Raw genomic sequence first — 115,343 nt, 5'->3', positions numbered from 1 at the left:
TTGTCGATATGGGCCAGTTCCAGCGGCAGCGCCAGCAGCTGGTGGCCGAACTGCTGGTTCAGCACCTGGCCGTAGCGCTCGGGCATGGTCAGCAGCAAATCGGTCTGGCTCACCACCGTGCAGGCGGTGTAGTAGTGCTGGCAGCGCATGCGGATGCGGCGCTGCAGGCCGCGCCGGCTCAGCTCCACGTCCTCCAGACTAGGCCCGCTGCGGCGCGAGCTGACCTGGATATGCTCCTGCCGCAGATACATCTCCAGGTCCAGCGCGCCCTGTACTTGCGGATGCCCTGCGCGCACCAGCACCACCGTCTGGTCGGACGGCAGCCGCATCTGGCGGATGTCCTTGGACAGCGGCAGCAGCAGGTCGATCGCGGCGTCGATGCTGCCCGCCGCCAGTTCGCCTTCCAGCTCGCCGCGCGCCACCCGCAGCGCATTTACCCCGACCGACGGCGCTGCCGAGGCGATGCGCGCCATCAACGGCGGCAGGATGGTGGGCTCCACCACGTCGCGCATGGCAAGGGTGAAGGTGCGCTCGCTGGTGGCCGGGTCGAAGCGCTCGGCGCCGCTCAGGGTCACCTCGAATCCGCGCAGCGCCTGCCGCACCGGTTCGATGATGCTGCGCGCCAGCGGCGTGGGCACCATCACGTGGCCCTGGCGCTCGAACAGCGCGTCGTTCAGCAGTTGCCGCAGGCGCGCCAGCGCGTGGCTGACGGCCGGCTGCGTGAGGTTCATCTTCAGGCTGGCGCGCGTCAGGCTGCCTTCTGTGTAGATGGCGTCGAACACGACGAACAGATTCAGGTCGACCTTGGATATATGCATGATGTTTATTGGGATGCATTAAAACTATTCATTTGATGAATTCTACATCGGGCGCTAAGCTCTGTTTATTCTTTTGTTACACGGAGTACGCGCGATGGGACAAATTTACCTGGTCCGCCACGGCCAAGCCTCGTTCGGGTCCGCCAACTATGACCAGCTTTCCCCGCTGGGGTTCGAACAGGCGCGCCTGCTGGGTCAATGGTTTGCCAACAGCCGCCAGATTTTCCAGCGCGTGGTGTGCGGCGGCATGGTGCGCCACCGGCAGACGGCGGACAGCTGCCTGTCCGAGCTGGCCCGCACGCTGCTGGCCGAGACGGAATGGATCACCGATCCGGGATTTGCGGAATTTAACCACGTCGAGGTGCTGGTGAAGCACTGCCCGGAGTTTGCGTCGCCGGAGGAATTCAAGGCCTACGCCGCGCGCCAGCCGGACCCGAAGCACGCCTTCGAGCATATCTTCGTGGCGGCCATGCAGCGCTGGATGGGCGGCGCGCACGATGGCGACTACAGCGAGACGTGGAAGGCCTTCCAGGCGCGCTGCGTGGGCGCCCTGCAGCGCTTGACGGAGCAGGGCGCGGAATCGGAAACCGCGGTGGTGTTCACCTCCGGCGGCACCATCTCGGCGATCTGCCAGCACCTGCTGGACCTGCCCGACCATAAGACGCTGGAGCTGAACTGGTCCATCGCCAACTGCTCGCTGACCAAGCTGCAGCACCGTCCGGGCAAGACCAGTGTGAACTACCTGAACAACTACGCCCACTTGGAGTGGTTGGGCGAGGCGAATAGCGTGACCTATCGCTAGTTTGAGCGAGCCTTCGGCTCAAAGCGGCGCAGGAAGTCCAGCAGGGCCTGGGCGGCGATTTCGGCGTCGTCGGCCGTCATGGTTTCCAGCGGGTTGTGGCTGATGCCGCCGTTGCCGCAGCGCGTGAACAGCATGGCCACGTCGGTGATGGCGGCCATGGCCATGGCGTCGTGGCCGGCGCCGGACAGCAGGTCGAAACGCTGCAGGCCGGTGCGCTCGACCGCCGCGCCCAGCTGGTCCATCAGCCATGGCGCGCACGGCGCGGCGGATGCTTCCACCACTTTCTCCAGCTTGAATTCGATGTGGCGCCGCTCGCAGATGGCGGCGATGCCATCGAGGACGTCCTGCACGGCCGCCTGGCGCACCGCATCGTCCGCCGCGCGGATGTCGAGCGACAGCTTGCACGCGCCCGGGATCACGTTCACCGAACCGTTCGGCACCTGCAGTTGCCCCACGGTGCCCACCAGCGCTTCCGCCGTGCCGCAGCGCTGTTCCACCAGCAGCACGATTTCGGCCGCCGCGGCGGCGGCGTCCTTGCGCATGGTCATCGGCGTGGTGCCGGCGTGGCTGGCCAGGCCGCGCAGCTCGACCAGGTAGCGCGAGCTGCCCGCGATCGCGGTGACCACGCCCAGCGGCAGGCCGCGCTGCAGCAGCACCGGCCCTTGCTCGATATGCACTTCCACGAACGCCAGCAGTTGCGCCGGATCGCGCGCAATGGCCGGAATGGCGGACACGTCGTGGCCGGCGCCGGCCAGCGCGCTGCGCATGCTCACGCCGTCCGCGTCCAGCTGCTCCAGCAGGTTCATGTCGAAGCGGCCGGTGATGGCGTTACTGCCCAGGAAGGTGGAGCGGAAGCGCACGCCTTCTTCTTCCGCAAAGCCGACGATCTCGACATCGAACGGCAGCTTCTCGCCGGTGGCGTGCAGGTGCTTGACGATGGCGATCGGCAGCAGGATGCCGAGGCGGCCGTCGTACTTGCCGCCGTTGCGCACGGTGTCGTAGTGCGAGCCGGTCATCAGCGTTTTCGCGCTGGCGGCGCCGGACAGGTAGCGCCCCACCACGTTGCCCACTTCGTCGATGTGCACTTCCATGCCGGCCGCGCGCATCCAGTCCGCCAGCTGCGCGGCGGACTTGCGGTGCGCCTCGGTCATGTAGGCGCAGGTCAGGCCGTCGGCGTCGTCGCTCCATTGCGCCAGCTCTTCCGACCATTGCATGATGGCCGGGCCGAAGTCCATCTTCACGCCCAGCAGGTCGTTGATGCGCATTTCGGCGATGCGGTGGATCTGGCGCAGGCATTCCTGCTGCTCGTCGCCCACCTGGTTGCGGAGGCGGCGCGTGAAGGTGGCGATGATCTGCTGGCGCGTCAGGCCGTTGCCGGTCGGGCCCTTCACTGCCAGGATGAAGGGGAAGCCGAACTTGGTGTTGTAGTCGGCGTTCAGCTTGTGCAGCGTGGCGAATTCCTCCGCGCTGCACAGGTTCAGGCCGGACTTGGCCTGCTCGCTGGTCGATTCGGCCGTCAGCTCGCCGGCGATGGCGGCCTTGCCCGCCAGTTCCGGGTGGGCGCGGATCAGGCCCAGTTGTTCTTCATTGGTGGCGCGGGTGACTTCCGCCTGCAAGGCCTGCTTCAGCGCCGTCACGCTGGCGAAAGGGCGCAGCGCCGCGGCGCGCTGCGGGATCCATGGCGAGTGCTCGTAGATGCCGTGCAGGCGCTCGGCGAAAGTGGGGACGTCGCAGCTATTCAGTTCGGAGAGTGTAGTCATCGTTATATCCATCCTTGGAACGTCGATGATATATCTGCCGGTATAGGCGGGCTATATGCCGCCGCCTATGACCCTTATCATTTCAGCAGACCTTTCGCGGCCTCGCTGACCTGGTCGCGCAGCCATTTGTGTTCCGGCGCGGCGTGCACGCGCTCGTGCCACAGCTGGTAGAAGCGCATCGGCGGGAACTTGATCGGCACCGTGTAGGTTTTCAGCGGCAGCGTTTTCTCGTGGAAGCGGATGAACTGGCGGCCGGTGGTCAGCACCAGGTCGGTCTGCGTCAGCATGTAGGGGATCAGGCCGAAGTAGGCCGATTCCACCACCACGTTGCGGCGCATGTTCTGGCGCTCAAGGAATGAATCGATCACGCCGTGGTAGCCGGGCAGCAGCTGCGACGGCGCCACGTGCGGCAGCGACAGGTAGTCCTCGGCCGTCATGGCGTCGCTGGCGGTGCGCTTGGCGTAGGGCGCGCCGGCATGCATGGCGCAGATGATGGGGTCCTCGAACAGCTTGGACATGTGCAGGTGCTCGGGCGGCTCGTCCCAGTTGGCGATCACCAGGTCCAGGTCGCCGTCCGACAGCAGGCGCACGTAATCCACCCCCGGCCCCAGGCCGTGGATCACGATGCGGCTGAGCGGCGAGCCGCGCCGCAGCAGCGACACCACGTTGGGCAGGAACTGCGTGTCCAGGTAGTCCGGCGCGGCGATGTGGAAGGTGCGCGCCTCCTCCTGCGGCACGAAGGGCGCCTTCTTGATGAACAGGTTTTCCGTCTCGTCGAGGATGCGCTTGGCCGGCTTGAGCAGGCTTTCGCCGTGCTGGGTCGGCACCATGCCGCGCGCGCCGCGCACCAGCAGCGGGTCGCCGGTCAGTTCGCGCAGCTTGCGCAGGGAGGCGGAGATCGATGGCTGCGGCTGATTCAACTTGAGCGCAACGCGCGACACATTCTTTTCCACCAGCAGCAGGTAGAGGATGCGGATCAGGTGCAGATCGAGATTTTTGGGCAGGCTGGACATAGGCTGGCTTTATATCAGATCGAATATGTTGAATATACGATATATTTCATGGCGCTGGGCCGAAAACCGTTTATCTTCTGTAAATTGCCGCTACTTCATTCTTGAGGAATCCATGGAAGTTTTCGCCTATCTGATCCCGTATGGCCTTGAATGGCTGAACCTGATCGTGCGCTGGCTGCACATCATCACCGGCATCGCCTGGATAGGCGCCTCGTTCTATTTCGTCTGGCTGGACAACTCCATCCGTCCGCCCGCGCCGGGTTCCGAGCTGGCGCGCAAGGGCGTCTCGGGCGAACTGTGGGCGGTGCACGGCGGCGGCTTCTACAACCCGCAGAAGTACCTGGTGGCGCCGGCCGAACTGCCCAGGGAGCTGCACTGGTTCAAGTGGGAAGCTTACACCACTTGGCTGTCCGGCTTCGCGCTGCTGACCATCGCCTACTATTTCAATGCGCAGGCCATGATGATCGATAAGTCCGTGGCGGACCTGAGCAGCCTGCAAGCCATCGGCGTCGGCATCGGTTCGCTGGTGGTCGGCTGGACCGTGTACGACCTGCTGTGCCGCTCCCCGCTGGGCAAGCATGACTTCTGGTTCGGCGTGGTGGTGTTCGCGCTGCTGGTGGCGGCGTCCTGGGTGCTGACGCACTTCCTCAGCGGCCGCGCGGCCTACATCCATGTCGGCGCCATGATAGGCACCATCATGGTGGCCAATGTGCTGATGCTGATCATCCCCGGCCAGCGCAAGATGGTGGCGGCCATGGCGGCCGGCGGCCTGCCGGACCCGGTGCACGGCCAGCGCGCCAAGCAGCGCAGCGTGCATAACAACTACTTCACCTTGCCGGTGCTGTTCATCATGATCAGCAACCACTACGCGATGACCTACCGCCACGAGCACGCGTGGCTGGTGCTGGCCGTGATCATGGCGGCGGGCGTGTTCATCCGCCACTTCTTCAACCTGCGCCACAAGGGCCGCACCGAATGGCGCTATCCGGCCATCGGCGTGGCGCTGCTGCTCGCGGTGGCGGTGGCCATCGCGCCCAAGCCTCCTGCGGCCCGCCCGGCCGCCGCAGCAGCAGCGGCACCGGCAGCGCCGGTATCGCAATTCGCCAAGGTGCAGGCCATCATGGCGCAGCGCTGCGTGTCCTGCCACGCGGCGGCGCCCACGCAGCCCGGCTTCGCCGCCGCGCCGGCCGGCGTCATGCTGGAGAACGAGGCGGAAGTCCGCCAGAATGCGGAGAAGATCTACAAACAAACGGTGCAGCTGAAAGCCATGCCGCTTGCGAACCTGACCAATATGACCGACGACGAGCGCGCCCAGGTGGCCGCCTGGTTTGAATCCGGCGCAAAATAAAGGAACAACATGAGCAAGCAAGAACAACTGATCCAGTGGATCGACGCCCACTTCGACGAACAGGTGGCCTTCCTGCAGCAGGTGCTGCGCGTGCCGACCGACACCCCGCCCGGCAACAACGCGCCGCACGCGGACATGATCGCCGACGCGGTGAAGGCCTACGGCTGGGAAGCCGAGAAGCACGCCGTGCCCGAGCAGGTGGTGCGCGACTACGGCATGGAAACCATCACCAACCTGATCGTGCGCCGACCCTACGCGGACGGCGGCCCCACCGTGGCGCTGAACGCGCACGGCGACGTGGTGCCGCCGGGCGAAGGCTGGACCTATCCACCCTACGGCGGCGTGGTGGACAACGGCTATATCTACGGCCGCGCCGCCGCCGTGTCCAAGTGCGACTTCGCCACCTACATCTTCGCCGCGCGCGCGCTGGAAGCGCTGGGCGTGCCGCTCAAGGGCAAGCTGGAACTGCACTTCACCTACGACGAGGAATTCGGCGGCCTGCTGGGTCCCGGCTGGCTGCTGGAGCAAAAGCTCACCAGGCCGGACTTCGTCATCGCGGCCGGCTTCAGCTACAACATCGTCACCGCGCACAACGCCTGCCTGCAGTTCGAGATCACCGTGCACGGCAAGTCCGGCCACGGCGCCATGCCGGAAACCGGCCACGACGCGCTGCAGGCAGCGACGAAAATCCTGAACGCGCTGTACAGCCAGGTCGCGGAGCTGAAGAAGGTCAAGTCCAAGGTGCCCGGCATCGACAGCCCCACCATGCTGGTGGGCCGCATCGACGGCGGCACCAACACCAACGTAGTGCCCGGCAAGGTAGTGATGAAGATGGACCGCCGCATGATCCCGGAAGAGGACCCGGTGGCGGTGGAAGCGCAGGTGCGCGCGCTGATCGAGGACGCGGTGCGCGGCGAACCCGGCATCCGCATCGAGATCAAGCGCCTGCTGCTGTCGCACGCGCTGCGCCCGCAGCCGGGTTCCGAGCAGCTGGTGGCCAGTATCCAGAAGAACGCCAAGGCCATCCTGGGCGAGGACATTCCCGCCGTCGGCACCCCGCTGTACGCCGACGCGCGCCTGTACGGCGAGCAGGGCATCCCGGCGGTGCTGTACGGCGCCGGCCCGCGCACCGTGCCCGAATCGAACGCCAAGAAGGCCGACGAGCGGCTGGCATTGGACGATTTGCGCAAAGCGACTAAAATCGTCGCACTAACGCTGGCCGACTTCCTGGCCTGAACAAGGAGCTGCGATGTTTGAAAAGAAGATGATGGCGGGCTGGGGCGACATGGACTTCAACAGCCATATGCGCAACACGGCCTTCCTGGACAAGGCGGGCGACGTGCGCATGCTGTTCCTGTCGGAGCACGGCTTCAGCATGAGCGAGTTCAAGCGCCAGAACATCGGCCCGGTGGTGATGAAGGACGATATCGCCTACTTCAAGGAAGTGATGCTGCTGGAGCCGATCACGGTGACGCTGGGCCTGGCCGGCATGTCGGAAGACGGCAGCCGCTGGCTGCTGCGCAGCGACGTCTATCGCGGCGACGGCAAGCTGGCCGCGCGCATCACCAGCGCAGGCGGCTGGCTGGACCTGGTGGCGCGCAAACTGATCGTGCCGCCGCCGCCCTTGCTGGCCACCTGGCAGCTCCTGCAGAAGACCGAGGACTTCGCGGCGCTGCCCAGCAGCGTGGCGCGCTGAGTTGCGCTGGAGTCGGGTTGGATACTAGCGGAACACCGGGCGGAAAAACGAACGCTCGTAGCTGATGAAGCATTTGGTCTGCTTGTAGTAGTTCACCGCCGCGATGCATTCTTCATCGCTGGCGGCGGCGATGCGGTACTGCTCGTAGGCGGCCAGCGATTCGAACGAGAACGAGGCCAGCGCCACGTCGCTGGCGCCTTCGCTCGGCATCAGGTAGCCGTGGTGGGTGCCGCCCAGCTTTTCGACCAGCGGTATCCACAAGCGGGCGTAGTGTTCGAATTCCGGGAGCTTGTCTGCATCGATGATGTAGCGCAGGTGGCAGGTGATCATTGAGTCTTCCTGAAGGTTGGTGAAACAGCAATGTATATCAATTCAGCGCGGCGCGCACCGCAGCGCCTCGCGCTTTGGGCCATCCGCGTCTATCAGCGCCATCTCTCTCCCCGCAAGGGCTTTGTCTGCGCGTTCCGCGTCCATACGGGGCGCGACGGCTGCTCGGCCTACGGCTTGCGCGTAATCGGCCGCTACGGCCTGCGGCGCGGGCTGGCGCTGCTGGACCGCCGCCTGAGCGATTGCGGCCACCAGCACCGCCTGCACGCGCCGCCGTGCCCCGCCAGGCATGCGGCCCTGCGGCACCAGGCCGGCTTCTGCGATCTGCCGTCCTGCGACGTCCCTTCCGGTGGCGGTGCGGCTTGCCGGGCGCTCGGTCCGGTTCTGGAGACGCTGGAAGCGGCATGCACCTGCGCCGATGTCTGCAGCGCTTGCGACTGGCGGCGCGATTCCTACCGGGTGAGTAAATCGGTGAAGGATAAATACAAGCGCAATCGGGTGGTTCCGCCTGCCGGTTAGGCGCAATCAGCAGGCCGCTTGCATTTCGTCAATGCAGCCCGGCACGGCATGACCGTAGACTGGGCGGATGCCGAACTCCGCTCAGCCCGCACGCTACGATTTGCCCTGGAAACTTGCACTGACACACGCCTTCCGGGCCTTCATGGCCTTCTTTTTTGCGGATCTCTGCGCCCAGATCGACTGGTCCAAGCGGCCGCGCTTCCGCGACAAGGAACTGGCCGGGATCGGCTTCGGCGATGCGCCGGACTGCATGGTGGCCGACAAATTGGTCGAGGTGTGCCTGTACGATGGCAGTGTGCAATGGGTGCTGGTCCACATTGAAGTGCAGGCGCAACGCGATGCCTCGCTGGCACGGCGCGTACTCGACTACAACTACCGCATTTTCAAGGAGTACGCGCGCCCCGTGGCCAGCTTGGTGCTGCTGGCCGATGAGGATCCCGGCTGGCAACCGCACGCATTCCATAACCAAATACTGGGCACGGTGATGGGCATCTCTTTCGCCACCGCCAAACTGCTGGACTATGCGGCCCAAACCGACGCATTGCTGGCCTCGCACAACCCCTTCGCCTGGGTCACGCTGGCGCACTTGCGCACGCAGCAGAGCCGCCACGATCCGGACGAACTCTATGCGGCCAAGTGGCAGTTGACAAAGCTGCTGTACCAGCATGGCTGGCGCAAACAGCGCATAATTGTGTTGTTTAGAGTGATCAACTGGATGATGGCTTTGCCTGCATCGCACCAGGACCGTTACTGGCAGGCTGTCCTGCAGCTGGAAAAGGAGCGAAAAATGGAATGGATCACGCCATTGGAACAGTCATTCATGGACAAGGGATGGAAAAAGGGACTGGAGCAAGGCTTGGAAGACGGCCTTCAGCAAGGCCGTAAGGAAGGTGCGGCCGCGCTGCTGGAACGTCAGCTTGCTCGGCGGTTCGGGCCGCTGCCGCAAACTGTCCGGACCAGGCTGGCCGAGGCCAGCGCAGAGCAGGTGGCAGCCTGGAGCGATGCGCTGCAGGAGTCGCAATCGCTGAAGCAAGTGTTCGGATAAAAGAAAAGGCCGGGAACTTGTCCCGGCCTGGTTGCTTATTTCTTCAGCGTGCGTTCAAACAGCTGGTAGATGCGGCGGTACTGGTCGTACCAGCTTTCCGGCTGCAGGTAGGCGTGGCGTTCCAGCGGGTAGCTGGCCAGTTCCCAGTTGTCCTTTTTCAGCTCGATGAAGCGCTGCGCCATGCGCACCGAGTCCTGGTAGAACACGTTGTCGTCCACCATGCCGTGCGCGATCAGCAGGTTGCCCTGCAGCTTGTCGGCGTATTCGATCGGCGAGGACACCTTGTACGCTTCCGGGTCCAGCTCCGGCGTGTTGAGGATGTTGGCGGTGTACTCGTGGTTGTAGGTGGTCCAGTCGGTGACGGGACGCAGCGCCGCGCCGGACTTGAACTTGCCAGGCTCGCGCAGCAGCGCCATGAAGGTCATGAAGCCGCCATAGCTGCCGCCATAGATGCCCACGTTGGCCGCGTCGCCCTGGTGGTTGGCCACCATCCAGTTCAGGCCGTCCACGTAGTCGTCCAGCTCCGGGTGGCCCATCTGGCGGTAGATGGCGGTGCGCCAGTCGCGGCCATAGCCCTTGGAGGCGCGGTAGTCCATGTCCAGCACGATATAGCCTTTTTCCACCAGCAGGTTGTGGAACATCTGCTCGCGGAAGTAGACCGGGAAGCGCCTGGTGGTGTTTTGCAGGTAGCCGGCGCCGTGCACGAACAGCACCACCGGATATTTCTTGCCCGCTTCCAGCTTGGCCGGGCGGTACAGCTTGGACCAGATCGGGCCGGCGCCGTGCGTGGACGGCACCGCCACCAGTTCCGGCTGCACCCAGCTGCGCGCCTTGTAGTCCGCGGTGCGGGTGTCGGTCAGTTTGGCGGTGGCGCCGATGCCGCTGCTGCCGCCGGCCACGGCCACGGTGGCGATCTGCGCCGGCACGTAAGCCGACGAGTAGTGCACCAGCAGCTTGCGCTGGTCCGGCGACACGGCGTACTGCTCCACGCCGCCTTCCAGCGCGGTCACTTCGCGCACCGAGGCGTCTTTCGCGTTGACGGCGCACACTTCATACGCGCCCGGCGTGGCGCGGTTGCACAGCACGAAGGCGGTGCCGCCGTCGGCCGACCAGGTCACGCGCGTGGCTTCCCACTTGCCCTGCGTGAGCGCGCGCTGCTTGCCGTCCGCGCCCAGCGTGTACAGGTGCGAGTAGCCGCTTTCCTCGGACAGGAACCACAGCGTGGCGTTGTCCGGCAGCCAGCCGAATTCGTTGTAGCTGCCGTTCACCCAGGCCGTGTCGCTGATGCGGTGCAACGGCCTGAGGGCGGCGCCGGGCAGGTCGATGGCGGCGATCCAGCGGTCCTTGTTGTCCACCGCGCGCAGCATTACGGCCACCTTGGCGCCGTTGTCGGTCCAGGAAATGCCGCTGTCGGTCTCATCGTCCAGGCGTACCGCGCGGTTGCCTTTTTGCGCCGGCAGCTTCTGCGCCTCGCGCATGGCGGCCAGCGGGTCAGTGGCGATGCCGGGCAGGGCGTCCAGCTTGATGTCCTGCACTTCGCGGGTTTTCAGGTCCACCAGTTTCAAGGACTGCGCCTTGGGCATGTCGCGGCCGACGCGGGTGCGCTGGTCGTCCGCTTCCTCGTAGCCGGACTCGGTCACGTAGCGCGGCATCTTGCCGATGCGGCCCTTGTCGCCCTTGGGCGAGGTGGCGATCACCAGGTAGCGGCCGTCCGGCGACAGCGAGGTGGCGTCGATCACCACCTTGTCGCCCAGGTAGATCTGCTGAGGGCCGCGCGTGGCGTCGGCGGCGCGTTCGGCGTCGCCGCGTTCGCGCAGCGCGTCCTTGTCGTCCTTCTGGCGCTTCAGCGTGGCGATCAGGCGCAGCTGCATGTCGCGCAGCGAGTCCGCGTCCGGCGCGGCGGCCGGGTCCTTGGCGGTGCGCGGCAGCGCCACCGGGGACACCAGGCGCTCGGCGCGGTTCCAGCTGTACCAGTCGTGGCCCACGCGGTACTGCACGCTGCGGCCGTCGGCCGAGTACTGCGCGGCCACCGGCGCCGGCGTGACGCCCTTGCTGATCTGGGTCAGCGCGCCGGATTTCAGGTCGCGCTCGAACAGGTCGCCGTTGCGCAGCATCAGCGCGCGGGTGCGTTCGCGGTTGTACTGCACGCTGGCGCTGTCCAGGTTGGCCAGTTCGCTGTCGGCCACCTTGCGCGGCGGCAGGTCGGCGCGGAAGGTGGCCTGGGAGCCGGCCTGGAAGGTGTCGCGCAGCGGCGAGGCGGTGCGCTTCTGTTTATAGTAAACCTGCTTGCCGTCCCAGCTCCACCAGGCGGTTTCCACCGGGGTGCCCAGCCAGTCCGGGTGGGACATGGCCTGGTCCAGCGTGATCGGGGTAGGGGGCTGGTTTTGGGCCGCGGCCGGGATCGCCAGCGCGGCGCACAGTGCCGCGGCTAGCGCGGAAGGGGCAAAAAATCGCATCGTTTCTTGTGGGAATGGGCAAAGTTGAGCGGGCATTCTAGCGCATGTGGCAGGCGTCTTATGTATAAGCATGTATCAGCATGCAAGCCGGGCGAGGCCTTATCTAAAGGCTAATGAGGAAATTGTTACATCGCCGCAGCAATTGTGTAAGCTGGTCCGGTCAGCTTCGTTTCCACGGAGATACACGATGACTAAGCAAACGGTGCAGCGCGTAGCGGCAGGCTTGGTGTTGCTCGCCGGCCTGGGCGCGGCCGCCTGGTGGTGGCTCAGCCAAGGCGGAGCCTTTGGCAAGGCTGCGCCGCTGGAGCCGCTGATCCTGGCCACCAACACCAGTTATGTCGCCATGTGCCCCATCCTGGCCGCGCAGCAGCAGGGCTATTTCACGCGCCACGGCATCGCCGCCCAGATCCAGCCCCATACCAGTGGCAAGGCGTCGCTGCAGGCGGCCTTGGACGGCAAGGCCCATCTCGGCACGGTGGCCGACATTCCCATCATGTTCGCCGTCATGGAGCAGGTGCCGGTGGCCGTGGTGGCGACCTATTTCCGCGCCGAGCGCGATCACGGCATTGTCGGCCGCAAGGACCTCGGCGTGACCGCGCCGCCCAGCCTGAAAGGCAAGCGGGTCGGCGTCACGCTGGGCACCTCCAACCACTTCGTGCTGAACGCCTTCCTCAACCGCCAGCACCTGGCGGCCAGCGAGGTCACCATGGTGAACATGAAGCCGGAGGACTTCGGCGCGGCCCTGCTGCGCGGCGAGGTCGACGCGGTGTCGGGCTGGGAGCCTTACCTGGACACGGTGCTCAAGCAGCTCGGCCCGAACGGCGTGATGTTCGACGCCGAGGACCTGTACGAGATCCCCTACAACATCGCCGGCACGCGCGACTACGTGCGCAGCCACCCGGAGACCATCAAGAAGCTGCTGCGCGCGCTGATCGACGGCAACCGCTATTGCGCCGAGCAGCCGGAGGCGGCGCAGGCCATGACGGGGGCGCTGCTCAAGAGCGACAGCGACAAGTGGCGCGAACTGTGGCCGACCTACCACTTCGCCGTCGGCCTGGACCAGGCGCTGCTGGTGGCGCTGGAGGACCAGACCCGCTGGGCCATGGCGAACCGCCTGGCCAGCCAGGGCGCCGTGCCCAACTTCCTCTCCGCCCTCGACTACCAGCCGCTGAAGACGGTGGCGCCGGCGGCCGTGACGGTCATACATTAAGGGGACGACGTGAAACTGGCGACGCGCTTTCAGCTGATGGGGTGGTTCTCGGCGGCCATCGTGGCCACCATCGTGGTGGTGCTGCTGGCCACCGCGCAGCGCGTGCAGCAGGAGCTGGACAAGAATGAAGCGGCCGGCGAAATGCTGCACGCGGTGACGGCGCTGCGCTACCTGACGCTGGAATTCGTGCTGCGCCACGAGCAGCGCGCGGAGGCGCAGTGGCAGCTGCGCAGCGATTCGCTGGCCAAGCTGATGGCGCAGGCCAAGGAATTCGACAACCGCGAGGAGGCCGCGCTGCTGGCCGGGCTGCAGCGCACCCACGCCAGCCTGGAGCGCCTGTTCGGCACCCTGTCCACGCAGCCGGGCAAGCCGCCGCTGGGCACGCCGGCGCGCGCCGTGGCCGACGAATTCGAGTCGCGCCTGGCGGGCCAGATCGGCAACAAGATGCAGACCATGATCGCTGACGTGCTGCGCCTGTCGGCGCTGAGCCGGCAGGCGCTGCTGGACGCGCAGCACCGCGCCAACCTGGCGGTGGGCGTGTTCGGCGGGCTGGCGCTGCTGGCGGTGGCCGGCACCACGTTCGTCGGCTACCGCAGCGTGGCGCGGCCGCTGGCGCGGCTGCGCGAGGGCACCGCGCTGGTGGGCGCGGGCGACCTGAACTTCAAGCTGAACGTGGCCACCCGCGACGAGATCGGCGACCTGGCGCGCGCCTTCGACGGCATGACGGACCGGCTGCAGCAAACCACGGTGTCGCGCGACGCGCTGGCGGGCCTGAACGGCGCGCTGCAGGCCGAGATCGGCGTGCGCCAGCAGGCCGAGGCGCGCACCACCGCGCAGCTTCAGCGCCTCAACCTGCTGCACCAGATCACGCGCTCGATCGGCGAGCGGCAGGATTTGCGCAGCATCTTCCAGGTGGTGGTGCGTTCGCTGGAAGACCAGCTGCCGATCGACTTCGGCTGCATCTGCCTGGTGGACCACGCCAGCGGGCGGCTGCTGGTGAGCTGCGTCGGCCTGCAGGGCGCGGCGCTGGCCATGGCCATGCCGGTCATGGAGCGCGGCCACATCGACATCGACGAGAACGGCCTGTCGCGCTGCGTGCGCGGCGCGCTGGTGTACGAGGCCGACATCGCCGAGGTGGACTTCCCCTTCCCGCAGCGCCTGGCCGGCGGCGGCCTGCGCGCGCTGGTGCTGGCGCCGCTGCTGGTGGAGAGCCATGTGTTCGGCGTGCTGGTGGCGGCGCGCCGCGCGCCGCACAGCTTCTCCAGCGGCGAATGCGAATTCCTGCGCCAGCTCAGCGAGCACGTGGCGCTGGCGTCCAAGCAGAGCGAGTTGTACGCGGCGCTGCAGGCGGCCTACGACGAGATGCGCCTGACGCAGCAGGCCTCGCTGCAGCAGGAGCGCCTGCGCGCGCTGGGCCAGATGGCCAGCGGCATCGCGCACGACATCAACAACGCCATCTCGCCCGTGGTGCTGTACACCGAGTCGCTGCTGGAAACCGAGGCGGGCCTGAGCGCGCACGCGCGCTCCTGCCTGGAAGTGATCAAGCGCGCCATCGACGACGTGGCGGCCACGGTGGCGCGCATGCGCGAGTTCTACCGCCTGCGCGAGCCGCAGGCCAGCCTGGCGCCGCTGGATCCGAACGTGCTGCTCAAGCAGGTGGCCGACCTGACGCGCGCGCGCTGGAACGACATGCCGCAGCAGCGCGGCATCACGATCAGGCTGGCGCTGGAAGCGGCGCCGGGGCTGCCGTCCATCATGGGCGTGGAAGGCGAGATCCGCGAAGCGCTGACCAACCTGGTGTTCAACGCGGTGGACGCGATGCCCGAAGGCGGGCAGCTGACCCTGCGCACGCGGCTGGACGAGGACGGCCCGGAGCAGCGCGTCTGCATCGAGGTGGGCGACAGCGGCGTGGGCATGGACGAGGACACGCGGCGGCGCTGCCTGGAGCCCTTCTTCACCACCAAGGGCGAGCGCGGCACGGGCCTCGGGCTGGCCATGGTGTACGGCATGGTGGAGCGCCACGGCGCGCATATCGACATTCTCACCGCGCCCGGCCAGGGCAGCGTCATGCGCCTGAGCTTCCCGCTGCCGGAGACGTCCTCCAAGGCAGCGGCGCCGCAGCCGGCCGCGCCGCTGCGGCACAGCGTGCGCATCCTGGCGGTGGACGACGATCCGCTGGTGCTCAAGTCGATGCGCGACATCCTCGCGCGCGACGGCCACGTGGTGACGGCGGCCGACGGCGGCCAGGCCGGCATCGATTCCTTCCGCGCGGCGCAGGCGCGCGGCGAGCCCTACGCGCTGGTGGTGACGGACCTGGGCATGCCGTATGTGGACGGGCGCAAGGTGGCGCAGGCGATCAAGGAAATGTCGCCATCGACGCCGGTGATCCTGCTGACCGGCTGGGGCCAGCGCATCGTGGCCGAGGGCGACTTGCCGGTGCACGTGGACCGCGTGCTGGGCAAGCCGCCCAAGCTGAGCGAGCTGCGCGAGGCGCTGGTGGCTTGCTGCGGCGCGGAGGTCTGAGATGACGGCCGGCATGGTGCGCATCCTGGTGGTGGACGACGAGCTGGCGCAGATGCGCGCGCTGTGCGATACGCTGGGCCAGCGCGGCTACCAGACCGTGGGCTGCGGCTCGGGCGAGGAGGCGCTGCGGCTGATGCAGGCGGCCGAACTGGAGGCGGCCGAGGCGGCCAGGGCGGCCCAGGCCAGGCCCGCCGGCGGGGACGATAAGGACGATAAGGACGATGATGAGGACGACGACGGCGCGCGCTTCCAGGTGCTGCTGTCGGACCTGATGATGCCGGGCCTGGACGGCATCGGGCTGGTGCAGGCGGCACGCGCCATCGACCCCGACCTGGCCTGCATCATCATGACCGGCGAGGGCAGCATTGGCTCGGCGGTGCAAGCCATGCAGGTGGGCGCGCTGGACTACATCCTCAAGCCCTTCCGCGTCTCGGCCGTGCTGCCGGTCATTGCGCGCGCGCTGGAAACGCGCAAGCTGCGCATCATGAACGCCATCCTGGAGCGGCGCCTGCGCGAGCACGCGGTGCAGCTGGTGCGCATCAACGAGGAGCTGCAGGTGGCGCGCCTGCAGGCCGACCGCGCCAACCAGGCCAAATCGGCCTTCCTGTCCAATATGAGCCACGAGCTGCGCACGCCGCTCAACGCCATCCTGGGCTTCTCGCAAATCCTCGCGTCCGACCACCTGCCCTCGTCGGCGGCGCAGAAGAAGCAGTTTGCCGGCAACATCCTGCAGGCATCGCGCCATCTGCTGCGGCTGATCAACGACATCCTCGACCTGGCCAAGGTGGAATCGGGCGCGCTGACGCTGGAGTCCGAGCCGGTGGCGCTGTCGCAGGTGCTGCAGGAGTGCCGCACGCTGGTCGACCCGCTGGCGCGCCTGCGCGGCGTGGAATTGCGGCTGACGGTGGCGGACAACGCCAGCGTCACGGCCGACCGCGTGCGCCTCAAGCAGGTGCTGATCAACCTGCTCTCCAACGCCATCAAGTACAACCGCGACCACGGCACCGTCAGCGTGCACTGCGCCGAGGTGGGCCAGGAAAGGCTGCGCGTGTCGGTGCAGGACACCGGGGCCGGGCTGAACGAGGCGCAGCTGGCGGCCATGTTCCAGCCCTTCAACCGCCTGGGGCAAGAGGGCGGCACGCAGGAAGGCACCGGCCTGGGGCTGGTGATGACGCGCCACCTGGTCGAGAAGATGGGCGGCGAACTGGGCGTGGTGAGCACGCCCGGCATGGGCAGCACCTTCTGGGTGGCGCTGCCCGGCTGCCTGGTCTAGGAGCCTAAGCCTTCAGCCACAGCGCGATTTCCTTGTTGCGGCGGTTGATCAGGCCCGGCACCACGCGGTTGTTGTCGCGGTTCCAGCGCGCCAGTTCGGACGGCACCTGGTCCAGCAGGCCGGCGTTCAGGCGCTTGAGCAGCGTGCTGCGGAGGAAGGCGTCGTTGCCGACGTTGAAGGCGAACGACACCAGCGCGTCGAACTGGTTCTGCGTCAGCGGCACCGTCACCGCGCCGTTGACGCAGCGCTGCACCGGTTCCAGGTCCTGCTCCAGCAGCGCCTCGCAGTCGTCGGGGCTCATGCCGTCCTGGTAGTCGAGCGGCCGGCCGCGCAGCCACAGCTTGCCGGAACTGCGTTCCGACGGCGTGAGCAGATGGCCGATGCCGATGGTGGGCGCGCCGCCCGAATCGAGATACACATGGGGTACCACGCCTTCCCATTCCCTGAACAGGGCCTTGCCTTGGTCTCCGATTTGCATGATGGCCTCCTTTGTTTCTTGGACAAGGAATAGCCGGGTTAGTTCAATAGCATCGCTGCGCGCTGGGCTGGGTTTATATACAGTATAATTCCGGCATCGCATTCAGATAACGCACCGTGGCTCCGACTTCCCAGCAAGGCTTCATCCTGACCCGCCATTGGCGCGACACCCGCGACGGCACCGAGATCGAATTCTGGCTGGCGACGGACGACGGGCCGCGCAAAGTGCGGCTGGACGCGCAAACCTCGGTCGCCTTTGCCGAGGCGGGCCAGCATTCGGCCATCGAGGCGCAGCTGGCGCTGGGCGGCGGCCCGCAGCAGCGCACCGACGTGCGCGAACTGCCGCTCAAGACCTTTGGCGGGCAGCCGGTGGTGGGCGTCTACGCCAGCCACTACAAGCAGCTCGCCGCGCTGGAGCGCACGCTGCGCGAGCGCGGCATCAGGCTGTACGAAGCCGACATCCGCCCGCCCGAGCGCTACCTGATGGAGCGCTTCATCACCGCCACGGTGCAGATCGAAGGCGGCGAGCAGCACGGCCACACCATCACCGGCTGCAAGCTCAAGCCCGCGCCGGACTACCGGCCCACGCTGAAGGTGGTGTCGCTCGACATCGAGACCAGCGCCTACGAAGACCTGTATTCGATCGCCCTGGAAGGTTGCGGCCAGCGCCAGGTCTACATGCTGGGCGCGGCGCCGGAACCGGATGATGGGAATGCGCCGGCGCTGGACTTCGCCCTCGAATACTGCGCCACGCCGCGCCAGCTGATCGAAAAGCTGAACGCCTGGTTCAAGCAGCACGATCCCGACGCCATCATCGGCTGGAGCGTGGTGCAGTACGACCTGCGCGTGCTGCAGAAGAACGCCGACAAGCACAAGGTGCCGCTGCTGCTGGGCCGCGAGGGCAAGCAGATCGACTGGCGCAAGCACCAGGCCAAGCAGGAATACATGTTCGCCTCGCTGGCCGGGCGCATCGCGCTGGACGGCATCGAAGCGCTGCGCGCGGCCTCGTGGACCTTCCCGTCCTTCAGCCTGGAGAACGTGGCGCAAACCATGCTGGGCGAGGGCAAGGACATCGGCGACGCCTACGACAAGATGGCCGAGATCGAGCGCCGCTTCCGCGAGGACAAGCCGGCGCTGGCGCTGTACAACCTGAAGGACTGCGAGCTGGTGACGCGCATCTTCGACAAGGCGCGGCTGCTGGCCTTCCTGCTGGAGCGCGCGCACGTGACCGGCCTGCAGGCCGACCACTTCGGCGGCTCCATCGCCGCCTTCAGCCACCACTACCTGCCGCGCATGCACCGCGAAGGCTATGTCGCGCCCAGCGTGGGCGACATCGAAGTGGGACCGTCGCCGGGCGGCTTCGTGATGGACTCCAAGCCCGGCCTGTACGACTCGGTGGTGGTGCTCGACTACAAGAGCCTGTACCCGTCCATCATCCGCACCTTCCTGGTGGACCCGGTGGGCCTGATCGAAGGCGCGGCGGCGGACGCGCAGCAGGGCGTCCCCGGCTTTCGCGGCGCCGTCTTTTCGCGCCAGCGGCACTGCCTGCCGGCCATCGTCAACACCTTGTCGGCCGGGCGCGACGAAGCCAAGCGGCAGAAGAACGAGCCCTTGTCGCAGGCGCTCAAGCTGCTGATGAATTCCTTCTGCGGCGTGCTCGGTTCGCCCGACTGCCGCTTCTTCAATCCCAAGCTGGTGTCCTCGGTCACGCTGCGCGGGCACGAGATGATGAAGCTCACCCGCGAGCTGGTGGAGCAGGCCGGCTACGACGTGATCTACGGCGACACCGATTCCATCTTCATCTGGCTCAAGAAGGAATACGCGGACGCCGAAGCGATCGCCATCGGCCAGGGGCTGGTGGACAGCATCAACGCGTGGTGGAAGGAAAAGCTGAAGCGCGAGCTGGGGCTGGACAGCCAGCTCGAGATCGAGTTCGACACGCACTACCGCAAGTTCTTCATGCCCACCATACGCGGCACCGAGATGGGCAGCAAGAAGCGCTACGCGGGCCTGAGCGCGAACGGCAAGGGCGAAGAGGAGGTGATCTACCGCGGCCTGGAAGTGGCGCGCAGCGACTGGACCCCGCTGGCGCACGAATTCCAGAAGGGCCTGTTCAACCGCATCTTCCGCAACCAGCCCTACCAGGACTACGTGCGCGAGTACGCGCGCAAGACCGTGTCGGGCGAGTTCGACGAACTGCTGGTGTACCGCAAGCGGCTGCGGCACCGGCTGGACGAATACCAGGTGAACGTGCCGCCGCAGGTGCGCGCGGCGCGCCTGGCGGACGACTACAACAAGTCCCTGCAACGGCCGCTGCGCTACCAGAACGGCGGCTGGATCAGCTACCTGATGACCACCAGCGGCGCCGAGCCGCTGGAAGTGGTCAAGTCCCCCATCGATTACGAGCACTACCTGAGCAAGCAGCTGCAGCCCATCGCCGACGCTATACTGGCGCCCATGAACGACAGCTTCACGGGCTTGACCACATCGCAGGGCAATCTGTTCTAAGGAGCTTTATGATCACGCTTTACCATTGCATGAGCGCGCGTTCCTTCCGTCCCCTGTGGATGCTGGAGGAACTGGGGCTGCCGTATGAGCTGAAGATGCTGCCGTTTCCGCCGCGCGTGTTTGACAAGGGCTACCTGGACATCAATCCTCTCGGCACCGTGCCGGCGCTGTTCGACGGCGCCGTGCGCATGACCGAGTCGGCCGCCATCTGCCAGTACCTGGCCACGCGGCCGGGCGCGGCGGGAATGGATGGGCCGCTGGACGTGGCGCCGGACGGCGCGGGCTACGCCGCCTATCTGAACTACCTGCACTTCGGCGAGGCCACGCTGACCTTCCCGCAAACGCTGCTGCTGCGCTACGCGCATTTCGAGGCGCCCGAGCGGCGCAGCCCGCAGGTGGTGGAGGACTACACCAAGTGGTTCCTGGCCCGCTTGCGCACGCTGGAGCCGGTGCTGGAGCAGCAGGACCACCTGGCGGCGCAGCGCTTCACGGCGGCAGACGTGTCGGTGGGCTATGCCTTGCTGCTGGCGCAGCACCTCGGCCTGGCGCCGCGCTTCACGCCCGCCGTGCAGGCCTACTGGCAGCGCCTGCAGGCGCGGGACGGCTTCCGGCGCGCCATGGCGGCGCAGGACAGGGCGGCGCTGGCGCAAGGCGTGTCGCCGGTGGCCGCGCCGGATATGCGGATGTGAGCCGCGCCCCGACGGCTTGATGAGGTAAGGATTTCCTTATGCAAGGTTCGGGATGTGCCGATGCCTGGAAATTTTCTATCGTGCTAACGTCCATCTTGTGACGATGACGAAAAATTTCTTCAAATAGGTTGTGGCATGAACAAGGATCTCGACCATATGCCGGCGCAAGCGTGCGCCGCCTTCCAGACAGTATCCTGGCCCTGAACGCGGCGCTGGTGGAGCAGGCCGCGGCCGCTTCCCAGTCGCTGCAGGACAGGGCCGCCGGCCTGTCGCAGGCGATGAGCGTGTTTACCGTCGGCGCACGGTCGATGCCGCAGCCGTAAGCCGGCGTGGCGCTCTGTTGTAGCAATGGAACAGCGGATTGATCCGGTGCTGTTGTCTGGTAGCATGATAGCTACTCTGCATAGGATTTCTCTGGAAAGCTGTTCCCTCTCATGATTCGAATTCTGATCGCCGATGACCATGCCATCGTGCGCGGCGGCCTGTTGCAGTTGTTCGGCCTGGCCGGCGACGTGACGGTGGTGGCCCAGGCCACCAATGGCGGCCAGGTGATGGAGGGCCTGCGCGCCACGCCGTGCGACCTGGTGCTGCTCGACCTGTCCATGCCGGGCGCCAGCGGCGTCGAGCTGATCGCCCGCATCCGTGCCCACGCCCCGGCGCTGCCCATCCTGGTGCTGAGCATGCACAACGAGGCGCTGGTGGTGCGGCGCGCGCTCAAGGCCGGCGCCAATGGCTACATGAGCAAGGACGGCGATCCCGAGACCCTGCTGCTGGCGGTGCGCAAGGTGGCCGCCGGCGGCCGCTACCTCGATCCCGGCCTGGCCGAACAGCTGGTGTTCGACAGCGACGCCGGACGGCGCGAGCACCTCCACGAGCAATTGTCGAACCGCGAACTGAGCATCTTCCGGCTGTTCGTCTGCGGCAAGACCGTGAACCAGATCGCCGACGAACTGGCGATCAGCAACAAGACCGTCAGCACCCACAAGGCGCGGCTGATGCAGAAGATGGGCTTCCAGAGCAATGCCGACCTGCTGCGCTATGGCATCGACCATGGGCTGGGCACGGAACTGTAGGGATTTCCCTAGCGCCGTGGCGGGGCAGCCCTACACGCCTATCAAGAATGCCTGATAGAAAGCGCCGGGCCGCCACGGCATACTGTTCGCCACGGGCGGAAATCCGCCCGGGCTTGCCAGCTGGAGTAAATCATGACCATGTCGCCCGACCTGCGCGGCCGCACCATCTTGATCGTCGACGACACCCCCGCCAACCTGGCGGTGGCGGTGGCGATGCTGGAGCAGAAAGGCCTGCGCCTGGCCGTGGCGCACAGCGGCGACGAAGCGCTGCAGCGGGTGGCTTTCGCGCCGCCCGACCTGATCCTGCTGGACGTGATGCTGCCCGGCATAGACGGCGTCGAAGTATGCCGGCGCCTAAAGGCCGGCCCGGCGCCGGCCGCCGCCGTGCCGGTGATCTTCATGACCGCGCTCAGCGGCACGGCCGACAAGGTGGCCGGCTTCCGCGCCGGCGCGGTCGATTATGTGACCAAGCCGCTGCAGGCCGAGGAAGTGCTGGCGCGCGTGACCACCCATTTGCGGCTGGCCGCGATGCAGTCCCGGCTGGCCAGCCAGAATGCGCAGCTGCTGGCCGAGAACCGCGAGCGCCGCGAGGCCGAGCGCGTGCTGCAGCAATACCGCGACTCGCTCGAGCAGCAGGTGGCGGCGCGCACGGCCGAGCTGCGCGAACTGGGCGCGCACCGGGAAAGCGTGCGCGAGGACGAACGCAAGCATATCGCCCGCGAGCTGCACGACGAGCTGGGACAGGCGCTGACCGCCTTGCGCATGCAGGCCGCGCTGCTGCGGGTGCGCTTCGGCGCCGACGTGCCGGGCTTGAACGAGCAGGTGCGCGAGATGACGGAGCTGGTCGACCGCACCATCGGCGTGGTGCGCAGCGTCGCCACCACGCTGCGGCCCACCGTGCTGGACCTGGGCATCGGCCCGGCGCTGGAATGGCTTGTGGACGAATTCCGCAGGCACAGCGGCATCGAGTGCCGGCTGACGCTGGCGCTGGAGGAAGGCGAGGGCGGGCAACTGAACGAACAGCAGGCCATCGCCGTGTTCCGCATCGTGCAGGAATCGCTGACCAATATCGCGCGCCATGCCGGTGCCGGCGCCACCGCCGTCACGCTGCGCTGCGCCGCGCGCGCATGCGAATTGCAGGTGGACGACGACGGCTGCGGCTTCGACCCGGCGCTGGCGCCGCCGCATTCCTTCGGCCTGCTCGGCTTGCGCGAACGGGTGCTGAGCCTGGGGGGCCAGGTCACCGTGGGCAGCCGGCCGGGCGGCGGCACCCGCATTGCCGCAGTGCTGCCGCTGGTGCAGGCATGAGCGCCGGCCGCCGGCTGGCCGCCGCGTTGGCACGTACGGCGTTCATCCTGGCCGCGCTGCTGTGCGGCGCGGCGGCGGCGCAGCAGGGGCCCTGGCCGCAGTTGGCGCAGCCCCAGTTCCAGACCCTGGGCGCGCAGCGCGGCCTGGCCAATCCCATCGTCACCAGCGTTGGCCAGGACAAGGACGGCTTCCTGTGGGTGGGCACCCAGGGCGGCCTGTCGCGCTGGGACGGCTACCGCTTCCGCAACTACCTGTTCTCCCCCAGCGACCCCCGTTCGCTGCCCGACAACTACGTGGTCACCCTCCACACGGACCTGCGCGGCCGCCTGTGGGCGGGCCTGGCGAGTGGCGGACTTGCCCGCTACGAGCCGGAGTTCGACGGCTTTGTCTCCTACAACCGGAAAAACACCGGACTGGCCAGCGACGGCGTGCTGGCGATCGCGGGCGACCTCGCCGGCGGCCTGTGGATAGGCACGGACACCGGCCTGGACCACCTGGTCGGCGTGAGCGGCCCGGCGCGCGCCAGCGTCACCCATTTCCGCCATGACGGCCGCGACCCCGCCAGCTTGCCGGCCGATATCGTCAAGGCCCTGCACCACGACGCGCAGGGCAGGCTGTGGGTCGGCACGCCGAACGGCCTGGCGCGGCGCGACCCGGGCGGGCGCGGCTTCGTCAAGGTCCCGCTGCCGGCGCGCGGCACCGATGCGCCCGGCGTGGAGACGCTGTTCATGGACAGCGCCGGCCAGCTGTGGATAGGCACCGCCGGCTCCGGCGTATTCGTGCTCGATCCCGCCACCGGCAGGGCCGGCTACTACGACGCCAGCGCCGCCGCCGCCGAACTGATGCGGCGGGAAAATGTCAGCGGCATCGCCGAGCCGGTGCGCGGCGAAATCTGGATCAGCTCCTACGGCGGCGGCGTCGCCGTGGTCAACCGGGCCGAAGGCCGGCTGCGTCAATTCAGCTACGACGCGGCGGCGGTGTGCGGCTTGCCCAGCGGCATAGTGCAATCGATGTTCGCCGACCGTGCCGGCACCTTGTGGCTGGCCACCTCCGGCGGCCTGGGCCAGCATCTGCCGGCGCAGGCGGCCGCCTCGCTGGGCTTGCGGCGCGGCGGCCAGCCCGGCCTGTCCGACGGCGACGCCATGACGCTGGCCGAGACTTCCGGCCGCCAGCTGTGGGTCGGCTTTGCGCGCCGCGGCGCCGATGTGATCGACGCGGCGCGGACGGCGGTGGCGCCTTGGCGCCCGGCCGGCGCGCAGGCCGGCGGGCTGCAGCGCAGCAACGTCAACGCCATGCTGGCCGACCATGCGGGCATGGTCTGGCTGGCCACGCCGACCGGCCTGTACCGCTCGGACCAGCGCGGCAAGAGCGCGCAGCCGGTGGCCGCGCCCTGGCTGGATCACCGCTGGTATGTGCGCGCGCTGGCCAGGACCGGCGACATGCTGTGGATCGCCACGTCGACCAGCGGGCTGTACCAGGCGCGCATCGACGCCCGCGCCGGGCTGGAAAAAATCCGCCGGGTGGAAGGGTTGACCGGCCAGGACGTCACGGCGCTGCGGGCCGGACCGCCCGGCACGCTGTGGGTGGGCACCACCAGCGGCTTGAACCGGCTGGACATCGCCAGTGGCGCCGTGGTCGAGCGCATCGCCGGCGATCACAGCGATCCGGCATCGCTGGCCAGCGCCTACGTCACCGCCCTGCACATCGACAGGCGCGGCCGGCTGTGGGTCGGCAACGACGGCGGCATCGACGTGATGGAAAGCGGGCGCCGCTTCCGCCGCCTCGGCATCGCGCAGGGCATGCCCAACACCGCCGTCAGCACCTTGCTCGAGGATGGCCAGGGCCGGGTGTGGAGCAGCACCGACGACGGCATTGCCGTCATCGATCCGGACACCTTCGCCATCGCCGCGCTGGGGCGGGCCGAGGGTGCGCTGTACTCGCCCTACTGGGTGGGCGCCGGCGTTGCCGGCGCCGGCGGCGAACTGGTGTTCGGCGGCACCGGCGGCATCACCATCGTGCGGCCGGAACGCTATGCGCCATGGCGCCTGCAGCCGCCGGTGGCGGTGACGGCCGTGCGGCTGGGCGGCAAGCCGGTGGCGCCGGGCCGCCACGGCGGCGCCGCGCCCGCGCCGCTGGTGGTGCAGCCGGAGGCCAACAGCTTCGCGGTGGAGTTCTCCGCGCTCGACTTCAGCGCGCCGGACCTGAACCGCTACGCCTACCGCCTGGACGGCTACGACAGCGACTGGACCAGCGCCGACGCCGGGCACCGGGTGGCGTCCTACACCAATCTGCCGCCCGGCCAGTACCGCCTGCTGGTGCGGGGCAGCAACCGGCTGGGCGAGTGGAGCGGGCACACCCTGCAACTGCCGGTGCAGGTGCTGCCGTGGTGGTACCAGACCTGGTGGTTCCGCGCCCTGGCGGTGCTGCTGGCGGCGGCCCTGCTGTACGGCGCGTACCGGCTGCGCACCTGGCAACTGGCGGCGCAGCGCAGCGCGCTGGAGCGCGAGGTGGCGGCGCGCACGGCCGAAGTATTGCAGCAGAAGGCGCTGGCCGAGCAGCAGCACCGCGAGGCCAGCGAGCGCAATGCGGAGTTGGCGACGGTGAACGCGGTGGCGCAGATCCTGGCTGGCAAGCTGGATCTCGACAATCTGATCGCCCAGGCCGGCGAGCAGGTGCGCCGCCTGTTCCAGGCCGACATCACCTATATCGCCTTGCTGGACACGGCCAGCGGCATGCTGCAGTTCCCCTACGCGGCGGGCGATGGCTCCGACGAGGGCTTGAGCAGCCGGGTCATCGCCAGCGGATTGGGCGAGTTGTCGGCGCAAGGGGCGCGCTCCTGCCTGTGCGTGCCCATCATCGCCAACGGCGTGGCGCGCGGCGCGCTGTCGGTGCAGCGCGTGGGCGGCGAAGGCGGCTACAAGGCCAGCGACCAGAGCGTGCTGGAAACCATCGCCGCCCACATCGGCGCGGCGCTGCACAACGCGCTGCTGTTCCAGCAGGCCGAGTCGGCGCGCGCCAGGGCGGAGGAGGCCACGCAGGCCAAGTCGATGTTCCTGGCCAATATGAGCCACGAGATCCGCACCCCGATGAATGCGGTGATCGGCCTGTCCTACCTGGCGCTGAACACCGACTCGCCGCTGCGGCAGCGCGACTACATGCAGAAGATACACCAGGCCGGCAATTCGCTGCTGGGCATCATCAGCGGCATCCTGGATTTCTCCAAGATCGAGGCCGGCAAGCTCGATATCGAGCTTGCCGACTTTAGCCTGGACGATCTGCTAGCCCACGTGGCGACCGTGAGCGGCGGCGGTGTCGCCGGCAAGGGCCTGGAAGTCCGTTTCGAGGTGCCGCCCGGGGTGCCGCGCGGCCTGCGCGGCGACGCGCTGCGCCTGGGGCAGATCCTGATCAACCTGCTCAACAACGCGCTCAAGTTCACCGAGCGCGGCGAAGTCGCGCTGGCGGTGCGCGAGCTGGAGCGGCAGGCCGGGCGGGTGCGGCTGGAGTTCAGCGTGCGCGACACCGGCATCGGCATGTCGCCGGAACAGATGGGCAGGCTGTTCCAGGCTTTCACCCAGGCCGATGGATCGTCCACCCGCAAGTTCGGCGGCACCGGGCTGGGGCTGAGCATCTGCAAGAGCCTGACCGACTTGATGGGCGGAACGATACGCGCAGAAAGCCGGGAGGGCGTGGGCAGCCGCTTCATCGTCGATCTGTGGCTGGAGTGCGCGCGCGACAGCGTGGCGGCGTGCGGCGAGGCCGTGCCGGCCCGCTCCGGCGCGCCGCAGTTCGGCGGCGCGCGCATCCTGCTGGTGGAAGACAATCCGATCAACCAGGAGATCGCCGTGGGCCTGCTGCAGGCGTGCGGCATCCGGGTGGACATCGCCGCCAACGGCCGCGAGGCCATCGAGCGGCTGTACGCGCAGCAGGCGGATGACTATCAGCTGGTCTTCATGGACCTGCACATGCCGGAACTGGACGGCCATGCCGCCACCGTGCGCCTGCGGCGGGACGCGCGCTTCGCCGCGCTGCCCATCGTGGCCATGACCGCCAACGCCTTGCCGGAAGAGCGGCAGCGCTGCCAGGAAGAGGGCTTTGACGGCCACCTGAGCAAACCCGTGATACCAGCCGACCTGCACCGCGTGCTGCAGCAGCATCTCGCCGCCGGCACGCAGGCCGGACCGCGCGCTGCCGGCGCGGCGTTGCCCGATGCGTTGCCCGGTGCCGTGCCGGGGCTGGATCTGGCGCATGCGCGTCAGGTCGTCGGCGGCAACGAGGCGCTGCTGCTCAAGGTGCTGCACATGTTCCGCCGCGACGAGGGCGACTGCGCCGCCAGGATACGCGCGGCGCTTGCGCGGCGGGACTATGCCACCGCGCAGCGGCACGCGCATACGCTGCGCGGTCTGGCGGAAGGCATAGGCGCGCCGCAGGTGGCGCAGCTGGCCGGCCAACTGGAACGCGCGGCGCGGCTGCCGCCGGCGCAGGAAACGCAAGCCGCCGCGCAGCCGGCGTTGGACGCGCGCGATGCATTGGATGCGCTGGACGGCGAGCTGGCGGCCCTGTGCGCCAGCCTGGACCTGTGCTTGCCGGCCGAGCCCGTTGCTGCCGGCGGCCTTGCGCGCGCGCCCGCCGCCTGGCTGGACGATCTGCGGCGGCTGGCCGGGCTGATGCGCGCCAGCGACAGCGAAGCGCTCCCCGCGTTCGCCGCCTGCGCGCAGGAATTCATGGCCACCTTCGGCGCCTGGGACGGCGAAGCGATCCAGCGCAGCCTGGACAAGCTCGACTACGACGGCGCCTACGCCGCCCTGCTCTGGGTGCTGCACCGTCACGAACTGGCGCTGTAGCAGGCGCCGCAGTGGCCATGGCCGTCGGCGTCAGGATTTCCCTATGCCAGACTAGGGCATTTCTGATTTACATTTATATACACAACAATTAACATTCGGAAACTCCTAAGCGTCACAAAGCAGGTCACCGTTTCAAGCCCATTTATGAAGACTCAGAATTTGCAGCAAGCGTCGGCTGAAGCGAGGGAAGACAAGCAGGAGCAGCCGGAGCAACCGGAGCAACCTGCGCAGCTGGAGCAGCTGGTGGCTCAGCGCACCGCCGAACTGCTGGACGCCAACCAGCGCCTGCGCAATCAAATCGCCATCTACCAGAACGGCCAGGCGCAGCTGCGCGCGGCGGCGCTCCAGGAAGCGCATGGCTTGCTGAACCGGCGCGAGCATGTGTTCCGCACGCTGGTGGAAAACTCGCCCGACACCATTGCCCGCTACGACAGCGCGTGCCGCCGGGTGTACGCCAATCCGCGCCTGGCGGCTGCGCTGGGCGGCGATATGGCGCGCGTGCTCGGCAGCACGCCGGAGGAACTGCCGGGCGGCGCCTCGGCGCGGGAATACACGGAGATGCTGCGCCAGGTGCTGGCGTGCGGCCAGGAGCGCAACTTCGAGCTGCGCTGGCGCAGCGGCGACGCCGAGCTGTGCTCGCAAGTGCGCGTGACGCCGGAGTTCGACAGCGCCGGCGCGGTGTCGCATGTGCTGGCGGTCGGGCGCGACATCACCGAGATCGACCAATACCGCAGGAAGGTGCGCCAGCAGGCCCAGTTCGACAGCCTGACCGGCCTGCCGAACCGCCTGCAGCTGGCCGAGTGCATCGCCCGCGCCATCGCCAGCGCCGGCGGCGATGGGCGCCAGTTCGGCCTGATGTTCCTCGACCTTGACCGCTTCAAGGATGTCAACGACACGCTGGGCCACAGCGTGGGCGACCTGCTGCTGTGCGAGGCGGCGGCCCGCATGTCGGCCTGCGTGTGGGCGCGCGACACGGTGGCGCGCCTGGGCGGCGACGAGTTCGCGATCCTGCTGCCCGAGCTGCGCGAACGCGGCGACCTGGGCCTCATCGCCGCCAGGATCCTGGCGCAATTGGCCGAGCCGTTCGTGATCGGCGGCCGCGAGCTGTTCGTCACCGGCAGCATCGGCATCGCGGTGTACCCGGACGACAGCGCCGAGATCGACGCGCTGTACCAGTACGCCGATTCGGCCATGTACCACGCCAAGAAGATGGGCCGCAACAACTACCAGCACTACAACGGCGAGCTGTCCAGGCGCTCGCTGGAGCGGATGGAGATCGAGTCGGCGCTGCGCGTGGCGGGCCGGCGCGGCGAGCTGGCGCTGTACTACCAGCCGCAGATCGATCTGCGCAGCGGCCGCGTGACCGGCGCCGAGGCCCTGCTGCGCTGGAACCGGCCCGGGCACGGCATGGTGGCGCCGGACCGCTTCATTCCGGTGGCCGAGGAATCCGACCTGATGGTAAGCATCGGCGAATGGGCGCTGCGCAGCGCATGCACGGCCGCCGCGGCCTGGAACCGCGGCCGCGCCACGGCGGTCAAGCTGGCCGTCAACCTGTCCGCGCGCCAGTTCCTGCGCAACGACCTGGTGGGCAGCGTGCGCGCCATCCTGGCCGAAACCGGCTGCCGGACCGAGTGGCTGGAACTGGAGATCACCGAGAGCCTGCTGCTGGAAGACAGCGTGGAGGTGATCACCATGCTGGACGCGCTGCACGCGATGGGCTTGTCGATTTCGCTCGACGACTTCGGCACCGGCTACTCGGCGCTGAGCTATCTGAACCGCTTCCCGGTCCGCCAGATCAAGCTGGACCGTTCCTTCGTCAGCGGCATTCCAGAACAGCGCAGCAAATGCGAACTGGTGAAAGCCATGCTGTCGATCGCCGTTGCGCTGGGCCTGGAATCGGTGGCCGAAGGCGTGGAGACGGCGGCGCAGGCCGAATACCTGCTGGCGCACGGCTGCCGGCTGGCGCAGGGCTATTGGTTCGGCAAGCCCATGCCGCTGGGCGAGTTCGTCGCCGTGCTGGCGGCCGGGGGGGCGTGATGCCGGCCGTGTTGCGGCGTCGCTGCTCCTCGACGATGGCCACGCCCGCGGCTCCAGCCTGAGCGTGTCGCCCTGGCGCGTCGGGGTCCGGGCCGGGGCCAGCAGCGATATGCCGTCCTTCCTCGTGTAGGTGATCTCGGCTGGGCTGGCGGAGTAGTTCAGGTAGTAGCGCCTGCCCCGGCCACGTCCAGCGCGGCGGCGGCCGCGAAATGGGTCGACCTGGTAGCCGATCACGGCCGGGTGGTCCTTCACGTGCGCCTGCGTCTTGCGGATGGCGCGACCGGTGGGCGTGCTGACCAGGAGGATTAAGCCAATAGCGTTTTTCAAAAAAATGATATCGATAATGGTATGGCGCCCGAGGCAGTGACTATCGAACCGCCAGCATGTTCCGTTTAGTGTTGGTGCGCCAGCGCACCTCGGTGTTGCGCCGGGATGCAGTACTATGGATCCTTTCCGAGAGTACTAAGTCGAGGCCTGCCATGAATCCAGAATACGACCGTCGCGAGCAATCCCCGGGCACTTCCGACACAGCCGGATGGCATTCGCTGGAATACGTAGTGCGGCAGGCGCTGGAGGTGCAGCGCGACGTCGGCACGCCGGCGGCTGAAGAGTTTCTGAAGCGGATCGGCATCAACCAGGGCGTCATCAGCCGCGTGCTCGGCCCCGAGGGCAAGGTGCGCGCGTCCGACCAGCTGGGCCTGGCGCCCACGCTGGACGTGGCCGATCTGCCGGTAGCCAAGCCGCGTTCCTATTTCCGCCGCAGCCTGACCTGATCTTGCCTGTGGCCGGCGCCGGCGCTCATGGCGCGACGGCGCAGGAGCGGTCGCGCTTCCCGTCTTCCGCACCCGCCGGGAAGTGCCGGACCAGCCCGTGCCGGTCAAGAAAGGCGCTGCTGGCCAGCAGCGTGCGCGGCGCCGCCCCCAGCGGATGCGACACCTGCCCGGCTCGGCCGCCTTCCAGCGCTTGCGGACACAGCAACCGCACGGCGCCGGCCGGGCGGCCAGCGCCGATGGCGTTCACGGTGCGCACCGCGCCTTAGTCGCGCAGCGCGGCGGCCAGGGCCGCGACGCGGGCGCTGTCGGCCTTCAGGGCTTGCGCCAGCGCCTTGCCGTAGCCGGCGTCGGCCTTGTGGAAGTAGGACAGCATGGTGTACCTCACCTTGTCGTCGGTCACCTGGCCCAGGTCGCCGGCCAGGTTGCCCACCAGGTTGGCCTGCTGCTGCTTGCTCAGCGCGCGGTAAAACTCGCCGGCCTGCGCGAAGTTGCGGGTGCGGGCGATGCCTTGCTGCTGGGTGGAGCCGGACAGCGGCAGCTGGCTGTACTTGTGGCCGGCGTTGTCGGCCACCGGCGCCTGGTTGCTGGGCTGGTAGTTCACGCCGCCCTGGCGCGCGCCGGGGTTCTGGGCGCCGTCCTGGTTGTAGTTGACCGGCGCCGCGCGCGGCCGGTTGACCGGCAATTGCAGGCCGTTGGCGCCGATGCGGTGCAATTGGGTGTCGGCGTAGGAGAACAGGCGCCCCTGCAGCAGGCGGTCTTCCGACGGTTCGATGCCCGGCACCAGGTTGGACGGCGCCAGCGCCGACTGCTCGGTTTCAAGGAACACATTGTCCGGATTGCGGTTCAGCGTCATGGTGCCGACCCTGGTTTCCGGTACGCCGTTCCACACCTTGGTCGGGTCCAGCGGGTCGTAGTCCAGCGTGGCCAGCTGCGCCGGCGCCATCACCTGCACGTACAAATCCCATTTCGGGAAGTTGCCCTTGCCGATGGCCTCGACCAGGTCGCGCGTCATGTGGTTGAAGTCCTTGCCCTGCACGGCTTCGGCCTCCTTCGCGCTCAGGTTGCGCTCGCCCTGCAGGCTTTTCCAGTGGAACTTCACGTAGTTGACCTGGCCGGCGGCGTTGACGAATTTATAGGCGTGCACGCTGTTGCCGTCCATTTCGCGGTAGCTGGCCGGGGTGCCGAAATCGGAGTACACGCGGGTCAGCATGTGGGTGCCTTCGGGCTGGTTCGAGAAGAAGTCGAACACGCGTTTCGGGTCCTGGATATTGCTGTCGGGCGCAGGCTTGAAGGCGTGCACCATGTCCGGGAACTTCATCGCGTCGCGGATGAAGAACACCGGCAGGTTGTTGCCCACCAGGTCCCAGTTGCCTTCGCGGGTGTAGAACTTGGTGCCGAAGCCGCGCGGGTCGCGCAGGGTTTCCGGCGAGTGGTTGCCGTGCACCACGCTGGAAAAGCGCACGAACACCGGGGTTGCCTCGCCCGGCGTGAAGACGGCGGCGCGCGTCAGCGCGGAGATGTCCTTGCTGGCGACGAACACGCCGTGCGCGCCGGTGCCGCGCGCGTGCACCACGCGTTCCGGCACGCGCTCGCGGTCGAAACGCTGCAGTTTCTGGATCAGGTGGATGTCCTGCAGCAGCACCGGGCCGTTCGGGCCGGCGGTTTGCGAATTCTGGTTGTCGCCCACCGGCGCGCCGTTGTCACGGGTGAGGTCGGTGGTGGCCTGGCTGCTGGCGGCGGCCACGCCCAGGAAAATGAGCAGGGCTGCCGCGGGTCGGGTAAGGCGTGTCATGTTGGGTCTCCTTGGTTGTGCTGACAGGAGCCCAATGTACCGTCCGGCCGGTAATAGTTAAATTTAATTATTTCTATTAAATCGATAGATAGTTCTAATTTAACATCGATCCCATGGGCGGAAACGGCGGTGCCGCGGCCAGGCGCCGCCGCCATTGGTGCACCGGCGCTCCACGGCGTTGCGCGCTGAAAATTAATCGGCGGTTTAATTGCGGTGTGCGCTGCGGCTTTCATAATGGTATTAATTGTCCACTGTGGATAAACAAACACAATGTAATATGATTATTAAAAATATTGACATTGAAAGAGAAATAGGAAATAGTAGCGTCTCTTGGCAAAGTTAATGAAACGCCAATCTGGTGAAGCTAGTAATAGTGTAGTCGGATAAACGCTTTCTTACTGCCAGGGAAAAACCGTGCTGGGACTTCGTTCGAATATGTATTTTCGAGGGGCTTCCTATTGCGGTAATAGTTCGGCCATTAAACGACGCGTTGAATGGCCGTTTTTTGATTGCTGTATTGTTAAACTATGGAGCATAAGATGACTCGTATCCTCAATCTGCAACGTCTGGCGCTGGACCATGGCAACTCCGTATTCGGTAGCAGCACCGGCAGCTCGTCCAGCCATTGCTGCAACGGTTCCGCTCTGGAATAAACGTCCGTTGTAGTACTGGGGGCAATGGTGCTAGCCCATTGCTCTTCATAAAAATGCATAAGCTTCATATTTTATTTTCCCGCTTTAATAGTCACCGATAATCACGTTACAAATTAATAGTCAATTATTCGAAGGGGAGCGGCACATGCAGCGTCAGACCAGATCATTCAGGGAAGCCCGCCATATCGACAAGGTATTCTTCCTGGGTGCTGACGAGCGATTTTATGAGCCGAATTACCCGCATTACCGGCCCTCGGATGAGCTGATCTCCCTGGTCAAGCCGATGCTGGAAGCACGGTCGTGGGGAACGCTGCGGGCCGATGTCTGGACCCACGTCCTGCCGCCTGCCGGCGACGCGGCGGGCAAGCTGCCGACGCAGGGCTGGAAGATCCATGTTTCCGCCGCCGAAGCCAATTGCCGCGATATCCTGGTGAAAGTCGCCGCCCTCGCTTTGGAGCACAACATCCAGTTCAAGTTTGCCAACGACGCCAACACGCTCAAGCTGATGACGTCGAAACGCTGGACCCGCGGCGGGTCCGGCAAGTTCATTACCCTGTATCCGCCCACGGATGAAAAATTCCACGCATTCATCGAGAGCGCCTACGCGATCCTGAAGGACGATGCCGGCTCCTACATCCTGTCCGACCGCCGCTACAAGGATTGCCGCTGCCTCTACTACCGCTACGGCGGCTTCATCGCCGTCAACCGGCTGGGCTACATGGGCCAGAAGCAGCAGGTGCTGACCTCGCCCGGCGGCGAGGAAGTGGTCGACCGCAGAAATCCCTATTTCGAGACGCCGCCGTGGGTAACGGACCCGTTTCCCCCTGATGAGGCCGACCAGGGTGAAATGACCCTCAACGAGGGGCGCCTGGTGGTCAAGAGCGCGCTCGGGTTTTCCAATACCGGCGGCGTCTATCTCGCGACCGACACCGTGACCGGCAAGGACGTGGTCGTCAAGGAAGCCCGGCCCTACGTGGAACTGGGCGCGGACGGCAAGGACGCCACTACGCGCCTGGCCCAGGAAGCGAAGATACTGCGCATCCTCAGCGGCCTGAATATCGCGCCCGAGGTGTACACCTCGTTCTGGGACTGGGAGAATTTCTACCTGGTCGAGGAGCACCTGGACGCGATCGACATGCGCGAAGTGATGGTGCTGCACACGCCCCTGCTGCGCGTCAATCCGAGCCGGGCCGACAGCGAAGCGTTCTACCAGACTTACAAGCGCATGTTCACCAGCGTGCTGACGGCGATCGACCAGATCCACGCGAAGGGCGTGGTGATAGGCGACCTGTCGCCGATGAACATCCTGGTCGAAAAGTCCACCATGACGGTCCGCATCATCGACCTCGAAGGCGCCTTCCAGCCTGCGCTGGGGGATGCGCAGGACATCTACACGCCGGGCTTCCGCGCCGAGGTCAAGGGTCGCAAGAAGGCCAGCAATCTGCAGGACGACATCTACGCGATCGGCGCCATCATGTTGTACAGCATGTTCCCGATTGCCGCCATGGCGTTTATCCGCGCCGATCTGTTTGCCAAGGTGCTGCCGGTACTGGTGGCCGACATGGGATGGTCGAACACGCCGGTGCAGCATGTCATCCAGCAGCTCACCAGCAACGCCATTGGTTGCAGTGAAGCCGTGGCGCTGCTGGATGGCCCGGCCGCCATCGAAGCGCCGCTGGCCGGTCCGTCTGCGTTCGCGCCGACGCCGCAGGACGCCTGCGCCGGGCTGGCGCGCTTCATCACCGACAACTACCGCCTGGGCGAGCTGCATGCGCTGTTCCCGATCGATCCGTTCGGCGGCCACTCCAATCCGGCCGGCTTCGGCTTCGGTTCGTCCGGCATCGTCCACTCGTTGCGGAAGTGCGGCTTCGACCTGCCGCCGCCGGCGCTGGAGCGCTACCACAGGGAGATAGCGGCCCTGAAGCCGGCCGACTTGGCGCCCGGTTTCCTGGTCGGCGCGGCAGGCATGGCCTGGGCGTTGCTGGAGTCCGGCGACCTGGAGTCGGGACGGCGCTTCATGGACTACGCCAACGGCAGCCCGCTGGCGCGCGCCCACCATTCGCTGTACTACGGCATGGCCGGCATCGGCATGGCGAACCTGGCCGCCTACCGCGCGCTCGGCGAGCCGCGCTACCTGGACGCGGCCGCCACGCTGGCCGAGGCGCTGGCCGCCACGGCGCTGCCGAGCGAACGGGGCCTGCACTGGCAGGACGAGGAGGGCATCCGGATCGGCTACGGCTACGGCCAGAGCGGCGTCGCGCTGTTCTTCCTGCGCCTGTCGCAGGTGCTCAAGGCGCCGAAGTGGCGCGAGCTGGGCATGCAGGCGCTGGAGTACGACCTGTCGTTCGGCCACGAAATCGAACCCGGCGTCGTCACCTTCGGCTGCTCCCCCGAGGAAACGCATACCTACGAACCCTACATCGAGCAGGGCAGCGCCGGCATTGCCAAGGTCGCCATTCGCTACGGGCTGTGGGGCCGGCTGGACGGCCTGCTGGCCGACACGCACCGCAAGTATTCCGGCTATCCAGGCCTGGTCTACGGCGTGACCGGCTTCGTCGACGTGCTGATCGACGCCCACCTGTATTCGCAGGACGGGAAGTACCTGGAGATGGCGCAACGGCCGCTGCAGGGGATCATGGACCTGTATCTGTTCAAAAGCGGCGCCGGCTATGCGGCGCCGGGGGAGAACCTGTTCCGCATCTCCTGCGATTACGCCACCGGCACCGCCGGCATCATGCGCACGCTGCACCGGCTGGCCACCTTGCAGCCGGACGAATTCTGCCTGGACGCGCTCGACGGGATCGGCGGGCTGCGGGCCGGGTCGGCGGGCTGAACCCCATGCAGTTGAAAGAAGTCCATTCCGCCCCCTCGTCGCTGCAGTGCTTCCTGCTGCTGCTGGGCGAGTACCGGGCCAGGTACCTGGCGGTGATGCTGTGCGCCGCCGCGGTGGCGGGCACCGAGGCGCTGCTGCATCCCTTGCTGATGAAGGCCATCTTCGACGCGGTGTCGCTGCGCCAGGATTTCGGGCATTTCGTCTACCTGGCGCTCGGCTACCTGACGCTGGGCCTGTCGCTTAACATGCTGAACTACCTGGTGTCGCTGTGGCAGCTCAGGCTGGACAACAAGATTGTCGCGCAAGCCAGCGGCAACATGCTGCGCGCCTATTTCGCCAAAAACTACCGCGACGTGCTGCGCGAAGGCAGCGGCTATTATGTGGCGCGCATCCGTTCCGACGTGAAGGACGGCCTGGTGCCGATGCTGAGCCTGGTGCGCAAGATGGCGGTCAGCATCGTCACCTTCGCCATGCTGGTCTCGGTGCTGATTTTCATCTCCTGGCAGGCCTTCCTGATCCTGTCGGTCATCATTCCGGTCGCGACGGTGGTGAGCATTCTGGTGAGCAAGAAGATCCGCGGCCTGACCATCATCGAGCGGGACAAGGAGGCGGCGCTGGTGGACGTCCTCACCAGGTCGGTGAGCGCCTTCAAGATGGTGCGCAGCTTCATGATGGGGCCCAAGACGCTGGGCACCTTCTCCAGCAGCATGGACTACGTGCTCGACTCCGGATACCGGAAATTCCGCGTGATCCGCCTGCTGCAAGGGGCCAGCGACCTGACCATGGTGATCTCCGACGCCTGCTCCATTTTCGTGGGCGCCTGGCTGGTGTTTCGCAACCAGATGACGCTGGGCTCCTTCATCGCCTTCATGAATGCCTTCTGGCGCTCGGCCACCACGCTGATCGAGATCTTCCGCCAATGGGCCGAGCTGCACAGCCACAGCGCCACCATCAACCGCCTGGTGGGCTTCATGCAGGAACGGCCCGCCGACCCCTATCACCGGACCGGCAATGCGGTGGCCGCGACTGCCATCGCGTACGGCTATGCCGCCGATCCGGTGCTGTCGGCTTTCTCCATGCGCGTGGCGCCGGGGCAGCGCGCCCTCATCGTCGGCCCGAACGGCTCCGGCAAAACCACGCTGGCCAACATCCTGGCCGGCTACCTGGCGCCGTCCGAAGGCCAGCTGGAATTGCCCGCCCGGATCAGCGCGGTGACCTTGCCGGTGCAGTTCCCGCCGGTCAAGGCGGGCGAGCTGCCGGCCAGCCGCGAGCTGCTGGGCGCATTCGGCATTGACGACCCCGCGATCCTGGATGCCTGTCCCGACCAGCTGTCGGCCGGGCAGCAGCAGAAGCTGTCGCTGGCGCTGGCGCTGTCCTATGACGCGGACCTGTACGTGCTGGACGAACCGTTGGCCAACCTGGACGTGCCCAGCCGCGCGGTGGCGATGCGGGAAATCGAGCGGCGCACGCGCGGCCGGATGCTGGTGATGATCATGCATGGCGCGGAGGAATACGCGTCCATGTTCGACCAGGTCCACATACTTGGCGGCGCGGCTGCCTGCAAAGCGGAGCGGGTGGCGGTCAACCATTGAATGCGCGGCCGGCCGCGCGCTTAACCAGTCGTTATGAGGTGTGCCAGAAATATGCTGAGTTATTATCTGAAGGTAGCGTTGCACAACACGAGGCGCAACAAGGTGCTGACCGCGCTGATGGTACTGGCCATCGCCGTCGGCATCGGCGCCAGCATGACCACGCTGACGGTGATGCACCTGCTGTCCGGCGACCCTTTGCCGGGGCGCAGCCAGCACATCTATTATCCGCAGATCGACGTCAATCCCGGTTCGAAGGGGCGCGAGCCGCTCGACGTGCTGGACTACCGCACGGCGATGGACCTGTGGAGCGCACGGCAGGCCGGGCAACTGGCGGACCGGCAGACCCTGGTGGCCGGCAGCCTGGTCAAGCTGCGCGCACCGGACACGGCCTTGCCGCCGCTGATGCTGCCGATGGCTTCCGTCACCGCCGACTTCTTCCCGCTGTTCGACGTGCCGCTGCGGTACGGGCAAGGCTGGAGCCGCGCCGACGACGCGGCGCGCGCGCGCGTGGTGGTGATTTCGTCCGGCCTGAACGACAAGCTGTTCGGCGGCAAGGACAGCGTCGGCCGCACCCTGCGCGTGGGCAATACGGACGCGCGCATCGTCGGCGTGCTGGCGCCGTGGCGGCCATCCCCGCTGTTCTACAAGGTGCGCGGCGGCCGCTTCGCCAACGGCGACACCGCCAGCTTCTACGGCCAGCCCGACGACGTGTTCCTGCCGTTCTCCACCAGCCTGGACGCCAATGCCGGCAACTTCCAGGCGTTCACCTGCTGGGGTACGCCGGACCAGCCCGGCCAGCTGCAGAATGCGCCGTGCGTGTGGGTGGCGTTGTGGGTGCGGCTGGACAGCGCCGCCAAGGTGGCGGCTTACGGCCAGTTCCTGCGCAACTACGCCGCGCAGCAGCAGAGCCAGGGCCGCATCAAGCACGCCGACAACACCCGGCTGCGCCCACTCATGCAGTGGCTGGATTTCAACCGCGTGGTGCCGAGCGACGTGAAATTGCAAGCCGTGCTGGCCTTCGCATTCCTGGCCATCTGCCTGGCCAACGTGGTGAGCCTGCTGCTGGCCAAGTTCCTGCGGCACGGCGCGGAAACCGGGCTGCGCCGGGCGCTGGGCGCCACGCGCGGCGCGGTGTTCGCGCAGTGCATGGCCGAGTCGGCGCTGATCGGCGTGCTGGGCGGAGCCGGCGGGCTGGCGCTGACCCTGTTCGGCCTGTACTTGGTGCGGCGCCAGCCGGTACCGTACGTGGATGTGGCCTACCTGGACGTGCCGATGTTCCTGCTGACGTTTGCGCTGTCGCTGGCGGTCAGCCTGCTGGCGGGCACGCTGCCGGCCCTGCGCGCTTCCGTGATCCAGCCCGCAGCGCAGTTGAAACAGTTATAGAGGACGCCATGCAGACCCGTTATATCCTTTCCGCGCTGCGCAAGCACCGCCTGGCCACTTTCCTGATCGCCCTGCAGATTGCGCTGGCCTGCGCGGTGCTGTGCAACGCCTGCTTCCTCGTCGTGCAGCGCTTCCAGGCGATGCAGATGGACAGCGGGGTGGACGAGGCCGCGCTGGGCACGCTGCGCCTGTCCGGTTTCGAGCCGCAGCAGGCCGGCGACCTCAACGCCCGCGTGCTGAACGCGCTGCGCGGCGTGGCCGGCGTGCAGGCCGTCAGCGTGGTGAACATGGTGCCGTTCGGCGCGTCCGGCGTGCGCGCCGGCGTCATGCTGGACCAGGAGCAGAAGCGCTTCGGCGGCGTGATCGATTTCTACGTCGGCGACGCCGGCGCCATCGGCGCGTTCGGCTTGCGCCTGGTGGCGGGGCGGGCGCCGTCGGCGGACGAGTACACCCCGGTCACCCAGCTGGTGCCGGCCGCGCCGCCCGTGCTGGTCACGCGCAAGCTGGCGGCGCACCTGTGGCCGGGCCAGAATCCGCTCGGACAGCAGTTCTGGACGCTGGACACCAGCTTCCGGGTGATCGGCGTGCTCGACCATCTGTCCGTGACCGCGCCCGGCGGCGGCGAAAGCGAAGACCCGGACTGGGCCGTCTTCGTGCCGGCGGCGGCGGGGCCGCAGCATGCCGGCACCTACCTGCTGCGCGGCAGCCCGGCCGACATGGCGCGCATCATGGACGGCGCCCGCAAGGCGGTGCTGCGGGCCGCGCCCGATGCCGTGCTGGACGCGGAGCAGAGCCGCAGCCTGGCCGAGCTGCGCAGCAGCTACTTCCAGGGCTCGCTGGTCATGGCGGTATTGCTGATGGGCGTCATCGTTGCGCTGCTGGGCACGACGGCGCTGGGCATCGTCGGCCTGGCCAGTTTCTGGGTCACGCAGCGGCGCAAGCAGATCGGCATCCGGCGTGCGCTGGGCGCGACCCGGGGCGACATCCTGCGCTACTTCCAGATCGAGAATTTCCTGATCGTGTCGCTGGGCATCCTGTTCGGCATGCTGCTGGCCTACGGCCTGAACGTCGGACTGATGCGGTTCTACGAGCTGCCGCCGCTGCCGCTGTGGTACATGCCGGCCGGGGCCGCCATGCTGTGGGTGCTGGGCCAGGTGGCCGTGCTGGCGCCCGCGCTGCGCGCAGCGGACGTCCCGCCGATGTTGGCGATCAAGGCGGTGTGAGCATGATTCCCGAAATTTCCGTGCAGGATACCGCGCTGCCGCCGCCCCGCCCACGCAAACCGCTGTGGCTGGCGGCGGGCGTGGCCGCCGCCGCGCTGCTGGCCTGGGCCGGCTGGCACGCCAGCGACGGGCTGGCCGGCGGCGCCAGCTACAGCCGCGAGCGCCTCACCTTCGCCACCGTGGCGCTGGGCGAGCTGACGCGCGACGTGGCCGCCGAGGGCCGCGTGGTGGCCGCCTCTGCGCCCACCTTGTACGCCGGCTCCGGCGGCACCGTGGCGTTCGCCGTGCAGCCGGGCAGCGCCGTCAAGGCCGGCCAGGTGCTGGCCCATATCAACAGCCCGGAGCTGCTGGCCGGGCTGGCGCAGGCGCGCAGCGCGGCCGACGCGCTCAAGAGCGATTGGCTGCGCGCCGAGGCCGACGCGCGCCAGGCCCGCGCCGCCGCCGAGGCCGCGGTGCAGACCGCCGCGCTGGCGCTGCGCTCGGCCGAGACCGACCTGCTGCGCCAGGGCCGCGCCTTCGAGGCTGGCGCGGCGGCCGGCATGGCGGTCGACCAGGCACGCGACGCGGTGGCCCGCGCGCGCATCGCGCATGAGCAGGCCAGGCAGGCGCTGACGCTGAAGGACGACGCGCTGCGCTTCGAACTGGCCGCGCGGCGCCAGGCCCACGAGCGCGCCGTGCTGCAGGTGGGCGATCTGCAGCGCCAGGAAGCCGAGCTGGAGGTGCGCGCGCCGGTCGACGGGCAGGTGGGGCAGATCTTCGTGGCCGACCGTTCCACCGTGGCCAAGGACGCCAAGCTGCTGGCCGTCATCGACCTGACCCAGCTGGAAGTGCAGGTGCAGGTGGCCGAAAGCCAGGCGCGCGAGCTGGCGCCCGGCATGCCCGGCGAAATCGGCGGCAACGGGCGGCAGTGGCGCGGCCGCATCAGCAGCGTCTCGCCCGAGGTGGTCAACGGCGAGGTGGCGGCCCGGCTGCGCTTTGACGGCGCACAGCCGGACGCGTTGCGCCAGAACCAGCGCCTGTCGGTGCGGGTGCTGCTCGAACACCGCGAGCGGGTGCTGCGCGTGGCGCGCGGCGCGTTCGTGGAGGAAGGCGGCGGGCGCTGGGCCTATGTGGCCAGCGGCCAGAGCGCGGTCCGGCGCCCGATCCGGCTGGGCGCGCAAAGTCTCACGCAAGTGGAGGTGCTGGACGGGCTCAAGGCGGGCGACGAGATCGTCATCGCCGGCAGCGACGTGTTCAAAAGCGCCGATCGTGTTCAATTAATCCAGTAAGGAACTGCCATGCTTCAGATGCACCACATTGCCAAGGTCTACCGCACCGAAACGGTGGAGACGGCCGCGCTGCGCGACTTCAACTTCGGCGTCGCCAAGGGCGAGTTCGTCGCCGTCACGGGGCCGTCGGGCGCCGGCAAGAGCACCTTCCTGAGCATCGCCGGCCTGGTGGAAGCGGCCAGCAGCGGCCGCTATGTGCTGGACGGCACGGACGTGAGCCAGATGAGCGACCGCCAGCGCAGCCGGCTGCGCAACCAGAAGATCGGCTTCATCTTCCAGGCCTTCAACCTGATCCCCGACCTGAACGTCATCGACAACATCGAAGTGCCGCTGGGCTACCGGGGCTTCAAGGCCGCCGAGCGGCGCGCGCTGGCCCAGGCCGCGCTGGCCCGGGTCGGGCTGTCGGCGCGCGCCAGGCACTACCCGGGCCAGCTCTCGGGCGGCCAGCAGCAGCGCGTCGCGATTGCCCGGGCGCTGGCAGGCGAACCGCCGCTGCTGCTGGCCGACGAACCGACCGGCAACCTCGACAGCCAGATGGCGCGCAGCGTGATGGACCTGCTGGAACAGCTGCATGCGGGCGGCGCCACCATCGTCATGGTTACGCACGACATGCAACTGGCCGAACGCGCGCAGCGCATCGTGCGCGTGATGGACGGGCAAGTGACCGACGTGCAGCGCGAGATTCCCGTGGTGGGCAGCCTGCGCGAATGCACGGCGTAATGCGCTGGGCCCGGCGCGGCCGCTGTGCCGCGTTGCAGGCCGGTCTGCTGGCCGGCCTGCTGGCCGTGTGCGCGCCGGCGGCGGCCCAGGACAGCGACGACCTGCTGTCGCTGTACGTCCAGGCCCGCGCCGGCAACCCCGCGCTGCAGCGGGCCGCCGCGCAGGCCGGCGCGGCCGGCGCCGGCGCCGACAGCGCGCGCGCCGCGCTGCTGCCGCAATGGACCCTGAGCGCCACGCCGCAGCGCGCATCCGGGGCCACCACCCGCACCGCCACCAGCCAGATCACCCAGCCGCTGCTCAACCTCGCCGCGCTCGCCAGCTGGCAGGCCGCGCGCGCCGGCGCCACGGCGCAGGAGGCCAGCCTTCGCGCCGCCGAGCAGGTACTGCTGGCCGAGGTGGCCGTGCGCTATTTCGGGCTGCTCACCGCGGAACACCAGCTCGCCACCTATGCCGCCAACGAAGCAGCGTTTGCCGAGCTGGTGCGGCAAAGCGAGGTGCGCGTGGCCGAGCGCCTGTCGGCGCCGGTGGACGTGGACCAGGCGCGCGCCTTTTTCGGCATTGCCCAGGGCGTCACGCAGCAAGCCAGGGAAGCCGTGGCCGACGCGCGCCAGGCGGTGCAGCAGCTCACCGGCCAGCCGCCGCTGCCGCTGCGGCCCCTGCAGCAAGGCTTGCGCCCCGCCGCGCCGCAGCCGGCCAGCCCGGCCGCCTGGGTGGCCGAGGCGCTGGCCGGCCACCCGCTGCTGCGCGCCGGCAGCGCAGCCGTGGCCGCCGCGCAAGAGCGCATCAACGCGGCCCGCGCCGCGCATCTGCCCACCCTGGGGCTGGCCCTCACCACCGAGCGCGCACCGCTGGGCGGCTTGCCCGCCAGTCCGCAGAGCACCAACACCACCGTGGGCCTGCAGCTGACCGTGCCCTTGTTCGCGGGCGGCGGCACCTTGGCGCAGCAAAAGCAGGCCATCTACAACCGCGACGCCGAGGCCGCGCAGCTGGAAGCGACGCGCCGCGAGCTGGTGCGCAACGTGGAGGCGCAGTGGCAGGCCGCGCAGGGCAGCGTGATCCAGATCGCCACCGCCGAAGCCGCCGCGCTGGCAGCCGAGCGGGCGCTGGCCGCCACCCGCGCCGGCCAGCAGCACGGCACGCGCACCCTGACCGATGTGCTGAACGCCATCCAGACCCAGGGCCAGGCGCAGCTGCAGCTGATCCAGGCGCGCCACCGCCACGTGGTGGCGCTGCTGCTGCTCAAGCAGGCGGCGGGGCGCTTGAGCGTGGACGACCTTGCCAGCGCCAATGCGCTGCTGGAGCCCGTGCGCTAGACATCATGTATTGATCTGCCGGTATCCCAGCCCCGCTCCTATTTCCGCCGTGGGCTGATCTGAACTACAATCGGCGTGATGGTCAGCTTAGACCCAGTCCACCTGCCACGAGTTCCGATTGATCGAGCAAGCCGCAGCAAGAAAATCCAGAAAAGCGCCGACAGCCGACGCATTGCTTGACGCCGCCTGCCGTATTGTTCTCAGCGAGGGTCTCGCCGGCCTGACGCTACGCCCGCTGGCTGACATGCTGGGTGTGTCGGTGACCGTGCTCACCACGCATTACGGCGCGCGCGCGGACATCATCGCCGCCATCTGCGGCGCCGCCTGCGCGCAGGACGCGCTGCTGCTGCAGCGCTGGCGCACCACGCTGGCAGCCTTGCGCAGCCTGCCGCCGGCCATGGCCGCCGGCCTGGCGGAAGCCATCCTGGAAGAGCAGGCCACGCAGCAGCGCGCGGTCTCGATGCTGCACCTGGAACTGCTGCACGCCTGCACCTGGGACGAATCCCTGCAGCCCGCGTTCGCCGCGTGGCGCGCGCAGCAGCGCGCCTTCTGGGACGAGTTTGCGCACCGGGCAGGGCTGGCGCCGGCCTTGGCGGCGTGCGGATGGTGGCATGGCTACGTCACCGCCGAACTGGCCTACAGCGTGGTGCTGAACGCGCTCTCGCCTTACCGCATGCTGCGCCGCCTGTGCCTGCAGCGCCTGTTCGACGGCGGCGTTGCGTCCGTCCCGGATGCGGCGGACGGCGCCCTGTTCGGCGTGCTGCTCGACCAGCTCCAGCCCACTGCCACTGCGGACGGCCTCGCGGCCAAGCCGGGTGCGGGCCGCGCCCCCGCATGGTCGGCGCTGGCCGCGCGCGCGTGCGGCATGCGGCTGGCGGCGCAAGGCGTGAGCGGCCTGACGCATCGCGCCATCGCGGCCGAGATCGGCGTGCCGCACACCACGCTGAGCTACCGTTTTCCCACCCAGCACGAGCTGGTGATGGCGGGGCTGGAATTTATCGCCGCGCACATCCTGGCGGCGGTGAATGCGGACAGCCTGACGGATCTGCAGCGCCTGCGCACCGAAGGCGACGGCCAGAAGCTCGACCTGGCGCGCGCGAATTTTGCCATGGCCATCGCGGCGGCGCGCATGCCCGGGCTGGCGGCCTACACGGCGGGCATGCGCAGCCGGCGCGGCAACAACCTGGTGAAAGTCTTCGGAAAATATATGCCTGCGGCGCGCGGCATCGATGCGCTGTGCGCGCAGGTGGTGTCCATGGGCCTGACCGGCTTGACCAATATGGAGCCGCCCGGCGAGGCGTCCGAGAAATCGGTCGCCTCGGCCTTCTCGGCAGCCGCCGAGTGGCTGCGCGAGGCCGGGTCAGCTCACTCGGGATAGGCCCACAGGTCCAGCGGCGCGGCGGCGCCGGCGGCGAGCAGGCGGAATCCCGCTGGCGAATAATCGCTATCGGCCACCAGGAAGCCGTCCGACTGGGCCGGCAGGTCGCCGCAACCTGAAGCCGTCAACGACAGCTTCAGCGCGTGCGGCAACGTGCTGGCCGACAGCTTGCCGGACAGCTTGCAGCTGCTGCTGCCGGCCACGATGTCGCCGCCGGCCGTCACCGAAAACGCCGCCACGCCGCCCGCCGCCAGGCGCACCGCGTAACTCCTGGCGATGGCCGCCGCGTTGATGGCGCTCGACGGGATGGCGCTGCTGTTCAACAGTTCCACCGATGTGTCCTTGGTGGCGGCAGGCATGGACTGCCAGCTGCTGCTGCCGTCCTTGCGGTACAGCGCCGTGGCCTGCTGCGCGCTATTGTTGAGAACCAGCAGGCGGCTGCCGTCCGCCGCCGCGTAGTACTTGCCTGCGCTCGGGTTGGCGGCATCGCCGGTGCTGACGGCATAAGTTCCTGCGGCCAGCTCGGTTACTTTGACGGCCGGTGCGGCGGGTTCGGTGTTGTCGCTGCTGCAGGCGCTGAGCAGCAGCGGCAGCAGTGGGAGCATGGCGCCCGCGCGGGTCCGGATAGAAAAGAAAGGCATCATGGCGCGGCTCACTGGGCAAACAGGTCGCGCAGGCGCAGGCGCAGCCACTGCTGGGCGGCGGGACGCTGCTCGTAGCCCACCTGCATGGCGGTGACGGCAACCTTGGTCTTGTACACCAGCGCTTCATCCTCGGCCTGCTCGGCGGTTGGCGCGCCCGGCGCCGATCCGGACAAACCCCACGGCGCGCCGCTGCTGAACTTCAGATTGTAGGTGTCGTACGTGCCCTGGCGCGTAAAGGCCCAGCTGGTGTTGGCGGCGGGCGTATCGGGGAAATTCACGTTCAGCGCCACGCCGGCAGGCAGCAGCGCGGCGCCGCCAGCCTTGGCTTGCAGCGCGGCCAGCAGCTTGGTGGTCAGCTGGGCGACGGTGCGTGAAATCGGGCTGGCCAGCGTGTTGTTGTCGGTGCTGTTGGCGCCTGCGCTCAGCGCGATGGCTGGAATGCCGCGCCCGGCGGCGAACTGCGCATTGCCGATGGTGCCCGAGTTGATCACCAGCTTGCCCACGTTCTGGCCTTCGTTGGGGCCGGACAGCACCAGGTCAGGCGCCTTGTTCCAGCGCGCGGGCGCCAGCACGTCGAGCCCGTACATCAGGGACATCACCGGGGTGCCGTGCACGTAGTTGAAATCGCCGCCGGTATAACCGCTCTTGGTGAACGGTCCCACAGCGGGCGCACCCACCGGCGCGGCGCCGTTGTGGCAGCCTTTTTCGGCTTCGATCTGGGTCTTGTCGTTGTCCGGCACGATGGTGGTGGTGCTGTACATGACGATGGCGGAACTGCGGCCGCTTTGCGGGGAGCAGGGCACCGACACGATGACCGAATGACCGGCAGCCTTCAGTTCGTCGTACAAGGCTTTCAGGTTGCTGGTGAGGCCGTCGTCGTTGGTCAGCACGATATTCAGCGCGAAGGCGGGACTGGCGCACAGGGCCAGTCCGGCGCTCATGATCAAGCGGTGGTTCATGGGTTTGTCTCAGCCTGGGAGTGATTGGAGGCTGTGATCTTATCGGCCGTTTATGACAGTGTAATGACGGGTGTACGATATTGTTTGTTGATTTATGGCTTTGAAAGTGTATAAAAAAACGAATGTACGAATCATGGCATAGCGGCCAGCGCTTGCAGCACGTCCTGCAGCAAGTCGTCGGCATCCTCCAGCCCCACGTGCAGCCGGACCAGCCAGCCTTCGCGCGGTGCGCGCAGCGGCGCCACCGCGACCAGGCTGTGCACCGCGCCCCAGCTGTTGCCCAGCCGGAACAAGCGCAGTGCCGCCACGAATGTTTCCACTGCCGCCAGATCGCCCTGGCGCAGGGTGAACGACAGCAGCCCGCTGCCGGATGTGAAATCGCGCTTCCACAGCGCGTGGCCCGGGTCGGACTCCAGCGGCGGATAGTGCAAGCTGGCCAGCGCCGGATGCCGTTCCAGCGCGCGGGCTATTTTCAGCGCCGAGGCAAAGTGCCGCTCCAGCCGCAGCGCCAGCGTCGGCAAGCCCCGCAGCGCAAGGAAGCATTCATCGCTGGCGACGTAGTAGCCCAGCAGTTCAGCCGTCTCCCGCAAATGCCGATAGCGCTGCGGATCGCGGGTGGTGACGGCGCCCATCAACAGGTCCGAGTGGCCGCCAACGTACTTGGTGAGCGCCTGGATCGAAAAATCCACGCCGTGCTCCAGCGGCCGGAAGCCCAGCGGCGTGGCCCAGGTATTGTCCATCGCCACCAGCGCGCCGTGCGCGTGCGCCGCTGCGGCGATGGCCGGCACGTCCTGCATCTCCAGCGTGTTCGAGGCGGGCGCCTCGGTCCACACCAGGCGCGTGCGCGGCTCGAACAGGCGCGCCATGTCCGCGCCTGCATCGCCGCCGTACACCGAACAGCGCACGCCCCATTTGCCGAACAGCTTGCGTGTCACGTCCAGGGTGGGGCCGTAGATGGCGGCCGGCAGCAGCACGTGGTCGCCGGCCGACAGCACGCAGCTGCTGACCAGCGTGATGGCGGCCAGGCCGCTCGGCACCAGCACGGTCTGGCCGCCGCCCTCCAGTTGCGCCAGCTTGTCCGCCAGCGCGTAGTGGGTGGGCGTGCCATTCTGGCCGTAGCTGTAGCCGATGCCGGCCTGCGCCTGGCGGTCCAGGAAGGAGGCGACGTCCGGGAACAGGATGGTGGAGGCGTGGAAAACGCCCTGCGACAGCGAGGCGAACCCCGGCGGAATATTCTCGGCCGGCTGCAGCAGTTCGGTGGCGATGCCGGTCATGGCCTTACTCCCGGCCAAAGCGCACCGCGCCGCTGTCGAGCAGGCTGATGCCGCCGAAGCGGCGCCAGGTGGCGTTGTGGTGCGCGATGATGCCGGGCGCGGACAGGTGGTCGCGGTCGCGCGTGGTGTGGGCGTCGGCCACCACCACGGTCTCCAGGCCGGAGCTGGCGGCATGGCGCACATTGGTGTCGATGCAGAATTCGGTGGCGTAGCCGCAGATCACCACGCGCCCTATGCCTTGCGCGCGCAGATGCTGGTGCAGCCCGGTGCCGAAGAAGGCGTCGCACTGTCCCTTGGCGCTGACGAAATCTCCCGCCTGCGGCGCGATCGCGGGCGGGAACTGCCAGCTGTCGCTGCCCGCTTCCCATTCGCAGTCCGCCTCTTCGTGCTGGACGTAGATGACCGGCGTGCCGCTGGCGCGCGCGGCAGCGATCAGGCCGCGGATGCGTTCCAGCACCAGCCCGGCTTGATGGGCCGCCGGTTCGATAAAGACGGCGTTTTGGAAATCGATCACGATCAGTGCGGTGCGCATCGGTCTACTCCTTGGAGAGGGATGAGGATGGGGTTGGGGGAAGGGCGCCGTGCGGCCATTCCCAGTTGCGTTGCATGGCGGCGCTGGCCGCTTCCGCGTCGGCCCGCCGCAGCGCGGCCAGGATAGCCTCGTGGTCGGCCACCGACTGCAAGGCCAGCGGCTGGTCGCCGAAGTAAGCCAGTTCGATACGCTGGATGCGCGGGCGCAGCGTGCCCAGCAGCCTGGCGATTTCGGCGTTGCCGCTGCGCTCGACCAGCAAGGCGTGGAAGGCCATGTCGCAGCCGGTGGCCGCCGCGCTGTCGCCTTGCCGGATGGCCTGCTCCAGTGCCTGGTTCAGCTTGCCGAGCCCGGCCAGGTCGTCCGCCGACAAGCGGCCTGCCGCCAGCCGGACCGCCGCCGCCTCCAGCGCCGCCACCACCGGATACAGCTGCAGCACTTCGGCCGGATCGGCCGGCGCCACCTTGGTCCATTTGTGGAAGCTGGTCACCACCAGGCCCTCGTCCTCCAGCTGGCGCAGCGCCTCGCGCACCGGCGTGCGCGACACGCCCAGGCGTTCGGCCAGATCGTGGTCGCGGATGATTTCGTCCGGCGCGAGGGTGAGCTCGACGATCCATTGCTTGAGTGTGCGGTACACCTCTTCCCGCACCAGCGAGCGGGGGATGGCAGTGACGGCGGCGGGGAGAGGCATGGCGGCAGGCGGGATTTGTTGTGGTGATATGTAATATACTACATATTTTCCGAAGACGTCATGCAGCCGGACTGTGCGTAGAATAGGCCGCATGAACTCAGACATCGACAACGGCGACTGGATCACGATTCGCCGCGACCGGGACACTGGCATCGAAAGTGTCCACGCGCATTTCCAGGGGCATGCCTACGATCCGCATGACCATGACGAAATGCTGGTCGGCGTGACGCAGCAGGGCGTGCAGCGTTTCAGCTGCCACCGTTCGCTGCACACCAGCACGCCGGGACGATCCATCCTCATCGAACCCGGCGCGGTCCATGACGGCCATGCGCCCGAGCAGGACGGCTTCACCTACGCGATGCTGTATCTGCCGCAAGCCTGGGTGTCCGGCATGACGCGCCGGCTCGGCCTGGGCGACGTTTCGTCGCTGCAGGCTGCCTTCCGCAGCACCCTGGCGGACGACGCCATGCTCAGCGCCGCGATACAGCAGGCCTTTCTCGCCATCCACCGGGGCGAGGGGCGGCTGGCGCGCGACCAAAGCCTGGACCAGCTGGTGGCAATGCTGGCCAGGCATCTGTGCGCCAAAGCCCCGTCCGGCAAACGGGAGTCGGCGACGGAAATGGAGCGCGCCCGGGACTATCTGCATGCCCACATGGCCGGCGACGTCGGGCTGGATGAGTTGGCGGGCCACGCCGGCATCGACCGCTTCCGCCTGACCCGGCAATTCAAGCGCGCCTTCGGCCTGTCGCCGCACGCCTACCTGGTGCGGTTGCGGCTGCGCGCGGCCAGGGCGCTGCTGGCGGGCGGCATGATGCCGGTGGAAGTGGCCGCCGAAGTCGGCTTTGCAGACCAGAGCCACCTGGGCCTCTGGTTCCGCCGCGCGTACCGGCTCACGCCTGCTGCCTACCAGCGCCAGTGCACAAACCTTACAGACTGACGGGCCAGCCAGCTCCTATCATGGCTTTCCAGCTTTGTAAGGAGTTCAAGATGTTCGACACCAAAGTCGCGATTCTGGTCCGCAATGACCTGGCAACGTGGCAGGGCATGAACGTGGTCGCCTTCCTGGCAACCGGCATTGCCTCCGCCGCCCCGGAAATCATGGGGGAACCGTACGTCGACGCGCACGGCCATCGTTACGGCAGCATGTCCCGCCAGCCCATGCTGATTTTCGAAGCGGACCTGGCCGGCCTCCAGGCCGCGCATCGCGTGGGCCTGGCGCGCGGCATCACGATGCAGCCCTATGTGTTCGCGATGTTCTCCACAGGCCATGACGAGGCCAACCGGCAAGTGTTTCTGGCGGAAGACCCCGGCAACCTGAACCTGGTGGGACTGGCGCTGCGCGGGCCGAAGAAGGCAATCGACAAGGCGGTGAAAGGGCTGGCGCTGCACCGGTGAGGCCGGTAGCGGTTAAACGGCATTTCCAGCGTGCGGTCGCCAAGCTGGCTGGCTTGCCACGTCAATTGGACCGTGCAGCTTTAATGCCTCTCTTCTCAAACACGCTGCGGGCGGCGCTGATGCCGTTCAGCGCGCTGGGAAAGCCGGCGTAGACGGCTACTTGCGTGATGATTTCAATGATCTCCTCCGGCTTGCAGCCCACATTCAGCGCGCCCTCGATATGCACCTTGAGCTGCGGCTGCGCGTTGCCCAGCGCGGTGAGCGCTGAAACGGTGGCCAGCTCCCTGGTGCACAGCGAAACGCCGGGCCTCGAAATCACATCGCCGTAGGCAAAATCCACGATCCAGTTGCCCAGTTCGGGCGATATGTCGCGCAGCGAATCGACCACCTGCCTGCCTTCATTGCCGGTGATCTTGGCTATGGCTGCCATGCCGCGGGCGCGCCGCTCGGTCTCCTGCCCCGAAGCGGCCGATGCCGCTGAAATCATCACCGCTACCAACCATGCCTTCGAAAACAAGATGCGTTTGAGTATCATCGTTTTACCCCTTTGCCGTTGTCGTATGAGATGAAGGATTGCATCTCAAGGACAGGCTAAGGGTTGGAGTGCGCTCTAAGTCAAGCCGAAACGGTCACCCTGGGCGCGGAACTCCGCAAAACCGGCCGCCAGTTCGGCGTCGGTGTTCATCACGAACGGTCCGCGCGCGGCCACCGGCTCGCGGAGGGGCTTGCCTGCATAGAGCAGCGCCCGCAAGCCCTGATCGCCGCCGGCCAGCGCGACGCTGCTCGGTTCCGTGCTGGGCGTCAGCCAGGCGACGTCGCCTTCCCGGGTTGCGGTCTCCGGCACCCCAATGGCGCCACTGCCTTCGATGACCACCACGAAGCCGTTGTATCCGGCCGGCAGGTCTTGCTCGACGCGGGCGCCGGGCTGCAGGCGGATTTCGACCATCGTCACCGGGGCGTAATTTTGGGTAGAGGACGTCACGCCCGCCGAGCTCCCGGAAAAGACGCGCACCTCGGCGCCATGCTCGCGCCGCACCGGGACGGTGTCGGCCTGGAGGTGCTGGTGGCGCGCGGGCACCAGTTTGTCCGCGCTGGGCAGGTTGACCCATAGCTGGAGGATACGGGCGACCTGGCCATCGGCAGGCTCCTCGTTGTGCACCAGGCCGCGCCCCGCAGTGAGCCACTGGACGTCCCCCGGGTTGAGGCGGCCCTTGTTGCCGTGGTTATCGTAGTGCTCGATCGCGCCCTCGATGACGTAAGTGACCGTCTCGATCCCCCGGTGCGGGTGACGGTCGAAAACGCTCTCGGGGAACCAGTCCTCCACCAGCAGCAGAAACGGATCGCTCCCGGCCCAGTCCCCGGGGGGAACAAGCGGGCGCAGCCGGTGCACGGCGGACATGCCGGCCTGGATCCGGGGATGATCGACGCGGCTTATGCCGCGCCGTACCTGGGTGGGGAAGGACATCTGTGGCTCCTCAGGCTGCCGCTGCGGCCCTGGCGTCGTTGGCGGACTGGCCGGTCTTGGTCTGGATGTCCGCTTCGGCCGCAGCGAGCGCCTTGGCCTTGACCTGCTCGCCCATGCCCAGACCTTCGGCGCGCACGAAGCGGATATCGGTAATGCCCACGAAGTTGAATACCGTCTTGAGGTAGCTCTCCTGGTGGTCCACCACTTCGAGCGGCAGGCCGGCATACATGCTGCCGCGCGTGGACACCACGATCACGGTCTTGCCCTTGGCCAGACCCTCGGGGCCGTTTGCCGTGTAGCGGAAGGTGCGGCCCGCCTGCGCGATGCGGTCGATCCAGGCCTTGAGCTGGCTCGGGATGCTGAAGTTGTACATGGGCGCGCCGATCACCACCACATCGGCCGCGAGAAACTGGCTCACCAGCTGTTCGGACAGTGCGTTTTCCATCTTCTGGACCGGCGTGAGCTGCGCCGCATCGATGCCCAGCTTGAAGCCCAGCGAGTCCATGTTCAGGTGCGAGGGGGCGTCCAGCGCCAGGTCCAGGTATTCCACGGTGGTGGCGGGGTGGTTGGCGGCCCATTTCGCCACGGTCTTGCGGCTGAGTTCACGCGAAACGGAGGCGGCGCCCAGCGGGCTCGAATCAATGTGCAGCAGTTTCATATTTTCTCCTGTCGGGCAAGGACGGTGCCCTCGCGCATGGAATAGATGATGCGACAGGCGGAATGGGCTGATAAGATGGCAAAATCAGGTTTAATTGTTCTACTGGCGAGACAATGCAGGATTTAAACGACATGCTGTACTTCGCCGAAGTGGTGGACCGGGGCGGCTTCGCCGCAGCCGGCCGCAGCCTGGGCGTGCCGAAATCCAAGCTGTCGCGGCGCATCGGCGAACTCGAGGCGCGCCTGAGCGTGCGGCTGCTGCATCGGACCACGCGCAAGCTGTCGCTCACCGAGGCCGGCGAGCTGTATCACCGCCATTGCGTCGCCATGCGCGAGGAGGCGGAAGCCGCCGACGAGGCCGTCGCGCGGGTGCAGAGCGAACCGCGCGGCACCGTGCGCGTCACCTGCCCGGTGAACCTGGCCCAGACCACCCTCGGCCCCATCCTGCCGCGCTTCATCGCGGCGTATCCGCAGGTGCGGATCGAGATGCAGGTGACCAACCGCGTGGTCGATCTGGTGCAGGAGGGCATCGACGTCGCGTTGCGCGTGCGCTTCAATCTCGACGACAACGGCAGCCTGGTGGTCAAGAACCTGGGAACGAACTTGTTTGTGCTGGTCGCCAGCCCCGGCCTGCTGGAACGGGCCGGCAAGCCGGCCACGCCGGAGGAGTTGCCGCGCGTGCCGACCGTCGCGATGTCGGCGGTCGACGGGCGCGCCAGCTGGCCCCTGGCCGGGCCGGGCGGCGCCGGCTTTGAGCTGCAGCACCGCCCGGTGTACACGGTCGATGACTTGCTCATGCTGAAGCTCGCCGCGTTGCAGGGCACCGGCATGACCGCGCTGCCGGACTTCATGTGCGTCGACGAAATGCGCCAGGGCCTGCTGGTTCCCGTGCTGCCCGGATGGGCGCCGCCGGCGATCCAGGTATTGGCGGTATATCCCTCCCGGCGCGGCATGGTGCCCGCCGTGCGGCGCTTTCTGGATTTTCTCGGCGAAAATGTCCCGGGCGGGGCGGCGGTGGAGGGTATGGGATGATGGTCGGGGTGAGAGGATTCGAACCTCCGGCCTCTACGTCCCGAACGTAGCGCTCTACCGGGCTAAGCTACACCCCGACGGTGTAGACCTAAATTACACCAGAAAATGACGGAACTGGCAACTATGCCGCTTCGTCATTTTCAGTTACTTCTGTCCTGCAAGCGTGGTTTTTTCGTCCAAGCGCATCGATCTTGCAAATCACAAATATGTTTTTGATAGAATGATCCGGCAGTGTGCATGACATGGCTTGAGGTTCCCCAACCCTGAGAAAGACCCATTGAACTCACTCCTAGACAACACCGGCGGCCGCAACTATCCGGCCGTCCTCGCCATCGCCGGCGCCTTGCTGGCGCTGTTCTGGCCCAACGGCGGCTGGTACGGCATCCTCGGCGCGCTGGCCTTCCTCGCCGCCGGCGCCTATGCCTGGCTCCAGCTCAGCGGCAGCGCCGGTTCGGGCGCCCGCAACGATGTGCAGAACTACCTGGACGGCCGCCAGCAATTCGCCGAAGAAGTCACCCCGGTCTGGTGCCGCCATATCGAATCGTCGCGCAGCCAGATGGAGGAGGCGGTGGCCGAGCTGGCGACCCGTTTTTCCACCATCGTCGACAAGCTGGACGACACGCTGCGCCTGTCCAACGCCACGGCCGACAGCCAGGACGGCGCTTCGCTGGGCCAGGTGTTCGCGCACAGCGAGCGCCAGCTGGGCGAGGTGGTGGCCACGATGAAGTCGGCGCTTGCCTCCAAGCACGCCATGCTGACCCGCATCCGCGAGCTGGAGCAGTTCACGCGCGAGCTGCGAGACATGGCCGAGGGCGTGGCCAGCATCGCCGCGCAGACTAATCTGCTGGCGCTGAACGCGGCCATCGAGGCGGCGCGCGCCGGACCGGCCGGGCGCGGCTTCGCCGTGGTGGCGCAGGAAGTGCGCAACCTGTCCAACCGCTCCGCCGAAACCGGGCGCAGCATCAGTGACCGCGTGGGCAAGATCAGCGCCGCCATCGTGACCGCCTGCAAGGCCGCCACCGAATCGAGCGCGGCCGAGGACCAGGCCATGCAGTCGTCCGAGGGCACCATCGACGCCGTGCTGCGCGAGTTCCGCAACCTGACCGACGCCATGGCGCAGTCGTCCGAATTGCTCAAGCAGGAGAGCGTCACTATCAAGGGTGAAGTGGGCGAGGCGCTGGTGCAGCTGCAATTCCAGGACCGCGTCAGCCAGGTTCTGGGGCATGTGAGCCACAACATCGGGCTACTGCCGAGCCTGCTTGACGAGAACCGGCAGCACTATCAGCATGACGCTACACTGGAGGCGCCGCACGCCTCCGCGCTGTTGGGCGAGCTGGAGAAAACCTATGCGATGGCGGAGGAGCACGCGGTGCACCGGGGCGAACAGAAGGTGATCGCCGCGCCGTCCGACGAAGTGACATTTTTCTAGGGAAGCACTATGGCAAAAACCATCATGGTCATCGACGATTCGGCCTCGTTGCGGCAAGTGGTCGGCATCGCGCTGAAGAGCGCAGGTTACGATGTGATCGAGGCGCGCGACGGCATGGACGCGCTGTCCAAACTGACGGGGCAAAAGGTCAACCTCGTGGTGTGCGACGTCAACATGCCGAATATGGACGGCATCACCTTCGTCAAGGAAATCAAGCAGCTGCCCAACTACAAGTTCACCCCCGTCATCATGCTCACCACCGAGTCGCAGGAAGCCAAGAAGCGCGAAGGCCAGGCGGCTGGCGCCAAGGCCTGGGTGGTGAAACCGTTCAAGCCCGAGGTGCTGCTGGGCGCGGTGCAGAAACTGGTGCTGCCGTGAGCGCGGGCCGGGTCGCCATCGACGGCGAGCTGAACATCTACCGCGCGGCCGACCTGAAGACCCTGCTGCTGGGCGAGCTGCAGCGCAGCACCAGCCTGGAAGTGGACCTGGCCGGCGTGACCGAGATGGACAGCGCCGGCCTGCAGGTGCTGATGCTGGCCAAGCAGGTGGCGCGCGCCGAGCAGCGCGAGCTGCGCCTCACCGGCCACAGCCCGGCCGTGCTGGACGTGTTCGAACTGCTGGACCTGGGCGCCTGGTTCGGCGACGCCCTGCTGATCGCCCCGCGCAAAGGTCACTAAGCGCAAACCCGCACCCGTTCTGGAGGCACGACGATGGATTTGGACCTGGCGCTACAAACCTTCATCCTGGAAAGCCGCGAACTGCTGGAGGACATGGAGAACGCGCTGCTGAACGCCGGCAATGGCAGCCAGGCCGGCGGCGGCGACGAGGCGGTGCACGCCATCTTCCGCGCCGCCCACACCATCAAGGGTTCGGCCGGCCTGTTCAGCCTGGACCACATCGTGGCCTTCACCCACGTGGTGGAAAGCCTGCTCGATGAGGTGCGCGACGGCAAACTGTCGCTGACCGACGAGCTGATCGTGCTGCTGCTGGCGTGCTGCGACCATTTGTCCGGCATGATCAGCGCGCTGGAAGCGGGACAGACCGAGGCGGACGCGGCCATGCTGGCCGAGGGCAAGCCCCTGATCGCCCAGCTGCGCGTGCAGATGGGCCAGCCGGCCGACGGCGGCGGCCATGGCGGCGCGGGCGGCGCGGGCGGCGAACTGGTGGCCGAGGGCCATCCCGACGTCGAGCGCATGGGCGAGCCGGGCGGCTCCAGCGACGCCTGGCACCTGTCCTTGCGCTTCGGCCCCGACGTGCTGCGCGACGGCATGGACCCGCTGTCCTTCATCCGCTACCTGGGCCAGATCGGGCGCATCGTCGGCATCGTCACGCTGGCCGACGCGCTTCCCGCCGCCGAGCAGATGGATCCGGAAACCTGCTACCTCGGCTTCGAGATCGCGCTGGAAACGGAAGCCGACAAGACCGCCATCGAAGGCGTGTTCGAATTCGTGCAGGATTCCTGCACCCTGCACATCCTGCCGCCGCGCAGCCGGGTGGAGGAGTACGTGCGCCTGATCCGCGAGCTGCCGGAGCAGAAGGCGCTGCTGGGCGAGATCCTGGTGCGCTGCGGCTGCATCACGCAGCGCGAGCTGGACGCGGCGCTGCAGGTGCAGGCCGCCGCCGGCCACTCGCCGGCCGCCGCGCCGCCGCTGGGCGCCATCCTGGTGGGGCAGGGCAGGGCCGAGCCGGCCATGGTGGAAGCGGCGCTGAGCAAGCAGAAGCAGTCCGCCGACCCCAAGCCGGCCGAAAGCCGCTCGATCCGCGTCGACGCCGACAAGCTGGATTTGCTGATCAACCTGGTGGGCGAGCTCATCATCGTGGGCGCGTCGGCCAACCTGATCGCGCGCCAGGTGCGCAACAGCGAGCTGCTCGAATGCACCTCCATGCTGAGCGACCTGGTGGAGCAGGTGCGCGACTCGGCGCTGCAGCTGCGCATGGTGAAGATCGGCGCCACCTTCAACCGCTTCCAGCGCGTGGTGCACGACGTGGCGCGCGAGATCGGCAAGGACATCGGCCTGGCCGTCAGCGGCGAGGACACCGAGCTGGACAAGACGGTGGTGGAGAAAATCGGCGACCCGCTGACGCACCTGGTGCGCAACGCCATCGACCACGGCATCGAGCCGGCCGAAGTGCGCGCCGCGCGCGGCAAGCCGCTGCGCGGCACCGTGCGCCTGAACGCCTTCCACGACTCGGGCAGCATCGTCATCGAAGTGTCCGACGACGGCGGCGGCCTGGACCGCGAACGCATCCTGGCCAAGGCCATCGAGCGCGGCTTGATCGAGCCGGACCGCAAGCTGAGCGACCAGGAAATCTACGGCCTGATCTTCGAGCCGGGCTTCTCGACGGCGGCCGCCATCACCAACCTGTCCGGGCGCGGCGTGGGCATGGACGTGGTGAAGAAGAACATCACCGCGCTGCGCGGCACCGTCACCGTGGACAGCGCGCCCGGCCTGGGCACCACGGTCACCGTGCGCCTGCCGCTGACCCTGGCCATCATCGACGGCTTCCTGGTGGGCCTGGGCACGGCCACCTTCGTGGTGCCGCTGGACATGATCGACGAGTGCATCGAATTTGCCGCCGAGCCCGGCCACGACTACACCAATCTGCGCGGCCAGGTGCTGCCCTTCATCCGGCTGCGCTCGCTGTTCGGCGTGACCACGCCGCCGCCCCGGCGCGAGAGCATCGTGGTGGTCAAGCACGCCGGCCAGCGGGTCGGCCTGGTGGTGGACGCGCTGCACGGCGAATTCCAGACCGTCATCAAGCCGCTGGGCCGCATGTTCAGCCAGCTGCGCTGCATCAGCGGCTCGACCATCCTGGGCAGCGGCGAGGTGGCGCTGATCCTGGACGTGCCGGCCATCGTCGGCCGCAGCAGCAGCGGCGGCGGCGCCCCGGATACCCCGCAACTGGCGGCATAGCGGCCGCGTGAACCATTTAACGAGGAGTTCCCCATGACAGCAATGGTGCAAGCCGGCCGCAACGCGCCGCCGGCAGTGGTGCAGGAATCGGCCCAGTTCCTCACCTTCATGCTGGGCGGCGAAGTGTTCGCCATCGGCATCCTGGCCATCAAGGAAATCATCGAATACGACGGCCTGACCACGGTGCCGCTGATGCCGGAATGCGTGCGCGGCGTGATCAACCTGCGCGGCGCGGTGGTGCCGGTGATGGACCTGGCCGCGCGCTTCGGCCGGCCCGCCACGCAGATCGGCAAGCGCACCGCCATCGTCATCGTCGAGATCGACGCCGACGGCGAGCAGCAGGTGGTGGGCGTGATGGTGGACGCGGTCAACGCCGTGATCGACATCCCGCCATCCGACATCGAACCGGCGCCGCAGTTCGGCGCCCGCATCCGCCCCGAATTCATCGCCGGCATGGGCAAGGTCAACGGCAAGTTCGTCATCCTGCTCAACACCGACCAGGTGCTGTCGGTGACGGAACTGGAAGCGATGGCGCAGATCGGCGGCGCGCCCGCCTGAGCCTGGGCCCGAGCCTGAACGCTGGACCCCAAACCGCAGTGCTACGGAGGACCACCATGCTCAATAATATGACAGTGCGGGGCAAGCTGATCATGCTGATCGGCGTCAGCCTGCTGGCCCTGCTGATCGTGATGCTGATCGGCATACGCGGCATGCAGCACGACGCCGAAATGCTGGACGACGTGGGCAAGAACAAGCTGCCGTCCGTGCTCAGCCTGCAAACCATCAACGAAGGCCAGACCGCGCTGCGTTCGGCCAACCGCGCCATGGATGCGGTGGCCGCTTACCCGGACGAATTCGCCGAAGTGGACCGCCAGCTCAAGCGCAAGCAGGAATTCTGGGCGCGCGTGGACAAGGCCTGGAAAGTGTACGAAGCGCTGCCGCAGGAAACCGAGGAAGCGGCCGTGTGGAAGCAGTTCGTCAAGGACTGGGACCTGTGGAAGACGGCCGACCAGCGCTTCGACCTGCTGGCCGCCGAAGTGGGGCGGGCCGGCAGTCCGGAAAAACGCAAGGAAGCGTTCAGCGCCATGCACCAGGCGCTCGCCGCGCTGCGGCCGCTGTACCTGAACGCCGAGGGCGGCCTGGCCAAGCTGGTGGAACTGAACGAAAAGTACAGCATGGACGCGGTGACCGCGGCCGAAGTGGAATCGAAGCGCGCGCTGTACCTGATGTACGGCGCCGCCGTGGTGGCGCTGCTGCTGCTGTCCGGACTGGGCTGGACCATCCTGCGCGGCATCCTGCGCCAGCTGGGCGGCGAGCCGGCTTACGCGGCCGGCATCGTGCACGAAGTGGCGCAGGGCAATTTCGCGGTGGACGTGCGGCTGGCGCCGGGCGACAACAGCAGCCTGCTGTACTCGATGAAGCAGATGGTCGACAAGCTGCTGGCGCAGATCGGCGGCGAGCCGGCCTACGCGGCGCGCATCGTCAGCGAGGTCGCGCGCGGCGACCTGACGGTGCAGGTCGACCTGCGTCCGGGCGACCAGGCCAGCCTGCTGTACGCGATGAAGACCATGGTCGGCAAGCTGGCCTCGGTGCTTACCGAGGTGAGCAGCGGCGCCCAGGCCCTGGCCGGCGCCTCGGAAGAGATCAGCGCCACCGCCCAGTCGCTGTCGCAGGCCGCCAGCGAGCAGGCCGCCGGCGTGGAGGAAACCAGCGCCTCCGTCGAGGAAATGACGGCCTCGATCGCGCAAAACACCGAGAACGCCAAAGTGACCGACAGCATGGCCGGGCAGGCCTCGACGCAGGCGGCCGAAGGCGGCTCGGCCGTCAAATCCACGGTGGAAGCGATGACGCAGATCGCCAAGAAGATCAGCATCATCGACGACATCGCCTACCAGACCAATCTGCTGGCCCTGAACGCGGCCATCGAAGCGGCGCGGGCCGGCGAGCACGGCAAGGGCTTCGCCGTGGTGGCGGCGGAAGTGCGCAAGCTGGCCGAGCGCTCGCAGGTGGCGGCGCAGGAAATCAGCGAAGTGGCCGGCAGCAGCGTGGAGCTGGCGCAAAAAGCCGGCCGGCTGCTCGACGAGATGGTGCCCAGCATCAAGAAGACATCCGACCTGGTGCAGGAAATCACGGCCGCGTCCGAAGAGCAGTCCAGCGGCGTGGCGCAGATCAACTCCGCGATCGGCCAGCTCAGCCAGACCACCCAGCAGAACGCCTCCAGTTCCGAAGAGCTGGCCGCCACCGCCGAAGAGATGAGCGGGCAGGCCGAGCAGTTGCAGCAGGCGGTGGCCTTCTTCCGGGTCGAGGGCAGCGAACGGCGTCCGCCCGCGCGGCGCGCCCCGGCGCCGGTGCGCGCCCGCGCCGCCATGCCCGCCAAGCGCCCGCTGGCCATGGTGACCGAGCCGGACGACAGCGATTTCGTCCGCTTCTAGCAAGGCCAGCCAGCGCAGGGCAGGCCCCCGCTTGCGCAGGGTTGCACATCGGCGCGGCATCGCCTAGCATGGCCGCCTCACCGAACTGAAGGAAGCGGCCATGGCCATCACCATCTACCACAACAATGCCTGCAGCAACTCGCGCGGCGCGCTGGCGCTGATACGCGAAAGCGGCGTCGAACCCGAGATCATCGACTACCTGAGCGCGCCGCCCGCGCGCGCACGGCTGCAGGAACTGATTGCGCAAGCCGGCCTGACGGTGCGCGGCGCCATGCGCGACAAGGGCGAGCTGTACGACCAGCTCAAGCTCGCCGACGCCAGCCTGAGCGACGACGCCCTGCTGGACGCCATGATGGCCCACCCCGCGCTGATCAACCGGCCCTTCGTCGTCACCGACAAAGGCGTGCGCCTGTGCCGTCCCCCCGCCCTGGTCCACGAAATTCTGTAAAGCAAAATGCCGTAAAGCAAAATTCCGTAAAGCAAAATGGGGTCAGGGTTAATTATTCAGGAAATATTTCCCGAATAATTAACCCTGACCCCATTTGGAGGTACGGCAATATTGTTAGATTTCTTAGTGGGTGCGGGCGACGGCGAAGCGGGCCAGCTGGAGCAGGGCGTCTTTGTAGACGCTGGCGGGCAGGCCGGACACCGCTTCGGCGGCGCGCTCGGCGGCCACTTCGGCGGCGCGGCGGGTGTAGTCCAGCGCGCCGCTGCCGGTGATGGCGGCCAAAATGGTGTCGAAGTGTTGCTCGTCGCCGTTTTCGATGCAGGAACGCACCAGCTGGCGCTGCTCTTCGGTGCCGTGGCTCATCAGCCAGATCAGCGGCAGGGTCGGCTTGCCTTCGCGCAGGTCGTCGCCGACGTTCTTGCCGATCTCGGCGGCGTCGCCGGCGTAGTCGAGCACGTCGTCGATCAGCTGGAAGGCGGTGCCCAGCGAGCGGCCGTACTCGCCGGCGGCGGCGATCTGCTCGTCATTGGCGCCGGATATCAGCGCGCCCAGCTCGGCCGCCGCTTCGAACAGCTTGGCGGTCTTGGAGCGGATCACTTGCAGGTAGCGCTCTTCGCTCACGTCCGGGTCGTGCATGTTGAGCAGCTGCAGCACTTCGCCTTCGGCGATCACGTTGGTGGCGTCCGACAGGATCTGCATCACGCGCATGCTGTTCAGCGACACCATCATCTGGAAGGCGCGCGAGTACAGGAAGTCGCCCACCAGCACCGAGGCGGCGTTGCCGAACAGGGCGTTGGCGGTGGCGCGGCCGCGCCGCAGCGACGATTCGTCCACCACGTCGTCGTGCAGCAGCGTGGCGGTGTGGATGAACTCGACCACCGCCGCCAGTTCGTGGTGCGCCGTGCCTTTGTAGGAATAGGCGTTGGCCACCAGCAGCACGAGCACGGGACGGATGCGCTTGCCGCCGGCGCTGATGATATATTCCGCAATCTGGTTAACCAGCGGCACTTCGGAGTGCAGGCGCTGGCGGATCACCGTGTTCACCGCGTCCATGTCGGCGGCGATGGTTTGGGTGATGGTGTTGGAGTTGGCGTGTTGGGTAGCGGCAGACAAGGCAAACCTGCAAGGGTGAGTGAAGTGCCGCGATTATACGACATGCCCCGGCTGTGGTGTCGATTGCCACGGGGGATGTCGGCTTGGCAATGCCCCGCCGGGCAGGCCGCTGCGCCCGCGCACGCAATATTGCCGACATACCATGCTCGTCAAGAATTTGGAATAGTCTTTGACGCAAATTTTCGGTTTGTGTATAATCGCAGGTTCTCCCCGTTCCACACTGTTGTTCTGCGGTACGCAGCGGAGGATTCTTTTAACATTTGATGAGGTTTCAAATCATGTACGCGGTCATAAAAACCGGTGGCAAACAGTATAAAGTTGTCGCTGGCGAAAAACTCAAAGTAGAACAGATACCTGCTGACATTGGTTCCGAACTCACCATCGATCAAGTACTCGCAGTAGGCGAAGGCGAAGCCATTAAGTTCGGCACGCCACTCGTCGCGGGTGCAACGGTTCAGGTGAAAGTAGTTTCCCAAGGTCGTCACGACAAGGTCAAGATCTTCAAGATGCGTCGTCGTAAGCACTACCAGAAGCATCAGGGCCATCGCCAGAACTACACCGAAATCCAGATCGTTTCGATCAACGGCTAATCGTCGTCTAATTTACAGCTAATTTAGGAGCTAATAAATGGCACACAAAAAAGGCGGCGGTACTACCCGCAACGGCCGTGACTCAGAATCAAAACGCCTCGGCGTTAAAGTGTACGGCGGCCAGTCGATCAATGCCGGCGGCATCATCATTCGTCAACGCGGCACCCCAGTGCGCGCCGGCGAAGGCGTAGGCACCGGCAAGGACCACACCCTGTTCGCCCTGGTGGACGGCAAGGTGAAGTTCGTTGTCAAAGGCCCGAACTCGCACCAGTTCGTGACCGTAGTAGCAGCGTAACTCGCGCTACAACGCAAAGTAAGGCGCAAGCCTTCAATCGAAAGGCTCTGCCAACGGTAGAGCCTTTTTAGTTTTATGGCGGCACATTATGAAGTTTATCGACGAAGCACGAATTGAAGTCATCGCCGGCAACGGCGGCAACGGCTGCGCCTCTTTCTGCCGGGAGAAGTTCCGCCCATTCGGCGGCCCCGACGGCGGCGACGGCGGCAAAGGCGGTTCCATCTGGGCCGTGGCCGACCGCAACGTCAACACCCTGGTCGACTACCGCTATTCGAAAATGCACCGCGCCAAGGACGGCGAATCGGGCCGCGGTTCGGATTGCTACGGCAAGGGCGCCGATGACATCTACCTGCGCATGCCGGTGGGCACCCTGATCATCGACGAAGTCAACGGCGACATCATCGCCGACATGACCGAACACGGCCAGACCGAATTGCTGGCGCTGGGCGGCGAGGGCGGCTGGGGCAATATCCACTTCAAGACGTCGACCAACCGTGCGCCGCGCCAGAAGACCGAAGGCAAGGAAGGTGCGCGCCGCGAGCTGCGCCTGGAATTGAAAGTGCTGGCCGACGTCGGCCTGCTGGGCATGCCGAACGCCGGCAAGTCCACCTTCATCACGGCCGTGTCCAACGCCAAGCCGAAAATCGCCGATTACCCGTTCACGACGCTGCACCCGAACCTGGGCGTGGTGCGCGTGTCGCATGAAAAATCCTTCGTCATCGCCGACATTCCCGGCCTGATCGAAGGCGCCGCCGAGGGCGCCGGCCTGGGCCACCAGTTCCTGCGCCACCTGTCGCGCACCGGCCTGCTGCTGCATATCGTGGACCTGGCCCCGTTCGAGGATACCGTCGACCCGGTCAAGGAGGCGAAAGCGCTGGTCAAGGAGCTGAAGAAGTACGACGAGGCGCTGGTGGACAAGCCGCGCTGGCTGGTGCTGAACAAGCTGGACGTGATCCCGGAAGCCGAGCGCGCCAAGAAGGTCAAGGACTTCGTCAAGAAGTTCGGCTTCAAGGGCCCGGTGTTCGAGATCTCCGCGCTGAGCCACGAGGGCACGCAGGAACTGGTCAACGCCATCTACAAGCACCTGGAAGAAGTGAAGCACAGCGAGCAGCGTGCCGAGGAAACCCAGATGACGGAAGAGGCGCGCGGCATTTCCTCGATCGATCCGGACGATCCGCGCTTTAAAATCCTGGACTAAGTTCGCTGATTAAGTTTCAGTAGCTCGCAATAACTCTGCAACACCGGCATAATCAGCTAATCGCTGATTTGCATTCCCTACAACAGTGCCAGCCCGCCACCATGGGCTGGCGCTGTCTGCGGCAAGGCAGGGCAACCCGCCCTTCGAAATCAAGCAAGCACGACTTGGCAGCGCCCCGCGCGCCGGGACTATTGAGCATTGAACGAGAACCGCCGCATCCATGAATTCCGTCATACAGAAATCCACCCGCATTATCATCAAAGTGGGCTCGTCGCTGGTCACCAACGACGGCCGTGGCCTGGACCATGCCGCCATTGCGCGCTGGGCCGCGCAGATCGCCGCCCTTCGCGCGCTGGGCAAGGAGGTGGTGCTGGTCAGCTCGGGCGCCATCGCCGAGGGCATGCTGCGCCTGGGCTTCGAAGCCCGCCCGACCGACATCCACGAACTGCAGGCGTGCGCCGCCGTCGGCCAGATGGGCCTGGCGCAGATTTATGAAACCAGCTTCCGCGCCCACCAGCTGGGCACGGCGCAAGTGCTGCTGACGCACGCCGACCTGGCCGACCGCGAACGCTACCTGAACGCGCGCTCCACCTTGACCACCTTGCTGCGCCTGGGCGTGGTGCCCATCATTAACGAGAACGACACGGTGGTGACCGACGAGATCAAGTTCGGCGACAACGACACGCTGGGCGCGCTGGTGGCCAACCTGATCGAGGCCGACGCGCTGATCATCCTGACCGACCAGCGCGGCCTCTTCAGCGCGGACCCGCGCAAGGACCCTGCGGCCTACCTGATCGCCCAGGGCCGCGCCGGCGATCCGGCGCTGGAGGCGATGGCGGGCGGCGCGGGTTCGTCGCTGGGGCGCGGCGGCATGCTGACCAAGATCCTGGCGGCCAAGCGCGCCGCCAAGTCGGGCGCGCATACGGTGATCGCGTTCGGGCGCGAGGAGAATGTGCTGACGCGCCTGGCGGGCGGCGAATCGATCGGCACCGAGCTGGCGGCGCAGACCGGCCACCTGACGGCGCGCAAGCAGTGGATGGCGGACCACCTGCACACGGCGGGCCAGGTGGTGCTGGACGCGGGCGCGGTGCAGAAGCTGAGCAAGGAAGGCAAGTCGCTGCTGCCGATCGGCGTGATCGACGTGAAGGGCGAGTTCGGGCGCGGCGCGGTGATTACCTGCGTGGCGGAAGACGGCAGCGCGGTGGCGCGCGGCTTGTCGAACTACAGCAGCGCCGAGGCGCGCAAGATCAAGCGCAAGCCGTCAGCGGAGATCGAGTCCGTGCTGGGCTACCTGGAAGGCCACGAGCTGATTCACCGCGATAATATGGTCCTGCTGTAAGCCGCCGTCACACGCCGTCCGGGATCGGGGTCTTGGCCTTGAACTCGCACAGGTCGGCGATGATGCAGTTCCAGCATTGCGGCTTGCGCGCGATGCAGGTGTAGCGGCCGTGCAGGATCAGCCAGTGGTGGGCGTCCAGCAGGAACTCTTTCGGCACGAATTTCATCAGTTTTTCTTCGACGACGTCCACGTTCTTGCCCGGCGCGATGCCGGTGCGGTTGGACACGCGGAAGATGTGCGTGTCCACCGCCATGGCGATTTCGCCGAAGGCCGTGTTGAGCACCACGTTGGCGGTCTTGCGGCCCACGCCCGGCAGCTCGACCAGCTCTTCGCGCGTGCGCGGCACTTCGCCGCCGTGCTTGTCGATCAGGATCCGGCAGGTGGCCAGCACGTTCTTGGCCTTGGTCTTGTACAGGCCGATGGTCTTGATGTAGTCGGTCAGCTCGTCCAGGCCCAGGTCCAGCATGGCTTGCGGCGTGTTCGCCACCGGGTACAGCCGCCGCGTGGCCTTGTTCACGCCCACGTCGGTGGCCTGCGCCGACAGCAGCACGGCAATCAGCAGCTCGAACGGCGTGCTGTATTCCAGCTCGGTCTTGGGGGAGGGGTTGGCCGCGCGCAGGCGGCTGAAGATTTCGTGGCGCTTAGTTGCGTTCATTCGTGGCGTTCATTCGGGTTTGTCGTTCTTCGCCGCTGCCGCTTTCAGGCGTGCGCGCTCCATGGCGGCGGCGATGATGGCGCGTTTGCGCTCCTTCTCCGCTTCGCCGGCCGCCGTGGCCGGGTCCAGCGCTTCCACCGCCTTCATTTTCTCGGCCGCCTTGGCCGCCAGTCGCGCATCGTTTTCCTGGATCTCGCGCCGCAGGCGCATGGCGCGGAAGTCGTGCCGTTCGCGCGCGGCGTCGGCGTCGGCCTGCGACCAGGCTTGCCAGCCGGTGGTTTCCGTCACCGGGTACATCACGATGCAGTCCACCGGGCACGGGTTCACGCACAGGTCGCAGCCGGTGCACAGCTCCGGCACCACGGTATGCATCTGCTTGGCTGCGCCGACGATGGCGTCCACCGGGCAGGCCTGGATGCACAAGGTGCAGCCGATGCACAGCGATTCGTCGATGTAGGCGACCGCGCGCGGCCGCTCCAGGCCGTTGACCGGATTGAGCGGAATGACGGGGTAGCCGGTGACGGCCGACAGGCGGGCGATGCCTTCGGCGCCGCCCGGCGGGCACTGGTTGATGCCCGCGCCGCCGGCGGCGATCGCTTCGGCGTAGGGACGGCAGCCGTTGTAGCCGCACTTGGTGCACTGCGTTTGCGGCAGGACGTCTTCGATGCGGTCGGCAAGTGATGGGGGGGCAGCGTTGGGCACGGCATGATCGGTGGCGGTGAATACGCCATTATCCGATATCTGCGCGCGGCGGGCGTAAAAAAACCCCGGACGGGCCGGGGTTTTGCGAATTGGCGCTGATCCGTGCTGATCCGTGCTTATCCGTGCTTGCGGATGAATTCGCTGATCTTCGGGCACACCACTTCGCGCCAGCGGCGGCCGGAGAAGATGCCGTAGTGGCCGGCGCCTGGCGCCACGAAGTCCTGCTGCATGTCGGCCGGAATGTTGGCGCACAGGTCGTGCGCGGCCTGGGTCTGGCCGGCGCCGGAGATGTCGTCCAGCTCGCCTTCCACGGTGAACAGCGCCACGCTGGTAATGTCCTGCGGACGCACCAGCTGGCCGCCCACTTTCCACGTGCCCTGCGGCAGCGAGAAGTCCTGGAACACGGTCTTGATGGTGTCCAGGTAGTACTCGGCCGGCATGTCCAGCACGGCGTTGTACTCGTCGTAGAACTTGCGGTGGCTGTCCGCCGGCTCGTCGTCGCCCGTCACCAGGTGCATGTAGAACTCGCGGTGGCTTTGCGCGTGGCGGCCCGGGTTCATGGCGATGAAGCCGGCGTGCTGCAGGAAGCCGGGGTAGACCTTGCGGCCGAAGCCGGGGTAGTTCGGCGGCACCGAGTAGATCACGGTGTTCTCGAACCACGAGAATTTCTTCTCGGTGGCCAGGTTGTTCACCGCCGTCGGCGAGCGGCGCGGGTCGATCGGGCCGCCCATCATGGTCATGGTCTTCGGCAGTTTCGGGTCCTTGGCGGACGCCATCAGCGAGATGGCGGCCAGCACCGGCACGGTCGGCTGGCAGACGGAAATCACGTGCAGGTCCGGGCCCAGGTGGCGAATGAAGTCCTGCACGTAGAAGATGTAGTCGTCCAGGTGGAACGGGCCGGCCGACAGCGGCACCATGCGCGCGTCGGTCCAGTCGGTGATGTAGACGTCCTGTTCCTGCAGCAGCGCCGAGACGGTGTCGCGCAGCAGCGTGGAGTGGTGGCCGGACAGCGGCGCCACCAGCAGCACGGTGGGCTGCTTGAGGGCGCGGATTTCCTTGTCGCTCAGGTCTTTCTTGAAGTGGATCAGGCGGCAGAACGGCTTGTTGATCACCACGTGTTCGACGATGCGGGTCTCTTTACCGTTGACGGTAACGCTATCAATGCCGAACGCCGGTTTCTCGTATTCCTTGCCCAAGCGGTACATCAGCTCGTAACCTGCTGCGATCCTCTGCGAAAACGGCGTGTGCGCCAGAGGAGAGACGGGATTGCTGAACAGTTTGGAGGACGCATCGGCCCATTGCATCAGGGGCGTCAGGAACGTGCGTTGCATTTCGTGCAGTTGGTAAAGCATAAATATTCCTGTTAACGATGGGAAATCATGAACTCATTATAGGATATTTGCTCATGACGTAAAGCATTTCGCCGTAACGGCAGGCAAGGCCATCCTTCAAAGGAGAGGGCCATGGGTACAACCATAATACCGCCGCGCAAACAAAAAAAGCAGCGTTCCCGCTGCTTTTGTGTAGGACATGTCTGAGTATTAACGCACCAGCAGGTGCAGTTTATCCTGTACGTCTTTGAACTGCTCCGCCTCCGGCAGGGCAGCCTTGGTCTTGGTGATGGAAGGCCAGTGTGTCAGTTCGGCGTTGATCTTGATGAACTGGACCTGGTTGGCCGGCACGTCTTCCTCGGCGAAGATGGCGTTCACTGGGCACTCTGCAACGCAGACCGCGCAATCGATGCACTCGTCCGGATCGATAACCAGGAAGTTCGGGCCTTCGCGGAAGCAATCTACCGGGCAAACATCGACGCAGTCGGTGTAACGGCAGCTGATGCAAGATTCGGTAACTACGTGGGTCATGACAGTCCTATCTATGTTGGTCGGCTACAGCAAAGCACTGTATTTTAAGGTAATTTGCGCGCCGCCACAATTCGCGGCAGGTTTTAAGCTTAGATACTATGCGCATAAGCAAATGCGTTTTTGTCATTGGGTGTCATTGCAGCCCCGGGCCGCAATGACACGGGCGCAGCTAGGCGTGCGCCTGGCCGCCGTTGCGCGCCGCGTAGCCCTGGCACCAGCGGGCCAGCTCGGCGCGCTCCTGCTCCAGCGCGTCCTCCAGCTCGAAATACTGGGCGTTGTTCATGGTGCCGCAGCAGGCGCGCCGGTCCTGCGGCACGCCGGGCTGGTCTTCCACGTCCGGCGCCAGTTCGGCCTCGGCGGCTTCGCCGTTTCCGGCGGCATGGCCGTCGCCGGCCTGCGCCCCCGCCGGCGCGCCGGGGGACGCTGCCGGCCCAGCCACCACCTCGCGCAGGGTGAAGCGGTTGCGGATGAAGTCGCGGTACTCGGCCGGCTTGCCGTCCTCGGCGGCCAGGCGCAGCATGTGGTTGACCACGTGGGCGTAGGTGGCGCCATGATCGGGCGCGGCCATCAGCGCGCGCAGCACCAGGCCGCACAGGTAGTCGCCCACGCGGTGCAGCACTGCGGCGTCGTCCTGCAGGCCGGGGTGGCGCTCGTGGCCGAACATGTCGGCCAGGATGTCGTAGACGGCGCCGGTGAACACCTGCGAGATGGCGTGCACCTGGTTGCCGGTCTCGGACAGCTTCAAGTCGTTGTCGGCGTTGCGCAGGCCGTTGGGGCGGCCCAGCGCCATGCCGAACTGTTCGGCCATGTCGGCCAGGAAGGTCTTGTCGTGCAGGTCGGCCTTGGTCTGGGCGATGACGGCCTCGGTCTGGTCCATCTGCGACAGCGTGAGGAAGATGGCGGTCAGGTCGCCGAAGGATTCATGCAGGCCGCCGGTCTGCGGCGGGTTATTGTTGAGCAGCCAGCGCGGCTTCAGGCCGTCCAGCACCGCGTGGCCGGTTTCGTGCGCCACGATGTCGAAGGAGCGGCAGGTGTACAGGCGTTCATCGGCGCCGCTGGGTACGAAGTCGCCGAATTTGAGTGCGCGTTCGTCGCGGCTGTAGTAGGCGTTCATCACGTCCGGCAGGCCGTGCGGGAAGATCTGCAGCGGACTGGTGTTGCTGGCGCTGTTCCATTGCCACGGCAGCGGCGCCGATTCGCCGCCGGTGGCCAGCGCGCGCTGGTACATGGTCAGCGTCTGGCGCACCACGGCGAAGGTGTGCACGGCGTCGAACTGGTCGGTGTTGGGCTGCATGATGAAGTCGCCGAACGCGTTCGGGCTGACCGGCAGGATGCCGGGCGCGCCGTTGGCGATGCGGGCGTCGCGCGGGCCTTCCAGGATCACGCCCGGCAGGAAGGCCTTGCGGGTACCCATGTCCGTGACGGACGGGTCCTGCTTCCAGATCAGCACGCGCGAGCCGGCCGGGAAGGCGGCGGCCAGGCCGTTGGCGGCGCGGCAGGGGCGGCCCGGCTGCATGGTGGCATGCACCGCCTTGCGGTGCATGCGGTAGGGCGCGGACGGGGTGGGTACATAGCTGACCGGCAGCTTGTTGGGCGGGGTCAGCAGGTTCTCGATGACGTCGGATTCCATATTCGCCTCCAGTGCGGAACGGCGGCGGCACCATGCCGCGCCGAATCCAGAGTGTGGCCCCGGGCGCGCCGCCGCCATTTGCGTTTGCGCAAAGCCGCTGCGGGCCGGCGCCCGGGCTGTCGTACAATGCCCGCTGGCATCGGTATTAGTAACGGCATACAGGAGACAGCGTGGCACCCGGCACTATCGAAATCATCGGCGCGGCCCTGTTCGCCGTCGCCATCCTGCATACTTTTTCCACCAAGATGTTCGAGCGGCTGGCGCACGCCCGCCCGGCGCATGCCGGCCTGTGGCACCTGCTGGGCGAAGTGGAGGTGGTGTTCGGCTTCTGGGCGCTGGTGCTGGTGCTGTGCATGTTCGCGCTGCACGGCAAGGACGACGCCACCGCCTACCTGAACGGGCGCAACTTCACCGAGCCGCTGTTCGTGTTCGTCATCATGGTGATCGCCGCCACCCGCCCCATCCTGCAGAGCACGGCCGCCGCGGTCGGCCTGCTGGCGCGCGCGCTGCCGCTGCCGGGCAGCATGGGGCCCTACATCGTGATCCTGGCCGTGGTGCCGCTGCTGGGCTCCTTCATCACCGAGCCGGCCGCCATGACGCTGGCCGCGCTGATACTGGCGCGCCGCATTTTCGCGGCCGGCATTTCGCCGCGCCTGCAGTACGCCACGCTGGGCGTGCTGTTCGTCAACATCTCTATCGGCGGCACCTTGACGCCGTTCGCCGCGCCGCCGGTGCTGATGGTGGCCGCCAAGTGGAACTGGGACATGGCTTTCATGCTCAGCCACATCGGCTGGAAGGCCGCCGTGGCGGTGTGCTTCAACGCGCTGGCCGCCGCGCTGCTGTTCGCGCGCGAGCTGGGCAAGCTGGACGATCCCAGCGACGGCTTCGGCCCCGGCGAGGTGAAGGAGACGCCGGTGCCGCTGCCGCTGGTGCTGGTGCACGTGCTGTTCCTGGCCGGCGTGGTGGCGTTTTCGCACCACAGCGCGGTGTTCATGGGCCTGTTCCTGTTCTTCCTCGGCGTGGCGCACGCTTACGAGCGCCACCAGGACCGGCTGATGCTGCGCGAGGGCTTGATGGTGGCCTTCTTCCTGGCCGGGCTGGTGGTGCTGGGCGGGCAGCAGCAGTGGTGGCTGCAGCCGGCGCTGATGAGCATGAGTAGCGACGCCGTGTACTACGGCGCCACCGCGCTGACGGCGATTACCGACAACGCCGCGCTGACTTACCTGGGCTCGCTAGTGGAGGGCTTGAGCGACGAGTTCAAGTACGCGCTGGTGACCGGCGCCGTGACCGGCGGCGGCCTGACGGTGATCGCCAACGCGCCCAACCCGGCCGGCATGGCGCTGCTCAGGCGCTACTTCGGCGACGGCTCGGTCAGCCCGCTGGGACTGCTCCTGGCCGCCGCGCCGCCCACCGTGGTGGCCATCCTGGCCTTCCGCCTGCTGTAAAATGGCGCCCGCCCCAGATCAAGGAGAGGACATTCGTGGCAGACATCAATATCGTTCAGGAGCACAGCCTGACGCCCAAAAAGGCCCGCGACGCGGCACAGAAGGTCGCTGAGAAGCTGGCCGAGGAATTCGACCTGGCGTACGAGTGGGACGGCGACGTGCTGCGCTTCGAGCGCAGCGGCGTGAACGGCACCCTCACGCTGACCAAGCACAAGGCTGAAATGTTCATCAAGCTGGGCTTCCTGTTCGGCGCCTTCGCGCCGGTGATCCAGGCCAAGGCGACCGAGAAGATGGCCAAGATCTTCGGCGGCGCCAAGGCAGCCTGATGTAAAACAAAGCCCGCTTCAGCGGGCTTTGTTGTTTGAACGCTGCGGTTTGAACGCTGCGTTATGCGTCCTTCAGTTCTTCGATCAGGTCGACGTACTGCTGTTTGGCCTCGTCCTGCGAGGTGCCTTTCAGTGCCGCCCAGGCGTCGTACTTGGCGCGCCCCACCATGTCGGTGAAGCCCGGACGCGAACCTTCCACGTCGCCGGCCGAACCCTGCTTGAACAGCGCGTAGATCTTCAGCAGGGTCATGTTGTCCGGACGCTCCGGAAGGTTTTTGGAATCGGCCATCGCTTGGTCGAATTGTTCTTGCAGACTCATAAACTCTCCTAGAGTAATATCACTAAAGTAACTTTGCGCACGTCCGTGCCGAAGCCACATAATACAAAAATTATGCTGCGCTGGTGCGCTTGGCCGAAAACTATAGAGGAGAAACTCAAATATGCTGTCTCAAGCCTTGTCGGCGCTTGGCCGCAGAAAAATGTCCACGGTGGATACCGCCTGGCTGCGCATGGATTCGGAAGGGAACCAGATGATGATCGTCGGCGTGGCCATGATGGCCGAGCCGATCGCCGTGGCCGGCCTGAAGGAGGCGCTGCAGACGCGCTTCCTGGCCTACCGCCGCTTCCGCAGCCGCGTGGTGACCGACCTGGCCGGCTCCTGGTGGGAAGAGGACGAGGTGGACCTGGACGACCACGTGGTGCACACCCGCCTGGACGATGCGGAAGGCCCGGCAGGCGCCAGCAACAAGGCGGCGCTGCAGCGCATGGTGGGGCTGCTGTCGCAGCAGCCGCTGGACCCGGCGCGCCCGCTGTGGCAGATGCACCTGGTGGAGAACTGCATCGGCGAGGACGGCAAGGTGCGCCAGGCGCTGATCGTGCGCATCCACCACTGCATCGCCGACGGCATTGCGCTGGTGGGCGTGTTCATGTCCATGTTCGGCCGGCACCCGGACGAGCAGCCGGTGCAGCCGGCCGCCGCCGCCGTGGCCGAAGCCGAGGCCAATCCGTGGGAGCAGATCCTCAATCCCATCACCGCCGCCGGCGTGAAGACCATCGACCTGTCCTCGTCGGTGCTGCTGAAATCCATGAGCATGTGGGCTGACCTGGACAAAGTGGCCGGGAAGGTGGCGGCGGTCGGCCAGACCGCCGCCCAGCTGACCACCGACGCGCTCAAGCTGACCACCATGGCCGACGACAGCGCCACCCGCCTGAAGGGCAAGCCGAACGGCAAGAAGCACGTGTCCTGGAGCGAGCCGCTGCCGCTGGACGAGATCAAGACGGTCAGCAAGGCTTACGGCTGCTCGGTGAACGACGTGCTGATGGCCAGCGTGGCCGGCGCCATCCGGGCCTACCTGAAGGATTGCGGCGACGAGGTGGCGGGCGACTGCGAGGTGCGCGTGATGGTGCCGGTCAACCTGCGCAAGGCCAGCCGCCAGCAGCGCCTGGGCAACGCCTTCGGCCTGGTGCCGCTGGTGCTGCCGGTGGGCATGGCCGATCCGGCGGCGCGGCTGGAAGAGGTCAAGCGCCGCATGAGCGAGCTCAAGGGCAGCTACACGGCGCTGGTGGCCATGTCGGTGCTGGGCGTGCTGGGCGCCTCGCCGAGACAGGTGCAGAACGAGATCCAGAACTTCTTCGCCCGCAAGGCCACCGCCGTGATGAGCAATGTGCCGGGGCCGCAAACGCCGCTGTACCTGGCCGGCAGCCGCCTGGACCAGATCATGTTCTGGGTGCCGCAGTCGGGCGACATCGGGGTGGGGGTGTCGATTTTGTCCTACAACGGCGGGGTGCAGTTCGGCATCGTGACCGACGACGCGCTGGTGAAAGACCCGGACAACATCATCCGCCGCTTCGCGCCCGAGTTCGAAAAACTGGTGCTGCTGGCGCTGATGGACGGCTGCGCCTGAACCGCGCAGGCAAAAAAAATGGCCGGGCTAAGCCCGGCCTGCAACCCAATCACCGAAGTGATTACTTCTTCTTGGCTGGGTTCACTGCCGCTTTCAGGGTGGCGCCAGCGGAGAATTTCGGGGTCTTGGACGCGGCGATCTTGATCGCTTCGCCGGTTGCAGGATTGCGGCCTTTACGCGCTGCACGCTTGGCGACGGAGAAGGTGCCGAAGCCGGTGATGCCGACCGTGTCGCCCTTTTTCAGACGCTCGGTAACGATGGCAATCAGAGTGTTCACTGCGTCGTTGGCCGCTGCGCCCGACATTTCGGTACGCTTAGCAAATTCTGCAATCAGTTCGCCTTTTTTCATTACTACCTCCTTGGTTAATAGAGCGCGCAGATTAGCACATAATTATTGCCTGGGGTAAGAATCTGCCTATAGAATTTTTGAAGTAAGCCATACGGGCGTTGGCTTGCGTCGATTTTGCGCCACGCCCGCTACCCCTGCCGCGTCTCTGGGGGTATGATCGGAACTAGCGAGGAACCGTATCATGAGCTTTTCCGACGACATCCTGATGGCTTACGCAGACGGCGAACTGGACGAGGCAACCCGGCGCGCCGTGGAGGCCGCCGTGCTGCGCGACGCCGCCCTGGCGCAACGCCTGGCCCGCTTCCAGTCGGCCCGGCAGCGCCTGGCCGCGCCGCGCCGGGGCGCCAATGTGGTGCAGCTGGCGGCCGTGCGCGCCACCCGCGCCGCCACCCAGCAGGCCGCGCGCAAGGCGCGCAAGGGCAGGCGCTGGTCGTGGCTGGAGTGGGGCGCGCTGGCGGCCGTGCTGGCGCTGGGCGTGGTGATCGGCAAGTTCGGCCTGGCCAACTGGCAGCCGGACCTGCAGGCGCCGCCCAGCGTGGCCTGGCGCGACGGCGCGCTGCTGGCGCAGGGCAGGCTGGCGCTGGCGCTGGACCAGGCGCCCTCGGGCGCGGGCGGGGTGTACGGCGGCAGCGTGCGCATCGTGGCCAGCTTCGTGGCGGCCGACGGTCCTTATTGCCGCAGCTTCAGTACCGGCGGCGCGCAAGGCGCACAGGAACTGGCCGGGCTGGCCTGCAAAAGCGGGGGAGTGTGGAAATTGCCGGTGCTGGTGCAGAACCCGGCGGCGGGACGGCCGGCGCGCGCCGAATTGCCGGCGGCGGTGCAGGCCGTGGTGGAGCAGCGCAGCAACGGCGCCCTGCTCGGCGCGGCGGCCGAGCAGGAAGCCATGCAGCGCGCGTGGCTGCGGTGATTGGCGGGTTAGCGGGACGCCGAGTCCGCAGCGCGTAAGCCGCCGCGCATCACACGCCCAGCAGTTCCACTTCGAAGATCAGGGTGGCGTTCGGCGGGATCACGCCGCCGGCGCCGCGCGAGCCGTAGCCCAGGTCGGACGGGATGGTCAGCACGCGGGTGCCGCCGATTTTCATGCCTTGCACGCCTTCGTCCCAGCCGCGGATCACCATGCCGGCGCCCAGGGCGAATTCGAACGGATCGTTGCGGTCCTTGCTCGAATCGAACTTAGAACCCTTGCTGCCGTCGTCGTTGCGCAGCCAGCCGGTGTAGTGCACGGTGACGTTCTGGCCGGCTTTCGCTTCGGCGCCTTCACCCACGACGACGTCGTCGTATTGCAGGCCGGATGGAGTGGTAATGGTGGACATAATCTTCCTTTTGTTTGTTAGGTTAGCCATTTATTGTAGTCTGTGCCGCGCATCGGCGCTATTCCCCAGCATTATTCTCGCCTATCCCCTTGCTCCGGTCCGGTTTGCACTTAGAATAGTGTTTTGCTCTTCAGAAGCGATTCACGTCATGTTCCGCAGTCTCCGCCGCATCGTCCTCTCCAGTGTCTGCGTGGTTTTCGCCCTCGGTTCGGCGCAAGCGAACGTGGTGGTCGTGCTCAATTCGCGCGACGCCACCGTCCAGCTGCTGGACCAGTCCAGCTACAAGACCCTGTCCACCTTCCCCGTCGGCAAAGAGCCGCACCACCTGATGGCCACGCCGGACAACAAGTCCCTGATCGTGGCCAGCTCGGTGGGCAACGAGCTGGTGTTCCTGGACCCGAAGACCGGCCAGGTGCAGCGCCACATCAAGGACATCCTCGATCCCTACCAGATCGGCTTCTCGCCGGACCAGAAGTGGTTCGTGGTGACCTCGCTGCGGCTGGACCGGATCGACATCTACAAGTTCGACGGCAAGAATTTCACGCTGTCCAAGCGCCTGCCGCTGCCCAAGCTGCCCAGCCACATCGCCTTCGACGCGGCCAGCACCATGGTCTTCATCACGCAGCAGGGCAGCGACCAGATCAGCTGCATCGACCTGAAGACGCAGCAGATCAAGTGGACCATCCCGGTCGGCAAGCTGCCGGCCGGCATCGCCATGACGCCGGACGACAAGCACCTGCTGGTGGGCATCATGGGCAGCGACTACGTGGAAGTGATCGACTGGAAGACCCAGAAGACGGTCAAGAAGATCAAGGCCGGCAACGGCACCCACAACTTCCGCGCGCTGGGCGACGGCCGCTACACCTATGTGTCGAACCGGGTCTCGAACTCGATCAACATCATCGACCAGAAGACGCTGCAGAACGTCGGCATGATCAATGTGCCGGGCGGCCCGGACTGCATGGAGATCACCGACGACAAGAAAACCATGTGGGTCACGCTGCGCTGGATCAAGAAGGTGGCGGTGGTGGACCTGGCCACGCGCAAGGTGGTCAAGATGATCCCGGTCGGCCGCTCGCCGCACGGCGTGTTCTTTGCCAATTCCTCGCCGCGCGTTTGACGGCGCCATGAGCGGCCTGCTGCTATCGGGCGGCGCTGCCGCCGTCCTCATCGCCGCGCTGCCGGTTGCCGCAACTGCCGCGCCGGCCGCCGCCGCGTGCCAGGGCACCATCTATCTCACCTTCGACACCGGCAGCCAGTCGCAGGCCGAGCTGATCGCGCAGACGCTGAACAAGCACCAGGTCAAGGCCACCTTCTTCCTGGCCAACGAGAAGACGGTGCGCGGCGATTACTCGCTGGACCCGTCCTGGGCGCCGTTCTGGAAAGCCCGCGTGGCCGAGGGCCATGCGTTCGGCTCGCACACCTTCGACCACGTGTACTGGCAAAAGGACGGCCCGGACGGCCGCCTGCAGGTCAAGCCGCAGTTCGGCGCGGCGGCCGGCAAGGTGCAAAGCTGGACCCCGGCCCAGTACTGCGAAGAGATCAAGCGCGTCGACCGCCGCTTCCACGAGCTCACCGGCCGGCGCCTGGACCCGGTCTGGCGCGCGCCCGGCGGCAAGACCTCGCCGCGCTCGCTGGCGGCCGCCAAGGCCTGCGGCTACGCGCACGCGGGCTGGGCCAAGGCAGGTTTCTCGGGCGACGAGCTGTCCAGCAGCGCGTGGCCGAATGCGGTATTGTTGCAAAAATCGCTGCGCGAGCTGCGCGGGGGCGACATCTTCTTGGCCCACATGGGCATCTGGTCGCGCAAGGATCCGTGGGCGCCGGCCAACCTGGAACCGCTGATCGCGGGCCTGAAGCGGAAGGGCTATTGCTTCGCCACGCTGCGCGACCACCCGGACTATTCATCCCATTTCAAGCATTAAAAATAGCGCATGATGCAACTGTTAAGCGACTGGCTCGGCACCGCCCAGGGCTGGCTGTTCGAGACCGTGATCCAGCCCATCCTGTTCTACGGCGGCCTGGGCGACATCACCGAGGAAGCGTTCGAAGGCACCGAGTGGCTGCTGATCGGCCTGGCCGAGCTGGTGCTGCTGTTCCTGGTGCTGCGGCCGCTGGAAGCCATGATCCCGGTGCACAAGTTCACCGACCCGCGCGCGCGCTGGAACGACTTCATCTACACCGTGCTGCACCGCCTGGGCCTGTTCACGGTGCTGATCTTCTTCACGCTCGATCCGCTGATGGACCACCTGAACGCTTTCCTGCGGCTGGAGGACGTGCAGCCCTTCAACCTGGAGAACCTGTTCCCGGACATGGGGCCGCTGTGGAGTTTCGCGCTGTATCTGCTGGTGCTGGACTTCGTCGATTACTGGTACCACCGCGCCTCGCACCAGGTGAACTGGTGGTGGGGCCTGCACAGCCTGCACCACAGCCAGATGAATATGAACCTGTGGAGCGACGACCGCAACCACCTGCTGGACGACCTGCTGCGCGACGTCGTGATGGGCCTGGTGGCCGTGGCCATCGGCGTGCCGCCGGCGCAGTACGTGCTGCTGGTGTCGCTGTCGCGCATCGTGCAAAGCCTGCAGCACGCCAATGTGCGCGTGCACTTCGGCGCCATCGGCGAGCGCCTGCTGGTGTCGCCGCGCTACCACCGCATGCACCACGCCATCGGCGTCGGCCACGAGTCGAAGGGCAAGGGCACGCTGGGCGGCTGCAATTTCGCGGTGCTGTTCCCGCTCTGGGACGTGCTGTTCCGCACCGCCAACTTCACCCCGGAGTTCGTCCAGACCGGCATCCGCGACCAGCTGCCGCACACCGCGCCGGACGGCAGCGTGACCCCGGGCCGCGAATACGGGCGCGGCTTCTGGCAGCAGCAGTGGCTGGGCCTGAAGCGCATGGTGCACAATTTCGGCAAGGAGCCGACGCAATGAAAGTAAAGCAATGAAAAGTGTCATCAACGCCTACGGGCGCGCGCTGCTGTCCCAGCTGCACGGCAAGATGCTGGTGCTCAGCATCGTGCCCTTCCTGCTGTCGGTGGCGCTGTGGGCGGTGCTGCTGTACTACTGCCTGCAGCCCATGGTCGATTATCTGCACCTGCAGTTCGTCGAGTACGACCTGTTCGGCAGCAGCACCAGCTGGCTCAACACCCTCGGCCTGGGCGTGCTGAAGACCGTGGTGCCGCCGCTGATCGCCATGCTCACGCTGCTGCCGCTGATGATACTGACGGCGCTGATCTTCATCGGCGTGGCCGCCATGCCCTTCGTGGTGCGCCACGTGGGCGGGCGCCATTATCCGCAGCTGGAGAAGAAGCGCGGCGGCAGCATCGCCGGCAGCGTGGCGGCCGCGCTGGGCGGCTTCGCCATCTTCGTGCTGGCGTGGTTCCTGGCGCTGCCGCTGTACCTGTTCCCGCCGGCCGCGCTGCTGGTGCAGGTGCTGCTGTGGGGCTGGCTGACGCAGCGCGTGATGACCTACGACGCGCTGGCCGACTACGCCAGCGTGGAAGAACGCGCCGAACTGTGCCGCGCGCACCGCTGGCAACTGATGGCGATCGGCGTGGTGTCCGGCGTGGCCGGCGCCATTCCCGGCGTGGTGTGGGTGGGCGGCGCCACCATCGCGGTGGTGTTCTTTCCCTTCCTGGCGGCGGCCTCGATCTGGCTCTACGTGCTGATATTTATCTTCACCGGTTTGTGGTTTGAGTATTATTGTCTGGAGGCGCTGCAGCAGCAACGGCAGCAAGCGCAGCAAGCGGCGCAGCGTCATGAAATCCTAACTGAATAGGGCAGGGCTATGGCTATTGGACTTATCATCATCGGCGACGAAATCCTGTCGGGCAAACGCGTCGATCAGCATTTCCCCAAAGTGGTGCAACTGCTGGCCGCGCGCGGCTTGCAGCTGGGCTGGGCCGAATACCTGGGCGACGACCCGGCGCGCATCACGGCCGCGCTCAAGCGCAGCTTCGCCAGCGGCGACATCGTGTTCTCCTGCGGCGGCATCGGCGCCACGCCGGACGACCACACGCGCCAGGCGGCGGCCGACGCGCTGGGCCTGCCGCTGGTGCTGCACGAGCAGGGCAAGCAGAACATCCAGCAGCGCATCCTGCAAATGGGGCGCGAAGCGGGCCAGCAGGTGGACCTCGATTCGGAGGAGAACCAGCACCGCCTGAAGATGGCCGAGTTCCCGGACGGCGCGGCGCTGGTGCCCAACCCGTACAACAACGTGGCCGGCTTCGCCGTCCGCAACCATTACTTCGTGCCGGGCTTCCCGGTGATGGCCTGGCCGATGATCGAATGGGTGCTCGACACCCATTACGCGGACCTGTTCAACCGCGAGCCGCGCGCCGAGCACGGCACGCTGGTGTACGAGGCGGCCGAGTCGGCGCTGACGCCGCTGATGGTGGCGCTGGAAGCGCAGTACCCGCGCATCAAGGTGTTCAGCCTGCCCAGCGTGGGCGACGCCAACACCCGCCGCCACATCGAACTGGGCGTGAAGGGCGAGCCGGGCCAGGCGGCCGAAGCGTACGCGCAAATGTGCGCGGAGCTGGACCGCCTGCAGGTTGAATACGTGCGCTTGTAAGACGTGGGATGACAGGCTTGTGACAACTCCGTGACAGCTCAGCCGTATACGTTGTTTTTTTGCGAAAATGTCTGATCGCAGATCAAATAATCGGCGTACCGGCCTGTGCGTGCGGTGCCGATGTGGTGCAATGGATAGCAAGAGCAGGTACCACTGAATCACCACGGCTAAGCAATATTAAGCAATATCATGTCAAGCAACCCAGGCAATCGACGTTTCCGCAGGCCCCTCATCGTTGCGCGCGCCGTGCGCAAATTACGCGCAGGCGCAACAGTATTCGGATGGAGCCGCCGCAGCCGCCTGCGGGTGGTGCCGCCGCCGCAGACCGCCGTGCTGCTGCACGCGCAAGCCGCCGGCCCGGACCCGGCCGAACCGGCCAAGCCGAAGGGCAAGCGCACCCGCAACGCCTCCATCCTGTTGCTGCTGGTGCTGCTGTCGCTGGCCGTCTGGTGGGCGCTGCAGGAAATGCGCACCTCGTCCATGCAGGCCAGGTTCTTCTCCGAGCTGGCGGGCAAGATCAGCTACAAGGTCGAGCCCGGCCCGAGCAAGGCGATCCGCTTCCCGCACGACAGCCCCTACGACGAGCGGCTGGGCTACGCCAACCTGCCGGACTACCTGGGCAAGCTGAAAACGCGCGACTACGAAGTGGCCGCGCAGGCGCGCTTCTCGCCCAAGATGATCGAGCTGTCCGACATGGGCATCTTCGCCACCTACCGCGAGAAGACCCGCACCGGCCTGAATATCGTCGACTGCCGCGCCGAGCCCCTGTTCAGCGCCAGCTACCCGGAACGCATCTACCCCGGCTTCAAGGAAACCCCCACCGCGCTGGTGCAAAGCCTGCTGTTCATCGAGAACCGCGAGCTGCTGGACAACACCTATCCGAAGCGCAATCCCGCCGTCGAGTGGGACCGCCTGAGCAAGGCGGTGCTGGAAAAATCCGTCAGCGCCGTGGCGGGCGGCCAGCGCGCCGCCGGCGGCAGCACCCTGGCCACCCAGATCGAGAAGTACCGCCACTCGCCGGAAGGGCGCACCGGCTCCATGAAGGACAAGCTGCAGCAGATGGTCTCGGCCACCTTGCGCGCCTACCAGTACGGCCCGGACACCACCGCAGTGCGGCGCCAGATCGTGGTGGACTACCTGAACACCGTGCCGCTGTCGGCCAAGCCGGGCTACGGCGAAGTGAACGGCATCGGCGACGGCATGTGGGTCTGGTACGGCCGCGACTTCAACGAAATCAACCGCCTGCTGGGCGGCAAGATGGACCAGCCGGGCAGCGCGCAGGCCTTCAAGGAAGCCCTCAGCCTGCTGATCGCGCAGCGCCGCCCCAGCTACTACCTGGGCGCCGGCGACGCCGACCTGGAAACCCTGGCCAACAGCCACCTGCGGGTGCTGGCGCAGGCCGGCATCATCACCCCCGCGCTGCGCGACGCGGCGCTGAAAGTGCGCCTGCATCCGGCCGCCGGCAACGGCCTGGCCGACACGCCGGACATGTCCTTCGTCGAACGCAAGGCCTCGAACTCGGTGCGCAACCACCTGGCCAACCTGCTGGGCGACAACCGCATGTACAACCTGGACCGGCTGGACCTGAACGTGGTCAGCACGCTGGACGCGCGCGCCCAGCGCGCCGTCACGCAAGTGCTGCGCGACCTGCGCGACCCCGAGATGGCCAAGAGCGCCGGCCTGACCGGCAAGGGCCTGCTGGGCAACGGCGACCCGGCCAACGTGGTGTACAGCTTCACCTTGCTGGAAAAAGGCCAGGGCGCCAACTACCTGCGCCTGCAGACCGACAACTTCGACCAGCCGCTGGACATCAACGAAGGCGCCAAGCTGGACCTGGGCTCGACCGCCAAGCTGCGCACCCTGGTGACCTACCTGGACATCATCGACCAGCTGCACAAGCGCTACAAGGACATGCGCCCGGAGCAGCTGCGCGCGCAGGTGCTGGCGCCGCAGGACCGCCTGAGCCAGTGGGCGGTGGCCTACTTCCTCGAGCATCCGGCCGACAAGCGCGGCCTGTCCGACATGCTGGCCGAAGCCATGGAGCGCAAGTACTCCGGCAATCCGGGCGAAGGCTTCTTCACCGGCGGCGGCGTGCACACCTTCGGCAACTTCTCGAAAGAGGACGACAGCCGCATCCTGACCGTGCGCGAAGCGCTGCGCCGCTCCACCAACCTGGTGTTCGTGCGCCTGATGCGCGACGTGGTGAAGTACTACATGTTCCAGGCCCCCGGCTCGTCGGCCTCGCTGCTGGCCGACGCGGACGATCCGCGCCGCGCCGACTACCTGGCGCGCTTCGCCGACAAGGAAGGCAAGGAATTCCTGTACCGCTTTTATTCCAAGTACCGCGGCAAGCCGAAGGCGGAGCTGGACAAGATCCTGGTGGCCAGCATCCGTCCGACCCCGGTGCGGCTGGCCAACATCCACCGCACGCTGTTCCCGAACGCCACGGTGGAGCAGTTCACCGCCTACCTGAACGACAACCTGCCGTCGCAGAACGAAATCCAGGACGACCGCGCGGCCAGGATGTTCGAACAGTACGCGATGGACAAATGGTCGCTGGCCGACCGCGGCTACCTGGCCAACGTGCATCCGCTGGAACTGTGGCTGGTGGCCTACCTGCGCAACAACGACGGCGCCACCATGGCGCAGGCGGTGGCGGCCAGCGAAAAGGAACGCCAGGACGTGTACCAGTGGCTGTTCAAGACCCACCGCAAGCACGCCCAGGACAAGCGCATCGCCGGCCTGGTGGAGATGGAGAGCTTCATGGCCATCCACCGCCAGTGGAAAAAGATGGGCTACCCGTTCGAGTCGCTGGTGCCGTCCTACGCCACCACGCTGGGCGCCTCGGCCGACCGGCCGTCCTCGCTGGCCGAGATGATGGGCATTATCATCAACGGCGGCGTGCGCCAGAGCAGCCAGCGCATCACTTCGCTGCACTTCGCCTCCGGCACGCCGTATGAAACCCTGGTCAAGCGCGGCAAGCCGACCAGCAACGAGCAGGTGCTGTCGCCCGAAGTGGCGCGCGCGGCGGCGGACGCGATCCGCGAAGTGGTGTCGGACGGCACCGCCAAGCGCGTCAAGGCCGCCTTCGTCAGCGCCGACGGCAGCATCATCCCGGTGGGCGGCAAGACCGGCACCGGCGACCAGCGCTTCGAAGTGTACGGCGGCGGCGGGCGGCTGATCGAATCGCGCTTTGTGAACCGCTCGGCCACCTTCGTGTTCAACATCGGCGAGCGCTTCTTCGGCAGCATGACCGCTTACGTGCACGGGCCCGAGTCGAAGAACTACGACTTCACCAGCGCCTTGCCGGTGCAGCTGCTGGTGGTGCTGGCGCCCAGCCTGATGCCGCTGATCGAACCGAACGCCGCGCCGAAAGCGGGCGTGGTGGCGGCGGTGCACAACCCGGCCGACGCCGGCGGCGCCAAGCCCGCCATGACGCCGGCCGCAGCAGCGGCCCCCGCGCCGCCGCTGCGCGCCTGCGGCAGCTGACCGCGCGTCCGGCGGGCCGCGCGGCCCTTGCATGTTTGGCCATTTGTTGGCATGGTGTGGCCCATGAAACCCATGCGCCACCACATGACCAAAGTGACCAAGATCCTCAAGTTCTCGCGCTTTTCCGTGCGCGACCTGATCGTCACCGCCGCCCCCACCATCCTCGTCATCGCTGCCGCCTGCGTGCTGGCCTACGTGCTGGTCGACCCCGCGCCGCCGCGCGTGGTCACCCTGTCCACCGGCCAGGAAAACGGCGCCTACGAAGCCTTCGGCAAGAAGTACGCCGAACTGCTGGGCAAGCACGGCATCAAGGTGGTCATGAAACCGTCGATGGGCTCCTACGAGAACCTGCAGCGCCTGGCCTCCGGCGAGGCCGACATCGCCTTCCTGCAAAGCGGCACCACCAGCCAGGACGAAGCCGAGCGGCGCGGCCTGGTCTCGCTGGGCAGCTTGTTCACCGAGCCGCTCTGGCTGTTCCTGCGCGAAGACGTCAAGATCAAGGACCTGACGCAGCTGAAAGGCTTGCGCATCAACCTGGGGCCGGAAGGCAGCGGCGCGCCGCGCCTGTTCAAGCAGGTGCTGGAGGCCAACGGCCTGGAACCGTCCGAGCTCAAAGTGAGCTCGCTGGCCAACACCCCCGCCACCGTGGAACTGCTGGAAAAGCGCATCGACGGCCTGGTGTTCAGCTCCGCGCCGGACGCGCCGCTGATCCAGATGCTGCTGATCACGCCCGGCATCAAGCTGTTCGACTTCACGCAGGCCGAGGCCTACACCCGCCGCCTGCCGTTCCTGACCCACGTGGTGCTGCCGCGCGGCATCGTCGACCTGGGACGCGACCTGCCGGCCAAGGACTACCACCTGATCGCCCCCACCGCCACGCTGGTGGCGCGCGACGACCTGCATCCCGCGCTGGTGGACATGCTGGTGCAGGCGGCCAGCACCATCCACAGCGGCGCCGGCTGGTTCCAGCAGCAGGGCCAGTTCCCGTCGCCGAAATACAGCGAAATCCCGGTGGCGCGCGAAGCGGCCAAGTTCTACAAGGACGGCCCGCCCTTCCTGCAGCGCTACATGAGCTTCTGGCTGGCCAACTTCTTCGACCGCATGTGGGTGGTGGTGGTGGCGCTGGGCGCGCTGATCCTGCCGCTGTCGAAAGTGGTGCCGCCGCTGTACGTGTGGCGCATCCGCTCGCGCGTGTTCCGCTGGTACGGGCAGCTGCGCACGGTGGAGCAGGCGCTGGCCGCCGCGCCGGAGGACCAGCGCGCCCGGGTCCACGCCGAGCAGCTGGAGCGCCTCAACGACATCGAGGAGAAGGTCAACCAGATCTCGATCCCGCTGTCCTTTGCCGACGACCTGTACGGCCTGCGCAGCCATATCAACCTGGTGCGGCAGCGGATACTGGGCGCGCATGCGGAATAGGGGGAGCGCCTGGTGATCGCTAAGTAATATTACTTAATTGTTACAGCGGCGCTACACCCTGGTTGCAATTGCTTTGACTTTCCATTTTTGGCGCGGTGATACTAAGGAGGCATAAGAAAAATTCAACCACCTCAGGAGTAGCAATGCAGAGAAATCACGTCCTCGCAGTAGCCATCGCCTCGCTGTTCGCCTCCGGCCACGCCGCCGCGCAATCCACGCCAGCCCCCACCGATACCTCCGCCACCGTCGTCGTCACCGGCACCCGCGTCGCCAACCGCACCGCGCTCGACACCGCCTCGCCGGTCGACATCATCGGCGCCGACGCCATCAAGAACACCGGCGTGCCCGAGATCGCGCAAGCGCTGTCGGTGGCGCTGCCGTCGCTGAACTTCCCGCGTCCCGGCCTGGCCGACGGCACCGACACGGTGCGCCCGGCAACCCTGCGCGGCCTGGCGCCGGACCAGACCCTGGTGCTGGTGAACTCCAAGCGCCGCCACACCTCCGCGCTGGTGAACCTGAACGGCACCATCGGACGCGGCTCCTCCTCGGTGGACATGAACACCATCCCGGTGGCGATGCTGAAAAATATCGAAGTGCTGCGCGACGGCGCCTCCGCCCAATACGGCTCGGACGCCATCGCCGGCGTGGTCAACCTGCGCCTGCGCACCGACAAGAGCGGCGGCGAGTTCACCGCCACCTACGGCCAGCGCCGCACCGAGTACGACTTCATCGCTGGCGCGCTGCCCGCCGGCGCCACCTGGGACGCCAAGACCTCGCGCAAGCGCAACGACGGCGGCACCGCCACCGTCAGCGGCTGGAAAGGCCTGCAGCTGGGCGACAGCGGCTACCTGACCATCGCCGCCGAATACAAGGACCAGGAGCACACCGAGCGCAGCGGCTACGACGTGCGCCAGCAATATCCGCTGGTGAACGGCGCCTTCGACCCGCGCGAAAAAACCATCAACCGCTTCAACGCCTGGTACGGCGAGCCGGAACTGAAGCAGGCCACCGTCTTCGCCAACGCCGGCTACTCGCTGGAAGGCGGCGCCAAGCTGTATGGCTGGACCAGCTACCAGAAACGCGAAGCGCGTTCGGCCGGCTTCTTCCGCCGCGCGCTGCAGGACCAGAACGTCATCTCGATCTACCCGGACGGCTTCCTGCCCATCATCGCGCCGGACGTGGACGACTACAGCGCCACCGGCGGCGTGACCTGGAGCGCCGGCGCGTGGGACATGGACGCCTCCATCGGCTACGGCAAGAACAAGATGCAGTACACCATCGAGAACACGCTGAACCGTTCCATCGGCCCGTCCAGCAAGACCCAGTTCGACGCGGGCGGCTTCTGGTACGACCAGCTGACGCTGAACCTGTCCGGCGTGCGCCAAGTCGAAGTCGGCCTGGCCTCGCCGCTGAACGTGGCGGTGGGCGCCGAAGCGCGCCGCGAAGGGTATAAACTGTTTGCCGGCGAAGCCGACTCCTGGCGCTACGGCGGCCAGGTGCTGGCCAACGGCACCCCGGCCGCACCGGGTGCGCAAGTCTTCCCCGGCTTCCGCCCGGCCGACGAATCGGACAACGCGCGCAAGGCCTACAGCGCCTACGTCGACCTGGAAGCCAACCTGACCAAGCAATTCCTCGGTTCGGTAGCCATCCGCGGCGAGCACTTCTCCGACTTCGGCAACAGCGTCTCGGGCAAGCTGGCTGGCCGCTACGACTTCGTGCCGGAGTTCGCGTTGCGCGGCTCGGTGCAGAACGGCTTCCGCGCGCCGTCGCCGCAGCAGCAGTTCTTCACGTCGACCTCCACCAACTTCATCAACGGCGTGCCGTTCGAGATCACCACCTTCAAGCCTAGCCACCCGGCCGCCATCGCGCTGGGCGCCAAGCCGCTGGACGCCGAGAAATCGGTCAACTTCTCGCTCGGCTCGGTGATGCGCTTCGGCGCCGTGAGCGTGACGGCGGACGCCTTCCACATCAAGATCAAGGACCGCATCGTGCTGTCCGAGAACCTGACGGCGGCCAACGTGCGCAACTTCCTGACCAGCCAGGGCTTCATCGGCGTGGGCGGCGGGCGCTTCTTCATCAACGGCGTGGATACCACCACCAAGGGCATCGACATCGTCACCAGCTGGCCGGTGCAGACCAACGGCTACGGCAAGCTCGACTTCACGGTGGCCGGCAACTACACCAAGACCGACGTGACCAAGGTGCCGGTGACGGCGCAGCTGGCCGCGCTGTCGCCGGCGCCGGTGCTGTTCGACCGCGTCAACGTGCTGACCTTCACCGACGGCACGCCGAAGACCAAGTTCATCGGCAGCAGCACCTGGTCCTACGGTCCGTTCGGCCTGACGGCGCGCGCCACGCGCTACGGCAAGATCCTGGCGCCCGGCACCACGGCCAACCTGGACTTCTGGATGAGCGCAAAAACGCTGGTCGACCTCGAAGGCCGCTACGCCTTCACCAAGAAGCTGTCGCTGGCGGTGGGCGCGGACAACCTGTTCGACCAGTATCCTGACGCCTACCCGGCCGCCCTCAACACGACCGGCAACGCCCCGTACTCGAACTACTCCCCGTTCGGCCGCTCCGGCCGCTACGTGTACGCCCGCCTGAACTACTCGTTGTAAAAAAGCAAAATGGGGTCAGGGTTAATTAATTTGTCTTGGACAGATTAATTAACCCTGACCCCATTTTTCGTTAGGGAAAGTTTTTGTGGTAGAGCAGTATCAGGCGCCGAGCCAGGGCAGGCCGGCTTTGCACCAGCCGCCGACCTGCTTGCGATGGCCTGCGGCGTCTTTGTCGCCTTCGAAACCTTCCAGGATGTCGTAGCACTGGCTGTAGCCGTGTTCCGTCGCCAGCTTGGCGGCGTGGCGCGAGCGCACGCCGGAGCGGCACAGGAACAGCAGCACCTGGTCTTTTTGGGCTACCGCTTCCAGCTGTTCCAGGAACTGCGGATTGGGCACGCCGCCCGGGTAGGTGCTCCACTGGACTGCACCATGCTGGGCCTCGGCGATGGCCACCCGGCCCACCCAGTCGCGCTCGGCATTGGTGCGCACGTCGATCAGTTTGACCCCGCTGTCCGCACTCAGCAGCGCGTACGCTTCGGCCGGCGTGACGGCGCCGGCGTAGGGCAGGGCGGCGTCGCGGCTGCGCGCCCGGGCGAGGATGTCGGCAATAGTGATCATGGCGATTTTTCCCACTTCAGCTGTCAATATTGCGTTTATTATAGTGCCCGATCGTCCATGGAAGTTTTTTGCACCAAGCCGATGCATTTTTTCGTTTCATCAATATTTCGCACCGAAATTGTGCGTAATTCGGCAAATGCACCATTGCGGTGCACATTTGATTATGCGCAAAAGTAGTGCAAGAGGGGAAATCTTCTGGCACGCTTCCTGCTTAATGGATTGACGAGTTTCAAGCTGCACGCAACAGCGTGGGCTGCCCCACTTTTTCACTAGGAGAGACGCATGGCACTGACCGCCGCAGAAGTATTGAAAATGGTACAAGAGAACGAAGTGAAATTCGTTGATTTCCGCTTTGCCGACACCCGCGGCAAAGAACAGCACGTCACCGTGCCTGTATCGCACTTCGATATCGACAAGTTCGAATCCGGTCACGCCTTCGATGGCTCCTCGATCGCCGGCTGGAAGGGCATCGAAGCATCCGATATGATCCTGCTGCCTGACCCAGCAACCGCGAACATCGACCCGTTCATGGAAGAGACCACCCTGTTCATGCAGTGCGACGTGATCGAACCGTCGGACGGCAAGGGCTACGACCGCGATCCGCGCTCCATCGCCAAGCGCGCCGAAGCCTACCTGAAATCGTCCGGCCTGGGCGACACCGCCTACTTCGGTCCTGAGCCGGAGTTCTTCATCTTCGATTCCGTCAAATGGAAAATCGACATGTCGGGCGCCAAGGTGCAGATCGACTCCGACGAAGCTTCCTGGTCGACCGACAAGGACATCGAAGGCGGCAACAGCGGCCACCGTCCTACCGTCAAGGGCGGCTACTTCCCTGTGCCACCAGTCGATTCCTTCCAGGACATGCGTTCGGAAATGTGCCTGATCCTGGAATCGCTGGGCATCCCAGTTGAAGTGCACCACCACGAAGTGGCCGGCGCCGGCCAGAACGAAATCGGCACCAAGTTCTCGACCCTGGTCGAGCGCGCCGACTGGACCCAGAACCTGAAATACGTGGTCTGGAACGTGGCCCACAGCTATGGCAAGACCGCTACCTTCATGCCGAAACCTATCGTTGGCGACAACGGTTCGGGCATGCACGTGCACCAGTCGATCTGGAAAGACGGCAAGAACCTGTTCGCCGGCGACGGCTATGCCGGCCTGTCCGACTTCGCGCTGTACTACATCGGCGGCATCATCAAGCACGCCAAGGCGCTGAACGCGATCACCAACCCAGGCACCAACTCGTACAAGCGCCTGGTGCCAGGCTACGAGGCTCCAGTGAAACTGGCGTACTCGGCCCGCAACCGTTCGGCTTCGATCCGTATTCCGCACGTGGCCAATCCGAAGGGCCGCCGCATCGAAACCCGCTTCCCGGACCCGCTGGCGAACCCATACCTGTGCTTCGCCGCACTGATGATGGCCGGCCTGGACGGCGTGCAGAACAAGATCCATCCGGGCGAAGCCGCATCGAAAGATCTGTACCATCTGCCGCCGGAAGAAGACGCGCTGATCCCGACCGTTTGCGCTTCGCTGGAAGAAGCCCTGGATCACCTGAACAAGGACCGCGAGTTCCTGACCCGCGGCGGCGTGTTCACCGATTCGATGATCGATGCCTACATCGAACTGAAGATGACCGAAGTGACCCGCATGCGCATGACCACGCACCCGGTCGAATTCGACATGTACTACTCGCTGTAATCGGCGACGCCAGCGCCGGCCTTGTGCCGGCCTGCAACCAGACGCGAGGACGGCAGCTGCTCTCCTCGCGTTTTTTTTACCGGATGTTGTATAGTCGGGGCATGACTATCTGGAATTTCGCACCTTTCGTTTTGTTGTTCGCCACGGGCCTGGCTTCGGCCCAGGGACAGATTTTCCTGTGCGTGGACGCCAGCGGCCACAAGGAGCTGACCGACACCCGCAAGCACGCCTCCTGCAAGCCGCTGGATATCCCGGGCGCGATCCCGGCGCCGGCCCGCCGCGCGGAGAACGCCAGGCCGAGGGCGCCGTCGCCCAGCCCGGCCGCCACGCCGGGCGACTTCCCGCGCGTCGACAGCAGCGAGCAGAAGGCGCGCGACGCCGACCGCCGCGCGATCCTGATGGAGGAGCTGAACGGCGAGCAGGCCAAGCTGAATGAACTGCGCAAGGAGTTCAACAACGGCGAGCCGGAGCGGCGCGGGGACGAGCGCAATTATGCGAAATACCAGGAGCGCGTGGCCAGCCTGAAGGACAGCATCAGCCGGTCCGAAAAGAACGTGGAAGCGCTCAAGCGCGAGATCCAGAATATCCGCTGATGCCCGGCTGACATTCGCGCCGCCGTTTCCGCACCCACCCCAAGGGGAGGCACCATGAGCATCGTCACCAATATCGCCCGCGCGGCGGCCGCCATGGCGCGCCCGCAATCGCTGGCCGGGCTGGAGCTGCTGGCCTCGGCCGTGATCCTGCTGGACGCGGACGGCCTGATCACCTACGTCAACGCCGCCGCCGAGAACCTGCTGGAAAGCTCGGTGAAGGCGCTGTCGCGCCAGAAGTTCGCCACGCTGTTCACCAATCCCGACGAGCTGGTGAACATCATCGCGCAGGCGCGCGAGCACAAGTTTTCCGACCTGCGCCAGGACCTGACGCTGGAGCGCGCCGGCAAGGAGCCGCTGCAGGTGCACAGCATCGTGTCCGCGCTGGACGAGCCGCACGGCGCCATCCTGATCGAGCTGCGCGAGAACGTGCAGCAGCTCAAGCTGGACCGCGAGGAGCGCATCCTGGACCAGAGCCAGGTCAACAAGGAGCTGATCCGCAACCTGGCGCACGAGATCAAGAACCCGCTGGGCGGCATCCGCGGCGCGGCGCAGCTGCTGGAGATGGAGCTGCCGCCGCTGCACCTGGCCGAGCTGCGCGAGTACACCCAGGTCATCATCAAGGAGGCCGACCGCCTGCAGACCCTGGTGGACCGCCTGCTGGCGCCGCACCGCCGCCCGCACATCGTGGGCGACGTCAACATCCACGAAGTGTGCGAGCGGGTGCGCAGCCTGATCCTGGCCGAGTTCCCGTCCGGGCTGGCGATCCGGCGCGATTACGACGCCTCCATCCCCGAGTTCCGGGGCGACAAGGAGCAGCTGATCCAGACCGTGCTCAACATTGCGCACAACGCCGCCCAGGCGCTGTCGCAGCGCATCGAGCAGGGCGACGCGGAGCTGGTGTTGAAGACGCGGGTGGCGCGCCAGGTGACGCTGGCCAAGGTGCGCTACAACCTGGCATTAGACTTGCATATCATTGACAATGGACCGGGTATCGCACCCCAGATCCGTGACCGCATTTTCTACCCGCTGGTGTCGGGCAGGGAGGGCGGCAGCGGTTTGGGGCTGACTTTGGCGCAGACCTTTGTGCAGCAGCACATGGGCGTGATCGAATGCGAGAGCCGGCCTGGATATACGGACTTCAGGATCCTGCTGCCCCTGCCATAAGCGGGCGCGGCGCGATGCCCGGTCCGGCTCCCTTGATTGACGATCCATCTGCGGGATACAGAGAACACATGAAGCCAATCTGGATAGTTGACGACGACGAATCGATCCGCTGGGTACTGGAAAAAGCCTTGGCCAGGGAAAGCCTGGCCACCAAGAGTTTTGCCAACGCGCGCGACGCGATCGCCGCGCTGGAGCATGAAACGCCGCAGGTGCTGGTGTCCGACATCCGCATGCCGGGCGATTCCGGCCTGGACCTGCTGCAGCTGGTCAAGTCGCGCCACCCCGGCCTGCCGGTCATCATCATCACCGCCTTCTCCGACCTGGACTCGGCGGTGGCGGCCTTCCAGGGCGGCGCCTTCGAATACCTGGCCAAGCCGTTCGACATCGACAAGGCCGTCGAGCTGATCCGGCGCGCGCTGGACGAGAGCCTGCGCGAAACCAGCGTCGAGTCCGGCCCGGCCGAGACGCCCGAGATCCTGGGCCAGGCGCCGGCCATGCAGGAGGTGTTCCGCGCCATCGGCCGCCTGTCGCAGTCCAATGTGACGGTGCTGATCACCGGCGAGTCCGGCACCGGCAAGGAGCTGGTGGCGCGCGCGCTGCACAAGCACAGCCCGCGCGCGGCCCAGCCCTTCATCGCGCTGAACACGGCCGCCATCCCCAAGGACTTGCTGGAATCCGAGCTGTTCGGCCACGAGCGCGGCGCCTTCACCGGCGCCCAGACCACGCGCCGCGGCCGCTTCGAGCAGGCCGAGAACGGCACCCTGTTCCTCGACGAGATCGGCGACATGCCCTTCGATCTGCAGACCCGCTTGCTGCGCGTGCTGTCGGACGGGCACTTCTACCGCGTCGGCGGGCACCAGCCGATGAAGGCCAATGTGCGCGTGATTACCGCAACGCACCAGAACCTGGAGCAGCGCGTGCGCGACGGCCTGTTCCGCGAGGACTTGTACCACCGCCTCAACGTGATCCGCCTGCGCCTGCCCAGTTTGAGGGAGCGGCGCGAGGACATCCCCATTTTGGTGCGGCACTTCCTGGTGCAGAGCGCCAAGCAGCTGGGCGTGGAAGCCAAGCGCATGAGCGACTCGGCGCTGGTGTTCCTGTGCAGCCTGGATTTGCCGGGCAATGTGCGGCAGCTGGAAAACCTGTGCAACTGGATCACCGTGATGGCGCCGGGCCAGACGGTGGAGGTGAAGGATCTGCCGCTGGAGCTGACCCAGGAGCAGGGCGGGCGGCCGGCCGAAGGCGGCATGTCCGCGCCGGCCGGGCTGGCGGCGCCGGCCGGCGCGGCGCACGAACACGGCAGCCTGCGCCATCACGGCACGGTGCTGGCGGTGCCGGCCGAGGCGGGCCCGGGCAGCGGCTTGGCCGGCGTGCCCGGCGCAGCCGGGGCGGCAGGGACGGCGGGCGCCGTGAACGGCGCCGACAGCTGGCTCAGCCTGCTTGAGCTGCAGGCGGCCGGCATGCTGGCCAGCGGCCAGCAGGAGGTGATGGACGTGCTGGGGCGGCAGTTCGAATCGGCGCTGATACGCACCGCGCTCAAGTATACGCACGGCCGCAAGAACGACGCGGCGGTGCGCCTGGGCATAGGCCGCAACACCATCACGCGCAAGATCGCCGAGCTCGGCATCGACGGCGCCAAGGACGATTAGCGTACGACCAATGTACGCTCAACGTACGACTAACGGGGCCGCCGGTGCCATGCTAAGCTTCCGGCTTTATCGCGGAAGCTGACCTTATGCTGATCAATTGTGTTGCCTACCAGGACGGCCGCAAGCTGGCCGACGTCTCCGTGCCGGATATCAGCGACTACATCGCGCGCGGCGACTGCTTCGTGTGGGTGGCGCTGCGCGACGGCGACGCGGCCGAGCTGGCCGTGATGCAGGAGGAGTTCGGCCTGCACGCGCTGGCCGTGGAAGACGCCAGCCGCGGCCACCAGCGCCCCAAGATCGAGGAGTACGGCGATTCGCTGTTCGTGGTGGTCAAGACCGTGGAGGCGCGCCCGGACGGCGACGAGCTGGTGGTGGGCGAGGTGGACGTGTTCGTCGGCCCCAACTATGTGCTGTCGAACCGCCAGCACAGCAGCCAGGACTTGCTGGGCGTGCGCGCCCGCGCCGAGCGCGAGCCGCACTTGCTGCGGCAGGGCCCGGCCTTCGTGCTGTACGCCATCATGGACGCCGTGGTGGACCGCTATTTCCCCATCGCCGACGCCATGGAGACCGAGCTGGAGCACATCGAGGAGCGCATCTTCGTGCAAAGCGCGCAGCGCGCCAACATCGAGCGCCTGTACGCGCTGAAACGCAAGGCGCTGGTGCTGCGCCACGCCGTGGTGCCGCTGCTGGACGCGGTGGGCAAGCTGCACGGCGGCCGCGTGCCGGCCGTGTGCGCCGACACCCAGGAATACTTCCGCGACGTGCACGACCACCTGCTGCGCATCAACGCCACGCTCGATTCCATCCGCGACACCATCAGCACGGCGATCCAGGTGCACCTGTCCATGGTGGCCATCGACGAGGGCGAAGTGAACAAGAAGCTGGCCGCCTACGCCGCCATTTTTGCCGTGATGACCGCGTTCGCCGGCATCTGGGGCATGAATTTCAAGTACATGCCGGAGCTCGATTCGCCCTACGGCTACCCGGCCGCACTGGTGCTGATGGTCACCGTCTGTTGTTATTTGTACAGAAGATTCCGCAAAGCGGGCTGGCTGTAGCGAAACCGATTGTCATCCTGCAACTTTGCCCTTAGTATCTTTTTGGTAGTAAAAAAGCGGTCACAAGATTCCGTACGGAAATATGTGGCACGGCTGCGCGCGCCCTGAAAAAGGGCGCGGCAGATAATGTTCCTTTGCCTAATTGTTAATCTGAATATCCTTATTCGATTAATCTTCCTTGACCGTACAAAATACGGTTTTGGACAAAATGAAGAAGTGACGGCAAAATCGACTTTTAGCGGAATGATATTCGCATAAGTTAATTCAGAAAATGCCGCTTGCTGCGCCGCAGCGCCCCTCCCCTGTTTCACATTTCCCCTCCGGCGGATGCGCCATTTTCGCCGCTCTCCCTATGAAAACGCGCCTTGCGGGTGCGGCGACGCACCATCGGAGTGCATCCGCCCGCGCCTGCGATTTAAATCAATTAATAACAATGTCGTAAAAATACATCGATAAAAAATCAGGGTTGACACTCCAAATCGCGCCGTGTTTTGATTGCTGCTTGCTAAAAACATCAAAACTGAATTTGGCAAAGTTTCGCAACAGCGAAAGATTGAGTGGTACCGCAGTAAACAGCCGACCGGGAATCGGCTGCTGATAATCGAACGGCCGTCTACCTGGCGGCCTTTAATTGGGAAAAACCATAAATGTTGAAAAAAACTATACTGGTACGCGCGCTGTCGCTGGCATTCAGCACGGCCGCGTTAACCGCCGCTGTCATGCCGACTGCCATGGCGCAGTCGAATACCACTGGTAACATCGTTGGTACCGTGTCCACCCCTGCAGGCGCCACCATCAGCCTGCGCAACCTGGACACCGGCCTCAAGCGTACGGTGACCCCGGAAGCGAACGGCCGCTACCTGGTCACGGCACTGCCGGCAGGCCGCTATAAAGTCGAATTGCTGCGCGATGGCAAGGTCGCTGAGTCGACCGAGGTCGACATCGTTATCGGCCAAGGCGTGGACGCGTCGTTTATTGCTGCCGTGCAAGCCGTGCAAGTGACCGGCCGCCGCAGCAAGATCGACGTCACCAACACCAACAATGGCGCGACCTTCAGCGCCAAGGAACTGGCCAAGCTGCCGATCGCCCGCAACGTCGAGGCCATCATCCAGCTGGCGCCGAACACCACCCGCGCCGACGAGCGCTTCTCCGGCGGCGCCAGCTTCGGCGGCGGTGCGGCTTCGGAAAACTCCTACTACATCAACGGTTTCCCTGTCGTGAACCCGCTGACCGGCCTGGGCGCGTCCCAGCTGCCGTTCGGCGCCATCGCGCAAGCCCAGGTGCTGACCGGCGGCTTCGGCGCCGAGTTCGGCCGTTCCATCGGCGGCGTGGTCAACATCACCACCAAGAGCGGCACCAACAACTGGGAAGCGGGCGGCATGGTCAGCATCCAGCCGAAATCGCTGCGCTCGGATGCCAAGGACCTGTACTACGCAAAAACCGGCGCGACCGAAAACGCGGCAACCGACGGCACGCTGCGCCGCAACCGCTCGGCCACCGAAGTCCAGGAAAAAGTCTACAGCGCCTATGTGGGCGGTCCTATCATCAAGGACAAGCTGTTCATGTTCCTTGCAGTGGAACAGACCGACAAGGACACCAGCGGCGTCACGCCACTGGCCCAGGGCGAACGCCTGAGCACCTCGCTGACCCGCAACGGCTGGCGCACCACCGACACCAAGATCGAGCGCTACATGGCCAAGATCGACTGGAACCTGTCGGACGACCACCGCTTCGAATTCACCTCGCTGGGCGACACGCCTGAAGTGAACGATGCGGACGAGGGATACGACTACGCAACCGGCAAGCACAACGGCGTGGTCACCTCGCGCGTCAAGAAAACCAACGTCGACAGCAACGGCGGCAAGACCAACATGCTGAAGTACACCGGCAACCTGACCGATGACCTGACCCTGACCGGCCTGTTCGGCCGTACCGAGTCGGTGCACAAGTACGAGCCGGAAGGCTACGACCCGTCGGAGGTGCTGTTCTCGGTGGTGGCGCCTTCGAACGCGCGCGCCCCTGGCCTGAGCTACCCTGACGTGCAGCCGATCGCCGGCAACATCCTGGCCGACGGCTCGAAAGACATCGTCAAGTCCTTCCGTCTTGACCTGGAATACAAGCTGGGCCAGCACACCATCCGCGGCGGTATCGACTCGAACAAGGTTGAATCGATCAACGCCGGCGAATACAAGGCCGGTGGCGGTACCTGGACCTACGCCAAGACCGACAACCCCAATCAGCCTCAGCAAGGCACCGGCGGCGCGATTCCTGCGCCGGCCAGCGGCGGCGGCCTGGGCCTGCAGGGCTACTACGTATCGAAGGGCCTGTTCAGCACAGTCACTTCGTCGTACGGCGAGCAGACCGCGCAATACCTGGAAGACCGCTACCAGGTCACCAAGGACATCCTGGTGGTCGGCGGTATCCGCCGTGAGTCGTTCAAGAACCAGAACGGCGACAAACAGACCTTCCTGGAAATGAAGAACCAGATCAACCCGCGTCTGTCCGTATCGTGGGACGTGAACGGTGATTCGTCCCTGAAAGTGTTCGGTACCACCGGCCGCTACTCGGTGCCGATCCCGACCCACATCACGGTGCGCGGTGCCGGCCGTTCGACCTTCACCGACCAGTACTTCACCTACACCGGTGTGGACTCCAAGGGCGCCCCGACCGGCCTGGTGCAGCTGACCGCGCCGCAATCGGGCAACAACGAGTTCGGCCAGGAAAAAGACCTGAAAACCCTGTCCGCGCTGGACATGAAGCCTGCTTACCAGGACGAAATCACCGCCGGCTTCGAGAAAGCCTTCTCGCCGACCCTGAACTTCGGCGCCAAAGTGACCTACCGCAAGCTGAAGTCGACCATCGACGACTTCTGCGACGTGCGTCCGTTTGAAGCCTGGGCTGCCCGCAACAAGGTTGCCATCACCAACCCGCTGTGGGGCAACACCTGCCAGACCTTCAACCCGGGTGAAGACAACAGCTTCTACGTTGACTTCGTCGGCGGCGGCAAGAACGATACCCTGGTCAGCCTGACGGCTGCCGAGCAGGGCTTCGGCAAGCCTAAGCGCACCTACGCCGCGCTGGACGTGTTCGCTGAACACCCGCTGCGCAACGGCTGGTACGGCAAGGTGAACTACACCCTGTCGCGCAACGCCGGCAACACCGAAGGCCAGGTGCGTTCGGACAACGGCCAGGCTGACGTGGCTGTGACCTCGACCTGGGATTACCCAGAGCTGATGCTGGGTGCCGACGGCCGTCTGCCGAATGACCGCAAGCACCAGATCAAGGCGTTCGGCTTCTACGAGATCACCCAGGAATGGGGCGTGGGCGCCAACCTGCTGCTGGCTTCTGGCCGTCCGCGCAGCTGCATCGGCACCGAGCCGAATCCAGGTGCGACCGGTTCGCCAGGCTACACCAACCAGACCTTCTACTGCGGCGGCGCTACCCGTGCCCAGAACTTCATCATTCCGCGCGGCACCATCGGCAATCTGCCATGGGACAAGCGTCTGGACATGAGCCTGGAGTACAAACCTGCGCTGGTCAAAGGCCTGTCGCTGAAGATGGACGTGTTCAACGTGACCGACACCCAGGTTGTGCAAAGTGTCAGCGAAGCGCGTAACGTGCGCGGCAATACCCGTATTGCCTCGACCTACGAAACGCCGCTGAGCTACACCGCGCCACGCTCGGTGAAATTCACCGCTGCGTACGACTACAAGTTCTAAGCTTGTTCCACCCGCCGGTTATCCGGCGGTGTCGCTCCCAAATTTTGCGCCGGCTCTTGCCGGCGTTTTTTTATGTCTGAACGCGAAGAGTGGATGTACAATCAGCAATATTCAGAGCCCCCTGCGAGGCCGCCATGATCGACGACGAAATGCAGTTTGACGATGATGCGCCGGCGGCGTCCGCCGCGTCCGCGCCATGGCAGGTGCTGATCGTCGACGACGACGAATCGGTGCACCAGGTGACCCAGCTGGTGATGGGCGATTTCGAGTTCGACGGGCGCCGCCTGCAGTTCAGCCACTGCTATTCGGCGGCCGAGGCGCGCGCCGTGCTGGCTGCCGCCGGCCCGTTCGCCTTGATCTTGCTGGACGTGGTGATGGAAAGCGACCACGCGGGGCTGGACCTGGTGCGCCACATCCGCGAGGAGCTGGGCGACGGCCAGGTGCGCATCGTGCTGCGCACCGGGCAGCCGGGCCAGGCCCCGCAAGCCTATGTGCTGAAAAGCTACGATATCAACGATTACCGCGAGAAGACCGACCTCACGCACGCCAAGCTGAGCGCCGTGTTTTATTCGGCGCTGCGCGGCTACCGCGACCTGATGCGCCTGGAGCGCGCGCGCAGCGGCCTGCGGCGCTCGATCGACGCCATCACCCACGTGGGCGACTCGGACAATCTGCGCGCCTTCTGCTCGGCCGTGCTGGAGCAGGCCAGCGCGCTGCTGGGGCACGGCGGCGAGGGCGTGTGCGCCAGCCGCCGCCCGCCCGACGTCGACGCCTATGCCGCCGCGCCGCAGGCGGACCGGCTGCGCGTGCTGGCGGTGACCCCGGCCTACGCCGGCCTGCCGGCCGACGAAACGCTGGCGCAATTGCCGGCGCCGGTGGCGGCCGCCTTTGCGCGCTGCATGCGCGAGCGGCGCGACCACCACGGCGACTATTACTACGCCTGCTACCACCGCACCGGCGAAGGCAACGAGAGCCTGCTGTACATGGCGTTCTCCGATCCGGTGGGGGAGGCCGAGCGCGAGCTGCTGGCGCTGTTCTCGGCCAATGTGGCCATCACCTATGAAAAGCTGCTGCAGCGCGAGGAAAGCGCGGCCACGCAGCAGGCCACGGTGGCCATCCTGGGCGGGGCGCTGGAACGGCGGGCGCCGGACAGCGATGGCCACGTCGAGCGGGTGGGCGCCATCGCCGCCATGCTGGCCGAGGCGGCGCAGCTGGCGCCGGCGGCCGTGCGCCAGCTGCGCCAGGCCGCGCCGCTGCACGACGTGGGCCACAGCGGGGTGCCGGACGCGGTGCTGAACCAGCCCGGCCCGCTGGACGGCGAGCAGTGGCGGCTGATGCGCCGGCACAGCGAGGTCGGCTGCGCCATGCTGCAGCGCTCGCCGCAGCCGGTGCTGCAGCTGGCCGCCGCCATCGCGCACGAACACCACGAGCGCTGGGACGGCAGCGGCTACCCGCGCGGCCTGGCCGGCGAGCAGATCAGCCTGGCCGGGCGCATCACCGCGCTGGCCGATTTCGTCGATGCCATGGTCAGCCCGCGCTGCTACCGGCCGGCCTGGCCGCTGGCGCACGCGCTGGAGCAGGTGCGCGCCGAGAGCGGCAAGCGCTTCGATCCCGCGCTGGCGGCGCTGCTGCTGCAGCGCGCGGAAGAGCTGCGGCAGCTGTACCTGCATAGCCCACCCCAATGAATGCCTTGCCCGGAGTTGCGTCATGACCGCCCATTCCCCCGCCCTGTTCGACGAGCGCGACGGCCGCCTGCTGGCCGAGGCGGCGCTGCGGTCGATCACCGCGTCCACCTCGCGCCTGCGCGGCGACGAGTTCCTGCGCACGCTGGTGCGCGACCTGGCCCGGGCGCTCGACGTCACCTACGTGATCGCCGGCCGCGTGATCCGGATGGCGGACGGGGAGGGCATCCGCACGCTGGCGGTGTGGGGCGGCACGGACTTTTTGCCCAACATGGAATACAGCCTGCTGCACACCCCCTGCCAGGACGTGACCGACCAGACCATGTGCTTCCACGCCTGCGGCATCCAGGCCGACTACCCGAAGGACACGCTGCTGGTGGACATGCAGGCCGAGAGCTATATCGGCATGCCGATGATAGACACCGAGGGCAAGACGCTGGGCATCCTGTCGGCCATCGACACCAAGGCCATCGACGAGAACAAGCGCCTGCTGGCGCTGTCGCTGCTGTCGATTTTCGCGGCGCGCTGCGCGGCCGAGCTGCAGCACCAGGACCGCGAGGAACTGCTCGAGCACAAGGTGCAGCAGCGCACCGAGGCGCTGCGCGCGGCCCAGGCCAGCATGGTGGAGCAGGAGAAGATGGCGGCGCTGGGCGCGCTGGTGGCGGGCGTGGCGCACGAGGTGAACACGCCGATCGGCGTGGCGGTGACGGCGGCCTCCGGCATGAGCGCCTACGCGGCGCAGATGGTGGACACGCTGAACGCGCCCAAGGTGAGCCGCTCGGAACTGGTGGCGCTGGCCGAACGGCTGAAGGGCGCGGCCACGCTGATCGAGCAGAACCTGGCGCGCGCGGCTGAACTGATCGGCAATTTCAAGCAGCTGGCGGTGGACCAGGGCACCGAGCATGTCACCGAGCTGGCGCTGCGCGAGTACGTGCACAGCCTGGTGTCGGCGCACAGCCCCGAGCTGCGCAAGGGCGCGATCAATGTCAACCTGGAGATCGACCCGGCGCTGCGCGCGCGCCTGCCGGCGGGCAAGCTGTCGCAGGTGCTGTCGAACCTGCTGATGAATTCAGTCAAGCATGCGTATCCGGACGGCGGACCGGGCGAGGTGGGCATCGCCGCCCGCGTGGAACGGGCCGAGGGGCGCGACTGGCTGCTGATCGATTTTTCCGACGACGGCGTGGGCATGCCGCCGGCGGTGCGCGAACGGGTGTTCGAGCCCTTCTTCACCACCAAGCGCGGGCAGGGCGGTTCCGGGCTGGGCATGCACATTGTTTACACCATCGTGCACCAGATGGGCGGGCAGGTCGGCGTCGATGCGGCGCAGCAGCGCGGCTGCCGCTTCCACGTGCGCCTGCCGCTGCCTGCCTAGCGCCTCAGTCCTTGGCCGCCATCGACAGCGCCACCGCTTCGGCCACCTTGATGCCGTCCACGCCCGCCGACAGGATGCCGCCGGCGTAGCCCGCGCCTTCGCCGGCCGGGAACAGGCCGCGCGTGTTCAGGCTTTGCAGGTCGTCGTCGCGGCGCTTGATGCGGATCGGCGACGAGGTGCGCGTTTCCAGCCCGGTCAGCACCGCGTCGTGCTTGAAGTAGCCCTTGACCTGCTTGTCGAACGCCGGGAAGGCTTCGCGCAGCGCCGTCACCGCGTATTCCGGCAGGATGGTGGCCAGGTCGGTCAGGTGCACCTGCGGCTTGTACGATGGCACCACGGCGCCGAACTCGGTGGACGGGCGGCCCGCCACGAAGTCGCCCATCAGCTGGCCCGGCGCGCTGTAGTTGCTGCCGCCCAGTTCATAGGCTTTTTCCTCCAGCCGGCGCTGGAACTCGATGCCGGCCAGCGGGTGGCCCGGGTAGTCTTCCGGCGAAATGCTGACCACGATGGCGCTGTTGGCGTTGCGCTCGGCGCGCGAGTACTGGCTCATGCCGTTGGTGACCACGCGGCCCGGCTCGGACGCCGCCGCCACCACGGTGCCGCCCGGGCACATGCAGAAGCTGTACACCGCGCGGCCGTTGGAGGCGTGGTGCACCAGCTTGTAGTCGGCCGCGCCCAGGATGGGGTGGCCGGCGTTGGGGCCGAAGCGGCAGGCGTCGATCATCGACTGCGGGTGCTCGACGCGGAAGCCGATCGAGAACGGCTTGGCTTCGATGAACACGCCGCGCTGGTACAGCATCTCGAAGGTGTCGCGCGCGCTGTGGCCGATGGCCAGCACCACGTGCTCGGTGGCCAGGCGCTCGCCGCTGCCGAGCAGCAGGCTGCGCACCTGGCGCTCGCCGTTGGCCTCGTCGATCTCGATGTCGGTCACCTTGGACTCGAAGCGGATTTCGCCGCCCAGCGCCACGATTTCCTGGCGCATCGCTTCCACCATCTTGACCAGGCGGAAGGTGCCGATGTGCGGCTTGCTGACGTAGATGATTTCCTCCGGCGCGCCGGCTTTCACGAACTCGGTCAGCACCTTGCGGCCGTAGTGCTTGGGGTCCTTGATCTGGCTGTACAGCTTGCCGTCCGAGAAGGTGCCCGCGCCGCCTTCGCCGAACTGCACGTTCGATTCCGGGTTCAGCTCGCGCTTGCGCCAGAAGCCGAAGGTGTCCTTGGTGCGCTCGCGCACGGTCTTGCCGCGCTCGAGGATGATGGGCTTGAGCCCCATCTGGGCCAGGATCAGCGCGGCGAACAGGCCGCACGGGCCCATGCCGATGACCACCGGGCGCGGCTGCGCGCCGCTGGCGTTGACGTTCTGCGCCACGTATTTATAGCGCGTGTCCGGCGAGGGCATCAAATGGCTGTCGCGCGCGTTGGCCTGCAGGATGGCGTCGTCGCCGGTGGTTTCCACGTCCAGCGCGTAGATCAGCACGATGGCAGACTTCTTGCGCGCGTCGTAGCTGCGCTTGTAGACGGTGTAGCCGACCAGTTGCTCCGGCGCAATCTGCAGGCGGGCCAGGATGGCGGCGGTCAGTTGTTCTTCGGTGTGGTCGAGCGGGAGTTTTACTTCGTTCAGTCTGAGCATGGCAGTTCCAGTGCTTGTAGTTATCAAGCAGATTGATCGGGGAAACGCGCGCGCGGCGCGCCGAACCGGCGATCGTAGCACGCCGCCGCGCGCCGGTCCAGCGTAAAATTCCGCACCACTTTGGTGCTGTTGTAAATTGACAATATTATTTGGTAGCTATCGGAAAGTAACAATCTTTACGAATTGCTATGGCTATACTCGCAGGCGGACCCTGCTGTCGTGGTGCAGCCGGGCCGATTGATGGCTGGCTGTGCGCCTCATGAGGGCGCTGCCGGTCTTTCCTCGATTGGAGAAAAAGTGAAGAAAAAGTTGATAGTGCAGGCAATAGCACTGCTGGGAATCGTGGGCTGGAGCGAACTGGCGCTGGCGCAATTGCAAACCGGCGCAGCGGCCGACGCGCCGATCGAGCGCGTCATCGTGACGGGCTCCAACCTGAAGCGCACTTCGACGGAAAATCCGTCCGTGGTGCAGGTGATTTCCAAGAAGGAAATAGAACAGTCGGGCGCAGTCAGCGTGGCCGACCTGATGGCCAAAGTGCCGGCCCTGGGTTCGTCCAACCAGGTCGACTCGCGCGACGGCGGCTTCTCCAGGGGCCTGGCCACCGCCTCGCTGCGCAATCTGGGTTCGGCGTCGACGCTGGTGCTGATTAACGGCCGCCGCATGTCGCCGGCCGCCTACGCCGACCCGAACGCCGGCCAGTCCACCCAGTACGACCTGAACTCGATCCCGCTGTCGGCGCTTGAGCGCGTCGAGATCCTGAAAGACGGCGGTTCGGCCGTGTACGGTTCGGACGCGATTGCCGGCGTGATCAACTTCATCACCAAAAGCAACTTCAAGGGCGGCGACATCACCGCCCAGCGTAGCCAGGACGGCTACGGCAACTTCGGCCGCAGCGGCATCAGCGGCGCCTACGGCTTCGGCGACCTGGAAGAAGACCGCTTCAACGCCTTCGTCGCCTTCGACTTCTCCAAGCGCGACCGTACCCCGATCGCCGAAGCGCGCGCCGTGCACGCCGACCAGTCGCGCGCCATGGATGGCCGCCTGAGCAACTTTTACAGCAGCGTCAGCCAGTACCCGGTGTTCTTCAAGGAAGCGCGCCTGGGCAGCGGTTCTTTCAACCGTTACGTATCGGCTGACCTGAGCTGCAACCCGGCCGATATCCGCACCGGTTCCACCGCGCTGGTGCCGATGCTGGCTTCGGACGTGATGATTGGCAACAAGTTCTGCAACTACGACGGCTGGCAGCTGGAAGACGCGCAAGGCAAGAGCGAAAGCTCGAACGTGCTGGCGCGCGGCGAGTTCAAGGTCGACGCCAACATCCGCGCCTTCGCTGAAGCGTCGTACAGCAAATCGGAACTGGAATACAGCGGCGTGTCGCGCACCCTGTCGCGCAACAAGACCACCGTGTTCCCGAAAGACGGCCCCGGCATCAGCTTCCAGCCTGTGCTGGGCGTGAACCATCCGGACAACCCGACCCGCGGCACCGCCGGCGCGGTGCCGGTGGCGGTGAACTACCGCTTCACCGACGCCAGGGGCGGCAGCTCCAACGAAAACACCTCGACCCGTTTGCTGGCCGGCCTGAAGGGCAGCCACTTCAACTGGGACTGGGATACCGGCCTGCTGTACAACGAGTCCAAGCGCCACCAGGTGTCGAACGGCTTCCTGTACCTGCCTATCGTGCAGCGCCTGGTGACCGAGAACGTGCCGCTGAAAACCATCGCCGGCACCCCGGGCGTGACGGTCGACTCGCCGCTGGACGGCAAGGCCAGCATCACGCAGTGGGACATCAAGGGCAGCACCGAGCTGGGCCAACTGGCCGGCGGCGCCATCGGCCTGGCCGTGGGCGCCGAGGTCAAGCAGGAAAAAATGAGCATCGTGCCCGATGCGCGCACCGTCAACGGCCAGATCATCGGCCTGGCGAACCAGTACTCGCAAGCCAAGCGCGACGTGGCTTCGGTGTTCTCCGAAGTGCGCCTGCCGGTGCTGAAGTCGGTGGACGTGGAACTGGCCGGCCGCTACGACAAATATGACGGCTTCTCCGGCAGCTTCACGCCGAAAGCGGGCGTCAAGTGGACCGTGAGCCCGACCCTGGCCGTGCGCGGCACGTACTCGGAAGGCTTCCGCGCGCCGTCGCTGACCCAGATGGTGGACGGCGGCACCCAGTACTTCCTGAACAACTTCGAAGACAAGCTGCGTTGCGGCAAGCCGGGCGCCGACGCGACCGACTGCCTGAAGAGCCTGTCGGGCGTGGCAGCGTCGAACAAGGACCTGGTGCCGGAAACCTCGAAGAGCTTCACGGCTGGCCTGATCTTCTCGCCGGTGAACAACTTCGACATCCTGTTCGACTACTACAACATCCGCAAGGACAAGGAAACCGACCTGATGTCGGCGGTGGCCGTAATCCAGGATCCGAGTCTGGCCCACCGCGTCAAGCGCGACCAGAACCAGGGCACCTGGCTGACCAACCCGGCAACCGGCCAACTGATCCCGAACTCGGGCCCGCTGATCAGCATTGAAACGCCGTACATCAATGCCGGCGGCACCCGTACCAGCGGCATCGACCTGGAACTGGCGCTGCGCAACAACCTGGGCGCCTACGGCAAACTGGCCAGCCGCTTCAACGCCAGCTACACCCTGAGCTACAAGAAGGCCCAGGCGGATGGCGACCCGATGATCGACCTGGTCGGCACCAACGGCGCGGTCTACAACGACACCACCAGCGTGGGCGAAATCCCGCGCCTGCGCGCGTCGCTGTCGTCGACCTGGAGCTACCAGCAGCACAACCTGACGGCCACCGCCAACTACATCTCGTCGATTTCGATGATGGCGGCCTACAGCACCCAGGAAGACGGCAAGGTCGGTCCTTACGAGGAAGCCTACTGCGAATATGGCCGTGCCAACCGCAATCCGGATTACCTGAAGTTCTACCCGGACTGCAAGGTGAAATCGATGACCACGCTGGACCTGGCATATGCCTACAACGGCTTCCGCAACACCGTGCTGAGCTTCAACATCGCCAACGTGCTGAACACCAAGGCGCCGTACGACCCGTCGTACGCCACCGCCGGCTACAACTCGTCGCTGCACAGCGCGCGCGGCCGTTTCTTCACGGTCAAGGCAAACTACAAGTTCTAATGTAGTTGCCGCAGCTTAGTTGCCACGGCTTCTTAGTTGCTGCGGCTTGGCCTTACATGCCGCCCCAGCTGGCATTCAGTGCAGCCAGGGCGGCCAGGGCGGCCGTTTCGGTGCGCAGGATGCGCGGCCCCATCGACAGGGGCAGCGCGCCCTGCGCCACCGCCAGGTTTTCCTCTTCTTCTGAAAAACCGCCTTCCGGGCCGACCATGATGGTCAGCGCCTGCGGCGGCTGGTGGCGCGCCCAGTCGGCCAGCGACTGGCTGCCGCGCGGCGTCAGGATCACGCGCCTATGCATGTCCTGCTGCGAGATCCAATCCTTGAAGTCGTCCACCGGCGCCAGCTGGGGCAGGCGGTTGCGGCCGCTTTGCTCGCAGGCCGAGATGATCACGCCTTGCCAATGAACCAACTTTTTTTCCGCGCGCTCGCCCGCCAGCTTGACCACGCAGCGCCGTGCCGCCAGCGGCTGGAAGGCGGCCGCGCCCAGTTCCACGGCTTTTTCGATGATCCAGTCCATCTTGGACGCTTCCGGCAGCGCCTGCGCCACCGTCACCGCGTAGGGCAGTTCGGCCTCGCGCGCGGTGTGGGCCTTGATTTCGGCGCTGGCGCGGCGCTTTTCCACCGTCTGCAGCACCGCCGTGTACTCGCCGCCGTCGCCGTTGAACAGCGTGACGGCTTCGCCCGGCGCCAGCCGCACCACGTGCACATGGTGGGCGACCGCTTCCGGCAGGTCGATGATGAGGCCGACGGCGAGCGGCTGCGGGCAGTAGAAACGGGGCATGCGGGGGCCTTGATGAGTGCAGTTGGATGCGTAATTTTAATGGCCGGCCCCCCGGTCTGGTAAAATACTTGGTTCAAGCAAGCACGCTTTGCCTTATTTCAAACCTTCCGCAATCACCACGATGACTACTACGCTCCCTACCACTCAAATGGCCAACGCGATCCGCGCGCTGGCAATGGACGCTGTACAGAAGGCCAATTCCGGCCACCCGGGCATGCCCATGGGCATGGCTGAAATCGCTGTCGCGCTGTGGAGCGGTCATCACCGCCACAATCCCGCCAACCCGAAATGGCTGAACCGCGACCGCTTCCTGCTGTCGAACGGCCACGGCTCCATGCTGCACTACGCGCTGCTGCACCTGGCCGGCTACGCCGTGACCATGGACGACATCCGTTCGTTCCGCCAGATGCACTCGAAAACCCCGGGCCACCCGGAAGTGGACATCACGCCGGGCGTGGAAACCACCACCGGCCCGCTGGGCCAGGGCATCGCCAACGCGGTCGGCATGGCGCTGGCCGAGTACCTGCTGGCGGCCGAGTTCAACAAGCCGGGCCTGGACGTGGTGGACCACTATACCTACGCGTTCGTGGGCGATGGCTGCCTGATGGAAGGCATTTCGCACGAAGTGTGCTCGCTGGCCGGCACCCTGGGCCTGAAAAAACTGATCGCCCTGTACGACGACAACGGCATCTCCATCGACGGCAAGGTCGAAGGCTGGTTCACCGACGACACCCCGAAACGCTTCGAAGCCTATGGCTGGAACGTGATCCGCGACGTGGACGGCCATAGCGTGGCCGCCGTGGACGCCGCCATCGCCGCCGCCAAGCAAGCCGACAAGCCGACCCTGATCTGCTGCAAGACCATCATCGGCAAGGGTTCGCCCAACCTGCAAGGCGGCGACAAGGTGCACGGCGCCGCGCTGGGCGACAAGGAAATCGCCGCCGTGCGCGAGTACATCGGCTGGACTCCGGCCCCGTTCGAGATCCCTGCCGAGGTGTACGCCGCATGGGACGCGAAAGCCGCCGGCGCGCAGCACGAAGCCGAATGGACCGCGAAGTTCACCGAATACAGCGCCAAGTTCCCGGCCGAAGCGGCCGAACTGTCGCGCCGCATGGCCGGCGACCTGCCTGAGGGCTTCGACGCCACGCTGGCTGCCGCCATCGCCGCCTGCGTCGAGAAGAAGGAAACCATCGCCACCCGCAAGGCCAGCCAGAACGCGATCCAGGCGCTGGCACCGGTGCTGCCTGAATTCCTGGGCGGCTCGGCCGACCTGACCGGCTCCAACCTGACCAACTGGAAAGAGTCGGTCAACCTGCGTTCCGGCAAAACCGGCAACCACATCAACTACGGCGTGCGCGAGTTCGGCATGAGCGCCATCATGAACGGCGTCGCCCTGCACGGCGGCTACATCCCGTTCGGCGCCACCTTCCTGACCTTCTCGGACTACAGCCGCAACGCGCTGCGCATGGCCGCGCTGATGAAGCAGCGTTCGCTGTTCGTGTTCACCCACGACTCGATCGGCCTGGGCGAAGACGGCCCGACCCACCAGTCCGTGGAACACGTGTCCTCGCTGCGCCTGATCCCGGGCCTGGACAACTGGCGTCCGGCCGACACCGTCGAATCGATGGTGGCGTGGGGCGAAGCGGTCAAGCGCAAGAACGGTCCGTCGACCCTGATCTTCTCGCGCCAGAACCTGCCATACCTGGAGCGCAGCGAAGCCGTGGTGGCCAATATCGCCAAGGGCGGCTACGTGCTGAACGACGTGGCCGAGGCCCAAGTGATCCTGATCGCCACCGGTTCCGAAGTGGAACTGGCCGTCAACGCCGCCAGCGCGCTGGCCGCCGAAGGCATCGCCGCGCGCGTGGTGTCGATGCCGTCGACCGACGTGTTCGACCGCCAGGACGCCGCCTACAAGGCCAGCGTACTGACCAAAGGCACGCCGCGCGTGGCCATCGAAGCCGGCGTGACCGATTTCTGGTACAAATACGTGGGCCTGGAAGGCGCCGTGGTCGGTATCGACACCTTCGGCGAATCGGCGCCCGCGCCTGTGCTGTTCAAGCATTTCGGCTTCACGGTGGAAAACGTCGTGGCCAAAGTTAAATCTGTTCTGGTTGCCTAATACTGCATTGACCCTTTTTTATTCATCAGGAGCTTAGTATGACGATCAAAGTAGCAATCAATGGCTACGGCCGCATCGGCCGTAATGTACTGCGTGCTTTCTACGAAGGCGGCAAGAAGCAAGACATCCAGATCGTTGCCATTAACGACCTGGGCGACGCCAAGTCGAACGCGCACCTGACCCGCTACGACACCGCGCACGGCAAGTTCCCGGGCACCGTGACGGTGGACGGCGACAACATGATCGTCAACGGCGACGTGATCCGCGTGTTCGCGCAGCGCAACCCTGCTGAAATCCCATGGGGCGACCTGGGCGTGGACGTGGTGCTGGAGTGCACCGGCTTCTTCACCACCAAGGAAAAGGCTTCGGCCCACCTGAAGGGCGGCGCCAAGAAAGTCATCATCTCCGCGCCGGGCGGCAAGGACGTGGACGCGACCATCGTGTACGGCGTGAACCAGCACGTGCTGAAGTCCACCGACACCGTGATCTCGAACGCTTCCTGCACCACCAACTGCCTGGCGCCGCTGGTCAAGCCGCTGAACGACGCCATCGGCGTTGAAAACGGCCTGATGACCACCGTGCACGCCTACACCAACGACCAGGTGCTGTCCGACGTGATGCACGAAGACCTGCGCCGCGCCCGTTCGGCCACCATGTCCATGATCCCGACCAAGACCGGCGCCGCCGCCGCGGTCGGCCTGGTGCTGCCTGAGCTGAACGGCAAGCTGGACGGTTTCGCGATCCGCGTGCCGACCATCAACGTGTCGCTGGTCGACCTGTCCTTCATCGCCTCGCGCGACACCACCGTGGACGAAGTGAACGCACTGATGAAGGCCGCTTCTGAAGGCGCGCTGAAAGAAGTGCTGACCTACCAGACCGAACCGCTGGTATCGATCGACTTCAACCACAACCCGGCGTCGTCGAACTTCGATTCGACCCTGACCAAGGTGTCGGGCCGCCTGGTGAAGGTATCGTCGTGGTACGACAACGAGTGGGGCTTCAGCAACCGCATGCTGGACACCACCGTGGCGCTGATGAACGCAAAATAATTGGCTTCTGACATAAAAAAACCCTCCCAGACGCAAGTCCGGGAGGGTTTTTTTGCTTCTAAAGGATTAGAAGTTGTAGGTGGCGCGCAGGTAGTAGGTGCGGCCTTTTGGATCGGTGAAGCGCGGGTCGTAGCCAGCCTGGAAGGTCTCGGTCTGGTAGGACAGCGGCGGGGTGCGGTCGAACAGGTTGCGCACGCCGAAGGTCACCGACAGGCCTTTCAGGATGGCTGCCGTGGCGTAGCCGTCCCAGGTGGTGTACGAAGCGACGCGGTATTCAGGATCCTGGTCGATGTAGCCGGTCTTCGAGTGCGCTGCAATGCCGGCGCCCCAGATGCCCTTGGTCCAATTGATATTGGCGTTGTTCTGCCAGCGGAAGATCGGGCCGGTGCCGGAGAAGATGCCCACGTTCTGGTGCCACTCGCCGCCGTCGCTGTTCTGGTACTCGTACTTGTGCACGTAGGTGCTGTTCAGCGAGAAGGTGGTGTTGCCGTAGTCGGCAGAGCGCCAGCGGTAGTTCACGCTGATGTCCAGGCCGTCGGTGTTCACGCCGCCCAGGTTCTGGGTGCGCAGGTCGATGTAGCCGCAGGTCAGCGGGTTGGGGCACTGCGAACCGTCGGTAGCCAGGTTGCCGGCCGCCGTGCGGTGGTACAGCGAAGCGTACTTGACCGGGTCGCCGAACACGTCGTCCTGGTTCAGCTGGCCGATCTGGTGCTCCAGCTGCAGCTTCCAGAAGTCCAGGCCGACCGACAGGTTGTTGACCGGTTCGAACACCACGCCCAGCGCGTAGTTCTTCGACTCTTCCGGCGCCAGGGCCTTGTTGCCGCCGGTCAGGGTCTGGAACTGCTGCTGGCAGTTGGCCGCGGCAGGCTTGCCCGGGATCGGGGTGCCGCCCGGGCAGTTGACCGGATCGTCATACTGGTTCGAGTTGGTGTAGGTCTGGGCCGAGTTGATCTCGTACAGCGACGGCGCGCGGAAGCCGGTCGAGTAGGAGCCGCGCAGCAGCACGGTCTTGGTCGGCTGGTAGCGGAAGCCGAACTTCGGATTGGTGGTGCTGCCGAAGTCGTTGTATTTGTCGTAACGCACGGCGGCTGTCACGTCCAGGTCCTTCAGCAGAGCCAGGTTCAGCTCGGCGTACGCCGCGCTGACCTTGCGCGAACCTTCGTTCAGCGTGTTCGGGTCGATACCGGTGGAGGCCACGACCTTCTCGGCGTACTCGGTGTTCGCTGCGCTGTGGAATTCCTGCTTGTCGAACTGGCCGCCCAGGGCCAGCGCGCTCGGACGGCCGGCGCCGAACCAGTCGCCCAGTTCGCGGCTGGCGCGCACGTCGAAGCCCTTCATGGTGCCCTTGGCGTTCTGGATGTTGCCGTTCAGCGCTGCGCTGTCGATCAGCGCCATGCCGGCGGCGCTCTGCTCGCCGTACGGGTTGATCACGCCTTCCAGCACGCCCTTGGTGATGATGCCGCCGTCGCTGTAGCCGATCAGGTTGCTTGCCACCTTGTTTTTGTTATAGGTGAAGGCTGCGCCGTAGTCCCAGCCCGCCACCGTGCCTTGCAGCGAAGCGACGAAGCGCTGCTGCTGGTTGACGTCGTCGCCGGCGCGCGAGCCGTTCGGCAGGTCGCGCCATTTCACGTGCACGAAGCCAGGCAGGACGCCGGCCGGGGTGTTTTCTTCGGTGTAGGTCGGGCTCAGCGGCACGTTCGGGGTGATCGAGCCGGGGTTGCCTGGGTAGAACGGGTTCAGCGAACCGTCCGGACGCACGCGGTTCTGGAACAGGCCGCCGTATGGCACCGGCGCGATTTCGCTGCCGATGCGGCTCTTGGTGATCAGGTATTCCAGGCCCAGTTCATGGTTCTCGGCCAGCTTCACGGTGCCCTTGATCAGGCCGGTGTTGCGCTCGCTCTTCGGAATGTAGTCGACGAAGGAGGAGGTGGTCATCTGGCAACCGCTGCCGGTGGCGTCCGGGATCAGGTTGGGCGCGCTGGTGCAGTTCGGCGCGGCAGGGTTGCCGCTGTTGCCGTCCTGGTAATAGTTGGCCGGGCTGGTGGTCGGCGACAGGCCGCCCGGGTAGCGCTTGTTGAAGTCGCGCTCGGTGCCCTTGATGCGGCGCTGCACCTGGTGGTCGCCCATGGCGAAGATATTAAAGCCGTCGGTGTCCAGATTACCGTAGCCCACGCCGATATTCGCGCTATTCGAACCGCCGCCTTTCTTTTGCGGGGAATCGATGCCGCCGGTAACGGTCACGCCGGTGTAATCTTTACGGGTAATAAAGTTAATCACGCCGCCCACAGCGTCCGAGCCATACAGCGAGGATGCGCCGTCGCGCAATACTTCGACGCGCTCCAGCGCGGCGAATGGAATCATATTCAAATCGGGTGCGGAGCTGTCCAGCGCGTTATTCGCCAGGCGGCGGCCGTTCAGCAGCACCAGGGTTTTATTGGCGCCGATGCCGCGCAAATCCGCAAAGGACGCGCCGCCGGTGCTCAGGCCGACAACCTGGCTGGTGCCCTGGTTGGTTTGCACCGAGCTCAGATTGGCCATGACCTGTTCAATGGTGGTAATGCCCTGCTTTTTCAGGTCATCCATTTTTACGACCGTCACGGGCACGGCGGTTTCAGCGTCGATACGCTTAATGGCGGAGCCGGTAATTTCAACGCGCTGGATAGGCGCGGCTGCCGGTGCGGCAGCGTTTTGTGCGAACGCCGGCTGGGCCAGCATTCCCAAGCCGGCAATGGCCACGCCTCCGGAGAATACGACGCGCAGCGAGCGAGCCAGGGCTTTTTCTATCAACATAGTCATGTTCCTTATTAGAGTGTCTGTTGCATTAGCAATCCTTCAGGGATTGCTAATCGGGCTATCAGACACTGGGCGGAAAACCCTGTCAAACGTGCGTATGTAACGCGATTGAAACAAAGCGGCTCTTGACAGGGCCGTCCGTGGGGGCGCAATGCGGATAAGTGATTCACTTAGTAGGGGCTGGCCCCGCGTTTTGCCCATTTGCCGCTTTATTGCGTTTTGTATCAAAACCTGTGGATGCGCGTGCAATGTTGCAAGTCTGCCACAGTGGACGTTTGGGAACGTCGTGCCAGCTTCTGGCGCGATCAAGCCAGAAAACGGTGCAACGGGCGAAAAAAAACGCCGCGGATGCGGCGTTTGAGCGGATGAGTTCGGTTTTTTTGCTGCGCTATTTATAGATGCCGGACCCGACCAGCAAGTCGCCCGCGCGCTCCACGTAGCCGGATTTGGCTTCCACCGCCTTGGTTACCGGGTTCGGCCATTTAAAATCCACCCAGCCGCTGCCTTTTTCCTTGGCCACTTTCACCATCTCCTGGATCATGGCTTTGCCTTCATTATCTTTCATGTCCAGCAGGTTTTTTCCGACCAGCTTGGGATTCACCCCGTGCGCCACCGCCACGCCGTTCAAATCGTACACATAAATATACAGGTCGCGGTCGTGAAAATCTTTATTGGCCGGATCGGAAATCGCGGCGAAGGCCTTTTCCTTGCCGTCGGATTTAATCAGCGCCACGGCTTTTTTCACCATGGCCACCGCTTCGCTGGCCGAGCCTTTTTCCGCCGAATAAGCGGGAGCGGCGAGTAAACCCAAACTGATTGCGATGCCACCTAAGAACATTTTCATTTGTCTCTCCTTTGTTGGAATGGGACTGCGCTTACTCTAATATTTCCTTCCACAACTGGATAACATGCGCGGCATGGGCGGCCACCCGCGCCGGATCGACGCGGGCATTTTCCTGGCCCTGCAAACGCATCTGGTGCTGCAATTTACGGAAAGCGCGGTAGGCGTCGGCCACGCTGGCGGCCAGCGCCGGATTAATCAACCCCAGTTCGCCGCACATTTTCAGTAGGGCAATATTACCCACATTTCCCGTCAATTGGGAATAGGTGGCGGCGTGTTGCAGCACCAGGTACTGGACGATGAATTCGATATCGATCATGCCGCCCGCGTCCTGTTTTAAATCGAACAGCTCGGAGCGGTTGGGGCGGGCGTCGGCCATTTTCCTGCGCATGGCCTGCACTTCGCGTTTCAATTCGCCGTCCAGCGGCCGCGCGCGGCGCAATACCTGGCAGCGGATTTGTTCGAAGCGCTGGCCGATGGCCGCGTCGCCGGCGCAGAAACGGGCGCGCGTGAGGGCCTGGTGTTCCCAGATCCAGGCCGAACTGTCCTGGTAGCGCTCGAAGGCTTGCACGCTGGACACCAGCATGCCGCTGGCGCCGTCCGGCCGCAGCGCGATGTCGACGTCGAACAGCTGCCCGGCCGAGGTGTGCGAGGTCATCCAGGTGATGAAGCGCTGCGCCAGCTTGGCGTACTGGGCCGGCGCGTCCTGGTCGTCGTCGTTGAACAGGAAGATCACGTCCAGGTCGGAGATGTAGCCCAGCTCCTTGCCGCCCAGCTTGCCGTACGCGATGACGGCGAACCGCGGCACTTCGCGGTGGCGGGTGGCCACCGTCCGCCACACCGCCTGCACGGTGGCGGCCACGATCACGTCGGCCAGCGCGGACAGGTGGTCGGCCAGCTTTTCCACCGTCAGGTCGCCGGCCAGGTCCTGCGCCAGCAGGTGGAACAGCTGGGCGTGGTGCACTTCGCGCAGGATGTCCATCTGGCGCTCGGTGTCGCCGGCGGCGGCGGCCAGCTGGCCGTCCAGCTCGGCCGCCAGCGCCACCGGGTCGAACACGGCGTTGCGGATGCGGTCGTCCAGCAGCTCGTCCAGCAGGATCGGGTGCTTGGTGAGGAATTTGGCGGCCCAGCCGCTGGCGTGCATCATGCGGATCACGCGTTCCAGCGTGTGCGGGTACTCGGTCAGCAGCGACAAATAAGCCGAGCGGCGCGCAATGGCTTCCAGGAAGTCGAGCAGGCTGCCCAGGGTCACCAGCTGGCTGCCGATGCTGGACTGCTCGGCGGTGTGGGCGATCAGCGGCAGCGCCGCGTTCACCAGCGACACCAGGCGGTTGCGGCTCGCTTCCGGCAGCGACTGCAGGCGCGGCGCCTGCCAGGTGGCCACCAGGCGCTGGGCGGCGCTGGCCGGATCGTCGTAGCCCAGCGCGGCGAAGCGGGACTGGATCGCTTCCAGGTTGTCCGGGTCGGCGCACTCGTTGCTGGTGGCGGGGTCGATGTCGCCGTCCTGCTGGCCATTTTGCTGGCCGTTGGCGACCTTTTCGGCGAACATGGCGTCGAATTGCTCGGCCACGAACTTGCGGTGCGCTTCGATCCGCGCCAGCAGCGTGGCCACGTCCGGCAAGCCCATCATCTGCGCCACCACCAGCTGGTCGGCCTCGTTGGGCGGCAGGGTGTGGGTCTGGGCGTCGTCCAGGTATTGCAGGCGGTGCTCCAGGTTGCGCAGGAAGGTGTAGGAAGCCAGCAGCTGCAGCACGATGTCGGTGCTCAGCAAGCCTTTCTCGGGCAGGATGCGCAGGGTGGCGCGGGTGGAGCGGTCGCGCAGGGCGGCGTCGCGCCCGCCGCGTATCAGCTGGAACACCTGGGCCAGGAACTCGATTTCGCGGATCCCGCCGCGCCCCAGCTTGACGTTGTTGCTGCGGTCCGGGTGCAGCCGCTCCTGGCGGTTGACCTCGGCGCGGATCTGGGCGTGCATATTGCGGATGGCGTCGATGACGCCGAAGTCCAGGTAGCGGCGGAACACGAAGGGCCGCACGATGGCGTCCAGCGCGGCGATGTCGGCCGGCTTGCCGGTGACGGCGCGCGCCTTGACCCAGGCGTAGCGTTCCCATTCGCGGCCCTGCACGATCAGGTACTGCTCGACCATGCTCAGGCTGGCGGCCAGCGGGCCG

Annotated in this window: 95 protein-coding genes and 1 tRNA gene (2 of these 96 cut by a window edge); 63 read left to right on the top strand and 33 right to left on the bottom strand. The window is 66.2% G+C overall.

Annotated elements, in window-relative coordinates; genetic code table 11:
* Positions 1–818, bottom strand: partial view of a LysR family transcriptional regulator gene (locus AC56DV_RS25115; protein ID WP_496316936.1) — the 5' portion only. Its footprint begins 91 nt before the window's first position; the window shows 818 of its 909 coding nt (coding positions 1–818); its start codon is at positions 816–818; its stop codon lies beyond the left edge, outside the window.
* Between the two features lie 94 nt (positions 819–912).
* Here AC56DV_RS25115 and AC56DV_RS25110 point away from each other — a divergent pair, with 94 nt between their 5' ends.
* Positions 913–1,620: a histidine phosphatase family protein gene (locus AC56DV_RS25110; protein ID WP_496316935.1), complete on the top strand. Its 708-nt coding sequence runs from the start codon at positions 913–915 to the stop codon at positions 1,618–1,620.
* On the opposite strand, the gene AC56DV_RS25105 is transcribed toward AC56DV_RS25110, so the two are convergent.
* A complete protein-coding gene (locus tag AC56DV_RS25105; protein WP_496316934.1) occupies positions 1,617–3,380 on the bottom strand; it encodes an allantoate amidohydrolase in 1,764 nt (587 codons plus the stop codon). The genes AC56DV_RS25110 and AC56DV_RS25105 overlap by 4 nt on opposite strands.
* Positions 3,381–3,457: 77 nt before the next feature.
* Entirely contained in the window at positions 3,458–4,393 is a 936-nt protein-coding gene (locus AC56DV_RS25100; protein WP_496316933.1) for a LysR substrate-binding domain-containing protein, read from the bottom strand.
* A gap of 112 nt (positions 4,394–4,505) precedes the next feature.
* Between AC56DV_RS25100 and AC56DV_RS25095 the strand changes: the two genes are divergently transcribed.
* The 3 genes from AC56DV_RS25095 to AC56DV_RS25085 are packed head-to-tail and all read left to right on the top strand — an operon-like array spanning position 4,506 to position 7,437.
* Entirely contained in the window at positions 4,506–5,741 is a 1,236-nt protein-coding gene (locus tag AC56DV_RS25095) for a urate hydroxylase PuuD (RefSeq protein WP_496316932.1), read from the top strand.
* Between the two features lie 9 nt (positions 5,742–5,750).
* Positions 5,751–6,977, top strand: coding sequence for a M20/M25/M40 family metallo-hydrolase (locus AC56DV_RS25090; protein ID WP_496316931.1), 1,227 nt, complete (start codon positions 5,751–5,753; stop codon positions 6,975–6,977).
* A 13-nt stretch (positions 6,978–6,990) separates the two neighbouring features.
* Positions 6,991–7,437 carry a thioesterase family protein gene (locus tag AC56DV_RS25085; RefSeq protein WP_496316930.1) on the top strand — a complete coding sequence of 149 codons (447 nt, stop codon included), beginning with the start codon at positions 6,991–6,993 and terminating at the stop codon, positions 7,435–7,437.
* Between the two features lie 24 nt (positions 7,438–7,461).
* Here the strand turns inward: AC56DV_RS25085 and AC56DV_RS25080 are convergent, their stop codons facing one another.
* Positions 7,462–7,767 (bottom strand): NIPSNAP family protein, encoded by a 306-nt coding sequence (locus AC56DV_RS25080; RefSeq protein WP_496316929.1) that lies wholly within the window; start codon positions 7,765–7,767, stop codon positions 7,462–7,464.
* Between the two features lie 30 nt (positions 7,768–7,797).
* Here AC56DV_RS25080 and yidD point away from each other — a divergent pair, with 30 nt between their 5' ends.
* Entirely contained in the window at positions 7,798–8,283 is a 486-nt protein-coding gene (gene yidD, locus AC56DV_RS25075; RefSeq protein ID WP_496316928.1) for a membrane protein insertion efficiency factor YidD, read from the top strand.
* Positions 8,284–8,350: 67 nt separating this feature from the next.
* Positions 8,351–9,328: an Rpn family recombination-promoting nuclease/putative transposase gene (locus AC56DV_RS25070; protein WP_496316927.1), complete on the top strand. Its 978-nt coding sequence runs from the start codon at positions 8,351–8,353 to the stop codon at positions 9,326–9,328.
* 35 nt (positions 9,329–9,363) lie between these two features.
* On the opposite strand, the gene AC56DV_RS25065 is transcribed toward AC56DV_RS25070, so the two are convergent.
* Positions 9,364–11,784 (bottom strand): S9 family peptidase, encoded by a 2,421-nt coding sequence (locus tag AC56DV_RS25065; protein WP_496316926.1) that lies wholly within the window; start codon positions 11,782–11,784, stop codon positions 9,364–9,366.
* A 187-nt stretch (positions 11,785–11,971) separates the two neighbouring features.
* Between AC56DV_RS25065 and AC56DV_RS25060 the strand changes: the two genes are divergently transcribed.
* From AC56DV_RS25060 to AC56DV_RS25050, 3 genes are read left to right on the top strand one after another with little or no spacing between them, the layout of a single operon-like run.
* Positions 11,972–12,994: an ABC transporter substrate-binding protein gene (locus tag AC56DV_RS25060; RefSeq protein WP_496316925.1), complete on the top strand. Its 1,023-nt coding sequence runs from the start codon at positions 11,972–11,974 to the stop codon at positions 12,992–12,994.
* A 9-nt stretch (positions 12,995–13,003) separates the two neighbouring features.
* Positions 13,004–15,517, top strand: a complete 2,514-nt coding sequence (locus AC56DV_RS25055; protein ID WP_496316924.1) for an ATP-binding protein — start codon at positions 13,004–13,006, stop codon at positions 15,515–15,517.
* 1 nt (position 15,518) lies between these two features.
* On the top strand, positions 15,519–16,790 hold the full coding sequence (locus AC56DV_RS25050; protein ID WP_496316923.1) for a sensor histidine kinase: 1,272 nt from the start codon (positions 15,519–15,521) through the stop codon (positions 16,788–16,790).
* 4 nt (positions 16,791–16,794) lie between these two features.
* Here AC56DV_RS25050 and AC56DV_RS25045 read toward each other — a convergent pair whose 3' ends face one another.
* Complete coding sequence (locus AC56DV_RS25045) at positions 16,795–17,268, bottom strand: lysozyme (RefSeq protein WP_496316922.1); 474 nt, start codon at positions 17,266–17,268, stop codon at positions 16,795–16,797.
* A gap of 116 nt (positions 17,269–17,384) precedes the next feature.
* Here AC56DV_RS25045 and AC56DV_RS25040 point away from each other — a divergent pair, with 116 nt between their 5' ends.
* The 8 genes from AC56DV_RS25040 to AC56DV_RS25005 all read left to right on the top strand — a co-directional run bounded on the left by AC56DV_RS25040 (position 17,385) and on the right by AC56DV_RS25005 (position 30,496).
* A complete protein-coding gene (locus AC56DV_RS25040) occupies positions 17,385–19,775 on the top strand; it encodes a DNA polymerase II (protein WP_496316921.1) in 2,391 nt (796 codons plus the stop codon).
* A gap of 8 nt (positions 19,776–19,783) precedes the next feature.
* Positions 19,784–20,464, top strand: coding sequence for a glutathione S-transferase family protein (locus AC56DV_RS25035; protein ID WP_496316920.1), 681 nt, complete (start codon positions 19,784–19,786; stop codon positions 20,462–20,464).
* A 170-nt stretch (positions 20,465–20,634) separates the two neighbouring features.
* Positions 20,635–20,787, top strand: coding sequence for a hypothetical protein (locus AC56DV_RS25030; RefSeq protein WP_496316919.1), 153 nt, complete (start codon positions 20,635–20,637; stop codon positions 20,785–20,787).
* A 111-nt stretch (positions 20,788–20,898) separates the two neighbouring features.
* Positions 20,899–21,537 carry a response regulator gene (locus AC56DV_RS25025; RefSeq protein WP_496316918.1) on the top strand — a complete coding sequence of 213 codons (639 nt, stop codon included), beginning with the start codon at positions 20,899–20,901 and terminating at the stop codon, positions 21,535–21,537.
* A gap of 132 nt (positions 21,538–21,669) precedes the next feature.
* Positions 21,670–22,845, top strand: a complete 1,176-nt coding sequence (locus AC56DV_RS25020) for an ATP-binding response regulator (protein WP_496316917.1) — start codon at positions 21,670–21,672, stop codon at positions 22,843–22,845.
* Positions 22,842–27,686: a two-component regulator propeller domain-containing protein gene (locus tag AC56DV_RS25015; protein WP_496316916.1), complete on the top strand. Its 4,845-nt coding sequence runs from the start codon at positions 22,842–22,844 to the stop codon at positions 27,684–27,686. Before AC56DV_RS25020 ends, AC56DV_RS25015 begins: the two co-directional genes overlap by 4 nt.
* Before the next feature lie 144 nt (positions 27,687–27,830).
* Positions 27,831–29,723 (top strand): putative bifunctional diguanylate cyclase/phosphodiesterase, encoded by a 1,893-nt coding sequence (locus tag AC56DV_RS25010; RefSeq protein ID WP_496316915.1) that lies wholly within the window; start codon positions 27,831–27,833, stop codon positions 29,721–29,723.
* A gap of 479 nt (positions 29,724–30,202) precedes the next feature.
* Positions 30,203–30,496, top strand: coding sequence for a hypothetical protein (locus AC56DV_RS25005; protein ID WP_496316914.1), 294 nt, complete (start codon positions 30,203–30,205; stop codon positions 30,494–30,496).
* 25 nt (positions 30,497–30,521) lie between these two features.
* Here the strand turns inward: AC56DV_RS25005 and AC56DV_RS25000 are convergent, their stop codons facing one another.
* The 3 genes from AC56DV_RS25000 to AC56DV_RS24990 are packed head-to-tail and all read right to left on the bottom strand — an operon-like array spanning position 30,522 to position 32,521.
* On the bottom strand, positions 30,522–30,743 hold the full coding sequence (locus tag AC56DV_RS25000; protein WP_496316913.1) for a hypothetical protein: 222 nt from the start codon (positions 30,741–30,743) through the stop codon (positions 30,522–30,524).
* Between the two features lie 15 nt (positions 30,744–30,758).
* Positions 30,759–32,288, bottom strand: a complete 1,530-nt coding sequence (locus AC56DV_RS24995) for a catalase (protein ID WP_496316912.1) — start codon at positions 32,286–32,288, stop codon at positions 30,759–30,761.
* On the bottom strand, positions 32,285–32,521 hold the full coding sequence (locus tag AC56DV_RS24990; protein WP_496316911.1) for a hypothetical protein: 237 nt from the start codon (positions 32,519–32,521) through the stop codon (positions 32,285–32,287). Before AC56DV_RS24990 ends, AC56DV_RS24995 begins: the two co-directional genes overlap by 4 nt.
* A 306-nt stretch (positions 32,522–32,827) precedes the next feature.
* Here AC56DV_RS24990 and AC56DV_RS24985 point away from each other — a divergent pair, with 306 nt between their 5' ends.
* From AC56DV_RS24985 to AC56DV_RS24945, 9 genes are all read left to right on the top strand, one after another.
* Entirely contained in the window at positions 32,828–32,941 is a 114-nt protein-coding gene (locus AC56DV_RS24985) for a class III lanthipeptide (protein WP_496316910.1), read from the top strand.
* Between the two features lie 145 nt (positions 32,942–33,086).
* Complete coding sequence (lanKC, locus tag AC56DV_RS24980; protein WP_496316909.1) at positions 33,087–35,774, top strand: class III lanthionine synthetase LanKC; 2,688 nt, start codon at positions 33,087–33,089, stop codon at positions 35,772–35,774.
* Between the two features lie 5 nt (positions 35,775–35,779).
* Positions 35,780–37,366, top strand: coding sequence for an ABC transporter transmembrane domain-containing protein (locus tag AC56DV_RS24975; RefSeq protein ID WP_496316908.1), 1,587 nt, complete (start codon positions 35,780–35,782; stop codon positions 37,364–37,366).
* Positions 37,367–37,444: 78 nt separating this feature from the next.
* On the top strand, positions 37,445–38,749 hold the full coding sequence (locus tag AC56DV_RS24970) for an ABC transporter permease (protein WP_496316907.1): 1,305 nt from the start codon (positions 37,445–37,447) through the stop codon (positions 38,747–38,749).
* A gap of 8 nt (positions 38,750–38,757) precedes the next feature.
* Positions 38,758–39,972, top strand: a complete 1,215-nt coding sequence (locus tag AC56DV_RS24965; protein ID WP_496316906.1) for an ABC transporter permease — start codon at positions 38,758–38,760, stop codon at positions 39,970–39,972.
* Positions 39,973–39,974: 2 nt separating this feature from the next.
* Entirely contained in the window at positions 39,975–41,240 is a 1,266-nt protein-coding gene (locus AC56DV_RS24960) for an efflux RND transporter periplasmic adaptor subunit (RefSeq protein ID WP_496316905.1), read from the top strand.
* Between the two features lie 9 nt (positions 41,241–41,249).
* Positions 41,250–41,960 (top strand): ABC transporter ATP-binding protein, encoded by a 711-nt coding sequence (locus AC56DV_RS24955; RefSeq protein ID WP_496316904.1) that lies wholly within the window; start codon positions 41,250–41,252, stop codon positions 41,958–41,960.
* Positions 41,948–43,273 (top strand): TolC family outer membrane protein, encoded by a 1,326-nt coding sequence (locus tag AC56DV_RS24950; RefSeq protein WP_496316903.1) that lies wholly within the window; start codon positions 41,948–41,950, stop codon positions 43,271–43,273. Before AC56DV_RS24955 ends, AC56DV_RS24950 begins: the two co-directional genes overlap by 13 nt.
* 172 nt (positions 43,274–43,445) lie before the next feature.
* Positions 43,446–44,651 carry a TetR/AcrR family transcriptional regulator gene (locus tag AC56DV_RS24945; protein WP_496316902.1) on the top strand — a complete coding sequence of 402 codons (1,206 nt, stop codon included), beginning with the start codon at positions 43,446–43,448 and terminating at the stop codon, positions 44,649–44,651.
* Here the strand turns inward: AC56DV_RS24945 and AC56DV_RS24940 are convergent.
* From AC56DV_RS24940 to AC56DV_RS24920, 5 genes are all read right to left on the bottom strand, one after another.
* Entirely contained in the window at positions 44,639–45,256 is a 618-nt protein-coding gene (locus AC56DV_RS24940; protein WP_496316901.1) for a hypothetical protein, read from the bottom strand. The genes AC56DV_RS24945 and AC56DV_RS24940 overlap by 13 nt on opposite strands.
* Positions 45,257–45,303: 47 nt before the next feature.
* Entirely contained in the window at positions 45,304–46,254 is a 951-nt protein-coding gene (surE, locus tag AC56DV_RS24935; protein ID WP_496316900.1) for a 5'/3'-nucleotidase SurE, read from the bottom strand.
* A gap of 131 nt (positions 46,255–46,385) precedes the next feature.
* Positions 46,386–47,528: a trans-sulfuration enzyme family protein gene (locus AC56DV_RS24930; protein ID WP_496316899.1), complete on the bottom strand. Its 1,143-nt coding sequence runs from the start codon at positions 47,526–47,528 to the stop codon at positions 46,386–46,388.
* A 4-nt stretch (positions 47,529–47,532) separates the two neighbouring features.
* A complete protein-coding gene (locus AC56DV_RS24925; RefSeq protein WP_496316898.1) occupies positions 47,533–48,060 on the bottom strand; it encodes a cysteine hydrolase family protein in 528 nt (175 codons plus the stop codon).
* Between the two features lie 4 nt (positions 48,061–48,064).
* Positions 48,065–48,748, bottom strand: coding sequence for a GntR family transcriptional regulator (locus tag AC56DV_RS24920; RefSeq protein WP_496316897.1), 684 nt, complete (start codon positions 48,746–48,748; stop codon positions 48,065–48,067).
* A gap of 91 nt (positions 48,749–48,839) precedes the next feature.
* On the opposite strand from AC56DV_RS24920, the gene AC56DV_RS24915 reads away from it, so the two are divergent.
* Together AC56DV_RS24915 and AC56DV_RS24910 are read left to right on the top strand one after the other, a co-directional pair.
* Positions 48,840–49,685, top strand: a complete 846-nt coding sequence (locus AC56DV_RS24915; protein ID WP_496316896.1) for an AraC family ligand binding domain-containing protein — start codon at positions 48,840–48,842, stop codon at positions 49,683–49,685.
* A gap of 50 nt (positions 49,686–49,735) precedes the next feature.
* Positions 49,736–50,143: a DUF2000 family protein gene (locus AC56DV_RS24910; protein WP_496316895.1), complete on the top strand. Its 408-nt coding sequence runs from the start codon at positions 49,736–49,738 to the stop codon at positions 50,141–50,143.
* A 61-nt stretch (positions 50,144–50,204) separates the two neighbouring features.
* Here AC56DV_RS24910 and AC56DV_RS24905 read toward each other — a convergent pair whose 3' ends face one another.
* From AC56DV_RS24905 to AC56DV_RS24895, 3 genes are all read right to left on the bottom strand, one after another.
* Positions 50,205–50,678, bottom strand: a complete 474-nt coding sequence (locus tag AC56DV_RS24905; protein ID WP_496316894.1) for a carboxymuconolactone decarboxylase family protein — start codon at positions 50,676–50,678, stop codon at positions 50,205–50,207.
* A 75-nt stretch (positions 50,679–50,753) separates the two neighbouring features.
* Positions 50,754–51,608: a pirin family protein gene (locus AC56DV_RS24900; protein WP_496316893.1), complete on the bottom strand. Its 855-nt coding sequence runs from the start codon at positions 51,606–51,608 to the stop codon at positions 50,754–50,756.
* A gap of 10 nt (positions 51,609–51,618) precedes the next feature.
* On the bottom strand, positions 51,619–52,266 hold the full coding sequence (locus AC56DV_RS24895; RefSeq protein ID WP_496316892.1) for an FMN-dependent NADH-azoreductase: 648 nt from the start codon (positions 52,264–52,266) through the stop codon (positions 51,619–51,621).
* 113 nt (positions 52,267–52,379) lie between these two features.
* Between AC56DV_RS24895 and AC56DV_RS24890 the strand changes: the two genes are divergently transcribed.
* A complete protein-coding gene (locus AC56DV_RS24890; RefSeq protein ID WP_496316891.1) occupies positions 52,380–53,297 on the top strand; it encodes a LysR substrate-binding domain-containing protein in 918 nt (305 codons plus the stop codon).
* On the opposite strand, the gene AC56DV_RS24885 is transcribed toward AC56DV_RS24890, so the two are convergent.
* Positions 53,298–53,374: transfer RNA gene (locus AC56DV_RS24885), tRNA-Pro, on the bottom strand.
* Between the two features lie 200 nt (positions 53,375–53,574).
* Here AC56DV_RS24885 and AC56DV_RS24880 point away from each other — a divergent pair.
* From AC56DV_RS24880 to arsC, 7 genes are all read left to right on the top strand, one after another.
* On the top strand, positions 53,575–54,726 hold the full coding sequence (locus tag AC56DV_RS24880) for a methyl-accepting chemotaxis protein (protein WP_496316890.1): 1,152 nt from the start codon (positions 53,575–53,577) through the stop codon (positions 54,724–54,726).
* A 9-nt stretch (positions 54,727–54,735) separates the two neighbouring features.
* Positions 54,736–55,104 (top strand): response regulator, encoded by a 369-nt coding sequence (locus tag AC56DV_RS24875; RefSeq protein WP_107876323.1) that lies wholly within the window; start codon positions 54,736–54,738, stop codon positions 55,102–55,104.
* Entirely contained in the window at positions 55,101–55,403 is a 303-nt protein-coding gene (locus tag AC56DV_RS24870; RefSeq protein ID WP_496316889.1) for an STAS domain-containing protein, read from the top strand. Before AC56DV_RS24875 ends, AC56DV_RS24870 begins: the two co-directional genes overlap by 4 nt.
* 33 nt (positions 55,404–55,436) lie before the next feature.
* On the top strand, positions 55,437–57,641 hold the full coding sequence (locus AC56DV_RS24865) for a chemotaxis protein CheA (protein ID WP_496316888.1): 2,205 nt from the start codon (positions 55,437–55,439) through the stop codon (positions 57,639–57,641).
* A 33-nt stretch (positions 57,642–57,674) separates the two neighbouring features.
* Positions 57,675–58,199, top strand: coding sequence for a chemotaxis protein CheW (locus tag AC56DV_RS24860; RefSeq protein ID WP_496316887.1), 525 nt, complete (start codon positions 57,675–57,677; stop codon positions 58,197–58,199).
* Between the two features lie 56 nt (positions 58,200–58,255).
* The gene (locus AC56DV_RS24855; RefSeq protein WP_496316886.1) at positions 58,256–60,073 is read left to right on the top strand and encodes a HAMP domain-containing methyl-accepting chemotaxis protein; all 1,818 of its coding nucleotides are present in this window, start codon (positions 58,256–58,258) and stop codon (positions 60,071–60,073) included.
* A gap of 100 nt (positions 60,074–60,173) precedes the next feature.
* Positions 60,174–60,521: an arsenate reductase (glutaredoxin) gene (gene arsC / locus AC56DV_RS24850; RefSeq protein WP_496316885.1), complete on the top strand. Its 348-nt coding sequence runs from the start codon at positions 60,174–60,176 to the stop codon at positions 60,519–60,521.
* A gap of 123 nt (positions 60,522–60,644) precedes the next feature.
* On the opposite strand, the gene ispB is transcribed toward arsC, so the two are convergent.
* Positions 60,645–61,634: an octaprenyl diphosphate synthase gene (gene ispB, locus AC56DV_RS24845; RefSeq protein WP_496316884.1), complete on the bottom strand. Its 990-nt coding sequence runs from the start codon at positions 61,632–61,634 to the stop codon at positions 60,645–60,647.
* 278 nt (positions 61,635–61,912) lie between these two features.
* On the opposite strand from ispB, the gene rplU reads away from it, so the two are divergent.
* The 4 genes from rplU (at position 61,913) to proB (ending at position 65,056) form a co-directional block, all read left to right on the top strand.
* Positions 61,913–62,224 carry a 50S ribosomal protein L21 gene (rplU, locus tag AC56DV_RS24840; RefSeq protein ID WP_057153473.1) on the top strand — a complete coding sequence of 104 codons (312 nt, stop codon included), beginning with the start codon at positions 61,913–61,915 and terminating at the stop codon, positions 62,222–62,224.
* A gap of 37 nt (positions 62,225–62,261) precedes the next feature.
* Positions 62,262–62,519 carry a 50S ribosomal protein L27 gene (gene rpmA / locus AC56DV_RS24835; protein WP_056399363.1) on the top strand — a complete coding sequence of 86 codons (258 nt, stop codon included), beginning with the start codon at positions 62,262–62,264 and terminating at the stop codon, positions 62,517–62,519.
* A gap of 88 nt (positions 62,520–62,607) precedes the next feature.
* Positions 62,608–63,717, top strand: coding sequence for a GTPase ObgE (gene obgE / locus AC56DV_RS24830; RefSeq protein ID WP_496316883.1), 1,110 nt, complete (start codon positions 62,608–62,610; stop codon positions 63,715–63,717).
* Between the two features lie 220 nt (positions 63,718–63,937).
* A complete protein-coding gene (gene proB, locus AC56DV_RS24825) occupies positions 63,938–65,056 on the top strand; it encodes a glutamate 5-kinase (RefSeq protein ID WP_496316882.1) in 1,119 nt (372 codons plus the stop codon).
* 7 nt (positions 65,057–65,063) lie between these two features.
* Here proB and nth read toward each other — a convergent pair whose 3' ends face one another.
* The 5 genes from nth to AC56DV_RS24800 all read right to left on the bottom strand — a co-directional run bounded on the left by nth (position 65,064) and on the right by AC56DV_RS24800 (position 69,905).
* Complete coding sequence (gene nth, locus AC56DV_RS24820; protein ID WP_496316881.1) at positions 65,064–65,711, bottom strand: endonuclease III; 648 nt, start codon at positions 65,709–65,711, stop codon at positions 65,064–65,066.
* 9 nt (positions 65,712–65,720) lie between these two features.
* Positions 65,721–66,413, bottom strand: coding sequence for an electron transport complex subunit RsxB (gene rsxB, locus AC56DV_RS24815; RefSeq protein WP_496316880.1), 693 nt, complete (start codon positions 66,411–66,413; stop codon positions 65,721–65,723).
* A 116-nt stretch (positions 66,414–66,529) separates the two neighbouring features.
* The gene (locus tag AC56DV_RS24810; RefSeq protein WP_496316879.1) at positions 66,530–67,765 is read right to left on the bottom strand and encodes a polyhydroxyalkanoate depolymerase; all 1,236 of its coding nucleotides are present in this window, start codon (positions 67,763–67,765) and stop codon (positions 66,530–66,532) included.
* A 189-nt stretch (positions 67,766–67,954) separates the two neighbouring features.
* Positions 67,955–68,275, bottom strand: a complete 321-nt coding sequence (gene fdxA, locus AC56DV_RS24805) for a ferredoxin FdxA (protein WP_057153479.1) — start codon at positions 68,273–68,275, stop codon at positions 67,955–67,957.
* Positions 68,276–68,444: 169 nt separating this feature from the next.
* Positions 68,445–69,905, bottom strand: a complete 1,461-nt coding sequence (locus AC56DV_RS24800) for a hypothetical protein (protein WP_496316878.1) — start codon at positions 69,903–69,905, stop codon at positions 68,445–68,447.
* Between the two features lie 170 nt (positions 69,906–70,075).
* On the opposite strand from AC56DV_RS24800, the gene AC56DV_RS24795 reads away from it, so the two are divergent.
* The gene (locus AC56DV_RS24795; RefSeq protein WP_496316877.1) at positions 70,076–71,350 is read left to right on the top strand and encodes a putative Na+/H+ antiporter; all 1,275 of its coding nucleotides are present in this window, start codon (positions 70,076–70,078) and stop codon (positions 71,348–71,350) included.
* Positions 71,351–71,385: 35 nt separating this feature from the next.
* Positions 71,386–71,676, top strand: coding sequence for a polyhydroxyalkanoic acid system family protein (locus tag AC56DV_RS24790; protein ID WP_496316876.1), 291 nt, complete (start codon positions 71,386–71,388; stop codon positions 71,674–71,676).
* A gap of 61 nt (positions 71,677–71,737) precedes the next feature.
* Here AC56DV_RS24790 and AC56DV_RS24785 read toward each other — a convergent pair whose 3' ends face one another.
* Positions 71,738–71,995: an acyl-CoA-binding protein gene (locus AC56DV_RS24785; RefSeq protein WP_496316875.1), complete on the bottom strand. Its 258-nt coding sequence runs from the start codon at positions 71,993–71,995 to the stop codon at positions 71,738–71,740.
* A 160-nt stretch (positions 71,996–72,155) separates the two neighbouring features.
* Here AC56DV_RS24785 and AC56DV_RS24780 point away from each other — a divergent pair, with 160 nt between their 5' ends.
* Complete coding sequence (locus AC56DV_RS24780; protein ID WP_496316874.1) at positions 72,156–73,580, top strand: wax ester/triacylglycerol synthase family O-acyltransferase; 1,425 nt, start codon at positions 72,156–72,158, stop codon at positions 73,578–73,580.
* Between the two features lie 61 nt (positions 73,581–73,641).
* Here the strand turns inward: AC56DV_RS24780 and AC56DV_RS24775 are convergent, their stop codons facing one another.
* Complete coding sequence (locus AC56DV_RS24775) at positions 73,642–73,929, bottom strand: HU family DNA-binding protein (protein WP_132136728.1); 288 nt, start codon at positions 73,927–73,929, stop codon at positions 73,642–73,644.
* A 181-nt stretch (positions 73,930–74,110) separates the two neighbouring features.
* Between AC56DV_RS24775 and AC56DV_RS24770 the strand changes: the two genes are divergently transcribed.
* A complete protein-coding gene (locus AC56DV_RS24770; RefSeq protein ID WP_496316873.1) occupies positions 74,111–74,836 on the top strand; it encodes an anti-sigma factor in 726 nt (241 codons plus the stop codon).
* A 49-nt stretch (positions 74,837–74,885) separates the two neighbouring features.
* Here AC56DV_RS24770 and AC56DV_RS24765 read toward each other — a convergent pair whose 3' ends face one another.
* Positions 74,886–75,242, bottom strand: a complete 357-nt coding sequence (locus AC56DV_RS24765; RefSeq protein WP_496316872.1) for an FKBP-type peptidyl-prolyl cis-trans isomerase — start codon at positions 75,240–75,242, stop codon at positions 74,886–74,888.
* A 148-nt stretch (positions 75,243–75,390) separates the two neighbouring features.
* Here AC56DV_RS24765 and AC56DV_RS24760 point away from each other — a divergent pair, with 148 nt between their 5' ends.
* From AC56DV_RS24760 to AC56DV_RS24725, 8 genes are all read left to right on the top strand, one after another.
* Positions 75,391–76,362 carry a YVTN family beta-propeller repeat protein gene (locus AC56DV_RS24760; RefSeq protein WP_496316871.1) on the top strand — a complete coding sequence of 324 codons (972 nt, stop codon included), beginning with the start codon at positions 75,391–75,393 and terminating at the stop codon, positions 76,360–76,362.
* Between the two features lie 7 nt (positions 76,363–76,369).
* On the top strand, positions 76,370–77,164 hold the full coding sequence (locus AC56DV_RS24755; protein ID WP_496316870.1) for a polysaccharide deacetylase family protein: 795 nt from the start codon (positions 76,370–76,372) through the stop codon (positions 77,162–77,164).
* Positions 77,165–77,173: 9 nt separating this feature from the next.
* Positions 77,174–78,172, top strand: coding sequence for a sterol desaturase family protein (locus AC56DV_RS24750; protein ID WP_496316869.1), 999 nt, complete (start codon positions 77,174–77,176; stop codon positions 78,170–78,172).
* 10 nt (positions 78,173–78,182) lie between these two features.
* Positions 78,183–79,019: an EI24 domain-containing protein gene (locus AC56DV_RS24745; RefSeq protein ID WP_496316868.1), complete on the top strand. Its 837-nt coding sequence runs from the start codon at positions 78,183–78,185 to the stop codon at positions 79,017–79,019.
* Positions 79,020–79,028: 9 nt separating this feature from the next.
* Positions 79,029–79,814, top strand: a complete 786-nt coding sequence (locus tag AC56DV_RS24740; protein WP_496316867.1) for a competence/damage-inducible protein A — start codon at positions 79,029–79,031, stop codon at positions 79,812–79,814.
* Between the two features lie 330 nt (positions 79,815–80,144).
* On the top strand, positions 80,145–83,303 hold the full coding sequence (locus AC56DV_RS24735) for a transglycosylase domain-containing protein (RefSeq protein ID WP_496317282.1): 3,159 nt from the start codon (positions 80,145–80,147) through the stop codon (positions 83,301–83,303).
* 63 nt (positions 83,304–83,366) lie between these two features.
* Positions 83,367–84,719 (top strand): TAXI family TRAP transporter solute-binding subunit, encoded by a 1,353-nt coding sequence (locus AC56DV_RS24730; RefSeq protein WP_496316866.1) that lies wholly within the window; start codon positions 83,367–83,369, stop codon positions 84,717–84,719.
* Positions 84,720–84,862: 143 nt separating this feature from the next.
* Positions 84,863–87,337 carry a TonB-dependent receptor plug domain-containing protein gene (locus AC56DV_RS24725; RefSeq protein ID WP_496316865.1) on the top strand — a complete coding sequence of 825 codons (2,475 nt, stop codon included), beginning with the start codon at positions 84,863–84,865 and terminating at the stop codon, positions 87,335–87,337.
* Positions 87,338–87,436: 99 nt separating this feature from the next.
* Here AC56DV_RS24725 and AC56DV_RS24720 read toward each other — a convergent pair whose 3' ends face one another.
* Complete coding sequence (locus AC56DV_RS24720) at positions 87,437–87,895, bottom strand: rhodanese-like domain-containing protein (protein ID WP_496316864.1); 459 nt, start codon at positions 87,893–87,895, stop codon at positions 87,437–87,439.
* Positions 87,896–88,177: 282 nt separating this feature from the next.
* Here AC56DV_RS24720 and glnA point away from each other — a divergent pair, with 282 nt between their 5' ends.
* The 8 genes from glnA (at position 88,178) to AC56DV_RS24680 (ending at position 100,830) form a co-directional block, all read left to right on the top strand.
* Entirely contained in the window at positions 88,178–89,593 is a 1,416-nt protein-coding gene (glnA, locus tag AC56DV_RS24715; RefSeq protein ID WP_496316863.1) for a type I glutamate--ammonia ligase, read from the top strand.
* Positions 89,594–89,694: 101 nt separating this feature from the next.
* Complete coding sequence (locus AC56DV_RS24710) at positions 89,695–90,186, top strand: DUF4124 domain-containing protein (RefSeq protein ID WP_496316862.1); 492 nt, start codon at positions 89,695–89,697, stop codon at positions 90,184–90,186.
* Between the two features lie 54 nt (positions 90,187–90,240).
* The gene (gene glnL, locus AC56DV_RS24705; protein WP_496316861.1) at positions 90,241–91,350 is read left to right on the top strand and encodes a nitrogen regulation protein NR(II); all 1,110 of its coding nucleotides are present in this window, start codon (positions 90,241–90,243) and stop codon (positions 91,348–91,350) included.
* A gap of 68 nt (positions 91,351–91,418) precedes the next feature.
* A complete protein-coding gene (gene ntrC / locus AC56DV_RS24700; RefSeq protein WP_496316860.1) occupies positions 91,419–92,999 on the top strand; it encodes a nitrogen regulation protein NR(I) in 1,581 nt (526 codons plus the stop codon).
* A gap of 86 nt (positions 93,000–93,085) precedes the next feature.
* The gene (gene corA, locus AC56DV_RS24695) at positions 93,086–94,057 is read left to right on the top strand and encodes a magnesium/cobalt transporter CorA (protein WP_496316859.1); all 972 of its coding nucleotides are present in this window, start codon (positions 93,086–93,088) and stop codon (positions 94,055–94,057) included.
* Positions 94,058–94,704: 647 nt separating this feature from the next.
* Positions 94,705–97,776, top strand: coding sequence for a TonB-dependent receptor (locus AC56DV_RS24690; RefSeq protein ID WP_496316858.1), 3,072 nt, complete (start codon positions 94,705–94,707; stop codon positions 97,774–97,776).
* Positions 97,777–97,910: 134 nt separating this feature from the next.
* Positions 97,911–99,461, top strand: a complete 1,551-nt coding sequence (locus AC56DV_RS24685) for an HD domain-containing phosphohydrolase (protein WP_496316857.1) — start codon at positions 97,911–97,913, stop codon at positions 99,459–99,461.
* A 22-nt stretch (positions 99,462–99,483) separates the two neighbouring features.
* Positions 99,484–100,830, top strand: coding sequence for a GAF domain-containing sensor histidine kinase (locus AC56DV_RS24680; protein WP_496316856.1), 1,347 nt, complete (start codon positions 99,484–99,486; stop codon positions 100,828–100,830).
* Between the two features lie 4 nt (positions 100,831–100,834).
* Here AC56DV_RS24680 and AC56DV_RS24675 read toward each other — a convergent pair whose 3' ends face one another.
* Positions 100,835–102,460, bottom strand: coding sequence for an NAD(P)/FAD-dependent oxidoreductase (locus AC56DV_RS24675; RefSeq protein ID WP_496316855.1), 1,626 nt, complete (start codon positions 102,458–102,460; stop codon positions 100,835–100,837).
* A 297-nt stretch (positions 102,461–102,757) separates the two neighbouring features.
* On the opposite strand from AC56DV_RS24675, the gene AC56DV_RS24670 reads away from it, so the two are divergent.
* Positions 102,758–105,595 (top strand): TonB-dependent receptor, encoded by a 2,838-nt coding sequence (locus AC56DV_RS24670; RefSeq protein ID WP_496316854.1) that lies wholly within the window; start codon positions 102,758–102,760, stop codon positions 105,593–105,595.
* Between the two features lie 52 nt (positions 105,596–105,647).
* On the opposite strand, the gene AC56DV_RS24665 is transcribed toward AC56DV_RS24670, so the two are convergent.
* Complete coding sequence (locus AC56DV_RS24665; RefSeq protein WP_496316853.1) at positions 105,648–106,373, bottom strand: 16S rRNA (uracil(1498)-N(3))-methyltransferase; 726 nt, start codon at positions 106,371–106,373, stop codon at positions 105,648–105,650.
* Positions 106,374–106,494: 121 nt separating this feature from the next.
* On the opposite strand from AC56DV_RS24665, the gene tkt reads away from it, so the two are divergent.
* Together tkt and gap are read left to right on the top strand one after the other, a co-directional pair.
* Positions 106,495–108,492 carry a transketolase gene (tkt, locus tag AC56DV_RS24660; RefSeq protein WP_496316852.1) on the top strand — a complete coding sequence of 666 codons (1,998 nt, stop codon included), beginning with the start codon at positions 106,495–106,497 and terminating at the stop codon, positions 108,490–108,492.
* Positions 108,493–108,530: 38 nt separating this feature from the next.
* On the top strand, positions 108,531–109,541 hold the full coding sequence (gene gap / locus AC56DV_RS24655) for a type I glyceraldehyde-3-phosphate dehydrogenase (protein ID WP_028833731.1): 1,011 nt from the start codon (positions 108,531–108,533) through the stop codon (positions 109,539–109,541).
* 66 nt (positions 109,542–109,607) lie between these two features.
* Here gap and AC56DV_RS24650 read toward each other — a convergent pair whose 3' ends face one another.
* The 3 genes from AC56DV_RS24650 to glnE all read right to left on the bottom strand — a co-directional run.
* Positions 109,608–112,331 carry a TonB-dependent receptor gene (locus AC56DV_RS24650; RefSeq protein ID WP_496316851.1) on the bottom strand — a complete coding sequence of 908 codons (2,724 nt, stop codon included), beginning with the start codon at positions 112,329–112,331 and terminating at the stop codon, positions 109,608–109,610.
* Positions 112,332–112,722: 391 nt separating this feature from the next.
* A complete protein-coding gene (locus AC56DV_RS24645; protein WP_496316850.1) occupies positions 112,723–113,178 on the bottom strand; it encodes a cache domain-containing protein in 456 nt (151 codons plus the stop codon).
* Between the two features lie 31 nt (positions 113,179–113,209).
* Positions 113,210–115,343 carry the 3' portion of a bifunctional [glutamate--ammonia ligase]-adenylyl-L-tyrosine phosphorylase/[glutamate--ammonia-ligase] adenylyltransferase gene (gene glnE / locus AC56DV_RS24640; RefSeq protein ID WP_496316849.1) on the bottom strand. 620 nt of this gene lie beyond the right edge of the window, so only the last 2,134 of its 2,754 coding nucleotides appear in the window; its start codon lies beyond the right edge, outside the window — the gene reads right to left on this strand; its stop codon occupies positions 113,210–113,212.

It is taken from the genome of Massilia sp. BGA-UO-ETr-WB1 (assembly GCF_059567845.1).
The sequence above is the reverse complement of the archived record's forward strand: the minus strand, read 5'-3'. Positions and strand labels throughout refer to the sequence as shown.

Excerpts from the sequence above, each read along its gene's own strand:
- AC56DV_RS24930 (WP_496316899.1), bottom strand. The coding sequence starts at position 47,528 with ATGACCGGCATCGCCACCGAACTGCTGCAGCCGGCCGAGAATATTCCG.
- AC56DV_RS25020 (WP_496316917.1), top strand. The coding sequence starts at position 21,670 with ATGACCATGTCGCCCGACCTGCGCGGCCGCACCATCTTGATCGTCGAC.
- AC56DV_RS24720 (WP_496316864.1), bottom strand. The coding sequence starts at position 87,895 with ATGATCACTATTGCCGACATCCTCGCCCGGGCGCGCAGCCGCGACGCC.
- AC56DV_RS24685 (WP_496316857.1), top strand. The coding sequence starts at position 97,911 with ATGATCGACGACGAAATGCAGTTTGACGATGATGCGCCGGCGGCGTCC.
- AC56DV_RS24675 (WP_496316855.1), bottom strand. The coding sequence starts at position 102,460 with ATGCTCAGACTGAACGAAGTAAAACTCCCGCTCGACCACACCGAAGAA.
- AC56DV_RS25090 (WP_496316931.1), top strand. The coding sequence starts at position 5,751 with ATGAGCAAGCAAGAACAACTGATCCAGTGGATCGACGCCCACTTCGAC.
- AC56DV_RS25085 (WP_496316930.1), top strand. The coding sequence starts at position 6,991 with ATGTTTGAAAAGAAGATGATGGCGGGCTGGGGCGACATGGACTTCAAC.
- AC56DV_RS24890 (WP_496316891.1), top strand. The coding sequence starts at position 52,380 with ATGCAGGATTTAAACGACATGCTGTACTTCGCCGAAGTGGTGGACCGG.
- AC56DV_RS24775 (WP_132136728.1), bottom strand. The coding sequence starts at position 73,929 with ATGAAAAAAGGCGAACTGATTGCAGAATTTGCTAAGCGTACCGAAATG.
- AC56DV_RS24680 (WP_496316856.1), top strand. The coding sequence starts at position 99,484 with ATGACCGCCCATTCCCCCGCCCTGTTCGACGAGCGCGACGGCCGCCTG.
- AC56DV_RS25050 (WP_496316923.1), top strand. The coding sequence starts at position 15,519 with ATGACGGCCGGCATGGTGCGCATCCTGGTGGTGGACGACGAGCTGGCG.
- rpmA (WP_056399363.1), top strand. The coding sequence starts at position 62,262 with ATGGCACACAAAAAAGGCGGCGGTACTACCCGCAACGGCCGTGACTCA.
- AC56DV_RS24755 (WP_496316870.1), top strand. The coding sequence starts at position 76,370 with ATGAGCGGCCTGCTGCTATCGGGCGGCGCTGCCGCCGTCCTCATCGCC.
- AC56DV_RS24690 (WP_496316858.1), top strand. The coding sequence starts at position 94,705 with ATGTTGAAAAAAACTATACTGGTACGCGCGCTGTCGCTGGCATTCAGC.
- AC56DV_RS25045 (WP_496316922.1), bottom strand. The coding sequence starts at position 17,268 with ATGCAAATCGGAGACCAAGGCAAGGCCCTGTTCAGGGAATGGGAAGGC.
- AC56DV_RS24875 (WP_107876323.1), top strand. The coding sequence starts at position 54,736 with ATGGCAAAAACCATCATGGTCATCGACGATTCGGCCTCGTTGCGGCAA.
- nth (WP_496316881.1), bottom strand. The coding sequence starts at position 65,711 with ATGAACGCAACTAAGCGCCACGAAATCTTCAGCCGCCTGCGCGCGGCC.
- AC56DV_RS24925 (WP_496316898.1), bottom strand. The coding sequence starts at position 48,060 with ATGCGCACCGCACTGATCGTGATCGATTTCCAAAACGCCGTCTTTATC.
- AC56DV_RS24990 (WP_496316911.1), bottom strand. The coding sequence starts at position 32,521 with ATGAAAGCCGCAGCGCACACCGCAATTAAACCGCCGATTAATTTTCAG.
- obgE (WP_496316883.1), top strand. The coding sequence starts at position 62,608 with ATGAAGTTTATCGACGAAGCACGAATTGAAGTCATCGCCGGCAACGGC.
- AC56DV_RS24750 (WP_496316869.1), top strand. The coding sequence starts at position 77,174 with ATGATGCAACTGTTAAGCGACTGGCTCGGCACCGCCCAGGGCTGGCTG.
- AC56DV_RS24665 (WP_496316853.1), bottom strand. The coding sequence starts at position 106,373 with ATGCCCCGTTTCTACTGCCCGCAGCCGCTCGCCGTCGGCCTCATCATC.
- AC56DV_RS25080 (WP_496316929.1), bottom strand. The coding sequence starts at position 7,767 with ATGATCACCTGCCACCTGCGCTACATCATCGATGCAGACAAGCTCCCG.
- AC56DV_RS24765 (WP_496316872.1), bottom strand. The coding sequence starts at position 75,242 with ATGTCCACCATTACCACTCCATCCGGCCTGCAATACGACGACGTCGTC.
- AC56DV_RS24740 (WP_496316867.1), top strand. The coding sequence starts at position 79,029 with ATGGCTATTGGACTTATCATCATCGGCGACGAAATCCTGTCGGGCAAA.
- AC56DV_RS25065 (WP_496316926.1), bottom strand. The coding sequence starts at position 11,784 with ATGCGATTTTTTGCCCCTTCCGCGCTAGCCGCGGCACTGTGCGCCGCG.
- proB (WP_496316882.1), top strand. The coding sequence starts at position 63,938 with ATGAATTCCGTCATACAGAAATCCACCCGCATTATCATCAAAGTGGGC.
- AC56DV_RS24910 (WP_496316895.1), top strand. The coding sequence starts at position 49,736 with ATGTTCGACACCAAAGTCGCGATTCTGGTCCGCAATGACCTGGCAACG.
- glnA (WP_496316863.1), top strand. The coding sequence starts at position 88,178 with ATGGCACTGACCGCCGCAGAAGTATTGAAAATGGTACAAGAGAACGAA.
- ntrC (WP_496316860.1), top strand. The coding sequence starts at position 91,419 with ATGAAGCCAATCTGGATAGTTGACGACGACGAATCGATCCGCTGGGTA.
- AC56DV_RS24905 (WP_496316894.1), bottom strand. The coding sequence starts at position 50,678 with ATGATACTCAAACGCATCTTGTTTTCGAAGGCATGGTTGGTAGCGGTG.
- AC56DV_RS25110 (WP_496316935.1), top strand. The coding sequence starts at position 913 with ATGGGACAAATTTACCTGGTCCGCCACGGCCAAGCCTCGTTCGGGTCC.
- AC56DV_RS24965 (WP_496316906.1), top strand. The coding sequence starts at position 38,758 with ATGCAGACCCGTTATATCCTTTCCGCGCTGCGCAAGCACCGCCTGGCC.
- AC56DV_RS24800 (WP_496316878.1), bottom strand. The coding sequence starts at position 69,905 with ATGGAATCCGACGTCATCGAGAACCTGCTGACCCCGCCCAACAAGCTG.
- AC56DV_RS24995 (WP_496316912.1), bottom strand. The coding sequence starts at position 32,288 with ATGACACGCCTTACCCGACCCGCGGCAGCCCTGCTCATTTTCCTGGGC.
- AC56DV_RS24730 (WP_496316866.1), top strand. The coding sequence starts at position 83,367 with ATGAAACCCATGCGCCACCACATGACCAAAGTGACCAAGATCCTCAAG.
- AC56DV_RS25005 (WP_496316914.1), top strand. The coding sequence starts at position 30,203 with ATGAATCCAGAATACGACCGTCGCGAGCAATCCCCGGGCACTTCCGAC.
- yidD (WP_496316928.1), top strand. The coding sequence starts at position 7,798 with ATGTATATCAATTCAGCGCGGCGCGCACCGCAGCGCCTCGCGCTTTGG.
- AC56DV_RS24860 (WP_496316887.1), top strand. The coding sequence starts at position 57,675 with ATGACAGCAATGGTGCAAGCCGGCCGCAACGCGCCGCCGGCAGTGGTG.
- AC56DV_RS24950 (WP_496316903.1), top strand. The coding sequence starts at position 41,948 with ATGCACGGCGTAATGCGCTGGGCCCGGCGCGGCCGCTGTGCCGCGTTG.
- glnL (WP_496316861.1), top strand. The coding sequence starts at position 90,241 with ATGAGCATCGTCACCAATATCGCCCGCGCGGCGGCCGCCATGGCGCGC.
- AC56DV_RS24780 (WP_496316874.1), top strand. The coding sequence starts at position 72,156 with ATGTCCACGGTGGATACCGCCTGGCTGCGCATGGATTCGGAAGGGAAC.
- AC56DV_RS25010 (WP_496316915.1), top strand. The coding sequence starts at position 27,831 with ATGAAGACTCAGAATTTGCAGCAAGCGTCGGCTGAAGCGAGGGAAGAC.
- AC56DV_RS25025 (WP_496316918.1), top strand. The coding sequence starts at position 20,899 with ATGATTCGAATTCTGATCGCCGATGACCATGCCATCGTGCGCGGCGGC.
- AC56DV_RS24975 (WP_496316908.1), top strand. The coding sequence starts at position 35,780 with ATGCAGTTGAAAGAAGTCCATTCCGCCCCCTCGTCGCTGCAGTGCTTC.
- AC56DV_RS25060 (WP_496316925.1), top strand. The coding sequence starts at position 11,972 with ATGACTAAGCAAACGGTGCAGCGCGTAGCGGCAGGCTTGGTGTTGCTC.
- AC56DV_RS24645 (WP_496316850.1), bottom strand. The coding sequence starts at position 113,178 with ATGAAAATGTTCTTAGGTGGCATCGCAATCAGTTTGGGTTTACTCGCC.
- AC56DV_RS24745 (WP_496316868.1), top strand. The coding sequence starts at position 78,183 with ATGAAAAGTGTCATCAACGCCTACGGGCGCGCGCTGCTGTCCCAGCTG.
- AC56DV_RS24725 (WP_496316865.1), top strand. The coding sequence starts at position 84,863 with ATGCAGAGAAATCACGTCCTCGCAGTAGCCATCGCCTCGCTGTTCGCC.
- AC56DV_RS24760 (WP_496316871.1), top strand. The coding sequence starts at position 75,391 with ATGTTCCGCAGTCTCCGCCGCATCGTCCTCTCCAGTGTCTGCGTGGTT.
- AC56DV_RS24915 (WP_496316896.1), top strand. The coding sequence starts at position 48,840 with ATGAACTCAGACATCGACAACGGCGACTGGATCACGATTCGCCGCGAC.
- AC56DV_RS24810 (WP_496316879.1), bottom strand. The coding sequence starts at position 67,765 with ATGCTTTACCAACTGCACGAAATGCAACGCACGTTCCTGACGCCCCTG.
- AC56DV_RS24920 (WP_496316897.1), bottom strand. The coding sequence starts at position 48,748 with ATGCCTCTCCCCGCCGCCGTCACTGCCATCCCCCGCTCGCTGGTGCGG.
- AC56DV_RS25105 (WP_496316934.1), bottom strand. The coding sequence starts at position 3,380 with ATGACTACACTCTCCGAACTGAATAGCTGCGACGTCCCCACTTTCGCC.
- AC56DV_RS24650 (WP_496316851.1), bottom strand. The coding sequence starts at position 112,331 with ATGTTGATAGAAAAAGCCCTGGCTCGCTCGCTGCGCGTCGTATTCTCC.
- fdxA (WP_057153479.1), bottom strand. The coding sequence starts at position 68,275 with ATGACCCACGTAGTTACCGAATCTTGCATCAGCTGCCGTTACACCGAC.
- tkt (WP_496316852.1), top strand. The coding sequence starts at position 106,495 with ATGACTACTACGCTCCCTACCACTCAAATGGCCAACGCGATCCGCGCG.
- AC56DV_RS24985 (WP_496316910.1), top strand. The coding sequence starts at position 32,828 with ATGACTCGTATCCTCAATCTGCAACGTCTGGCGCTGGACCATGGCAAC.
- gap (WP_028833731.1), top strand. The coding sequence starts at position 108,531 with ATGACGATCAAAGTAGCAATCAATGGCTACGGCCGCATCGGCCGTAAT.
- AC56DV_RS24955 (WP_496316904.1), top strand. The coding sequence starts at position 41,250 with ATGCTTCAGATGCACCACATTGCCAAGGTCTACCGCACCGAAACGGTG.
- AC56DV_RS24710 (WP_496316862.1), top strand. The coding sequence starts at position 89,695 with ATGACTATCTGGAATTTCGCACCTTTCGTTTTGTTGTTCGCCACGGGC.
- AC56DV_RS24865 (WP_496316888.1), top strand. The coding sequence starts at position 55,437 with ATGGATTTGGACCTGGCGCTACAAACCTTCATCCTGGAAAGCCGCGAA.
- AC56DV_RS24895 (WP_496316892.1), bottom strand. The coding sequence starts at position 52,266 with ATGAAACTGCTGCACATTGATTCGAGCCCGCTGGGCGCCGCCTCCGTT.
- AC56DV_RS24855 (WP_496316886.1), top strand. The coding sequence starts at position 58,256 with ATGCTCAATAATATGACAGTGCGGGGCAAGCTGATCATGCTGATCGGC.
- corA (WP_496316859.1), top strand. The coding sequence starts at position 93,086 with ATGCTGATCAATTGTGTTGCCTACCAGGACGGCCGCAAGCTGGCCGAC.
- AC56DV_RS25015 (WP_496316916.1), top strand. The coding sequence starts at position 22,842 with ATGAGCGCCGGCCGCCGGCTGGCCGCCGCGTTGGCACGTACGGCGTTC.
- rplU (WP_057153473.1), top strand. The coding sequence starts at position 61,913 with ATGTACGCGGTCATAAAAACCGGTGGCAAACAGTATAAAGTTGTCGCT.
- AC56DV_RS25100 (WP_496316933.1), bottom strand. The coding sequence starts at position 4,393 with ATGTCCAGCCTGCCCAAAAATCTCGATCTGCACCTGATCCGCATCCTC.
- AC56DV_RS24900 (WP_496316893.1), bottom strand. The coding sequence starts at position 51,608 with ATGTCCTTCCCCACCCAGGTACGGCGCGGCATAAGCCGCGTCGATCAT.
- AC56DV_RS25035 (WP_496316920.1), top strand. The coding sequence starts at position 19,784 with ATGATCACGCTTTACCATTGCATGAGCGCGCGTTCCTTCCGTCCCCTG.
- surE (WP_496316900.1), bottom strand. The coding sequence starts at position 46,254 with ATGAACCACCGCTTGATCATGAGCGCCGGACTGGCCCTGTGCGCCAGT.
- AC56DV_RS24770 (WP_496316873.1), top strand. The coding sequence starts at position 74,111 with ATGAGCTTTTCCGACGACATCCTGATGGCTTACGCAGACGGCGAACTG.
- AC56DV_RS24960 (WP_496316905.1), top strand. The coding sequence starts at position 39,975 with ATGATTCCCGAAATTTCCGTGCAGGATACCGCGCTGCCGCCGCCCCGC.
- AC56DV_RS24940 (WP_496316901.1), bottom strand. The coding sequence starts at position 45,256 with ATGCTCCCACTGCTGCCGCTGCTGCTCAGCGCCTGCAGCAGCGACAAC.
- arsC (WP_496316885.1), top strand. The coding sequence starts at position 60,174 with ATGGCCATCACCATCTACCACAACAATGCCTGCAGCAACTCGCGCGGC.
- lanKC (WP_496316909.1), top strand. The coding sequence starts at position 33,087 with ATGCAGCGTCAGACCAGATCATTCAGGGAAGCCCGCCATATCGACAAG.
- AC56DV_RS25070 (WP_496316927.1), top strand. The coding sequence starts at position 8,351 with ATGCCGAACTCCGCTCAGCCCGCACGCTACGATTTGCCCTGGAAACTT.
- AC56DV_RS24785 (WP_496316875.1), bottom strand. The coding sequence starts at position 71,995 with ATGAGTCTGCAAGAACAATTCGACCAAGCGATGGCCGATTCCAAAAAC.
- AC56DV_RS25095 (WP_496316932.1), top strand. The coding sequence starts at position 4,506 with ATGGAAGTTTTCGCCTATCTGATCCCGTATGGCCTTGAATGGCTGAAC.